Source organism: Providencia sp. UF-224, assembly GCF_058245955.1.
Map to the genome: position 1 here is coordinate 53,556 of NZ_JBSICC010000011.1, position 94,564 is coordinate 148,119.

Here is a 94,564-nt window from a genome sequence, read left to right on the forward strand (position 1 = left end):
AACTTATTGAAATAGGTACTGTATTTGCAGGAATTGAAGATTACAGCCCTAGTTTTAATGATTTTAAAGAAAAATTAAGTAATGAAACTGAGTTTTTGCTAAGTAACGGTTTTGATAAAGAGAAATTAGGCCAAATAAAACAGAGGTGTGAAGAAAGCGCCAAATGCGACAAAACAAGTGAAAGAGCTAAGACTTCGGTAGGAAATGTTAGTATTTGGATTACGACAATTTCAACTAAAAACCCAATTGAAGTAACAACCTACACTAAGTAAAAGATTAACCAACCCAATGCAACCCTGCCAATCGGCGGGGTTTTTTCGTTCTAGGAGATAGGAAATGGCAGAGCAAACCTCAAGGCTAGCAATAATTTTAGATAGCACAGGAGCAAAGCGGAGTGCAGATACTCTTGCAACATCATTAGAGCGACTGACTACTCAAGGTGAAAAGGCGACAGGTTCAACAGATGAGTTAGGATTTTCATTTAAACGACTTGCAGCATCAGCTGCAGGTGCAATGTCTATTGGTGCTGTGATAAAAATGGCGGACGGGTGGGGACAAGTTGCCGCTCGAATGAAAAATACACTTAAATCGGTTGAGGGTGATATCAAAAATTATGCGGATATCCAAGAGCGACTTTTAGTTATCAGTAACCGTAACGGTAAGAATATCGAAGATAGCCAGTTGTTATACATTGGTGCCGCAACATCAATGCAAGAACTCGGTTACAACACAACGCAGACCATTGATTACATTGAATCACTTTCTTCCTCAATGACCGCTAACGCATCAAGTGCTAATGAAGTTCTATCTATGCAGAATGCGCTTAATAAATCGATGGTTGCAGGCAAGGTTGCTGGTGAAAACTGGAACTCAATAATGAATGCTACACCTACATTGCTAGGTGATATTGCTAAACAGCTAGAAAAGCAAAATGGTGGTATTAAAGTTACAGAAATGGAAGTCAAGAAGCTTGCAGTAGACGGTAAAATCTCATTTAAGTTATTTGCTGATGCTGTTATGGCGGCTAAAGACGCCAACAATGCACTTGCTGATAGCATGGATAACACTGTTGCTGATGGCCTTACTCGTGTTACGAACTCGGCAAAAGCTTATTATGGTGAGCTTAATCAGAGCTTAGGAATAACTCGTGCCATATCAGCTAGTCTGGCAACGGTCAGTGATAACTTTGGTTCGGTTTCTACGGTATTAACTGGCATTGTTGGTATTGGAGCTGCTCGTTATTTTGGCGGACTATCTACAAGTATCTATGATACGACAAAGAAAACGGCTGAAAATGCGCTAGTAAGTCGTAAATTAGCGGTAGATAAGGTTAGTGTCGCAAAGGCTACATTGACACAAGCACAAGCCGATAAAGCAGCAGCACTATCCGCTATCGCCGCTACGAAAGCGCAGCAAGCAGCAGCAACTACAGAAGTTCAGCGTATTTCATTAAAGACTCAATTAGCCAATCAAACGGCAGTTCTTACAGCAGCAACTAAAGCGGAAACCGTTGCGACGACTGAGCTTGCGGCAGCACATGGTAGGCTCAGTGTTGCAAACAACCTTGTCAAAGGCGGGCTTGCATTAGTAGGTGGCCCTGTTGGGTTAGCCATGTTAGCGGCGGGTGGTATGTATGCATTCTCCGCTAGTATGCAACAAGCAAAAGATGATGCGGTAGAGTTGTCTAGAGGGCTTGACGGTCTAATTGCAAAGCTAAGAGAAATGACCAGAGAGCAGAAAATTTTAAAAGTTGATGAGCTTAACAAGTCAATTCCAAAACTAAGCTCGGTAGAGTTAAAAGCGTCAGGTGAAACATCAAAAGCAATAGCTGAGGTAGAAAAGCTAAAGCAATCATTGATCGAAATAGAGTCTGGTACTGATAAGTATGAAAAGGCAACGCTAAAACTAGCAAAAGCTGAAGATAGACTACAACTTGCGTTAGCGAACGAAAGGATTGCTCAAGATGATAAAACCAGAGCGCAAAACACAGCAAAACTTATTCAAGCAGACTTAAATGGCACATTACTACAAAGTGCTGACCTATTAAGAGCCCACACACAAACAACACTTCCGAATGGAGCTGCGGCATTCAGAAGCTTTGGTTTCGATGTTGGCGCGGCAGCTAATGCTTTAGGTAAGTTTAATGCGGCATCATTACAGATTAACTTTAGTGATGGTGGCGCGAGACTTAAGAAGCAGCTGGAGCGTGATTTAGCACTAGCGAAGAAGACAGGCGAAGAACGTGCTAGGTTGCAAGCGAAGTATGCGGCAGAAGATGCAGGCGAAACAGATGAAAGAGCTATAGGTAATTTGCAGGATTTAGCTGCATTAGTTTATAGCCAGAATGAAGCTCAAAAGAAGTTAACTAAATCCCAAAATGCCACTTACTCAGAATCTGCCGCACAGAAGATGCTATCAAGCCTCAAAGAACAGCAGATGGTGTTAATTCAACAGCGAGATACCAGCAGCAGCTTAGGCAGCCAGCAACAAGCATTAGTTAAATGGGAGCAGCAGCTCGCTGACATAAAGGCTAAGAAAACCCTCACTGCAGATCAAAAATCACTACTTGCTAATGCTGAACTGATCACCCTTGAAATGAAGCGCAATGCAGAAATTGAGAAAACTATTCAGCATCGTGAAGCCGAAGTAAAAATTGCATCATTCCATAAGCAAATGATGGAGGAAGCCGAACAAGCGCAGAAACGCTATAACCAGACAATAGAAATGGCTGGTATGGGGACACTAGCACAAGGCAGGATGCAAGAACGTTTCCAAATCGAAGCGGAATTTGAGCGTAAGCAAGCGGACTTACAAAAGCAGTTTCAAGATAAGTCCACAGGTATGACAAAGGCGATGTATGACGAAGAAACACAGTTTATTTCTAGTCAACTACAAGAGCGCTTAGCAATGCTTGAGGATTTTCATGTGAAACAAGATGCGATGCGAGGTAACTGGACGCTCGGTGTGCATATGGCATTACAGAACTATGCCGATAACGCGAGGGATTATAGCCAGCAAGCAGAAGGATTCATTACTAATTCGCTGCAAAATATCACAAGCGGCTCTGCTGATGCGTTAACTGACATCGTGACCAATTCTAAAAATGCCTTTGATGCGATTGGTGACTTTTTTGCCGATTTATCTAAGTCTATCATTAAAGACTTAATCCGGATCGCTATTCAGGCGCAGATCACAAATGCTATCACTGGATTATTTGGCGGCATAGCTGGCGGTTCAGGGGCGGCTGCCGGTGCGGGGGCCTCTACATCGGGAACTGGCGCTATGGGAATGTCAACGAGTTGGAGGGCTTATAGTTCAGGTGGTTATACAGGCAGGGGCGGTAAATATGATCCGGCTGGTATAGTGCATAAAGATGAGTTCGTTTTTAATAAAGAAGCAACCAATAGCATAGGAAAGGAAAACCTGTACGATTTAATGAATACAGGGGAGATGCCAAATTATCAATTAAGTCCTGATGCTTATGCAATGAAATACCTTCACCCTGCAAGCCAGACTAATAACACCACCAATAATTCGAGCGTTAATAATGCGTCTGAAACCAATGAAAATTCTCAGTCGACTATCACCATTCATCAAACTATCTCTGTGAATGGAAATGGAGATAAAGCGCTCATAAAAGCATTACAACAAGCGGCATCTGTTGGTGCAAAAAGAGGAGCTGATGAAGCGGTGGCAAGAATTCAGCGTGATTTTGCCACTAATGGAAATACGAGAAAACTATTAGAGAAATAAATTATGTCAGTTATCGAATGGCCTTCGGGTATTAACCCCAACGAAATGTCATGGCGATTAATTAGTAACAGTAAAACATTCACTTCAGTATTCACAGGCAGTTCCCAAACAGTACGTTTTCCCGGCAGTAAATGGCATTGTTCACTCAGTTTCACAAACCTAACAGACGATGAGTCAAGAGAGCTTGAGGTTCTTATGGCATCACTCGACGGTGAGAGTGGGCGGGTTAAGCTATCGCATTGGGCACGAAAAGGCGTTGCTAATATGGGGACACCTTTAGTGAGTGCATCCAATCAAACGGGGCGATACCTGCAAACAAAAGGTTGGAAACCAAATACGAATGTGCTGAGAAAAGGCGATTACCTTACTGTTAATAATGAACTCAAAATGGTGACCGAGAATATCAAAAGTGATGCAATTGGGAATGCAGTTATTGCCATTTCCCCCATGCTTCGATATTCACCGGTTCTCAATGAGGAAGTGGAGGTTGCCAAACCTTATGGGATATTTAAGCCGGTAGACAATGAGCAAGGAGATTTTCAATTTCACCCTTATTTAAGGTCGGATGTTGCACTCGAATTTGAGGAGGCTCTTTACTAATGATTTACCATCCCTTATCTGACGAAATGGTTAAAGCCATTAATAATGATTGCTATTTGGTTGTCGCTGCAAAGCTTGATTTAAAGTCAGGCGTAACGTGTGTTCATACAGGAACAGGCAATCTCATTATCGCGGGTGAAGTTTATCAAGGTGTGGGCCAACTTGGCGCGGTTGAATCAGTAAAAGAGGGACTATCAACGAGCCCAACTCAACTATTGCTATCACTAAGTGGTTTTGATTCAAAGCTAGTAGGTGAAGTGCTCAATGAACGCAGTTGTGGGCGAGACGTTCGTCTTATGCTGGTGGCAATAGATGATGATAATGGGCAACCGATGTTAGCGGATGTTATTTTTGCCGGGCAAATAGCGAATCTAAGCGTCACCACAGGCGAAGAGAATAAAATAGGGCTCACGGTATCAAATCGTTTTGAACGTTGGTCAATGGGGCTGCCTGACCGTTTCACAGATGAATCGTGGTCTAAACGTCACAACGGTGATCGTATATTTCGATATGTTGCTCAGATGGCAGAACGTTCGATTTATTGGGGCAGTAAAAAGGATGCGCCAGCCTTCATTTACAAATAAGCACTAAAACTAATTCGCACGCAAGGCCTCTTAACTGAGGATTTTTTACATTTGGAGGTAAGTAAATGCGACATCCTCAATGGACCATAAAGTTACCTGAAACCTTAAGGGCGGCAATGAGTCGCCCTTTTTCATGGGGGGAGCATGACTGCTGTTTGTTTGCGGCTGATTGTGCGCTTGTTGTGTGCGGTATCGATATCGCTGAAAAAGTTCGTGGTCGCTATAAGACAAAATCAGGGGCTATGCGAGTCTTAAAGTCGGAATTTGGTGACTTAGAGTCCGGCCTATCAAGTTTCTTTACCGAAATCGAACCAGACAAAGCCACAAGGAGTGACATTGTTATGTTCAATGGTGATGAAGGTAAAACTCTTGGGGTGCTTTGGGCAGGCAAGGTGTGGTCTGTCACTGAATGTGGGGTATTACCTGTTAACCATAAACCAATCAAAGCATGGAGGGTCGAGTAGATGGGTAAAGTTGTATCAAATATCGTTTCTACCGGCTTAATGATAGCGGGTGCCATGATGGGTGGCCCTGCAGGTTGGGCTATGATTGCGGCGGGCATGGCAACGCAATTCGCAGGTTCAAGGTTATTTAAAGATAAAATGCCGTCAATGGGGTATCGAGACCAATCAGAACGCAAGCAAATGCTTCGCTCACCGACTGCGCCAGAAACTATCATTGTTGGGAAAACGGTTTGTTCCGGGTTACTGTTTTTCGCTGAAGAAGAAAAGGGCGACCAAACAGAAAATGAACGATTATTCATAGCATTAGCCATTGCCGCACATAAAGTTGACCGTATTGGGCAGATTTGGCTGAACGATGATTTAATCGGTACTTTTGGCGATAAAGCGACTTATGAGTTTCACAACAGCCGAACGGACTGTGACCCTTACTTGCTGAAAAATGCCCCATCATGGAAATCTGACATGATAGGTGATGGGCTTGCATGGTTGCGTTTAACCCTTAAATACGATGCTGAAAAATTCCCGTACGGTGTGCCTAACGTCAAAGTTGAGATATGGGGAAAGCCTGTCTATGACCCTAGAACGGGCAAAACGGGTTGGAGTAATAACGGCGCACTAATTATCCTTGATTATTATCGTAGTTATTTAGATGTGCCGGATTCTGACATTGATTTTGAAGCATTTAAAGCTGCCGCTGATTTATGCGATGAACCAGTAACAACACCAGAAGGAAAAACGGAGCCACGCTACACCATTAATGGAACCTATGAATTATCAGAAGGACCATCATCAACACTCGACCACATGCATAAGTGCATTGCAGCTGAACCAACCTACATCGCAGGTAAGCACGGCATTCTGATGCAAGCCTACAATGGCCCCGCTGTATTGCGTATCGAGCCAAACCAAATCGTTGATACAGTCAATATCACGCCTGATTTACCACTACGTGATGCGACTAATGCGATTTACGGTACGTTTGTCGATGCTGAGCAGCAATATATAAAAACAGATTTTACACCCGTGATTGTTGACGAATGGATAGAAGAAGATGGGCTCGAGATTAAAGAAAATATGGATTATCGCTTTGTCACAAGCCCATACCAAGCTAGCCGATTAGCTAACCTGTATTTACGCAAAAAGCGTGCAGGTCGCAAAATACAGTTACCCATGAATATGGACGGCTATGCATACCGACCAGGAGATGTTGCGTTATTAAATTTACCCCATATTGGAATTCAAAATTTTGAATGTCGCGTGGCTGAATGGAAGTTTCACCCTCAAGAGGGAGCAGAAATACTACTTGAAGAAGATGGTCCTCATATCTATGAAGATATCATCGGAAAGCCTTTTGTTCGGCCTCCATTCACTGTTTTACCGACAGGAGGGGTAGCGCCACCTCTTAATCTTGCGTTTGTGGCCACAAATATTGGTGAAGTTGTTCAAGGGTATTTGAGCTGGCAATCAGCTGCTGCAGATGTTCGCTATAACACAGTAAACATTATAGAAAGCGGCAAAGTGATTCAGTCCATTCAGGTACCGCAAGATAGAGTTGATTTATCGGGTCTTGTCCGCGGTTCATATCGTGCGGAGGTTCGTTCAATTAATGCGGCTGGCGCGATGTCTGCCCCTGCTATTGTTGATTTTGATATTCAGGCCCCGCCAAAACCGGTTAGTGTTGAAATGGTTGGCGGTATGTTCTCACTGACCTGTATTCCTCATGGTGGCGAAACCGCGCAACATGGCTATACGTTTGAATTTTGGTTCAGCGACAAGAAACTGGCCAGCATGAATGACACTGAAGTCACTACAAAAGCCAACCGACAAGGCCAAGGGCAATTCTGGACTAAGGAGAATTTAAAAGCCGATACCAATTATTGGTTTTATGTTCGTACGGTTAACAGTTATGGCAAGTCTCCCTTTGTTGAAGCCGTAGGAAAGGCTGACGGAGCGCCAAAAGACATGGTTGATGAACTGGGTAATACCTTTCTCAGCAATGAAGCTGGTCAAATCATGCAAAATCAAATTGACTTCAACAAAGACAATCTCACTGATTTAAAAATTGATAGTGACGACTTTAGGCAAAAAGTTATCAGTATTGATCGCGAGTTAGATGCAGTTAATGAAGCAGTGATGACAGTAACCCAGATGTCTACTGAAAACTACTGGGAGCTTAAGGAAGAATCCGCTAAAGGTAAAGCGTCAATTAAGCAGTTACAACAAGTTCAAGCTGACTTCACCACATCTCAGGCAAAGTACCAGCAAGAAGTTGCGGCTCAATTTGAGCATACGGCTGCTGATGTTTTGAATGTTCAAAATGCGCTAGCAAAATCGAATGAAGCTTTTGCAGAGGATATTAGGCAAGTTCGTGCTGATTTAGGTGATACTAACGATGAAGTCGGTACGATTAAAGGTCGTGTAACAGATATCGCTACCGCTACCACTGATTTGGAAAAGGCTCAAGCAAAGCATGAAGAGTCTGTTGTTGCTGAGTTTGGCGAAATGCGAGGGTATTTGACCCACTTAGGGCAAGTCACGACCGATGATAACAAAGCCTTGGTTGAAGCTATCGGGCAAACGCAAGCGCAGTTTATTTCCCTGCATAATGACAGCCTTGTCTCACGTTCTCGCATTACCCGTACGGAGATAGCCTTAGCCACTGAAACGGAAGCACGAGCGGAAGATAAGGTACAAATTGACGCACGTTTTAATGATGCAGAAGGCGCTATTACGACGATTAAGGAGGTTCAAGCTCAGCAAGGTGAAGCGATTGCTAAATCCGAAGAGCAGTTACGTGCTGAAATTAACTTAGGCGATGAAAAGCTTCAAGGCCAGTTAACCGAGCAAGGCCGTGAGTTATCCGTAGTCAGCAGTGTTGTGACTGAGCACAAGACAACGATTGCTAATTTAGACAAAACACTTACGAAGGTTGAGCAAAATCAACAGAGCCAATACAACGAAACTAAAGCGAGCATTAATGAGCTATCAGAAACCACGACGAGCCTTGATGAAGCGTTAACAACAGAAAAAGCACTAACAGAATCTCGTTTCGAAGAAACGGAAGCGTCGATTTCCAACATACAGCAAACGGTAGCCAATATCGAAGGGGCAACTGTTGAAGCAGTTGGTCAATTGCAAGTTCAGCATGATATTCAAGGCATAGAAGTGTTGAGTGTGAAGGCTTCAATTCGACGTGTGGAAACTGTTATTGCGACTGAAACCCATGCCTTGGCGCAAAAAGTGGAACAACTTGATGCTCAATATGGCGATATCAATTCAAATATCACCTCATTACAGAAGGTTGTCGCTGATAACCAGAAGTCACAAGCGGAAGTTAACGAGCTGATTAAATCAGAAGTGGGTGAGAATAAGTCTGCAATCGAATTGCGTGGACAAACTGTTTTCGATCACAAGGGGAATGGTTCTGCAATTTACACAATCAAAACGGGCATCTGGTGGAACGGACAGTATTACGACGCTAAGTTCATGATGGGGGCCGAAGTTAAAAACGGCAAGGTAGTCACTAAAATCGGTTACAGCGCCGACACCTTTGGTATTTTCAATCCATCTAGTGGCAAGTTAGAGCCTGTTTTCTTTGTTGAAAATGGTCAAGTATTTATGAATGAAGCTTTTATCAATAAAGCCTACATTGAAAAATTACTGATCGGCATGGAGATCCGCTCTAAGAAATATGAAAAAGGTAAATCAGGCTATAGGCTTGACGCCGAAACTGGTAGCGCTGAATTTAACAAGCTTGAAGTTTACGGTAATTTTAAAATCAGCGGTGATGCTGGAAAAGTGTTATTAGATGAAACAGGCCTGATGATTTATGACTCATCGGGTCGATGGGCAGTTAAAGTTGGGAGAAGGCCATGAGTGATATGGGGTTGTTTATCAACCCAAAAGACGGTGGTAAGCCAATTGAATTAACAAAAGATAATTATCCCCTCACCTTTATTACTAAAATCACGACACATCCTCGATACCCGCAAAAGGACAACCGAAATAAATCTGTGCATGTTCCCGGCTTGTCCAAATATAACGTGGTGATTATTCCCTCTGCATTGTGCCACTTTCTAGCTTACGGAACAGTTCAGATGGTGAGAGTTGGAAGTTACTGGACTTCAGAGGATACATTCTATTGTTACTACGATGAATTTGGGGGGCCAGATGGGTGGTTGCCGGGTAGCGATGGGGAGTCGCATTTTTTCTTGTACGGCACATTGAAAGATAACCCTGCAGACACCTATGGGCTCTTCTTAAATGCGGGGGCTTCTTCGGCAATTGATAACTTCAGAAGTGTCACCCAAGAGAATGAGGTGGCTTACTGTGTTTATCGTCAGAAAATTTATATCAATGCAAATAACAATCGGGGGTATTGGAGTCTCCCAAATGATATCCCTAACCGTAGTTCAGCATTGGTTTTTCTAAGACCAGAAAGTACCGACCAAATCCTCCGGTATGACCGGCCCAATAATCGGGTCATTACTTACCGTTCTGGTTGGGTATATGTTGTGGTTTTCTCATATGGGCTCAATTTACAACCCAGTGATGGGTTAACCATTTGGAACCGAGAAGGTAAGGTAGTTTTCACCTCTGACTATATGCCTTTCTTTAATAATGGCCACACGATTAAAACCAGTGGAAATGTTGCGACAAGTTCATTTGCAAAACCCATGTTCAGCATGGATATGCCCAATACATGGTTAGAAAACGAGAGGATAAATGTTAACTGTTATTTATCAGGGTTTAGGGTTGAAGGTAACAAGCTAATCGCAAGCCGAATGTGGACGATGGACACTTACCCCAGCTATGCAAACTATATGTACAACGAAGTTGTGTATGCCAGTTCATATTGCATAGATTTTAACGATTATTTTTAAATTCAATTATTAATAAACAGGCCGCTTAATTGCGGTTTTTTTGTATCTAAATTTCGGAGAATCAACAATATGTACAGTACAGGCACAGTCACTGCGACAGCAAACAGCACTAAATTAGTCGGTACCGGCACCAAATGGCTCAATAACATTAATCGTGTATCTGCAGAGCAAGCGATACAGGTTCAAATTGGTACCACAGTTCACAATAACAGTATTCAGTCGATTCAATCTGACACTGAGCTCACATTAAATTTCCCATTACCAACTGCAGCAGCAGGGGCTAAATACGTCATTCTCACGACCATGGTTCATTCTGTTTCTGATGCCATGAATAAGATTGTGTCCATGAATGGTGCGAATGTGCAGTTCAGCGATATATTAACGCGTTGGATGACAGAGCAGGGCATTATCACGGTTACATTGCCAGACCAAACGACTCAGCAGCTACGCACAACAAAAGAAATGGATAAGCAGCTAGATGATAAGTTTGATAAAAAGGGTGGCACGGTAACAGGTCCTACTACATTCAATCATACGAATATAAGAGTCAACGGTACAAACGACTGGACATCGTTGAGGTTAGTTAAGCAGGATGGCTCATATGCAATGATCCAAACTAATCCAGTATCTGACGCCGCAATGCTCAGTATAACCAATAGGGATAAAGACGAAAAAACATTAGGTCTTATTAGTATCCCAAATCGCTCAGGTACAGCAATGCTAGTTGGTGATTATGGCTGGGGCGGTAATGGTGAACTATTGAAACTAGACCAAGCTGGTATGGATTCTTACATAAAGGCAAGGGGGGGAGCTTCTAGAATATTTAGAAATGAAACAGTAGGAGGAACGACCATTTCAGGCCAATACAACGCTGTCGGCCTATTTAAGGCTGATGATACCTTCACTGCTATTTCTGCTGCTTATAATGGGGCTCATGTTAGAGTCGTCGGCGGTAATCATGTTAACTACTTTGTTCATAATTTATACACCGATAGAAATACCACTAAAGACTCAAACGGAAACTTAAAAGCAGCATCCCCGATTATTAAAGTCTTTGCTGAACACATCGAAACTAACGACGAATCTGATGGAGTAGTGCTAGAAAAGATTGGTACGGGTCGCTATAAACTCAAAGGCACGCTCGGTATGAATTCCGATGCATCATGGGGTGGTTATCATGGTGGAATAGTAATACCAAACGGAATCAATAACCTTCCACTAGTATGGGCTGATTTCAAAGTACTAGCCGATGGAGATATTATTATTGAGACAAAATATCGTAAGCATGCTTTGCCTCCATCCGTTCTTTTAAATCGTCTTATTACTTATCCTGAGTTTATGGATGAAAAAGGTAATGAGATAGAAGACGAAACACCTTGTGATATTCCGAATGGCCACTGGGTTGATGTTCGTGTAAACATGCCTAGTAACTCACTCTACAATCAAAAGCAAGCTGAAGCTGAGAGACTCGCTAAGATAGAAGCAGAGCGATTAGCGGAAATGGACATAGATGTTTAGGCTAATTTTTGAATAATACTATAGTTACAGCGGGGTATTGCATGCTTTATTTTTAGTAAGGCATGCTGTTATCTAAAATAATAAGATAAATCCCAATGCCATTGGTGTGAATCAAAGTGTAACTTTAAAACTCACATTAACAACCTGAGTTATTATCGCATGAGTTACAATAAATCCATGTTATTTATTTTGGCTGCTTTCACTTTTTCATCACAAGCTAATTCATTATGGACTTACGAAGGTAGTGGTGCACCTGAACATTGGGGAAAATTGAGTGACGAATTTAAAGTTTGTGAAAGTGGATTTAATCAATCACCAATTAATATTGATAATGTTATTGATGGGAAATTAAAACCATTAGATATAAATATACATACGCACGCACAAAAAATTATCAACAATGGGCATTCAATACAAATCAATGTTAATGATGATGATGATTTTTCTATTGATGGGGCAACTTATCAATTAAAACAATTTCACTTTCATAGCCCAAGCGAAAATGAAATAAAAGGCAAACAATATCCATTGGAGCTGCATTTTGTTCATTCTAAAAGTGATGGGGGAGTTGCCGTACTAGCAATCATGTTAGAAGAAGGTGAAGCTAACCTAGCTATAGAGCAAGTATTGAGTAATATACCAAAAGAAAAAAATCACGAGAAACAGTTAGATAAAAATATTGACTTAACAGCACTTTATCCAGATGACAAAAGCTATTATCGTTTTAGCGGTTCTTTAACTACTCCGCCATGCACTGAAGGTGTAGTATGGTTAGTCATGAAACAGCCTATAAGTGCATCAAAAGAACAAATAAAGAAATTTCAAAAAGCTCTGGGACATTCAAATAACCGGCCAACCCAACCTTTACATGGTAGGTTGATCGTAAACTGATATAAATTAAAGTTTGTTAATAGCAACTATCTAAATAAGAAAAAACTAATGTGCCAGCCTGAGTAGTTGGCACATTTAGAACATTATCTAATCATGTGAATTCTCCAATTTTGGTATTCAATTACTTACTAAATAGGCAGCTAAAGGGTATGCAAAGGTAGAGTTGGAAGTAGAGTAATGAAATTTTTAATACTTACAGCATACGATATAAAGTAAATGTTTCCATATATTATTAATTAGTCCATAAAACAGCTCGCTATCTTCAAGGCTTTTTATGTAAATACTAATTAATAATAGGAGATGTTTAATGAGTAACCAAAATTCGATTTCAAATCATATTGCTTGCAGTCTTCGTCAATTGCGGATAAAAGCTGGGTTATCAGTGTTTGAGCTATCAAGAATGGCGGGAATAGAGAGTGAGCAGCAACTTTATCGTTATGAATATGAAATTGATAAGATAGGAATAGCGGAAGCAGTAGCTATATTAAAAGTATTAGATGTTGATGTTGGGATTTTTTTTAGTAATCTGGATATATATAAAACTATAATTGTATATAATGGAGATATAAAGTAAGTTTATTTAGATGAAATTTAATTTTACTTGAGTTATATAGCAAAAGCCAACTTTAAACAGTTGGTTTTTGCTATATAAGGAGGAGTGATAAAGCGATGGTTATGCCAGTATATGGTGGATTTATTTAATTCTCGCAATTGAACTAATTACATGATATTTATAGTTGTTGATAAACTTCATAATAAAGGTTAATCATAATATGTCGGAGGCATTATCTCACTGGATAATTGAATATGGATACTTAGCTGTCTTTCTGGGTTCAATGATTGAAGGAGAAACGGTAGCTTTTTTATCGGGTATAGCCGCACATAATCAATTACTTTCTTACCCTAAAGTAGTTATAGCAGCCTCTTTAGGTGGGATCGTTAGTGATAATATACTGTTTTTTATAGGTCGTTATTTTGGTGCGCAAATTTTACCCAAACTCCATACCCAAAAAGATAAAATAGCATATGTGCAAAAATATATTCAGCAAAATGAAAATTGGGTTGTTATAGGTATTCGCTTTGCTTATGGATTGCGGACAATAGGACCTATTATTATTGGTGCTAGTGATGTAAGGCCATTTAAATTTTTTATATTAAATCTTATCGGTGGTTCAATTTGGGGGACTGTGATAGTTTCTGTAGGATATTTTATTAGTAGGCTGGTTCTTTCACTACCAGTTCATTTTTCAATAAGTATACTAATAGCTGCAGGTATACTGTTGTTGTTAGTTTTTTGGAGAAAGCATCTATTAAAAAAAATGAGAAAGTAATATGTGATGGTTACTTGTAGTTATATCATACGAATACAGTATCAATTCCTGATTAATACTGTATTGGTTTATAAGTTGGAAAAGGTTAATTCCCTCTATATGTTGAATAACCATATTGGTTTAAAAGCAAGGGAATATGGTAATGTTCATCTAAATTATCTATTTGAAATTCAACGGGGATTTCAGGGAAGAAACTATGTTTGCCTTGTTGCTTAAAATATTCACCAGTTTTAAAAATTACTCTATAGTCTCCTATAGAAGGTTTCTCAGGACTATCAGGTAAGATAGACTTAATTCTGCCATCATTACTTGTCTTTTCTGTGTTTATGAGTACCCAATTGTTTCCCTGCTTTTTCTCTAATGTAACCTCAACATTAGAGGCTGGCTTCCCTGTTTGCTGATTAAGAATATGAACACTTAAAATACTATTTGATGCTATTGAAACAGCTGGAGCTAAAATAAAAGGAATAAATACTAAAAGTAGATTTTTTTTCATTTGGATATCCTCTATTGATAAATTGAGGATACTATTATCAATAGAGGCTAATGATTGGCCTTACAGCTTGATTACATTTTTTTAATCTAAGTGGCGTTATAAGAAAATTTAATGAGTTGCAGCTAATTAATGTATATTTTTCTATGGACAGAAAGGGGAGCTGAAATCATATCACATACTAAATTTTATGAGGTACATCATATTATTTTGGTATTGTCACTTCAGTTTTAGTAAGCCGCATAAAAGCGGCTCTAGAAATGAAAACAATTTATTTTTTGCTAGCAAGATAATCTTGAAGGGTGCCTTCAGGTTTTTTCTTGCAAAACTCAAGGATTAAAGGAGCTTCTGCAATGCTCTGTTCAGATAGCGCCACCCAATCCCCACTTTTAAATTGCGTATCTTTTGATGTTACCCATAATGCAACTGGAGCCCAGCTTTTAGGGTTTAGGTCCACGTATTCTTTGCAGGTCATGCTTTCTGGTGTTGAAGTTGTTTTTTCAGCAGCGAAAGTGCTAAAGGACAGTGCACTTGTTACTATAACGCAAGCAGAAATCAGCATTCTATTCATAAATATTCCTCGCTATTTTCCAGTAATGTTGCATATAGAAATAAAAGATGTCATTTATAAATAGTAAGTAATATCAGTAATGTCAATAAAATAACAAAGTAAAACGGAAAATATCAAAATATAACCATCATTTATGGAAGAGTCATAAATGATGACTATACTTTAACTGATAGTAGATACATTAAAAACAGTAAGTTTATTGATTTTGACTATTTTGAATGGAGTCTTTGTATGAATACTGAAAGCACTGTGTCAACATTGATAGGAAAGAAAATTAAAACACTAAGGCGTAATGCAGGATATACCACTAGTGAGTTTGCAAAATTGAGCGGCTGTACAAGTGAGCAGCAATTATATCGCTATGAACGAGGTGTTAATAAAATTGATATCGATACGCTGATATCAATGCTAAAGACCCTTAACATAAATGCGGGTGGTTTTTTTGAGCAAATAGTTGATGAAATAAGTAAAGAATCCGATGATTACAATGTAAATATATAAACCGATAGTACGCCAAAGTCGCTATATATGCGGCTTTGATCACGACAGTTATTTAGACTCAGTGAGAATAAGTTTTTTTATCAATAGCTAATTGATTCGTTTGAATAAACTTATCTCCAACCTTATTTACCATCAGGCTTCTGCTTTTAGATTTTATAGCTGCATCATTCATATGTACATTAAGAAAATTAAATGTATCTTCTGATTTTTGTGAGTTTATCAATGCCATATCTAAAGTTTTCATTAGTGTTAGCATAAAAATATCTATAGAAATATTCATGCTTTCTATCTCTGTTTTATAGAAAACATAAATACGTGACTGTTCTGCGTGAGATGGCTCTCTATTTTCGTTGATGCAATTTAGGGTGAGTAAAAGTAGCTGAATGTTGTTCATGTGACCTCCAAGTATGGGCCGTATGATATGTGTCCAGTAGATAGGGTTATATCGGAATTGGTCGGGATTATATTGAAATTTGGTGAAATGAGATTGTGACAAACAAAGCTGAAATTGTATTGAGAGAGATATAAGGCTAGGCGAATAGATTTATTTGACTTGAATCATAAATAAGTCACAATAGTAACAAATTAAAGGAGGGGTAAACCCCTCTTTTTTCATTCGAAATTACAAAGTAACTCATTGATGTATTTAGAGTGAAGTGTAGTATTATGTAGTATATTTCTTGGGCTAAATGCAAGCTAACATGCTGATTTATAATGAATATACTAATCATGTTAATGTTAAGGAAGTAAAAATGACAACAATTGAAAGAATTGAGCGCCAAATTAAAGAAAACCCAATTTTATTATACATGAAGGGCTCACCAAAACTTCCGAGCTGTGGTTTTTCTGCTCAAGCGGTACAAGCCTTATCTTCATGTGGTGAGCGTTTCGCTTATGTCGATATTTTACAAAACCCAGATATTCGTGCAGAACTGCCAAAATATGCAAACTGGCCGACTTTCCCACAGTTATGGGTAGATGGTGAGCTAGTTGGCGGTTGTGACATCATTATGGAAATGTTTCAACGCGGTGAGTTGCAATCACTTATCAAAGAAACAGCTGATAAATATCGCCCAGAAGATGAAGCTAACGCATAATCTCTGATAATAAATCATAAAAAATCGCAGTAGGTAAAGGCAACGTGTTGTTTATCTACTGCGGTTTTTTTATTTATTTTTCGTCTTCAATAATTGGCCAGCCACCAAGCTTCTTGAATTTATTCACAATTTCGCAAAACAATAGTGCGGTACGATTAGTATCATACAATGCACCATGGGCTTGTTTACCATCAAATGGGATACCTGCACTGGCACATGCTTTAGCAAGAATTGTTTGACCAAACACTAAACCACTTAACGCTGCGGTATCGAAAGTAGCAAAAGGATGAAATGGGTTGCGTTTTAAACCTGCGCGTTCAGCCGCATTCATCACAAAGCTATGATCAAAGTTTGCATTATGTGCGACAATAATTGCGCGATTGCAATCGGTATTTTTCATACCTTTACGAACGACTTTGAAAATAGCATGTAACGCTTCATACTCACTGACGGCACCACGCAAAGGGTTTGTTGGGTCAATTCCTGTAAAAGCAAGCGCAGATGGCTCTAAATTAGCCCCTTCAAATGGTTCTACATGAAAATGCAATGTTTCATCTATGGCAAGCCAGCCATCTTTGTCCATTTTTAGTGTGATTGCTGCAATTTCAAGCAGCCCATCAGTTTTCGCGTTAAACCCACCCGTTTCAACATCAATAACAACAGGGTAGTAACCCCTAAAACGGTTTACAAGGGCGTTCGGATTGTTTTTTTCAGACATTAGGACTTTCGATTATAAAGTTTCTGATAGGCATATATTATGCCTATATCAGTAGAAATTAGCAGTGAAAATGAGAAGAAAACTTAAGCGGCGCATTGTCCGCTTAAATTTAACAATCTACCCAATTAATGGCCTAAACCTTTACTTGCGCTTTTATTTTCGATGAGTTCAATTTTATAGCCATCCGGGTCTTCAACGAAGGCAATGATTGTTGAGCCACCTTTTACAGGGCCAGCTTCCCGGGTGACATTACCACCAGCTTGGCGAATATCGTCACAGGTTTTTGCAACATCATCAACCCCTAATGCGATATGACCATAGGCATTTCCCATATCGTAATTATCAACACCCCAGTTGTAGGTTAGCTCGATGACTGCACCTTCACTTTCATCACTATACCCAACAAAAGCTAAAGAATATTTATACTCGGTATTCTCACTGGTTCTTAGCAAGCGCATACCTAATACTTTGGTATAAAAATCAATTGAGCGTTGCATATTAGTAACACGTAACATGGTATGAAGTAAGCGCATAAAAAACCTCTTGAATTTACTAAATAATACTGAATTATTTTACCTATTAATATAACGTGCCTATATTGTTAAATACAATGATCACAGTTTATTTTTTGGCCAAATAGTGGTAATACTCATTTTTCAAGAGTATATCATACATTTATGATAGTTTTGCATTTGAAGGAATGACGCGATGGCAGAGCAGCTTGAATTTTTTGAGATACCGAGCCCATGTCGAGGAATTTGCCAAACCAATGAGCAAGGTTATTGTCGTGGGTGTTTTCGTACTCGAGATGAGCGGTTTAATTGGTTAAAATTTTCGAGTACAGAAAAGCGCAATATTATTCGCTTATGTCGTCAGCGTTACTTAAGAACGATGAGTAAAAAGATAAGCCAAGAAGACGTTATTAGCACTCAACAACAACTTTTTTAATGAAGAATGAGTATAGCCATTTTTGTTTTTAATCATTTGTTTTGTAACTCATCGCAATTAATTTCAGACTAATTATTTTAAGTGCATTAATTTTATTGTTTATATTTAAATAATATTGTATTTATTTATGTTTATTATACTTGTATTGAAATGAATTAAAATTAAAATATTTTTAGGATTAACTATATTGTTTTGTTTTTAAAGGGGATTTTTTTAAATTATTTTTTTATTGTTAGAGTTAATTACTATGAGAATTAAAATAGATAGATCAGAAAGGAGAGTGGAGCTATTCTGATTAATAAGATAATTGCATTTTTTTATCTTTGTGAATGGCTTCTTTTATTCTTATATGGTTGTTTTTAACACGACACATATCTCGAAATGCAAATGATAATATCACTCTAAATAGGTATTTGTAAGTTTTTACATCAATAAAAAGTTGTAAACATAAAAGGAAATTAATATATAATTTAAAAAATAATATGAGTCTGGTATATTTTTTAGACATTATAATTATATAAAAGGAGGGTAAATTGGAATCACAAATTGGGACAGAATTATCTCGTGTAGTTCGTATGTGGAGATCATTAATTGATCATCGACTAAAACCATTAAAACTTACACAAACTCACTGGGTTACATTGCATAATATTAGTCAGCTACCGCCTGAACAGTCGCAAATTCAACTTGCAAAAGCAATAGGGATTGAGCAACCTTCGCTAGTCAGAACACTCGATCAATTGGAGGAAAAAAAACTTATCTCTAGGCACACTTGTGCGAATGATAGGCGAGCAAAAAGAATTAAACTAACAGAGGAATCAGAGCCATTTATTAAAACAGTTGATCAAGTGATTAATAACACTCGCATAGAAATTTTAAGTAATATTACTCAGGAGGAACTTGACCAGTTATCACAGTTATTATTAAAGCTAGAACGAAATATTATTAGATTACAAAATGATTCATAAATTCAATATGGTTAGTTTTTATATTGAATTGAGTTATGGTTGTTTTAGGTGGTAATTATTAGGAGTGATAAGTAAATTAAAAATTAATTCCAAGAGGGATTGTTCATTAATTATATGATATCAATATGACTTTTTTGTTCACTAATAATTAAAAAATGATGTGATATAATTGGCAAATGAATTTATTTTTATTTGTCATTACCGTGGTGAATTAGAATCTGTATTGATCTAGCCTAGTATTCGTTGGGTGATTCATTATCTATCAAAGAGAACTCTGTTTTGAGTGACACAATATAGGTTCTATGACGATGATGTACGTATAGTGGGTGGCTTAAAATGGTTATACTAGAATCTAACAATTGTTATAAACATTATTAGCTAGTTAATATAAGTAATAATATAGAAATAAGTTGTCATTAAAAGTAAACGCTATTGAATAGCAAACTAGAAGAGATGTTCACCGACGGGGTTGTCGGTGAACATGCTTTAATCGTTGATACAAAAATTAACGAGGAGATACAGTAACTGTATTACCGCTATTTGCAATCATGACACGTTGGCCATTACGAAATGCGCTAGGATCTTGTTTTTGTACGACAACAATGTTTTTCCCGCTGTCTAAACGGATCTCTAATTGAACACCTTGGCTTCTGTTTAAAGCACCTTGAGCTTGTTGACCTGCGAGGCCACCAGCAATAGCACCTGCCGCGGTTGCCAGAGTATTTCCAGTACCACCACCGATGGTGTTACCTAATAAACCACCTAGTACGGCACCACCAATTGCGCCGATGACATTGCCATCTTCACCTGCTTGGATGGTCACAGGACGAGCATTCAGTACAGTACCATAGGTCACAGTCTGTACCTGTTTCGCATCATTGGCTGAAATAGTATCACCAGAAAGCGTACTGGTATTGACACAGCCAGATAACGCAGCAACTGCAACAACACCTACAAAAACTTTCTTAAGCATAATAACTCCTATGAGATTTGCTGTCTGTGGCACTAACATAGCATCGTATATTTGTTCTCACCATAAACACAACAAGTATCAAAATAATGGTATTTAAAAGCGATGGTTAGATTACCGATTCTGATTTAAATAGAGTGTAAACACTAGGTAAAATATCTCAAATTCAACAACATTTCATCGGGTAAGGCACGCTTTGTTAAATATCTACCTATAATAGTCATCTTATGATTATCTTTTAGCATCAATAGCTAAGGGGGACTCAAAAAGACTGTTTAATAACAAAGCAATATTCATGTATAGCAAATGGTTTGATTGCTAACATTATATTTAGAATTTTAAATCCATATATTAAAAAACGCCATTTTTATTTAGCTTGTAAAGGTTTTTTTGCCTTAAAAAGAAATATTTATTATTCCTGCGAAGCGGTACGAGAAATTACATCGAATTGTTGACAAAACTATCCATCAAAGCACAATCTTCATAGCAGAAATCATAAAATAAATGTGCACTCTGAAGGAACAAGAATGATGATTAAGTCAGGTCGTTACATAGGGGTTATGTCCGGAACGAGTTTAGATGGCGTTGACGTTGTTCTCGCCGCAATTAGTGATAAATTTGTTGCTGAGCAATCTAGCTTAAGTGTCACATTTCCAATCGAGCTAAAAAAAAGAATTTTAGATATTTGCCAAGGGCAAAAAACGACCTTGTCCGAAATTGGTAAAATAGACCGTGAATTAGGTTCACTTTATGCGAGCGCTATTAGTCAATTATTAGAGCAAACAGGGTTAACTGCTGAGGATATCATTGCAATAGGATGCCATGGGCAGACAGTTTGGCATGAACCCGAAGGCGAGCAGCCATTTACCATGCAACTCGGTGACAATAACCGTATTGCCGCATTAACGGGTATTACAACTGTTGGGGATTTTAGGCGACGAGATATGGCCTATGGTGGACAAGGTGCACCATTAGTACCTGCTTTTCACTTAGCTGTTTTAGGGCATCCTACAGAAAAACGAATTGTATTAAATATCGGTGGGATAGCGAATATCACAGCATTATTACCGGGCGCTTATGTGAAAGGATATGACACAGGCCCAGGAAATATGCTGATGGATACTTGGACTTGGCGCAATCAGCAAAAAGCATTTGATAACGATGGTGAATGGGCGAGTTCCGGTCATGTTGATAATGCATTACTAAAATCGATGATAAATGACCCTTACTTTAAGCGAGCGTCCCCTAAAAGTACTGGGCGTGAATATTTTAATATGCAGTGGTTAGAGTCGCACTTAGCTGCTTTCCCGTCCGTATCTGCCCAGAATGTGCAGGCGACTTTGTGTGAACTTACTGCAGCATCTATAGCTGAACAAGTTCTACTTTGCGGGGGGAGTGAGCGATTAATTGTTTGTGGTGGCGGCGCTAAAAATACATTTTTAATGCAACGGTTAGCCGCTTTATTACCGGGTATTGAGGTGGCTCCAAGCGATAAGTTTGGTCTAAGTGGCGATGATATGGAGGCTTTGGCATTTGCGTGGTTAGCTGCACGTACTGTTGCAGGGCTATCAGGGAACCTTGCTTCAGTGACTGGTGCAACAAGGGAAACTGTTTTGGGTGCGGTGTACCCTAAAAATATCGATAAAAAATAACGGCATTAAAGGATATAAAATGAATGAGATAAGTGAAGTTGACCTTGCATCTGTCCGACGTGAGTACACGAAAGGTGGGTTACGACGCAATGACTTAACACCTAATCCATTAACCCTTTTTGAGTTATGGATGAAGCAGGCGTGCGAAGCGAAGTTAAGTGACCCGACCGCCATGTCAGTTGCGACAGTAGACGAAACAGGACAACCATACCAGCGCATCGTGTTGTTAAAGCACTTTGATGATAAAGGGTTGGTGTTTTATACCAATATGGGTAGTCGAAAAGCACAACATCTTGAAAAAAATAATAAAATAAGCTTACATTTCCCTTGGTATCCACTTGAACGCCAAGTGAACTTTACGGGCGTTGCTGAGCGTTTAAACCCGATTGAAGTGGTGAAATATTTTCACAGCCGGCCTAAAGATAGCCAAATTGCTGCATGGGCTTCAGCTCAATCCTCTAAAATTTCGGCTAGAGGAATTTTAGAGGGTAAATTTTTAGAGCTAAAACAAAAATTTAAAAATGGGGAAGTTCCTCTACCAAGTTTTTGGGGGGGCTATCGAGTCGTATTTAATAGTGTTGAATTTTGGCAAGGTGGTGCTCACCGTTTACATGACCGTTTTTTATACCAACGGGAAGGGGATGGCTGGAAAATTGATAGATTAGCCCCTTAGGATCATGTTTTTTAGCTGGCACTTAATTGATATGCGCTTTATGCTATAGACTCGTTTAAGAAAATTGACAAATTATACTGGCGAGTTTGCGATATTAATCAAAAACGCGTTGGTCATTCAAACTAAAATAGATAGACAAATACAACTGATGGAGTCATTGATGTCTAGCAATAACCTGATTAAACAATTGCAAGAGCGGGGCCTCGTTGCCCAGGTAACGGATGAGGATGCGTTAGCAGAGAGACTGGCGCAGGGCCCTATCTTTCTCTATTGTGGCTTCGATCCTACCGCTGATAGCTTGCACTTGGGACATCTGGTTCCCTTGCTGTGTTTAAAACGATTCCAACTAGCCGGGCACAAGCCTGTGGCGTTGGTAGGTGGCGCAACGGGCCTTATCGGCGATCCGAGTTTTAAAGCTACTGAACGTAAATTAAATACCGCAGAAACCGTTCAAGAGTGGGTAGAAAAAATCCGTAATCAAGTTTCACCGTTTTTAAGCTTCGATTGTGGTGATAACAGTGCGCGTCTTGCTAACAACTATGATTGGTTTGGCAAAATGGATGTACTGACTTTCTTACGTGATATTGGTAAACATTTCTCTGTTAATCAAATGATCAACCGCGAGTCTGTTAAGCAACGCCTTAACCGTGATGATGTTGGTATCTCTTTCACTGAGTTTGCCTATAACCTGTTACAAGGTTATGACTTTGCAAATATGAATCATGAAATGGGTGTAGAGCTACAAATTGGTGGTTCTGACCAATGGGGTAACATTACCTCAGGTATCGATTTAACACGTCGTCTTCACCAAAACCAAGTATTTGGTATGACAGTTCCGTTGATCACGAAAGCGGATGGTACTAAGTTTGGTAAAACAGAAGGTGGCGCAGTCTGGTTAGATCCGAAGAAAACTAGCCAATACAAATTCTACCAATTCTGGATTAACACTGCGGATGCTGACGTTTATCGCTTCTTGAAGTTCTTTACCTTCATGGAACTAGACGAAATTAACGCGCTAGAAGAAGAAGATAAAAATAGCGGTAAAGCACCACGTGCACAATATGTTTTAGCAGAGCAAGTGACTAAATTAGTACACGGTGAAGCGGGCTTAGCTGCCGCGAAACGTATTACTGAGAGCTTATTCTCAGGTGCAGTTTCTGATTTAACTGAAGCAGATCTTGAACAATTAGCGCAAGATGGCATGCCATGCATCACTTTAGAAGAGGGCGCAGACTTGCAACAAGCACTTGTTGATTCAGAGTTAACGCCATCTCGTGGACAGGCAAGAACTGCAATTAGCTCGAACGCAGTCTCCATCAATGGTCAAAAACAAACAGAACCAATGTATGTCTTTACTGATGCAGACCGCTTATTTGGTCGTTATACCCTTATCCGTCGCGGTAAGAAAAACGATTGCTTAATCAATTGGAAATAGCTCTGACTAACCTTTGTAATATCAGCCCGGAATTTTCCGGGCTATACTCGCGATAATTCAAGTTGGATGGGTGTTGATTGGGCTAGTTTCTCTTGTCACTAACATGTAATTTGAATTAGTTGAGTATATTTATATCAGCAATGGCTAATCACTGATTTCTCTTCATTCGATATAACAATTCTCTGGGTCCTCAATGAAAAGCGTATTATCAATTCAATCCCATGTTGTTTTCGGCCATGCAGGAAACAGTGCTGCTGCATTCCCTATGTGCCGTATGGGCGTAGATGTGTGGCCACTCAATACCGTACAATTTTCTAATCACACGCAGTATCCTCAATGGACGGGAAGTGTATTTCCTGCGCAGCATTTAACCGATATTGTTGAAGGCTTAGCTAAGATACATAAACTTGAGATATGTGATGCTGTGTTAAGTGGTTATATTGGTTCTGCAGAGCAAGGTGACGATATTCTTGCGATTGTGAAAAAAGTGAAAGCCGCCAATCCACAAGCCTTATATTTTTGCGATCCTGTGATGGGGCACCCTGAAAAAGGGTGTATTGTTGCGCCTGGTGTCTCTGAGTTTTTGTGTGAAAGAGCTTTAGCTGCGAGTGATGTGATTGCGCCAAACCTGCTTGAATTAGAAACTTTGGCTGGAAGAACAATCAAAACGGTGGAGGAGGCCATTGGTGCTGCCAGAGCGCTTTGTGACAAAGGGCCAAAGATTGTTCTTGTGAAACATTTGAGCCGTGCAGCTTATCGAGCTGATCGCTTTGAAATGATTTTAGTTACCGCAGAGCATAGCTGGCACATTAGTCGTCCATTAGTTGATTTCGGCGAAAAACAACCTGTGGGTGTTGGTGATTTAACGAGTGGTTTGATGCTAGTGAATTTATTAAAAGGTGAACCTTTAGATAAAGGCCTTGAGCATGTTGCTGCCGCAGTCTATGAAGTGATGATTAAAACAAAAGAGATGGGCGAATATGAGTTACAACTTGTCGCGGCTCAAGACCAAATGGTTAACCCAGAGCATAAGTTTTGTGCAACTCAAGTAGACTGATTTCTGGTTTATTGCTTATTGAATAGAGATAGCGCCCTTTAGATTTAGGGCGCTATGATTGAAATCTTAGATTAAACCTTCCGCTTTTAAAGCCTCTTGGACATTCGGGCGTTTTGCAATTTTAGCCATGTAATCTTGCAGGTGCGTTAAGCTTGATAAATCTAGGCCAACGTGTTTTGCCCATCCACTTACCGTAAATAAATAGGCATCCGCAACACTAAAACTGTCACCTGCAAAGAACGGCTGTTTTGCTAACACGGAATCGACATATTTGAATTTATTTAATAATGTCTTACGAACTGTTTCTTTATAGTCTTCTGGCGTTCCTGGCGTAAATAAAGGTGAGAAATTTTTATGAAGCTCAGTAGAAATAAAATTTAAAGCTTCCATTTGGTGATAGCGTTTCATTGAACCAGCAAGTGCTATTAGGTTTCTATCTGGTTTTTGGTCAGCGAGATACTGAACAATAACTGCACCTTCAGTGAGTTGCTCACCATTATCTAACACTAAAGTAGGTACTTGGCCTTTTGGGTTTATTGCTAAGAAATCTGCGCCTTTCTCTGTCTTTTTCTCTTTGATATTTACACGTTCAATCGTGAAATCTAATCCAGTTTCACGCAAAATAATATGGGGGGAAAGGGAACAAGCACCGGGAGCGTAATACAATTTCATCATAGAACTCCTAAGTTATAAAATAGGTGATAACTCGCAAATAAACATCTCTCTTGTTAAGTATATCACTACTTTCTGTTAGCAAATTGCCATCGGGTGCGAGCGTCACTATAAAACGTGAATTTAAATGAAAGTGCGAGTGAATAATGCCTTGTGGCGTAAACTTAGATATTTCAGCTAAAGATGAAGAAACTAAAGTGTTTTAAGATAGTTACCTTACCAGATTAAAAACGAATTTGATAAAATCCCCCGCTGACTGATGCATAAAAATGAATAATAAATTTAAATAATAAGTGAGTGAATAAATGGGGAGTATGAGTCATAAGCTCAATTTTTTAGGTCAATTAGATCAAAAACTCATGGCTCATACGCCAAATAAGAGTCACGGCATTAAGCGTTTTATTTTAGAATTTTGGTTTTTTGGGCTTATCAATGCACGTTCTTGTTTATTTGCTGGTTTTTTCTTTTTAGCGCTATTTTTAGTGCCGGCTAAAGGTATTTTAGGATTACCCCGTTATGATGCTTTGCTGATTTTTGCCGTTACATTTCAAGCCTTATTAGTGTGGTCAAAATTAGAAACATGGGATGAGTTAAAAGCGATTTGTGTGTTTCATTTGGTCGGTTTTATGATGGAGTTATTTAAAACATCAGCCACTATTGGTTCATGGCAATACCCAGACGAGGCTTTTACAAAACTTTGGGGCGTACCACTCTTTACGGGGTTTATGTACGCAGCGGTAGGGAGTTATATTATTCAATCATGGCGCTTTTTTAAGGTTAGAATCGAACATTATCCGCCATATTGGATGGCAACCTGTGTTGCACTGGCGATTTATATTAATTTTTTTAGCCACCATTACATTGATGATTATCGCTGGTACTTAACCGCGTTTATTTTTGGTTTGTATGCTCGAAGTGTGGTGTTTTATACGCCACTTGATAAAGAGCGCAAAATGCCACTGTTGCTCGCCTTCATGTTAATCGGTTTTTTTATCTGGCTAGCCGAAAATTTTGGAACTTTTTTCGGAGTTTGGCAGTATCCCAACCAAATCGGGGCTTGGTCAATGGTTCATGCAGGGAAATGGGGCGCGTGGTCTTTATTGGTGATAGTGACCTTTACGATTGTCGTTCACCTTAAACATATTAAGGCGAACGTTACCGTTGCTCGTTAATCTATGATTACAAGTCTTGCCGCCATGCATCAATAGACAGTGGCTCGCCGAAATGACTTTCTATTAAACGGCGGGTTACATCATGGAGTGGTGCGGCAAGTACTTCCGCGGTATTACCTCGCTCCACGACTTCGCCTTTATCCATCACTAACATTTTATCGCTAATATGCTTCATCATCCCAAGGTGTTGAGTGACATAGATATAAGCGATGTCATGTTTGGCTTGTAAATCTAACATTAAGTTAATAATTTGCGAACGCATGGACATATCTAAAGATGCTAATGCCTCATCCGCAACGATAATCTCTGGTTGTAATATAAGGGCACGGGCAAGGGCAATGCGCTGTTTTTGCCCTGACGCTAACATATGAGGGTAATATTCGGCGTGATCAGCCAGCAAGCCAACTTGGCGCAAGGTTTGAATGATCCGCCTTTCTCGTTCAATACCCGTTAAATCAGTATTAAGTTTTAAAGGCAATTCAAGGGTTTGTCCGATACGCTGCCGAGGGTTTAGAGAGGTGCTAGGGTCTTGGAAAATCATCCGGATGCGTTGACTACGGTAACTATAATCGCCAAAGTTGAGACGCTCTCCACCTATCATAATGTCCCCGCCGGTGGGCTCTACAACCCCAGAAAGCATGCGTGCTAACGTTGATTTTCCCGAACCATTCGCCCCAATGATTGCAAGGGTCTGGCCTGCTTGCAAATTAAAGCTAACGGGCTTCACAGCTTGCAGTTCGTGGCGATGGAACAAGCCTTCACGAAAGCGGAACGTTTTCGTTAGGTTACGGACTTCTAATAACGTTTCCATTAGGGTTGCTCCTCAGTATTGAGTGGGTAATGGCAAGCCACTAAATGGTTTTTGATATTACGCAGTTGTGGGGCTTCAATGCAGGTGCGTTGCGCATAAGGGCAACGCGGCCCAAGCCGGCAGCCAATCGGTAAGTGCTCTAAAGAAGGGATTGCACCGGGCAACGTGTTTAATCGACCTTTATGGGGAATAGGGCTTTCAAAGTCAGGGATGGAGCGGATTAAGGCTTGTGTATAAGGATGACGCGGGCGCTGTAAGATATCCTCAGGCGTCGCACTTTCCACTGTTTGCCCGCAATACAAAACATTAATTCGGTCGACTAATTTTGACATCATCTCCATATCGTGGCTGATTAACAAAATCCCCATATTATTGTTTTGATTTAATTTATCGAGTAAACGGAAAATTTGCGCTTGCGTAGTGGATTCCATGGCATTTGTGGGTTCATCCGCAATTAATAAGCGAGGTTGATTAGCGATAGCGATGGCTATCATCACTTTTTGGCATTCGCCATCGGTGAGCTCATAAGGATAGCTGCGCATGATATCTTTATGATCTTTAATACCAACTCGATGTAAAAGTTCAATCGCACGACGTTTTCGCCAGTTGAAGCGTTGCCACCAACGGCCTTTGTATGTCCAACCTGGAATGGATTGGATCAACTGCTTACCAATATCAGCCGCTGGGTCGAGGCACGATTGTGGTTCTTGGAAAATCATTGAGATATTATGACCGATTAACTTGCGGCGTTTGCGTGGGCTAAGTTTTAGTAAGTCGATGTCTTGAAAACGAAAGCGGTCAGCAGTAACACGGATATTATCTTTGGTTACGCCACAAATGGCCTTGGCTATCAAACTTTTCCCTGAACCAGATTCGCCGACTAAGCCACGAATTTCACCCTCAGAAAGCGTCATCGAGACACGGTCAACGGCTTTGACAGGGCCATTGGCAGTCATAAATTCAATGGTTAAATTACGGATGTCTAAGAGTGGCATTATTCAACCCCCGCATTGATGGCGCGGTGTAACCCATCACCTAGTAGGTTGACAAATAAGACGCTGACCATAATTGCAACGCCGGGTAAGATCACCGTCCAAGGTGCCACATAAATCAGTTCTAAGGTATCACCTAACATAGCGCCCCATTCAGAAGAAGGAAGCTGCGCCCCTAAATCTAAAAAGCCTAAAGCGGCAATATCAAGAATAGCAATAGACAGAGCACGAGTCAGTTCTGTGACTAAAATAGGGGTAATATTGGGTAAGACGGTATACCACAAAATAAAGATGTTTGAGGCGCCATCAAGGCGGGCGGCAACAATGTATTCTTTATCTAACTCATCATGTACGGCAACGTAAATTGTTCTGACCATTCGCGGTATCAATGCAAGACAAATGGCCAACATGGCATTTTCAAGGCTCGCCCCCATAAATGCGACAACAATAATCGCTAAAAGTAATGAGGGGATGGATAACAGTGTGTCGAGAATATGGTTAAAGACGGCAGATTTTAACCCTTTTGTCATCCCAGCAAGGCAACCTAGAACTAAGCCAATAACGGTAGCAATAAAGGTGACAAAGATTGCAGAGCCAAACGTGGATTTAGTCCCAATTAATAAACGGCTTAAAATGTCACGCCCAAGATCATCAGTACCGAAGAAGAAAGCAACATCACCATAATGAGACCAAGAAGGTGGGGTTAATTGGTATCCCAAAAACTGCTGATCTAAGGCATACGGTGCGAGATAAGGACCAATAAAACACAAAATAAGCAAAAATAACACGCCAAAAAAGCCAACCATCGAAACGATGTCCGATGAGAATAAATTCCATACCACCCGTGTTGGGGATGGCATTTTCTGTTCACGATAAAAATTATCTGAGGACATACCAATCCTTATGTTTTAACGGGTCCATCATCGCGCCTAAAATATCAGAAAGCACGTTGACAGTAATCACTAATGCACCAATTAGCATAACACCAGCAGAAATCGCGGAATAGTCTTCTTGGCGGATTGCAGTAACCAGCCAACGCCCAAGTCCCGGCCAGTTAAACACCAATTCAGTCACCATTGTGAGTGTTAACATTGTTGAAAATTGCAGGCCAAGTTTTGGAATAATGGGGGGGATAGCATTATGAAAAATATGGCGACGAATAATTTTAAGGCGTGAAAGGCCACGAATTGCAGCCGCTTTGATGTAGTTTTCACTCGCGATTTCTTCAGTACTGTTTCTCACTAAGCGAATGACTTCAGTCGTTGGTGCTAACGCAAGGGTGAGCACAGGCAAAATCATATGCTCTAATACGTTGATTATCATATCTTTACGATAAGGTGAGTCGGAAAGCCATGCATCAACTAGCGCAAATCCTGTAACGGGTTTCAGGTTATAGAGGAGGTCAATACGGCCTGAAACAGGGAGCCAGCCAAGGTGTAATGAGAAAAATAGGGTTAGCACTAAAGCGAGAACAAATACGGGAACGGAAAAGCCCAGTAAGGCAAACACACTAATAGCAATATCTGCGGGTTTATTACGCCAAAACGCGGCAATAATGCCAAGGGGGATACCCGTTGTTAAGGCAAAAATAAACGCCAAAATACACAGTTCCATGGTGGCGGGGAAGGTGTCTTTGAGCTGCTCAGTGATTGGCTCGCCATTAATGCTGGATACGCCAAAATCAAAATGCAATAAACCGTCAAAGTAAAAAATATACGCATCAATGAGAGAGGCACCACTGAGCGGGGCATTAGGGGTGAAATAGCTTAGACTAAAACTCACCAGCGACAAAAAGAAGACGGTGACCAATAACAGCAAAAAGCGGCGTAATGAGTAAATGATCATGGTTGCGCCTCTTGTTTTTTCGGTGCAGCTTGTGGTTTTTGCTCCATTTCACGGTACACCCCTGCAAAAGATGTGTTTCCAAAGGCACTGATCACTAACCCTTTCATATCAAAACGATAAGCTTGTAAGCGCAAAGAATAAGCTAGAGGGAGAATAGGGAGTTCTTCACCTAAAATTTGCTGAGCTTGATGGTAGTAGTCAATCCGTGAGGCTAATTGCTGTGTCAGTAATGCCTTATGTAAAACGTCATCAAATGAGGGGTTACACCAGTGGCTTAAGTTGGTTTGTGAACCAATTGCCGCACAGCTGAGTAAAGGTCGGAAAAAGCTATCTGGGTCGTTGCTGTCTGTCGTCCAGCCCGCTAACGTCATATCGTGGGTTCTATCCATTAGCTGATTTTCTTGGAAACGACCTTCAACAGAACGGATATTCATGGTGATCCCGACTTGGGCTAAGTCCGCCTGAATAAGCTCCGCCATTTTTAATGGACTCGGGTTATAAGATTGTGATGCGATAGGTACCCACAAATCTAATTTTAAATTTTCTAACCCCATATCCTGTAACATTTGTTTGGAAAGCTCAGGGTTGTAATCGGTAATTTTTGCTTGATTATCATAAGCCCATGAAGCTCGTGGTAAAATAGATGCTGCTGTTTCCGCAGTGCCATAATATATCGATTGCATTAATCGTTCATTATTTATAGCGTAAGCAATTGCTTGGCGCACCTTGAGCTGATCCAGTGGTGGCTTACTGGTATTAAACGCTAAATAGGCAATATTCATCCCAGAACGCATGGAAATGCGTAAACGAGGGTCATCACGTAGGACTTTTAGCTGGCTAGCGGCAGGATACGCCAACACGTCACATTCCCCAGTGAGGAGTTTAGAAATACGCCCCGTGCCGCCTGCACCCATATCAACCACGACTTCTTCCATACGAGGTTGGCCTTTCCAATAGTGGTCATTTCTTAGCAGGCGTACAAATTGACCAGCTTGATAATCATCTAACTTAAATGGTCCAGTACCGACAGGGCGCCAGTCAATCAATTCTTGGCGGTTAACACTTGAAAGTGAGTCTGCATATTGGGCAGAAAGAATTGGAGCGTAGTGGGTCGCTAAATGCCATAGAAACGAGGCATCAGGGGAGTTCAAACGAAATTCCACTGTGTAATTATTAATTTTGCGAATGCTCTGCACGCTACTTGCAAATTGCAGACTATCGAAGTAGGGATAACGACCACCATTAATATAATGATAGGGGTGGTTCACTTCAAACATTCGCGCAAAACTAAAAACCACATCGTCCGCATTCATATTGCGTGATGGAGTGAACCAAGGCGTCTCTTGAAATTTAACATCTTTTCTTAGGTATAACCGATAAGTTGCCCCGTTATCGAGGATTTCCCAACGCTCGGCTAACTCTGGAATAAGGCGGTAGGTAAATGGGTCGACATCCAGTAAGCGGTCATATATTTGTGCGCCAAGGGGATCAACGATAAGGCCACTACTGACTAGTTGTGGGTTAAATGTTGTTACAATACCATTCACGCAGTAAATGAATCCCTTTTGGCGGATATCCGCAGGGACCTCATTCGCTACAATGTCAGTATAACGCTCTTGGCTACTGAGCGCATTGGCAGAGGCAAATATAAGAAATAAAAACCAAAGAGTTAGTCGGCGCATAACACTGATATCGTTAACCTGAATTGACCTATTGTAGCGCAAAAAAGGGCGTTCTGGGTATAAGCAAAATTCGAGTTAGTAATTGCTCAAAAAACAGGCAAGAAAAGTAAGGATATAATTTATAAAAGTTAAATTATTAAGTTTATCATTGAAGTATGTCTTAATGAGAAAAAATCTCATTAAAAAGCTTTACAAATGACACTGATAACTATTATCATTCGCTTTGTCACTTAAGTATATACTTATGTCGACAGGCATGACATTGCTCACATTGCTTCCAGTGTTTTATTTGATAGCCAGCTTGGGTGCTGGCTTTTTTTTATCTATTTTTTAATACACAAAGTGTACTTGTTATTCTAAACCAACAAATTTTAGGTCTTCTTCAGTAACATTACCTTGCAGTGTACATAAAAAACGGACGACACCACGTTGTTCATCCTTTTCAATAATCATCATTTTTTCAGCAGCATAGGGCTCTAAGCCATAATTTTGAGCCGCGTATTCATTAAATATCCATTTATCTTTTAAATTATGCCGGATCATCGGGGCGTAAATATAGCTCTTACCAATCTTAAGAATGCTAATTTTTGTCGATGTGTGCCGGATAACTTCATCAAGACTTTGCATTGTTTCAAAGCCCCAAAAATAATACTGCCCCCGCATACCCATGTAGGTAAAATTATCATACTTATCAAAGTTTGAATGGCTGACAAAAAAACGGTTAAAAGTGACAACACCTGTTGGGGAAAAGTTAAGATCGACTGAAAAAGGTATACTATTGTTAAGGTTAGCTTGCTTTAACGTTTCTGAAACATCCTGTAGAACAGGGTATTCATTCATTTTTTTGAAAAAGGAGGCATCACAGTAACTAAAAGTTCGCATTAATGATTCGGCATAGCTCACATTCGATATCCCTAAAAGCAACAAAGGGATAGCAAATTTATTTATTTTTTTCATAATAAGCTCCTTGTGCTATAGAAATGATATGAATATAAATATCATATAAATATATTTATCATTGTGGTGAATTATGACAATCTGTAAAAAAAGTAGATAAAACTAAAAGATGCAAATTACGTTCTTAACTGTATTGAAATTTTAATTTCAATTTTAATTAAACTGAAAAAGAAAAAATGATAAATAATTTGAATGAAATGATTTTCCATTACCAGCATAGTCGATGTGGTATTTTTTCTTTTTATTGATATTCATCGGGAATTTAACTTTGGTCAAATTATTTTTCCTGTTAATTGATATGAATATAATATTTTTATTTAAGCTTTATGTTATTGGAAATAGTCATTGTTAGGGGGGATGTTTGGCTAATAAATTGTTATTATGAGGAAATACTTAATTATTTTAATTTATACAATAATGACGTTGAAATATTTAGTAAGAAAAAAGACCTTTAAAAAACAAACAGCGGATAAGCAATGAATTAATAACCTAAGTAATATCGATTAACATTGCTTAAATTAGATTAGGTTTATCAATTTTCTATTTTGATTTGATACTTTTTCATTAACCCGCGCAATTGATCGTAACTTAGAGATAGGGACTGGGCTGCCTTTCGCTGATTGTAATGGTTCTGCGCAAGCGCTTGTTCAAGTAGCTGTTTTTCAATATCTTGTTGCCATAATCGCAAATTACAAGGTAGCGTGGGTAAAACACTTGATGAATAAGGAACTTCCGTTTTTTTTGTCGTAACCTCATGTAACTCAGCAAGTCTTTCACCAAATGGGTCAAACACAATGGTATTAACAGGATTCGCTTGATCGCCATGGCGGTAGACAGAACGCTCAATGACATTTTTTAGCTCTCTCACATTTCCCGGCCAAGGGTATTGCAATAAAGCTTGCTCAGCTTCAGTAGTAAACCCCGTAAAGTGCGAACGCTTTAGCTCCCCACACATTAAAATAGCGAAATGCTCAGCAAGTAATAAGATATCAGGTTGGCGTTCACGTAAAGGCGGGATACGGATCACGTCAAATGCGAGTCTATCCAGTAAATCTGCACGAAACCGACCTTGCTTGGCAAGTTCAGGTAAATTTGCATTCGTCGCACAAATTAAACGCACATCCACACGTAGAGATTGGCTACCGCCTACACGTTCTAATTCACCATATTCGATGACTCTTAATAGCTTTTCTTGTACAGACATTGGTGCGGTTGCGAGCTCATCAAGAAACAAAGAACCTTTATCTGCACGCTCAAAGCGGCCTTGGTGGCGTTTTTGTGCACCTGTAAATGACCCCGCTTCATGGCCAAATAGTTCAGAATCCAGCAAATTCTCATTGAGTCCACTGCAATTGAGAGAGATAAAGGCTTCTTGCCAACGAGGTGAAAGGTAATGTAAACGGTCTGCAATTAGTTCTTTACCCGTACCGCGTTCTCCAATGACTAATACGGGTTTATTTAGTTGGGCAAGTTCGGATGCTTGTTCGAGCACATCTAAAAAATTACTGGAGACGCCAAGGATCGTATCGTTAGTATTTTTCATGGTCAAATTTACCAAAAGTTGGTTTTAATTACCGATTCATTAACTATAAACGAAATGTGAATGATGTAAAGGTGATTTACTAATTTCAATAAAATCAACCAATTATTAAAAATTAAAAAAGTTGGCACGCAGGTTGCAATGTTTTTGCTAAGAAAGATGTACCAAAGATTGAATGCAATAAAATAAATTGTTTAACTTACGGAGCGTCAGATTGGCTGGAAGCCAAATCAGGTCAGGCGCTACAGAAATGATAAATCCATCAAGAGGAAATAAATAATGGGTATTTTTTCACGTTTTGCCGACATCATTAATGCAAATATCGCTTCGCTTTTAGATAAAGCTGAAGACCCGCAAAAAATGATCCGCCTGATGATTCAGGAAATGGAAGACATGTTAGTTGAAATTCGCTCAACGTCTGCGCGTACTTTAGCCGAGAAAAAAGGTTTAGAGCGTCGTATTGAAATGGGTGAAAAACAAGTTGCTGACTGGCAAGAAAAAGCGGAGTTAGCGCTAGTTAAAGATAAAGAAGATTTAGCGCGTGCGGCTTTAATTGAAAAACAAAAAGTCAGCGCGATGGTTGATACTTTAAAACATGAGCTGATCATTGTTGATGAAACATTGGCTCGCTTAAAAAGTGAAATTTCAGAATTAGAAAACAAATTGCAAGAAACACGTGCGAAACAGCAGTCGATGGTGGTTCGTATGGAAGCCGCACAATCTAGCCGCAATGTTCGTCGTCAATTAGATAGCGGTAAGATGGATGAAGCGATGGCGCGTTTTGAGCAATTTGAACGCCGTATTGACCACATGGAAGGTGAGGCTCAAAGCTACGGTATCGGTAAGCAAAAATCGTTAGATCAGCAATTTGCTGAACTTAAAGCTGATGATGAAATTAGCGCACAGTTAGCGGCACTTAAAGCTAAAATTAATAAAGACCAGTAATTGTATTTTGCCACTCTGATGGTTTGTGTCAGAGTGGCAAATAGATATAACCATATTGATAAGGAAATGTGATGGGCTACGTTTTACTGTCTCTCGTATTAATCATTTTTGTTATTTTTGTTCTGCCTGTTTGGTTGTGGTTGCACTACAGCAAAAAAAATAACGGACAGGGGAGCCAGCTAACTGAAAATGAAGTGCAGCGCTTAATGCAATTAGCGGAGCAAGCTTCACGCATGCAGCAACGTATTAAGACGCTTGAAGATATTTTGGATGCAGAACACCCGAATTGGAGGCAAAAATAATGACTCAATTTCGCAACCGTAAACTTTACCGTTTGTCAGACAGACGTGTGTTTGGTGGTGTATGTTCTGGTATTGCGGAATATTTAGAATTACCCGTCGCTTTGGTCAGGGCATTAGCCGTTTTGGCTTTATTTATGAGCTTTGGTATCACACTCATTTTGTATATTGTTATGTGTTTTGTGGTGGAAACCGCCCCAAGTGGGTATCGAAGTGAACAAGATATTGGCCCTGAAGTTAGCAGCTTGATCAATCAAATTGATATGCAGCTAAAATCAGGTGAAATGAAGCTACGCCAAATTGAGCGTTACGTCACTTCAGATACTTATACCGTTAACAGTAAATTCCGCGATTTATAAACTAATTTCATAGCCATCACAGAAAAGGGGTTAGGTTTTTACCGAATCCCTTTTGCTTATTGTTTTTGTGTATAGGGAGTGGAGATACGCGATATGACAAAAATTTCTCAACAGCGAATCAAAAAATACGCAAAACAACGTATCCTAGCAAAAGTTTTTAAGATTGTTTTTGTATTCTTACTTACTTATGGCCCTGCGGGTATCCTAGGGAAGATCATTAAATTATTGAGCAGCAAATGGATAATTAATTTGCTCATCAAACGTTTAAGCTAATACAGTTTGTTTTATGCCAAATTATTGCGCAAAATATTGAGTAAGATGAATGATGAATTTCAATGGAAAGTCTGGGGAGGAGCATGAAACGCCTGCAAAATGAATTGACAGATTTGATGAATCGAAGTGTTGATCGTCATGTCAGATTAGCAGTAACGGGGCTAAGCCGCAGTGGTAAAACGGCATTCATTACTTCATTGGTCAATCAATTATTAAATGTGAATACAGGTGCCCGTTTACCTTTATTTTCCGCCGCGAGAGACAAGCGGTTACTGGGTGTAAAACGCATTCCACATCGTGATTTATCTGTTCCACGTTTTGCTTACGATGAGGGGATCGCATCATTATATGGGCAGCCACCTGAATGGCCAACACCGACCCGTGGTGTAAGTGAAATTCGCTTAAAGCTACATTATCGCTCTGATGACTCTTTCTTGCGCCATTTTGTTGATAACTCATCCTTATATTTAGAAATTGTTGATTATCCTGGGGAATGGCTACTGGATTTACCGATGCTCGATCTCAGTTTTATCGATTGGTCAGAGCAAATGAATACGCTAATTAAGGGGGAGCGGGCTCATTTAGCTCAGTCTTGGTTAGCTTTATGTGAAAAGTGCGACCCATTAGCACCCGTTGATGAAAATTTATTGGCTGAAATTTCAAAAGCCTATACGCAGTATTTAATTGAATGCAAAGCACAAGGGCAACATTTTATTCAGCCGGGGCGTTTTGTTTTACCCGCGGAGCTGGATGGAGCCCCTGCTTTACAGTTTTTCCCTTGGCCAAATGTTGCAAAATATGGGGCAAAAGCTTTAGCACAAGCAGGGAAGAACACTAACTTTGGCGCATTGCAACAGCGTTATCAATATTACTGCGAACATGTGGTGAAAGGGTTTTATCGCGATTATTTTCAGCGATTTGATAGGCAAATTGTGCTGGTTGATTGCTTGCAACCGCTAAACAGTGGGCCTGAAGCGTTTAATGATATGCGCATGGCGCTAACACAATTGATGCGTAGCTTTCATTATGGAAAACGTACGTTACTGAGGCGCTTATTTTCTCCATGTATTGATAAGCTATTATTTGCTGCCAGTAAATCTGATCATGTGACCCCTGATCAACACGCTAACTTAGTTTCTTTACTGCAACAATTGGTGCAAGAAGCATGGCAGCATGCGGCGTTTGAAGGTATTAGTATGGACTGTATGGGGCTCGCTTCTATTCAAGCAACAAAGAGCGGCATGGTGGATTATAAAGGGGAAAAGTTACCCGCATTGAAAGGTGAGCGCTTAAGTGATGGGCAGCCATTGACATTTTACCCTGGGGAAGTGCCAAAACGTTTGCCTACTGAACAATTTTGGCAGCAGCAAGGCTTTCAGTTTGAAAATTTTAGGCCTCATCCGACCCCTATTGACCAACCACTGCCGCATATTCGGATGGATAGCGCGTTAGAATTTTTATTGGGAGATAAATTAAAATGAAGGAACCAATAAAACAACGACTTGATTTCGTAGATGATATTTCCGATGAAAAAGCGGAAAAACTGAGGCAAGCCCGTGTATTTGACGAGCATGAATTTGAAAATTTTACCCCTGTAGCCGTTGAAACTGAGTTAGAAGCCCAAGATGGGGAGGTCGAAAGCCTCATAAATGACGCTTTAAGACCAAAACGCACTTTTTGGCGCAAGCTTATTGGTACGGCTGTGGGCATTTTTTCGGTCAGTGTTGTTGCTCAGTTAGGGATTTGGATCCACCAATCGTGGGTAACCCAAGATTGGACTGCACTAGGTACGGCATCAGCGGGTGGCTTGATTGTCATTGCAGGCGTCGGGTCTATTGTGGGTGAGTGGCGTCGTTTATATAGACTACGTGAACGTGCTGAAGAACGGGATTTCGCTCGTGAATTACTGCATAGTCATGGAATGGGGAAAGGGAAAGATTTCTGTGAAAAATTGACTAAGCAATCGGCATTACCAGCGCAACACCCTGCGGTTCAACGTTGGCAAAGCATGTTACATGACTCTCATAATGACCGTGAGGTTGTTGAATTATATAGCCAAATGGTTCAGCCAATCCTTGATGAGCAAGCGCGAAAAGAAATTAGCCGCTGTAGTGCTGAGTCGGCCATAATGATTGCGGTGAGTCCTTTAGCAATTGTTGATATGGCATTTATTGCTTGGCGCAATATTCGTTTGATTAATCGAATTGCAGCGATTTATGGGATTGAGTTAGGTTATTATAGCCGTATTCGACTTTTTCGTATGGTATTGATTAATATTGCTTTTGCTGGAGCTTCTGAGCTTATTCGGGAAGTTGGTATGGATTGGCTATCGCAGGATATTACCGCGAGGTTATCGACTCGTGCGGCGCAAGGGATCGGGGCTGGGTTATTAACGGCACGTTTAGGTATTAAGGCTATGGAACTGTGTCGCCCATTACCTTGGATTGACAATAAGCCACGGCTAGCAGATTTTCGTCATCAATTAATTGGTCAGTTAAAGAACGTTATTCCCAGTAAAAAGGCAAACAGTTAAAGCATTTTTAATGGCAGGGTGAGTTGACAGTTTTTGCTCACCTTGCAGTATTATTTCTTAATATTATTATTAATACCTCCCTAAATGAGCGGAAAATAGTCAAAAATTGTCATTTTATTCGGCTAAACTTGATTGGATTACAGTGTGTCAACAATATGTGACACAAACACTGTCTTCTCATTAAGATTAACGTTAAAATGTGCCCATCAAATCGACTTCTTTAATAAGGTTTCCCTCCATGCGCCTCGAAGTGACTTGCCAAGATAGGATTGGTTTAACGCGTGAATTACTCGATCTATTAGTTCTGCAAAATATTGATCTAAAAGGAATTGAAATTTCACCGCAGCGTCGCATATACCTTAACTTTACCCCGGTTGATTTCCAAGTATTTAGCTCTTTGATGGCCGAAATACGTCGAATTAATGGCGTGATTGATGTCCGCCGTATTTTTTTCATGCCATCTGAGCGGGAACATAAAGCGGTATGGGCATTGCTAAATTCATTTCCAGAAGCGGTTTTGTCGATTGATAATAAACTAAATATTGAGTTGGTTAATCCAATGACATTACACCTATTTGGTTATGATGAAACACGCATTCGTGAAAAAACCTTTTCTCAATTAGTCGGAAGTCATGGGTTAATACGCTGGTTTGAGCGTGAATCTCCAGAGCCTTATAGCGAAAAAGTCATGATAAAGGGCCAAGACTATTTGATGCAGGTAACCCCGATTATTTTGGCTGATGAAAACGGTAAGTCCCATTGCACGGGGGCTGTTTTACTCCTTAAGTCTGTTGCGGTGTTAGATAAACAACGCAAACAAGTTACTGAGGTTGACAGTAGTGGCTTTGAGCAAATAATCGCTGTTAGCCCTGTCATGTCGAATGTTGTTGAACGCGCAAAACGTATCGCAATGCTAGATGAACCCTTGTTGCTGGTGGGGGAAACAGGCACAGGGAAAGATATTTTAGCCAAAGCCTGTCACCTACACAGCGCGAGAGGCAAAGAGCCGTTCTTAGGTTTAAACTGCGCTTCGATGCCCGATGATGTTGTAGAAAGTGAACTCTTTGGCTATGCGGCTGGGGCCTACCCAAATGCCGTTGAAGGAAAAAAAGGCTTCTTTGAGCAAGCTAATGGTGGGACGGTTTTACTCGATGAAATTGCCGAAATGTCCCCTCAAATGCAAATTAAATTGCTACGTTTTTTAAATGATGGAACTTTTAGGCGAGTTGGCGAAGAACGTGAAGTGAAAGTTAATGTACGGGTAATTTGTGCAACGCAGAAAAACTTACCTGCATTAGTCGCAGAGAAAAAATTTAGGGAAGATCTTTATTATCGTTTAAACGTATTAACGCTGACCATCCCACCACTGCGTGAACGTAAAGAAGATCTCTTACCACTGACTAAAACGTTTGTTGCAAGTTTCTCACGGGAACTCAATATTGCTGAACCCAAATTAGCACCGTCATTAATTGAATATTTAAGCAGTTATTATTGGCCAGGTAATGTTCGTCAATTAAGAAATGCATTATACCAAGGGCTAACACAGCTTGAGGGAAATACATTAGATGCAGATAATATCCAATTGCCAGATCTGGTAAATACACCTACGCTTGCACTAGACTCATTAAATGGTTCTCTGGATGAAATTACCAAACGCTACGAAGCTTCGGTGTTATCACGCTTGTATCGTGATTATCCGAGTACGCGTAAATTAGCCAAACGTTTGGATATTTCGCATACGGCAATAGCGAATAAACTCCGAGAATATGGCCTTAATGCAAAAAAAGAGCAAGATTAAATAAAATGAATAAACGTTTAGTTTTTACATTAGTGACTGTTCTGTTTGGTGCGAGTGCTTTTAGTCAGGCAGAGACAGCCATCCCAAACGATGGATTGAATAAATATTGCCAAGATGAAAATCAAACCATGGATGAAATCTATGAAAATGGTGCTCTGACTAAATGTTATTTTATGGGCAGCACTTTATCTGAGGCGTATAAGCAATACCGTAGTGGATTAATTGAAGATGCTCCACTTTTCTTGGCTGAAAAATTAGCCATTAAAAAAAATATGAGCATGCCATGTCCAGTCGAAGGGTGCATTGCAATTAACTACCGTTGGGATGGGGATAAAAAATTAAACATTATTCAGGAATTTGAGGGTGGTGAAACACACTTACAATTCACGCAAGAGAATAAAGGTACTGCGTTAGAAATAACTCAACATATGGATTAATTATATTCTTCAATGATATAAAGATAGGCAAGCAGAAAAGGGCTAGGTCTCTATTTCAGCCCTTTAGGTTTATTTTTACATTTTATCCGTACTGATACCATTCAATCTGAGCGAATGTTGAGCAATTTGCTTGCTTGTTGGCTATTTTTCCTGCTATATAACATAGACAGCTGCTGTATTGGGTACTCATCTTTTTTAATGGGGTTATGCCTACAAGGAGTTGCCATGGATCAATTCACGATTAATTTTGTTGTCAATCTCAAGCTACGCGAATATATGGACCAATGCCATTATAAGAATGATATGTTTGAGTCAGCGGCGTCAGCTGCGGAGCTTTATTTAATGAATAAAGCGGCGGTTAAATACCTCACGAAGAAAAATCGTTTTACGTGGGAAGTGTTAGTCAAAAATGGGCACAAGCCCCGTGATTTAATCATTGATATTTTAACGTCTTGTTGCCCTGTTACGCAGGATCAAGCGCTAAAAATTTTAAGTACCTTATCTCATACATTGATTAGCTATATGAAGGGTAATCAATTGTTTATTAATGTTGTTAATGCTAAAAACCATCACCCTCTTTATTGGGCGTATGTTGATTAATATGATAATGATTGAAAGATAATCTTGAGGGATAAAAGAGCAAAAAGCGGGAGAGCATCCCGCTTTTTTATTAGGGTTCCGATAACTCAATAAGCTTATTTCAAGCTATTTAATGCGCTATCGTAGTCAGGTTCTTCTGTGATTTCAGGAACTAACTGGCTGTAAATAACTTTGTCGTTTTCATCTAATACAACGACTGAACGCGCTGTAAGGCCTTTGAGTGGGCCGCTTGCGATTGCCACGCCATAATCATCAGCAAAAGAGGCACTACGGAAAGTCGATAATGTGACGACATTGTCCAAACCTTCTGCACCACAAAAACGAGCCTGAGCAAAAGGTAAGTCAGCAGATACGCATAGAACAACGGTATTATCAAGGTCGTTCGCGAGTTGGTTAAATTTACGAACAGAGGCTGCACAAACGCCGGTATCAACACTTGGGAAAATATTTAATACTTTACGTTTACCGACATAGGTTTCCAGTGTAGCTTCACTGAGATCTTTTGCGACTAAGGTGAAAGGTTTTGCTTTTGTACCTGCCTGCAAGAAAACGCCATTAACTGCGATGTCATTGCCTTTTAGCTTAACTGTTTGCGACATGAATTTTTCTCCCGTTTATAAATTAAATCAGTGCCAACTTAGCCCATTTTTTAGAGAAAATCTTTGCGATTAAAGGTTTTCAATTGCGCTAAGCTACACGTTTTGAGTTTTACATTCTATTAATGACCAAAACCTACTGCATACCTAAAACAACACTGTATACCCTAACGCATAAGTGGAGCAAGGCGGTTAATGTTAAGGTTAATTAGTTTCTCACAGTCAGCGATTATATAACTGGTAGGCGAGATTGGAGTTTACGTTTTTTATTATAGAGTCTTTTAAAATATCTTATTGAGTGTAACAAAAGCAAGACAATATGTATCGATTTCTTTATCTATCATTTAGTTATCAGCAAAAATGTTATGGGTATAAAAAACGTTATAGCGCGATAACAAATAATGAAAGTTGTTTATTGAAAATTTCACGAAGGATAACGCTATATTTAAGCGGATACATCATAAACTAAACAGGATGTATGGATTTTTAAAACATGAAAGCATATGATGCAAAAAGGGAAAAATTTCACCTTGTACAGGTGTACCCGCGGTAAATACGGTAGTGCTGTTAATGTGTTAGTCTCTTTTCAATACAGTGTCGCTAAATGTTTAGCTGATTTTATTTATATAAACAAGATAGAAAATAACATGCATAAACCTTCATTCTCACCTTTAGCTGTATTATTTGCTTCTTTTTTTCTAGCTACACCGGCTATCAGTGCTGTTGTCCCCGCGGGGACAATATTAGCGGATAACCAAACAGTGACTCGTCATTTGAAAGATGAGCCTGCATCATTAGATCCGATTAAATCAGTTGGGCTAACTGAAGCGCAAGTGATGCGTGATTTATTCGAAGGCTTGGTTAATCAAGATAGTCAGGGTAAACCCACTTCTGGTGTAGCATTAAATTGGGAAACAACGGATAACCGAATTTGGACTTTTACACTTCGGCCTGATGCGCGTTGGTCAAATGGTGACCCCGTGACTGCGGATGATTTTGTTTATAGTTGGCAGCGCTTGGTTGCTCCTGCAAATACATCGCCTTTTGCGTGGTTTGCTGCTTTAGCTGGGATTAACAATGCGCAAGATATTATTGATGGTAAGCTACCTGTTGAGCAACTCGGTGTCGAAGCGGTCGATAAACATAAGCTTAAAGTTACTCTTAATAAACCCGTTCCGTATTTTCCATCTTTAGCTGCAAACTTTAGCTTGTATCCGGTTCATCGCGAAACGATAGAAAAACTCGGGGCGGATTGGATCAAAGTAGGTAATTTAGTCGGTAATGGTGCTTTTACACTCGCTGACCGTGTTGTAAATGAAAAAATTGTTTTAACCCCGAATCCGTATTATTGGGATCATAAAAATACAGTAATTACACAAGTTACATTTGTTCCTATAAACCAAGAATCTCATGCGACTAATCGTTATTTAGCGGGTGATTTAGATATTACTGAATCGTTCCCTAAGCAACGTTATCAAAAATTACTACAAGATATTCCTAATGAAGTTTTTACGCCTGATCAGTTAGGAACCTACTATTATGCCTTTAACACACAGCGTGCTCCAACAAATGACGTGAGGGTGAGAAAAGCATTATCAATGGCAATCGATCGTCAATTAATTGCCAGCAAAGTATTAGGTACAGGAGAAAAGCCTGCGTATTATTTCACCCCAGATGTGACAGATGGCTTTAAACCTGAGAAAGGGCTTTATAATAGCTATTCACAAAAAGAATTAGATCAACAAGCAAAAGCATTGCTGCAAGAAGCAGGTTTTGGACCAAATCACCCGCTTGAGCTTACATTATTGTATAACAGTTCGGAAAATCACCAAAAAATAGCGATTGCCATCGCTTCGATGTGGAAGAAAAAATTAGGGGCGGATGTTAAGTTAGTTAATCAAGAGTGGAAAACGTATATTGATAGCCGTAATACAGGGGACTTTGATGTCATTCGAGCCTCTTGGATTGGTGATTTCAATGAACCTTCAACATTTTTATCACTTCTGACATCACAACATAGCGGTAATATTCCAAAGTTCAATAGTCAGCAATATGACCAAGTTATGGCATCTGCAAGTATTGAAACCAACGCACAATTGCGTAACCGTTACTACAATAGTGCAGAGGCCCTTTTGGCTAAAGAAGCGCCAATTGCACCTATTTACCAATACACCAATGCGCGGTTAATCAAGCCTTGGCTTAAAGGGTATCCTATTGAAAATCCTGAAGATGTAGCATATAGCCACAGTTTCTACATTATTAAACATTAAGCGAAAATATCCGATATGACTTACGGTCTGTATTATGTTCAGGCCGTTTTTTATTTGTGGGAGTTTAAAAAAACTCCTTCCTCTGGAGAATGGGAAGGAGGACCAAAAAGGAATAAACACTACCTCTTAATCATAAAAAATTTATAAGTCATTGTATTGCTCGATTGTGTCAAATTCGTGATATACCTTTAACAAAAATGGCGGCGCTCATTATTACTGTTTATTTACAGATATTTGTATCTTCTTGATCTTATACGTTACTTATAAATGTCTACGTAAATAGAATTATTAAACATTTCATTGAAATTATTGCAATATTTCATCTATTCTATTAAAAATAACATATTGTTTATAAAAGGGAGATATTGCATGGCGTTGGTTTACGGTTCGTTATTTGAAAACTCAAATCCGGTACATGCATTTCAATTAAATGGAGATGGGGGACTACTCCCTATTGATGTTAATGCGAGCGCAACACAACAATCTCCGTTTTGGCTTCATTTTGATTATAAAAACCCGCAAAGTTTTAATTGGATCCAACAGTCTGAGTTATTTAATGACCAAGTTAAATCAGCTTTATCAGGGCAATCAGGGCGCTGGCGTTTAATTCGTGTGGGTGACGGGGTTTTATTAACACTCCAAACATTAAATACCAATGCAGGACAGCGACCTGAACAGTTAGTCGCGTTTCGGGTATTTATTAACAACCGCCTTATTATTTCAAGTCGTCATCGGAAAGTGAATTCATTAGACACGGTTATTGATGATCTGAAAGAAGGTGTCGGAGCGCAAAGTACAGGCGACTGGCTTGTTGAAGTGGCTGATTCTATCACTGATGAAATAAGTGATTTTACAGACTCTTTGCATGAGCGATTAATTGAACTTGAAGATGTGATATTAAATGGTGAAATTCCTGAGCGCGGTGAATTAGCTTTATTGCGTAAACAGATTATTGTTGTTCGTCGTTACATGGCGCCACAAAGAGATATGTTATCCCGCTTAACAACAGAAAAACTACTTTGGTTGGATGATACTGACCGTCGTAGAATTCAAGAAATTTCAGACAGATTAGGCCGTTGTATTGAAGATTTGGATGGTTTTATTGCGCGTACTGCAATTATTTCTGATGAGATCACCAATATGATGACAGAAATGATGAATCGCCGTATCTATACGATGTCACTGATGGCGATGATTTTTCTGCCAACGACTTTTTTGACAGGGCTGTTTGGCGTTAATCTAGGGGGGATCCCTGGAAATGAATTTCGTTTTGCCTTTAGCGTATTTTGCGTATTACTTGCCGCATTAATTGGAACGGTACTGTGGTGGCTAAGAAAAAGCCGCTGGCTCTAAATTCGATGACTTATTTTGTATAACCCGAGCTAGTTTGAGATAAATCAATAAAACTAATGGAGTTTTAGGGCACTATTAATCCCGCAGGTGAATGCAACGTTGAGCGATGAACGTTGTGCTCCATAATTGTAGTTTTTCTCATATTGAGTTCTTATACAGAATAATTGACCACTGTAATGCCGATGTAATTTACATCGGCTTTTTTTTGCTCAAAATCTGATAGCAAAAAATAACCCCCAGTTTGGAGGTTATTAATGGTTTATTTTACTTCAATAATATCTAAGCGCTGGGCAGTAAAGTCTGGAGCATCATCTTCATCAATGAAGGATTGCGTTGGCATATCTTCTCTATCAAAGGCCAAATCCCCACCATCAATGACCTCATCACCATGAGAAATGTTTTTAAAATCAAACAGTTCTGTATCGCACAAGTGTGAAGGGACAACATTTTGTGTTGCACGGAACATGGTTTCAATCCTGCCTGGATAACGTTTATCCCAATCACGTAGCATTTCTTTAATCACTTGGCGCTGTAGATTTGGCTGTGAACCGCACAGGTTACAAGGAATAATTGGAAATTCTTTCGCTTGCGCAAAACGCTCAATATCTTTTTCGCGGCAATAAGCGAGTGGGCGAATCACAATGTGCTTTCCATCATCACTCATCAGTTTTGGTGGCATACCTTTTAATTTACCGCCATAGAACATGTTTAAGAACATGGTTTGCAAAATATCATCACGGTGATGCCCTAACGCAATTTTTGTTGCCCCTAATTCCGTTGCCGTGCGATAGAGAATGCCTCGACGTAAACGTGAGCATAAAGAACAGGTTGTCTTTCCTTCAGGTATTTTTTCTTTCACAATACCATAAGTATTTTCTTCGACAATTTTATACTCAACACCTAAATTATCGAGATAAGCAGGCAGAATATGCTCAGGAAAACCAGGTTGTTTTTGGTCAAGATTGACCGCAACTAATGAAAATTGGATTGGTGCGCTTTTTTGTAAGCTCTGTAAGATGGAAAGTAAAGTATAGCTGTCTTTCCCACCGGACAAACACACCATAATGCGGTCACCGTCTTCAATCATGTTGAAGTCAGCAATTGCTTGCCCAACATCACGGCGAATTCGTTTTTGCAATTTATTTAAGTTGTACTGTTCTTTATTGGTTGTCATTCTATACGGTTCTGTTGCTGGTTATTATTTACATTACTGATAGATAAAGGCTTTATGAAAATTTATTAATGTTCTTATTATTTTATCTATAAATCGCTATCAGCAAAATCTGTGAAAGACGCACATAATAGCAGAAGCAAGGGGGAGTGTGATACACGTTAGTAAAAAGAGCATCTTTCATTACATGCAATGGTGATTTTGAAACGTAACATCTAGCCTTTATCTGATTGAATAATCAGGCCTTACCATTTAGTCTAGGAGAAAAGGGAGGAATTATGCCTGCTAGTGATCCTATTGAACTCATTGCTTTAACTCTTGCAAATACCATAAAAATGGTCGTTACCCCTGTCGATTATGCATTCCAAAGTGGGACTTTGGGGGACTTCTTTTACATGGGTTGGCTACTTATGAACTAATTGAAAATAGTCAGCCATCATAACTTTTTGAAAGGGAGGCTTTTAGCTTCCCTTTATCATTAAGCAACCTCATCCAAACTAGAGGATTAACAGGTTAATTCATTGCATAATATCTGTAATTCATTCACTAATCGGCCCACATGGAAGCCATCGCAAACTGCGTGATGCACTTGAATAGCTAGCGGTAACAATATTTTATTGTCTTCCTCATAGAATTTTCCCATGGTAAATATTGGCATGAAACTGTTGATGATATTGGCAATATTCAAGTTAAAACTATCAAATGAAACCCATGGTAATGAAGATACATAAAAAACATTTTCTTTCTGAACTGGCTGTGGTGTTAAATTATAATCATTTTTATATAGCGCTAGCTGATGATTATAATTTTTCATAAAAATCTGAATGTTATCAGAATATTCGCACCATAAAGATGAGAATGTTTCTGTTTCGTTATGAAATATAGTGAAATTAGGATGCACTTTATCCCATAAAATAAGGTCATTATGTTTTTTAGAAAACCTAAATTCATTTCGTGCATTTACCAACGACGATAGCAGATAAATGATAGTAGGATAAAAACGGTACCCTCTAGATTTTACAAAACGAGTTAATAAAGTAATGTCTATCTTAGTTGTTAGACTGAATCCACAGTTAACAACCTCACTGTATACATGATAATGTTCTTTACGTTGCCATGTTTCAACGTTAAATCGAGTGTAATTCATTTTTTCCCCTTCTAATAAGATAAATTAATTTTATTAGAAGGGGAATTTCTCTGATTTGGAAAATAGCATTTTAGTTTCTCGATAGTCATTATTTGAACTGATATGTTACGGTTATGATAAAATTTTGTCGAGTGTAATATTTAGCTTATCAAAAAAAGAGCACGATTGACGCTAATCTGAAGCGTAATCTCATGTTATTTAATATTGTACTTCAGGGTTAAGGTAGATATTAAATAATGAATTCAGCTCAACATTTAATATCTTAGATAATACAACAAGATGGTCAATGAAGATTGATAATGAACCATCTTCATACTTCAGGTAAGTTATTTCTGTTATAGAGAGTTTTGCCGACATTTCCTGTGTTGTCACTTGGCTTTCTAATCGCTTTTTCTTAATGAAATTACCCAATGCAGCATTGCCTGATTTTTTATTCATAATAATACTTTTTCTTAAATTAAAATTTATTCGATTATCATTGATAAAAATGAATATTCAATGGGGAAAATTCCGTAAATTAAATTTGCTGTTGAAAATCGATAATAAGAGTGGAAATTTTTCTGCTATATAAAAATAGATGTTTTAGTAAGATAATGAAGTTGATTTTTATCATTTAATGAAGATATAAATTGGAAATATAGATTTTTATTCTAAACTGTTATGATGTGATGCCATCCTTACAAATAAATGAATGTTAGTATAGATACTACCTAAGTATCTTTATTTAAACGGTAGTATCATTATTCGCTAATACTAAATTGATAGTGCAATTTCGACTGATTTTTCTGCGTGGATTGCTGTCGTATCAAAAATGTCTACTGTGGTATCATCCTTACCCACTAATAGTGTAATCTCAGTACATCCTAAAATGATCCCTTCAGCACCTTGTTCGACGAGCGACGCCATAATTCGTTGGTATTCTTTTTTTGAGGAGATATTAATGTTACCTAGGCAGAGCTCATTATAGATAATATTGTGAATAATTTTTCTATCTTCACTATTTGGTGTTAGTACGTCTAATCCAAATTTATTAATTAATCTATCCTTATAGAAAGATTGCTCCATTGTAAATGCGGTTCCTAATAAACCAATCTTTTTGATTCCAGATTTAGCAATGCGCTCACCAGTGGCATCGGCGATATGTAATAAGGGGATTTGCGTACTTTGTTCAATTTTGTCAGCAACTTTGTGCATTGTATTTGTGCATAGAACAATAAAATCTGCACCCGCAAGTTTTAATCGATTGCCAGCATCAGCTAAGCATTGAGCCGCAAGATCCCATTGACCATTTGCTTGATAATGCTCTATTTCAGCAAAGTCCACACTGTATAATGCAATTTTTGCAGAGTGCAAGCCTCCTAGCTTTTGTTTGACAGACTCATTAATGTGTTGGTAATAAAGTAATGTTGACTCCCAACTCATACCACCGATTAGGCCGATTGTTTTCATTTAAAGACTCCGAATTCATTATTTTGTTGAGCTATTCACTATACTGATATTTTTTTATAAACACAGTCTATATATGATTAAAAAATAAGGTGTAATTAAGATGAATAAAATGTAATTCTTAAGTTAATTACATTTAAATATGACTTAGGTTGATTTAATCTGCGATATAGACAGTACTTAATGTGTGGTTATTTTGAATGTAAGAAAAAAGAGAATGTTTTTCTCAATAAGTTAAGGGATTTTACATTTTTATAGTGGATTTTAAATAATATAAAGTTATTATCAGGAATAACTCTCTCAATATTGATAATTGATGGCGACAATGAAATGAATTTTTTTAAAATAATCATTGCGATACTTATTTTTGGTGCTGCGTTTCTACTCGGTGCCTTATACATGAAACCAACTCAATTGAGTTTAGTCGAGCAAGTCAAAAAAAATGTAAATGATGTTCTTGCTTATCCGCAGGCAGCAAAATTCAAAAACATTGAATACCATTTTTCCCGTTATACCGCAGATAATGGCAAGGTCGGTTATGTTTGTGGTGAGGTGTTTCGTTATAAAAATGATAAGCCAGATGGGTATAAACGTTTTATTGTTAAAGCTTACACGCACGATGATGAAACGCGAATGGATATCTCAATTCCTTTCGTTGAAGGAGGGCATGAGATTTTATTGCCTGAACAAGTTAACCAGATATGGAATGAAAAGTGCTCTAGCCCGGCATCTCCGCTAGAGTAATTAACGGCGTGTTAATGTTGATTAACACGCACTCTTTTTACAATGTTTTGGCAGGGTAGTGAAGAGATTAACGGCCCCTATGACAATAGCCTCATAAAAAGCGAGCAGGAGGTATTTAAGGGGAGTTAATAACCAACGTCAATAAGATAAACTAAGAATAATAATTGCTAAGGTGAATGGGGTACCAAAAAGGTACTAACAATTTTTTGTTTCTGCGTGAAACTAATAAGTTTAATTACATTAAATAACATCGATTTGGTGCTATACTAGTTAGGTTACATTTTGTTTTATATTTGAAGTAAAACAAAAAAATACCCTTGTGGTCAACGAAGACTATATTTTTGATATTCATGATGCTAATGAATTTAAATTGACTAGTATAAGGAGTCGATAATGGTTAGTAATAATAGCGCACGTCGCTTATTAGGAATGCCTTACAAGCAAAGCCGCTCTAAAAAAAATATTCGTGTATCAATAGGTTCACAAGATAATAAAACTGTCGCGGTTCAAAAAAATAAAGCGACAGAAAAGAAAACATATCACTCAGTCACAGTTTTTTATCCAGAATATGTGATTAACTAACAGAGTATATGGAACCCTCTAGACTCCTAGAGGGTTAAAAAATGCGGATCCACGATATTTTATTTTCTATTCTGTTTGAAAATATCTCACCTAAATTATCTAAACGCGATAAAAAACTGAAGCACCCTAAAATAATTAGTAATAGTCATAAATATCATTAAAGTATAATATGTGTACATTAATTTATAATGTAAAACAGAATACTGGGCGTTTTAGGATGAAATCTCATTTTTTACTTTGTTTTTTGTTTTGTTTTTTTCTTGCAGGGTGTTCGACTCAATTTAAGTCTGATGAAGAAAGTAACCGCTTAAATTTCAGTATTCAACATGCGAATACGATCCCTATAAAAGATACTGTAGAGCCATTAGCTGTGACTGATATGTTACCAGGGGATATTCTATTATCTTCTGCAACAGGACTAAATTCTTGGGGAATCCGCTTGTTTAGCGTTAGTGGCGTGAGTCATGCTTCTATTTATTTAGGACTAGGAGAGGTGGCTGAATCTGTTGGTAGCGGTGTTCGAATTATTACATTGCAACAAGCGGTTAAAGACTCAAATAATATGGTGGTCTTAAGGCAATCAGGGCTAACTTCATTACATGCGGATAAACTGCGTGAATTTTCTGTGCGTAACAATGGCAATAAATATAATTATAAAGGCATTGTTATGATAGCGCCTTGGATGATCACTAAAAGGGTGTGTGAACTGCCATTAATTGGTGAAACAATACGTAATTTCTGTCTTAGAACCCTTGCAACAGTCCAATTAGGTGATGATGTAGACCAAGCGAATGGTTTCTTTTGTTCGCAGTTTGTCTTAGATGCTTATAAATATGCAGGTATACCTTTATTTGAAGGGAACTCATCATGGATCACTCCTGCGGATATATTGCATATGCGTACAGGTGATGTGCCAACATTTATGCCAACCCAGCGCTTAGTTTATGTTGGTCACTTAAAGTCATGGAGTTTCAGTAGTGCAATACGTAAGCAATAACAACATATTGAAAAATAAATAAAAAAAAGGCCAACAACTAAGTTGGCCTGCTAAACTGGAAGCAATGTGAGCAATGTCGTTTGTGACAAACCTGAGTGATTTACTCAAGTATTCACGAGGTAAAAGATAACCATTCTCATTTAATAAATCAACCCCTTTTTTTGTATTGCTACTGATGGTTTTTTAGCGACTGAATTGCCTTTTATTTCAAATAAAACAATGTATTGTGTTTTTATCTGCCACATTATTGAGTTTTTCGACAAAAAATTTTTTAAAAAAAATCATAATAATGAGATTATTCCCGTCTAGGTTAGTCACGAAAGAGTCAAACTAAGATGGATAAATTAAAGGTTGGGGTAGTAGGTTTAGGGGGGATCGCCCAGAAAGCCTATTTGCCTATTTTGGCAAAAGAAGAAAATTGGCAATTAGTTGGCGCATTCTCGCCAAATCAAACAAAAGCTAAAATTATTTGCGATAGTTACCGGCTTCCCTTATTTAGCAACATTGATGCACTTGCCGCTCAATGTGATGCTGTCTTTGTTCACAGTGCGACTGCAAGCCATTTTGAGGTGATAAAACGCTTATTACAGGCCAATGTTCATGTATATGTGGATAAACCGCTGACTGAACAGATTGCGCAATCTGAACAATTGATTGAATTAGCGAATCAACAGCAAAGAACCTTAATGGTTGGCTTTAATCGACGATTTTCCCCTTTCTATGTAGCGTTAAAACAAAATACACAACGCTTTGCTTCTATTCGTATGGATAAACACCGCACCCACAGTGTTGGGCCTAAAGATACCGCGTACACATTGTATGATGATTATTTGCATGTGGTTGATACCGTACTTTGGCTTGGGGGCTTTGAGGCAGTTTTGAAAAGTGGAAATATACAACAAACCAGTCTTGGTGAGTTATTTTATGCGGAACATCATTTACAGGCAGGTAATTGCTGGCTAACAACCTCGATGCACCGTAAAGGGGGGAGTCAACAAGAGCAAATTATTGCTGTCGCGGAGGATGAGCTGCACCAAATCACCAATATGAATCATTGGCGTCGTGAAACCGCCGCAGGAGTCAGTGAGAAACAGCCTGGCAATTGGGATTCTATTTTAGTACAACGTGGTTTTGATGGCGCAGTACGCCATTTCATCGACTCAGTAGCAAACCAAACGGCACCTGTGATTAGTGCAGAGCAGGGCATAATTGCTCAACGAATGGTTGAATCTATGCTTTTACAGTTACAAAATGGCTGAATCAAGCAAAGTGGTGAGTGCAAAGGCGGCTATTCTACTCGCTATATTTAATAGACTCAGAAAATATATATTGAGGTCACATCATGTTAGATTTACAAGATAGTGCGGATATATTGTTTATTGCCGGATTTGGCCCAATAGTGGCTGACTTCGAAAAAAGTCAGCATTTTTATTTAGATGTTTTAGGGCTGCCACTTAAACCGATAGAAAACGGTAGCCAATATTTAATTTGCGAGCCTGAACATCTTGATGGAGTTAAACATTTTGCACTTTGGCCTTTAACTCAAGCCGCGCAATCGTGTTTTAACAAAGAGCGATGGCCTGCAGATATTCCTATTCCACAAAGTTGGATGGAGTTTGAAGTCTCAGATATTGAAAAAGTGACCCAAACTTGTCAAGAACAGGGTTATGAATTGCTAGTAAATAACCAGATGGAGCCATGGGGGCAAACCGTGACACGTTTATTAAGCCCAGAAGGAATGCTAGTGGGTTTAACGGTCACACCATGGTTAAGGGAATAGTGTTTGAAATTGTCGCTAGAGATCTCATTTATCTTTTAGAATAAGAGACATTTATGCGTAATTGTTTATAATTTTGTTGTAGAACTTAATTTTAACATTTATTTAGGAGGGGTTATGTATAAAACGATTCTGGTCCCTATTGATTTAACTGAAGACGAATTAACCAGTAAAGCAGTTCGTCATGCCGTTAATCTTGCAAAACAATCTGGCGCAAAAATTCACTTAATCCATGTGTTGCCTATTTCATCAGCAATTATTAATGCATACGCATTAGGCTATATGGAAATAAAAGATCGTGCGACGGTAAAAGCGGAAGAAGACATGAAAATGTTGATGGATACGATTGACTTACCGCATGAGGATGTCAGTTATACCATTACATTTGGTTCACCACGCGATGAAGTTATAAATACGGCTAAAGATATTAATGCCGATATCATTGTAGTTGGTTCTCGCCGTCCTAATATCACCACTCATCTCTTAGGTTCAACTGCGGCAGGTATTGTCCGTTACGCAGAAACATCAGTACTTGTTGTTCGTTAATAAATAGAAAAGGAGCCTACAGATGCTGTAGGCTCTTTTTTATTTACGTTGATTAAGTTATAGGATTAACGGTGTTTAATTTTATATTGACTCAATTTAGCCAATAATAAGATCTCGCTAGGTTTATATGGAAAAATTTTCGAAAGAATTACTGCGTATTGAGCATTTTATTCTCAGAGTAATACGTTTTTATTTACTCGCTCTTTTGGTTTTTTTCCTTGGATTATTGCCTGGTATTATCGGTTTTTATTTTATTGAAGGGCACTCCATTGTGGAATCAATGCTAAATGCACTTTCAATGTTGAGTGGGCAAGCTATTGAACCTGCACCGATAACGCAGGGCGGTCGTTTTTTTATTGCGATTTATGGATTATTTTTGCAAAGCGTATTTATTATCAGTATTGGGTTGCTTGTAACCCCATTTATTCATCGTATTTTGCATAAATGGCATTTAGAGGAATAAACTTTTTTGCAGTAAAAGCAGGGAGCTTCACAGCTTTTTAAGTGTAGCAATACTATACTTTTAACCGCTTAATGATAATTATTCACCCGCAATACCTAATACGCAAATCGTGAAAATGAACAATAATACGGTTTGGAAGATGGATAAACACAATTAATAAGGGGCATCGTATGTATAAAACAATTTTGGTTCCCGTGGACATATCTGAAGATGTTTTAACAGATAATGCATTAAAACATGCGGTCTATTTGGCAAAAATTTCGAATGCAACAATTCACTTATTTCACTCTGTTCCCGATGTTTCAAGATTTTCGATGAGTTACAGTTATCACTATGATTTACTGTCTTCATTTGCGAAAAAAGCCGTCGAGCGTTCTGAAGAACAACTCAAAGAAATTATTGAAAAAATTGATTATCCTTCAGATAAAATCACTTATAAGGTGGAATTTGGTTCTCCAAGAGACAAGGTTTTAGCCGAAGCGGAAACTATTAACGCTGACTTAATTGTTATTGGTTCTCGAAATCCGAGTATATCAACGCATTTATTAGGTTCGAATGCATCTGGTATTGTTTCTTATGCGAAAATATCAGTACTTGTCGTCCGTTAAAATAAAAAACAGCCTGATTTTCAGGCTGTTTTTTTGAAGACATGGAGGATAGGTTTATTTGGTTTTAACCGCTTCTTTGGCTTGTTCAATCGCTTTTAGCGCTTGGCTGCACGCTTGCTCTTGGGCATCATCCGGGTAGCTAGCTAAGGCTTTTTTCGCCTCTTCTAACTGAGACTTCATCAGCGCAATCTGCTCTCCCGCATTTGCTTCATCTTTATATTGTTCTTCAGCTTGTTTAACAAGTTCGTTCATTTCTTTAAAGTAGGTGTCACAGGTTGCACCTGCATTTGCATTAAAGGCAACAACAGCCATAAATAACCCACATGCAATCGGAAGAGTTTTTTTCATCGTATTTTCGCTTTCAAAAGTCACAATATAATCAGGATAACATTCCATATTAAAAAACGCACCACTCAACCTTTATTAATGTTTTAAGCGAGAATAATTTTAGCCATATTGAGATTATTCCTGTACACCAAACGATAGAATAGCATGTATTGCAAAAGACAAATGATAATCATTCTTGACTGAGTTTAAATTAAAAGTGTACACTCTGGTACACTTTAATGAAGCACAGTGAGATTGTTATGCAAAATAAAATTATGGTGGATACTAACAGTTGGCCTGTTTGTGTTATGAACGCATTCCCATCTTCAATGGATGAAACACGTTTATGGTTAGAGGAAATGGATTTACTCCTTGCGAGAAGGGAACAATTTAGCTTGGTATATCCACCGATTGCCCCGAAAGAAAAACCATCCGCAGAGGATATTGAAGGCATGAAATATGTGCGTCGTTGGTTAAAGCATGCCAAAGAACCGATGGAACAACATTGCCGTGCGATGATTGTGACATTATTGCCAGATGGAAGTGATAAGGAAGAAAAAGAGCGTTTAGCGCCGATGTTATCTGCGTTATATGGCCCAGAGGTGTTATTGGCTAAAGATATCCATACCGCGAAAGCACAAGCTCAAGCCATGCTAGCTTAAAGGGCAGGTTAAGCGCTTATTTTTCGAATATAACTGGCGATGATATCAACAGAAAGTGCAATTTGCTGGTTGATAAATTCATCGCTGGGCTGGAAGTTTTCGACACAAAACGTAGTGATGAACACATCCGCTTTGAGCATTTCCAAAAATCGTGATGAAATACTTAACAATGTTTTTTCATCGACGTTAACATCCGGTAATGCAAGGAGTTTTTGGGTTAATAAGCGGTAGCTTTTTACAGGGCCTTGTTCGAAAAAGGCTTGGCTGATTTCAGGGAAGCGGTTGTACTCCCCGAGGATCAATCGGTATAAACTGATGGATTGTGGTTTAAGCACACTAAGTAAGAAGCGCGAACCATAATAGGCCAGTACCGACTCAATCGAATTGAAAGGAGGATCTTTTTCATCTGACTCTGAAAAAATATCCTCAATCATATCGGCAATAACGGCGGCAAATAACCCTTCTTTATCCCCAAAGTTTTTATAGAGCGTAGAACGAGACCCGCCCGCACGCTCAATCACCATGTCCAATGTTGCTCCCTCGAAACCATACTGAAGAAATACATCCGCTGCCGCAGCAATAATGGCTTGATGGCGGCGTCGGCCTTTTGGTGTTTTGGCAGCGAGTGAGCTATTCATAAATGATTGATCCTATCATTTCGTTTGAATTATGAAATAAAGTGGTAATTTTACCAAAAAAGTTTAAATCAGGTGGTCTGAATCGCAGATTTACCTGAAAGAGATCATGATTTAAGCTAATGATTGGCTCTATGATAATTGTAAAGACTAACATGTTTAAGTGAATTTCTGAATGCTTGTCATCATTTTGGGGGCGCAATGGCGGGATGTACGTTAGATAAACAACGTTTTATAGAGGGAGATTCTGTTGAGATGCAACGGGAGATCACTCGGTTATGCATTGAATGTGGCTTGTTATTGCTACAGCATGGTGCAGAGAGCATGTTAGTGGAACAATTAACGACCCGGTTAGGTATCGCACTCGGTGCAAGCCAAGTCGACAGTGCGATTTCATCAAACTCTTTAGTTTTAACAACCATTATCGATGGCCGCTGCTTAACTTCAACACGACGCATTATCGACCGTGGCATTAATATGCATGTGGTGACAGAAGTGCAACATGCCGTGATACTAGTTGAACATCATTTATTAGACAGAAAACAGTTACAAAAGAAATTGTCTTCCATAAAACCCTTGCGTTACCCACGTTGGTTGATGGTGCTAATGGTTGCATTATCCTGCGCGTGCTTTAGTAAACTCAATGGTGGTGGTTGGGAAAGTGCTTTAATCACGTTCTTAGCCAGTGGTTGTGCGATGTATATCAGACAAGTTTTAACCTCTCATCAAATGAACCCATTGATTAACTTTTGTATTACTGCATTTGTGGCAACCTCTGTCTCGGGGTTATTACTCAAAATTCCTTATCTGGCAGTAACAGAAACGATTTCGATGGCGGCGAGTGTTTTGTTACTTGTGCCGGGATTTCCGTTGATTAATGCTGTTGCGGACATGTTTAAAGGGCACGTGAACACAGGCCTTGCACGCTGGACGATGGCGAGTTTACTCACGCTAGCAACCTGTATCGGTGTGGTGCTGGCGATGACTATCTGGAACTTAAAAGAATGGGCATAGAATTTCTGTTAACGTTGATTGAAAAAATGGTGTTAGCCGCTATTCCTGCGATTGGCTTTGCCATGGTGTTTAATGTCCCTGTGCGGGCACTTAAATATTGTGCTTTGCTCGGTGCGATTGGCTATGGCTCTAGAATGATTTTGATGGCGTTAGGGCTGCAAATTGAATGGGCCAGTTTCCTCGCCGCAATTCTTATTGGCATCATTGGCATCCAATGGTCGCGCTGGTGGTTAGCTCACCCAAAAGTGTTTACGGTCGCGGCGGTGATCCCCATGTTCCCCGGGATTAGTGCTTATGTGGCGATGATTTCAGTGGTGAAACTATCCCAGTTTGGTTATAGCCCTGAGTTAATTGAAGTTTTAGTGACAAATTTCTTAAAAGCCTCTTTCATTGTAGGCGCATTGTCTATCGGTATTTCATTACCCGGATTGTGGCTGTACCGAAAACGCCCAAGTGTTTGATATTCAATAAAACTTAAGTGGTATTTTTGCTTTATTAAGCAGATTGCCACTTGGTGTTATTAACGATAAAAACTAACATAACCTATTAAATTTGCAGAAATTCTGATGGCGTAATTATTTAATAAAAATAGGCAATCGCTGATACCATTAATGTTTTAATTTGATTAGAATATGCGATATTTTCTATATACATTAGGGTGTTAGAAATAACACTAACGTATCTATATTAATTTTTCGCTTATATTCTGATTAGTGGTGTTATTTTGAAACAGTCCAGTTTTTTGTATTTCTTCCGTTTTATTCTGCCTTTCTTTCTCTTTTTACCACTTTCTTTCTCTTTTGCGGTGCCTAGCTCATTTACGCAAGCGAAAGTGCTCAGCAAAACGCAAGTCTATTCCGATCAAAGCAAGCAAGGGGAAGGAACGATTTACTGCGGCTGCCAGTGGGAATGGGCAGGCAAAAGTGGTGGGCAAGTTGATTTAGCCTCTTGTGGTTATCAAGTACGTAAACAGCAAAGCCGTGCGGAACGTATTGAGTGGGAACATATTGTGCCTGCGTGGGTATTTGGTCATCAGCGCCAATGTTGGCAAAATGGCGGGCGTAAAAACTGCGTTTCGACAGATCCCGTTTTTGGTCGCATGGAGGCGGACTTGCATAATCTGGCACCTTCCATTGGTGAAGTGAATGGTGATCGAAGCAATTTTAGCTTTGGCCAATTATCGACAAATACACCTTATCCTTATGGAATGTGTCGTAGTCGTGTTGATTTTAAACAAAAGGTATTTGAGCCCCGCGATGAGGTAAAAGGGCAGGTTGCTCGTGTCTATTTCTATATGCATGACCGTTATAATTTGTCTATGTCACGTCAGCAGCAGCAACTCTTTATGGCATGGGATAAAAAATTCCCGCCAAACCAGTGGGAACGTACTCGTGATGAACGTATTGCCAACGTTATGGGGCACCATAATCCCTTTGTGACAGGGCAAAAACAGTGGAGCTTAAACCACAAGAATGGTGGCGAGGGAGTGAGATTTTCCCCAGTTTCAACGGTATCATCACCTAAGCAGCCTGAAAAATAAACTAACTTAGTCGATTCAGCTGAAGTTAAAGGTAATAAAAATTCTAAAAAGTATCATTTCTCCCATTGTTCGGGTTTTAAGACATTATCAGATAAAAATGCAGTTATGTTTACTAATGAAAATGCTGCCCAAGAAGCGGGTTATCACCTAGCGGGGAACTGTAAACCGCGTTAATAACAACGTAAGCGTCAACAATCGATTGATTGTTGACGCTTTTTTAGAGGGAAATTTGATATGACATATAAAACACAAAAATGTGTTAAAAAAATGTTGCTTTCTGAAAAAAATTAGCGCTATATTTAAGGTAAGTAAAAATTGCAATGAAAACAGCGCCTCACTGAGTCACAAAAAATATTGCAGTTTGTCATATTAGTGTCATACAGATTCATTAGTTTAACGGTATCGCTGTCACAGGAGAAACTAATGGGAAGTAAGTATTTGTTAACACGAGAACAAGACCGGTTAGCCTCCATCATGAAATTGTCATGGTGAGATGACTAACCGGTTTTTTTTATGGCCTGTTAAAAAGCAAGAGGGTTGAACCACATTACACTGTTTTATCGTTAACCAAGAGCTTGAAGGGAGCTCCTCTCTGTTCTGAATAGTTAGTCATCTGAAATTGACATCACTGATACCTGGAAGGGTTAATACTATGAGTAGACAGAAAGCTGCAACAAAAGCACGTCGTGAAATGAAACGCTCATCACGTAAAGAACGTTCTGGTCGGTTTGACATGAATAACGTTGCGTCCTTCGCTGAACTGACAGGCATTGAGCCTATCGGTATGGCAAAAGAGCGTCGTGATGGCTCACCAATCCTGCCACGAAATGAAGCTCAAAAGCTCTATATTAATTCGATTAAACACAAGCAGTTAATTTTTGCCAATGGTGAAGCGGGCTGTGGTAAAACCTTTATCAGCACTGCATTAGCCGCCGATGCATTGTTTAATAAAGATATCAGCAAGATCATTGTGACAAGGCCAGTTCTTCAGGCAGAAGAAGACCTCGGGTTTTTACCGGGGGATATGTCGGAAAAGTTTGCGCCGTACTTTCGACCTGTGTATGACGTTCTAGCAAAACGGTTAGGGAGTTCGTTCCTGCAATATTGTTTACGTCCTGAAATTGCGAAGGTAGAGATCGCGCCATTTGCCTATATGCGAGGCCGAACGTTTGAAAATGCCATTGTCATTTTAGATGAGGCGCAAAATGTTACGGTCACCCAAATGAAGATGTTTTTAACGCGTTTGGGGGAAAACGTCACGGTGATTGTGAATGGGGATGTGACCCAGTGCGACTTACCTAATGGGGTTCAATCGGGTCTTGCAGATGCGTTACAACGTTTCAGTAGTGATGAAATGGTCTCGATGGTGAACTTTACCATTGATGATTGTGTGAGATCGCAATTGTGCCATAAAGCGTTATTGGCCTATAACGACTAAATGATTTTCCTCGAGAGTAACGAACATATGCCCCATAAGTGATAGCTGGGGCATATTTTTTATTAATTACAGATGATTAATGGTACAGCATTTCGTGGACAATTTGCTCGTCAGTTAATGAATACGGGTAATAGGTTGGCCAGTTGTCTAATTGCCCCAATAGTTTCTCTTGTGACTCATTGCCCATATATAAGTGGAAATGCCCTGACGTTTGCGGCTCAATAATATGGTCGCTAAACTGAATATATTTTGGCGCTTTGGACTTAGCATCTTGGCATTCAAACAGGTAGCGAACGCCTTTTTTACCCGAAGTGTAATGTAAAATTTTATAGCCTGAATACGCATATTGGCAGCTATTGACGACACCGTTTTGAGTAAATTCAATCACGTTATTTTCGATGCCAATACTGTCAACATCTGTGGCGTAACCTTTTTTATAGTAAGCGCGGTATTCTTCAACGGTTTTATCTTTATTTTTCTGCGCTTTACTTTCTAAAACAGCATCCAACTTTCCATTTAATAATAAAGGATTAACTGACTCCCATACACCTTGCCAATCACTTAACGAACGGTCTTTGACATCAGAATCTTCAAAAATGCCTTTTGAAGCTTGAAGGGCTTTTTCTGATTGTGGGTGTGCGTGACTGTGTGAGCCGTGTGCAATAGCAGAAAAACTGCTAATGGCAAAAATGGCACTGAGCGCGGTATTTAATAATGTGTGTTTATGCACTGTCATTTCCTATTTTGATGATGTCTATTTTTATTATGTTATAACATAACATTTATCGCAATAAAAAAATGCGCAGGATAGGGGGATTCGATACAAATAAACGAAAAGGCGGGGCGGCAAGGAGTAGTGAGACGCTTATCAGCGATAACGCAACTGATAAGCGTTGAGGGTAATGTAAAACGGAATTAGTCGTCAGGATTATCCATTACTGCATGGCGTTCATGGTGATAACCTTCTTCATCATAGCCATGTCTCCAATAGGGGATCGCGTAGATATCATCGCGACCAAACCCTTTTTCACGGCGAACAAAACGACGTAAATCACGAATGATCTGGTCTTCACCTGCTATCCAAAATGCACAGTCAGTAGCCGGGATATCCCATGATTTAAATGCGCTAATTAATTCAGCGGTTTTGCTGATATCGCCACAAATCCAGATGATTTCAACCTGAGCAGGTTTTTTAAGTGGACGTACATCCGCTGGGTTATCCATGCGTAACACTACTTTTCCTTGGGCATCTGCTGGCATTTTTTCTAATAATGCGCCAATAGCGGGCAGTGAACTGGAGTCCCCCGCCATAAAATAGTGTTTTCGGCTTGGCAACAGTGGATCTGGGCCGCCAGGGTTAGTGATCCCCATCCAATGACCGGGTTTAGCATCACGGGCAAATAAATAGGCAGGCCCTGTCGCACCATCATGCATGGCAAATTCAATGTCGATTTCGCTAACGTCAGGGCGAATGGCTCTTACGGTATAGGTGCGCACAAATGGGCGAGGTTTATCTTCAGGCCAACTACGGCCTTCTTTACTGAGGATAGGCAGAGCCGGTTGGCTAGATAAGTCAGGGGCTAAAAAGATTTTTAAGTGTCCGCCTTCGCAGTCGGTTGGGTAGTCTGCAAGTTTTTCACCGGTGAAGGTGATGCTACGGATCGAGGGGCTGACATCAGTAATGGATTTAACTTGAATAAGCTGCGGTGGCGCCGGGCGGTAGATATTTTTTTCAACGGGTTGTTCAGTAGCCACGGACGGTCTCCTTCGTTAATGATAATTTTATTATTTGGTAATTATTATCATTATCATATCACGAATATTAATTATTTAACCATTTATATTCATCCTATCTGCCTCACATAAAACAAAAAAGTGCCTTAGGTATTAACATAAGGCACTTGAGTTATCTACTTCACTTTCATCCCAGCAGCGGTCATCATCAACTTAAATACGGAAGAGAAAGCAAACAGTGCTAACACACTTCCTAGCCAGATAATTGCCATCCAACCGAGTTTTTTCCACCAAGGGGAAGCCACTGCGGTATCAATGGTAGCCTTGGTCTGGGGTAATTTTTCCTCTGAAGACATAGTAACTCCAATAGGTATAAACCAAAATAACAGGAATAATGAATAACGCGCCCACTAACATAAAGCCTAAACTTTCAGAAGGGCCCGCTGCGTCACGGAAGCTAATTGCGGGTGGGATCAGAGTCGGCCAAATGCTGATCCCAAGGCCGGTAAAACCGAGGAAAATCAACATCAATGCGGACAAAAATGGCACACTGTCATGTTGCTGGCGCTTTGCGCTTTTTAAGATTAGCCATGTACAACCCAGAACCAATAATGGAACAGGCAAGAAGAAGAACAAGTTTGGCAGCGTGAACCAGCGGTCAAAAATGGCTTCATTAAGCATTGGTGTCCATAAACTAATAACCGCAATTACTGCAACCATCAATAAGGTTAATGGACGCAGAATGCGGTACATCGTGCGGCGTAGGTGCCCCTCTGTTTTCATGATTAGCCAGCCACAAGCCAGTAAGGCATATGCGACAACTAAGCCAAAACCACAAAATAGCGGGAAAGGGGCAAACCAATCAAAGTAGCCGCCCATAAAGGTGCGATTTTCTACGTGGAAACCTTGGATAAAGGCCCCCACGACAACGCCTTGAACGAACGTGGCAAAAATAGAACCCCAGATGAATGCGTGATCCCAATGGCGGCGGTGAGATTCGTCCGCCCGAAAGCGAAATTCAAATGCCACACCACGGAAAATCAAGGCTAATAGCATAAAGGTGAGTGGAATTGATAACGCATCTAACACAATGGCATAGGCAAGGGGGAATGCACCAAATAAGGCCGCACCACCGAGCACAAGCCACGTCTCGTTACCATCCCAAACGGGGGCAACGCTATTCATCATTAAGTCACGGTCTTGGCTATCTTTTAGGGCAGGATAGAGAATGCCAATCCCTAAATCGAACCCATCCATGACGATATACATCAACATACTAAATACGATGATGACAAACCAAATAAGAGGTAAATCAATGCCCATGAGCTGCGTCCTCCGCGATACCTTTACGAATTAATTTCATCATGTACATGTAGCCGATACCGAACACTCCACCGTAAACCACAAAGAAGGCGATTAAACTGATGCTCATGTGCATTTCACCGTGGGCGCTGACGGCATCTGAGGTGCGCTGCAAGCCATAGACCACCCAAGGTTGACGGCCAATTTCAGTGGTAAACCAGCCCGCTAAAATGGCAATTAATCCAGAGGGCGCCATGATGAACATAAAGCGCAGGAATGTTTTGGATTCATACAGATTTTTACGGTAACGCAGCCATAATCCCCAAACCCCAGCGGCTATCATTAATAAGCCTAAACCGACCATCACGCGGAATGACCAAAACACCATAAATACATTCGGTCGGTCTTCTGGTGCGTATTCTTTTAACGCAGGCACTTGTTTATCAATGCTGTGGGTTAAAATCAGGCTCGCAAGATACGGAATTTCGATGGCATATTCGGTTTTTTCTTTCTCTTGGTTTGGAATACCAAACAAAATAAGCGGTGTCGCTTCACCTGGTTTGTTTTCCCAGTGGCCTTCCATCGCAGCAACTTTAACCGGTTGATGTTTCAGTGTATTCAAACCGTGCGCATCACCGATTAACGCTTGGAGTGGGGCTAACACTAAAATCAACCACAGCGACATGGAAAACATTTTCTTCATCGCACTGGATTTGTTGCCTTTGAGTAAATGCCAAGCCGCAGAAGCACCAATAAAGAATGCCGCCGCAAGGAACGCTGCCGTGGTCATGTGCAATAAACGGTATGGGAAAGATGGGTTGAAAATGACCGCTAACCAATCAACGGGGACGATGCGGCCGTCGATGATTTCGAAGCCTTGTGGCGTTTGCATAAAACTGTTGGATGCCAAAATCCAGAAAGTGGAAATGATGGTACCCAATGCAACCATGCAGGTGGCAAAAAAGTGCAGTTTTTCACCCACGCGGTTCATGCCAAACAGCATGACGCCAAGGAAACCCGCTTCAAGGAAGAACGCGGTTAACACTTCATACGTGAGTAATGGACCCGTAATTCCGCCCGCAAAATCTGAAAAGAAACTCCAGTTGGTACCAAATTGGTATGCCATCACCAATCCAGATACCACGCCCATTCCGAAATTAACCGCAAAAACTTTGGTCCAAAAATGGAACAGTTTTATATAGTCTTCGTCACGTGTTTTTAGCCATAAGCCTTGTAGTACCGCAAGAAAACTTGCGAGACCAATCGTAATGGCTGGGAAAATAATATGGAACGAGACCGTAAACGCGAATTGTATACGGGCAAGTTCCAGCGCAGTTAGTCCAAACATATTGACCCCTGAGTGGATATGTTAATGGCACGCTGCATTTAAAGCCTTGGTGGTCACAATCGAGGCGCTTATCCCTAGCAAAAAAATTGCTCACACCGGAATGCTAATCATCGCAATCCGACTAAAAATGTTTTGTGCTTATAGTTAAAAAAAGTCAGGTGAATGTGTGGATAAGTAGAACATGAGACGATAAACTATAATAGTAACAATTATTGAGTTATTAACTATAACAGTTGAGGCGGCAATGACGAGATATGAACAGTTAGCAGCGCAAATTCGTCAACAAATTGAAGACAATATCTGGCAAGTTGGTGACAGATTACCTTCACTTAGGGAAAGCGTTAAGCAATCAGGTCTTAGCTTAATGACCGTGGTACAAGCTTACCAATTACTTGAAAGCCAAGGATGGGTCGCCGCACGTCCACAGTCTGGGTACTATGTGGCCAACCGAAATAACGCTTTTGCGGCAGCAAAAGGGGGAAAAGGACTCCATTTAAATGAAAATGTAGAGATTAACGCCTCGATATTTGGGGTATTACAGGCTTGCAAGGATCCAGATATTATCCCATTTGGCTCCGCATTTCCAGAACCCGCCTTATTGGATGACCCTAAATTAGCCAAATCATTGGCATCTGTCGCAAGGCGTTTATCCAAATTTAATACGCCCGCGAACTTGCCGCCGGGAAATGAACAATTACGCCGTAATATTGCCCAGCGTTATGCAACGCAAGGCATTCATGTTGCTCCAGATGAAATTGTGATCACCGCAGGTGCGATGGAATCACTGGTGCTAAGCTTGCAATCTGTCACCCAACCAGGGGATTGGGTGGTGATTGAATCTCCCGCATTTTATGGCTCATTACAGGCTATTGAACGATTAAAGCTCAAAGCGATCGCCATTAAAACGGATCCTTTATTTGGTATTGACCTTGATGCATTAGAAGATATTGCCAGCAAATACCCGATTAAAGCCTGCTGGCTAATGACCCATTACCAAAACCCGCTGGGCGGGACAATGCCACAAACCAATAAAAAACGTTTAGTGGATATTTTAAATAAACATCAAATTGCATTAATTGAGGATGATGTTTATGGAGAATTATATTTTGGTAATAAGCAGCCTATTCCTGCAAAAGCGTTAGATACGAAAGGGCATTTTTTCCATTGTTCATCATTTTCGAAGTGTTTAGCCCCCGGCTATCGTGTGGGATGGGTCGCTGCGGGGCATCACGCAACGAAAATTCAGCACTTACAAATGATGAGTACGGTGTCAGCCAGTGTGCCTACACAGCTTGCTATTGCAGAATACCTCTCTTTAGGGGGGTATGATGCCCATCTGCGTAAATTACGGCTCACGATGGAGCAGCGACAACACCAGATGTTAGGGGCAATCGCCAAATATATGCCGCCTTCAGTTAAAGTGAATATGCCCAAAGGTGGGTACTTTTTGTGGTTAGAATTCGAACCGCCGTTTAATGCTATTCGGTTATATCAATTAGCATTAAAAGAAGGCATTAGTATTGCACCGGGCAGTATGTTTTCAACAAGCGATCAGTTTAACCATGCATTTCGTTTAAATGTCTCTTTTACGTGGACTGAACGTATTGAAGAGGCGATGAAAACATTAGGTCGGTTATGTCACCATTTAATTAAAGAGAAGCGCGATTAGTCACATTATTGTTGTAAATTCATTGCCTTGAAAGACTAACTTTGCGACTCTAAGTAGAAATCTAAAACAGTGAATAACAACGTTTTGGGAGGTAATGTGAAAATTAAATGTTTTGATATCACCGATTTGCCAAACCTCAAATGGAATGATGGAGGCGGGGCTAGCCAAGAAGTTTTTTGCTGGCCAGTTGCCTCAGATTATTCATTACGTGCAAGCATCGCGACGATTAACCGAGATAGCTATCTTAAACGATACGCTGAAGGTGAAAGGCTAGTTATCTTGCTCAATAACCAAGAAATAACATTAAGCGATAATAAAAGCTTTATGCAGCGGTTGAGCCACGTTGGGGAGAGTGCCCAATTTTCGGCTCAGCAATATGCAGCAATAAATGTGAGTCAGCCGAATACACAGCTATTGAATTTTATTTTTCGAGCGGATCGCTGGGTAGCAAAAAGTACTTTAGTAACAGAAACGTGCAAATTGCCGAATAACCAATCGGGTCTAGTTTTTGTGCTAAGTGGCGAATGGGCCGTGTCTGGCGGGAACTGTAATCGAATGGTAGTTGGACAAGGCGGTTGGTGGTTACCGGATATCGGCGAAGGTGAAGTGACTCCCCTGAGTGCCGATAGCCAGTTGATTTGGATTGAATTATTACCGCGCTAGCTCGCGGCTAACCCTATGGCTGCAAAGGTTAACAAGCCGCCAGCCACCCCCTCTGTGATACGGCGTTTATTATCGTTATAACCTTGTTTTTTATGCATGGATGCAAACAACACGCCAATGACCCCATAAATCACCACACAAGAAACAATAAAAGTGGCAGAAAGGATTAACGATTGAATCGCAACACTTTCGCTTAACTGAATAAAATTAGGCAAAATCGCAAAATAGACCAATAACCCTTTAGGGTTTAAAAAACTGGTTAAAAATGCCTTACCAATCACGGCCTTATTCGATACCTTTTGTATTTTGACTTCGTTGGCTTTCATTGCAGACATGATCATCCGCACGGCAAGGTATGCCACATAGGCAACACCGACCCATTTTATTGTGTGAAATACCATCGGTGAGGCTGCAACAATCGCGGCTAAGCCAAGTGCGGCGAGTATTGCATGGGCAAGGTAGCCTAAAATAATGCCTAAATTTGCTTTCCAAGCGGCGCTTGCCCCACCTGAAAGCCCTTGTGCTGAAATGAATAAAATATCTGGGCCCGGTGTGCAAATCAGTGGGATCACGGTAGCACTGAATAATGCTAAAGTGTGTAATTCCATACGATGACCTCTTTGGTTTTTATTGTTGATGAGGCAACTGGCCAGCTGCGTAAAAATTATAGCGATAATGCAGTAGTATAGGGTTGTTTTATTGCTTGAAAATAACAATAAATTGGCATTGAATATCAATAAGTATTAATAAGTGAGTGTTGGATATCAATAAAAATGAATATGATAAAACTTGATGCTATTGATAGGCGCATTTTGCAAGTGTTACAGCGTGATGGAAAAATACAGAATGTCGAACTGGCTAAGGAGGTTGGGCTTTCCCCCTCGCCTTGTTTGCGTCGCGTAAAACTGCTCGAAGAGGCAGGCGTCATCAAGCGCTATGTGGCGGTGCTTGATGGGGCAAAAATTGGGGCTGGCTTGTCGCTATTTGCGCGTATTTGGTTTAAAACTCAGGATGCGAAAACCATTAACCAATTTGTTGAAGACATCAAGCAGATGCCTGAAGTCGTGGAATGCCACCTAATGGCGGGGGAATGTGATGCACTAATTCGTATAGTAACGAAAGACCTTGCCTCGTATCGCCGTTTTCACGCCGATCATTTAACACAAATAAACAGCATCCAAAGTATTAAAACTGAAGTCCCTATGGAAACGGTTAAGGTCACTTACGCGCTGCCACTTTAGCGATTACGGTTGGATAAACTTGGCGGGAACGTGCTCAGTTAACCAAACATGGTTATCGGATAAGTAAAATTGATAACCTGACTCTATCATTTTTTTGGCTTCAATTACTAAAACGATGGGCTTACCGTGCCGTGCGCCTACATGGGTTGCCGTCTCTGTATTATCTGATAAATGGACATGGTGACGGTTACCCGCTAATAACCCTTGTTGCCTAATTGAATCAACAAAGCGGGTCGCTGTTCCATGGTAAAGGAACTCTGGGGGAATTTGTGAAACGTGATTTAGGCTAACCTGTTGGCTTGAATGCCCTTGTGCTGCGCGGATTTGGGTGTGTTCAGCATTGAAGGTAAAGCGCTTTTTATTGTTATTTTCGACGACATACTCTAATAGTTCACGGGTGAGCTTTTTCCCGTGGCGGTTAGCGTGTAATAATAATTCATCGACACTAACCCAGCCATCTTGGTCAAGTGTGAGTGAAATAGATTCAGGTTTATGGCGTAAAACGTAGCTTAAGAACTTGCTAATTTGAATTGTTTTGTCTTGCATATACTGCCTATTAATAATATTTATTTCCTTTAAGTTTAATTTAATTAATAACTAAGCGTAATTAATTAGTGAAATCATAACGAAGTGACAGAATAAAAACGATGTAAATAATCCTAAAATGTTTTTTGCACCAAAAAATTATTTTTTCTAATCAATTAAAGACAGGTGCCTGATTGCTTCGATAACAATTGATCTGAATTAGTTAAAAATACTTTCTATTAAATTCAAATTACGAATGAAAATCTGTAATAGGACGCATTAGTGATATTTATTATTTGTTGGTTTGAAATTTAATGTTACATTTTGAAAAATAATCATTCATTTTAAATATCAGGGTAAATATAATTTTTCTTGATGTTTTTTAGTGTGATTGTAATTCGAAATATAAATTATTATATAACCATTCGTAATGAGATTGAATAGTGTGTTGTTTGTAACGTGTTGAGTATGTAAGGAATTTATGGGTGAATAACTGTGAGGTAAATACGTTGAAATAGAATTTTTTGTTGATCCTGCGCAATTTCATTTTGCTTCAATTATTTATACTGAGTTTATTAATTTGGCAACTAATAGATAGTTTTAATTTAGAGATTAAATAACCTCAATCTCACCATAAATGTGCTGTATATACTGTTTGCTCCGTTATTAATGTCAGTCAGAATTAATCAAATAATTAGATGTTAATTACATAACCATATTCTATAACAAAATTGATTCATAAAATATCTTCCCTTATTAAAGGTAAATGAATGATCTATCCGATGACAGATAGCATGCTGTCCACACTCAAAAATGATAAGTTTTCACGCTATGCTATGCGCTATTTAGCGATTGAGAAAAAGACGCAATCTGCTATTTCAGAGTATGGCTTAGGTTTTGAAATTCCTTTTTCACAGCAAACTGAAATTCAACAACTGAAAACGGAGTTAAAAACCCTAGGGGCGGTTTTTGCAAATAATGGCAAAAGCATCCACAGCGGCTGGCTCTCTAGCGCCTGTGTGCAATGCCGTACGGGGGAAGGGAGCCATACCACATTCTTGTCTTTAAAATGCCATCGAGATTGTTATTTCTGCTTTAACCCTAATCAAGAAAATTATGACGGTTTTCAACAGGAAATGCGTGATGCGATAGGTGAAGTCGACGCGATTGCTGAGCAAGACTATCCATTATCCCACATTGCACTAACGGGGGGAGAGCCGCTGCTATTTCGAGAAGAAAGTATTCAATTCTTTCAACGTGTACAGCAAAAATTACCGCAAGTTCACACCCGCTTATATACCGCAGGCGACCCGCTAGACCGCAATACGGCGCTTGCATTAGCCAAAGCAGGGCTACAAGAGGTGCGCTTTAGTATCAAGATTGATGATCCAAAAGAACGTATTGAAAAGGTGTTGCACCGTATTGCGTTAGCGCGCGAAATTTTCCCTACGGTGATGGTGGAAATGCCTGTTATCCCTAATACTGAAGAACAAATGTATCAGTTACTGATGCAACTCGATGACATTGGTATTGATGGCATCAATTTATTGGAATTTTGCTTTCCTCTCACCAATAGCCATGAATACAAAGCCCGCCATTTTGAGTTAAAAAACCCACCTTATGAGGTGTATTACAACTATTGGTATGCAGGTGGCCTTGCGGTTGCGGATAGTGAATTAGCCTGCTTACGAGTGCTGAAATTTGCATTAGAAAAAAAATTATCCATTGGTGTGCATTATTGCTCCTTAGAAAATAAGCATACGGGGCAAGTGTACCAAAGTAACGCGTTTTTCCAGCACGATGAGCAAGTCATGGGCCCCCATTATCTTTTCTCCACAAAAGATTATTTCTTTAAAAGTGCCAAGGTGTTTGGCGATGATTGCGAGAAAGTGGCCCACTATTTAAAACAAGCCAATGCGCCATTCGAACAAGAGTTACTCCACGGTTTTTTACAATTTAACCCTGAATCGATTTCGTCTTTGCAACCGCTGGCAAATCTCCCCATCGCACTGACTTCTCATATCGTTGAACCGGATGAAAACGGTAATCCACTGATTAAAGAAGTGCGCATTGAGCTAACCACACCCACTGAATTTTTATTGGCCGACATACAGGGAGGTTCCTGTGAAAAATGAAAACCCAACGTTAGATTTTTTGTATGCAAGGCAGTTTGCTTATGACGTATTGCGCCGCTTATTCATGGAAGAGCCGACACCTGAATTACTGCGATATTTGAGTGAGGCAGGGTTGGCGCTATTTCCCTGCGAAGACAGTTTGCCTGTGATGGCGGATGCCGTGAGTGCAATGCAAACCGATTTGCAAGCTCGCAATTTACAAGCCGGTTCAGAAGATTTTGAAGATTTACATTGGGACTTTACGCGTCTATTCATTGGGCCAGAAGCGCCTCCTGTAGCACCTTGGGAGTCTACGTATGTTTCTAGAGACAAGCTGTTATTCCAAGAAAGCACCCTTGCTGTGAAATCATTCTATCAAAAATATGGATTTGAATTAGGGCACAAAGAATTCGAAGCCGCAGACCATATTGGTTATGAATTAGATTTTATGTGGAATCTGAGTCAGAAAATTGTTGAATGCACCGAATTAACAGCTGAACTCACTGATGAATCAAAAGTGTTATTACAGGCATCAAGCTTATTTTTAAATAACCACCTCTTGGCGTTTATTACCCCATTTTGCCGTGACCTGCATAACCACGCCAATACCCCATTTTATCGCCAGTTGAGTGCGCTGTTAGAGCCATTTTTACGAAATGATCAAAAGAAAATCAACGAACTAGTCAATTTATAATAATAAAACGAAAGGAAGAGGTAAGAGCAATGTCAGAAAGACAGAAAATAGCCTTAAGTCGTCGTTCATTTATAGCATGGACGTCGGCAGCATCGGTGATGGCGACATTACCGATGAGCAAACGGCTTTATGCATCAACACCAGAAGAAGAAAAAGCCATTGTCCAAGCCACTGATGCCGTCACTAAAGGGAAATGGAAGCCCGTTGCGTGCTGGCATAACTGCGGTGGGCGCTGTGTGAATAAAGCGCTGGTGGTCGATGGTGTGGTGGTTAGGCAAAAAACCGATGACGTGGTTGCCGACTCGCCTGATTTTCCACAGCAACGCGGTTGCTTGCGTGGGCGTTCTCAGCGTAAGCAAGTTTTTGGCGCCGACCGCTTAAAATACCCAATGAAGCGCAAAGGTTGGGCGCCGGGTGGCGGAGATAAAAGCCTACGTGGGCGTGACCAATGGGTGCGGATCAGTTGGGATGAAGCCCTTGGTATTATTGCCACTGAGACAAAGCGCATTAAAGAAATATACGGTAAGGAATCTATTTGGATCACCGGTGGAAACGGTGTTGATATCCAAAACGTGTACGCGAAAGCCGGCGGCTTTGTGGGGGATTGGGGAACCACCTCATGGGGTGCTTGGTTTGAAACACCTGCTCACCTCGGTTTATTAGAAGGTTTTTACACTTTCGGAACCAATGACCGCTTTGATATGCGTAACTCGCAGCTTATTGTGATGTGGGGCGCTAACCCTGCATGGAGCAGCCCGGGTAGCCCAACCTATAACTATTATCAGGCCAAAAAAGCGGGTGCGCGTTTTATCAGTATTGACCCGAGTTATACCACGACCGCTGAATTAATGGATGCGGATTGGTACCCAATTAATCCAGGCACTGACCACGCGCTGGCACTGGGCATTATGTATGCGCTTTTGGAAATGGATAGCCCAGATAACCCATTAATTGATTGGGAATTTTTACGCCGTTGTACAGTTGGTTTCGATGAGAAAAATATGCCAGCGGGTGCTGACCCGAAAGGCAACTTCAAAGATTGTTTATTAGGCACGTATTCCGGTGAACCAAAAACCCCTGAATGGGCAGCGAACATTTGTGGCTTATCAGTGGCAGACATTCGCACATTGGCACGTGAAATTGGTGGAACAAACCGTGTTGCATTACTAACAGGTTGGGCACCTGCACGTATCCATAATGGTGAAGGATGGGTTCAAGCATTCTCAACATTAGGTTTTATGACTGGGCATATGGGACGTCCGGGACGTATGACTGGGGTGAGCTGCCACTTTGCTGCGGGCAATAATGGCACACGCTTAGTGATGGCTGGTGCAAGTGGTTTACCTTCAGTGCCTAACCCTGTGAGCTTGAAAATCAACCACAATGAGCTGAACCGAGCGTTGCTGGAGAAAAAATTCCGCCAGCGTGGGGTGGGCGATGTTGATGCGAACATCCAAATGATTATTCACCCGTTCAATGCGACGTTGCAAACGCGGGCGAATATTACCCAAAGTATTGAAGCCTATAGAAAAGATGTCGAATTAATCGTGACAGCTGCTTACGTGCCACATACCTGCGCAAAATACTCCGATATTGTTTTGCCTGTCACGACCGAATGGGAACGCGATGGCACTATCTTAAACCCAAGTAACCGTGAAGTTATTATTGCTGCCGTGAATGTGACACCACCACTTTATGAAGCAAAAAGTGACCAATGGATTGCCAAAGAACTGGGCGTACGCCTTGGAATAGATGTGGACGAAGTCTTCCCTATTTCAGAAAAACAGCAGTTTTTTAATAAGCTCAATGGAGCAACCATTATCGGGGAAGATGGACAGACTAAAGAACCTCTACTCACTATCACCCAAGCAGATATTGATGAATGGCAAGTTACAGGGAAACCACAGCAAGGCCGCTTGACATTGAATGAGTTCTTAACTGTCGGTAAATACCAAGTACAACGTACAGAGGGTGACAATTACGGCTATATCGCCTATGAGGACTTTATTCGCGACCCGCAAGCTAACCCACGCCCAACCCCAAGTGGTAAATTTGAAATTTATTGCCAAACATTGGTGGAAAAAGCCGATGAATGTGGTTGGACCAAATTACCGCCAATCCCAGAATACATTCCTTCTGCAAGTGGTTATGAAGCTAGCTTCAAAGACTTCAACAAAAAAGAGAAGGGAGATTATCCGTTCCAAATCTACAACCCGCACTATTTACGCCGTTCACACAGCACCTTAGATAATGTGCCGTGGTTGCGTGAACAGTGGCCAAGCCCAATTTACATCAACGCATCTGATGCTAAACGCTTAGGGGTTAAGCACGGTGAAACGGTATTAATTACTAGCCCTCATGGGAAGATTGTTCGCCCAGCGCTTGTCACGCAAACCATGAAACCGGGTGTCGTGGCTTTACCTCATGGTAGCTGGACGGATGTCGATGAAAAAACAGGGATAGATATGGCGGGTGCAGATAATACGCTGACGATCCAAGTTCCGACAGGGTTAGGAACATCAGGGTGGAACACGATGCTCTGTAACATCGAAAAATGGGACGGTGATCAGCTAGTTCCAGATGTTGCTATTCCACAGCGTATTATTTTTTAAGGGGCGATAAATAATGGATAAACAAGTCGGATTTTATATCAATGTTGCCGCCTGTATTGGCTGTAAAACCTGCGTTGTAGCATGTAAAGACAAAAATGACCTTGAAGTTGGGCGTAATTTTCGCCGCGTTTACGACATCGAAGTGGGGGAATACCCGCGTCCGCGCCGTTGGCATCTATCTATTGCATGTAATCACTGTGATGACCCGCAATGTGTTAGCCACTGCCCAACAACGGCAATGCACAAACGAGAAGAAGATGGTGTTGTCTTGGTCGACCACGATAAATGCGTCGGTTGCCGTTATTGCACATGGGCTTGCCCATATGAAGCGCCGCAATTTGATGCAAGCATCGGCATGATGACCAAGTGTGATACCTGCATTGATTTACGCGAGCAAGGGGGGAACCCGATGTGTGTTGATTCCTGCCCAATGCGTGCGATTGAATTTGGGCTCATCAGTGAGCTGCGTAAAAAATATGGCACAAATGCAGATATTGATGGTTTGCCAAGTTCAAGTATCACCAAACCCAACCTCGTTGTTGGCACGAAAGGATAAGGAGAATTATCATGCATGAATTTCCATTGGTGATTTTCACCTTATTTATGCAGGCATCCGTTGGCTGCTTGGTGGTTTCACTGCTGTGCTCTTGTCGCATATTAGAAGGAAGTGAAAAAATACAGCTCCTTAAAAAGCCTGTTGTGGCGAGCTTTGTTTTAGGGTGCGTAGGGTTATTGGGCTCGTTATTCCATATGGGTAATCCATTACACATGTTTTACACCATGGTACATGTTTCCAGCTCTTGGATGAGTCGTGAAGTGTGGGCAACTGCGATTTACATGGCACTGTTATTTTTGAGCACAGCCTTGTTACTACTCAAAAATAAAGCGAATAACGCATTGCTAGCCCTCAGTGCCATTGCAGGTTTAGTGTACATGTACGCAATGTCGGCGCTGTACGCGAACACGCTGTTCAACCTGTGGGGCGGCTTATTTACTTACGCTAGCTTCTTTGGGGCTGTGTTATTGGTTGGCGGTGTGATTGCGGCTTCATTCCTCGTAGGTAGTCTACGTTCTTCGGGTAAAGAAGAGAAACTTAAGCGTGTAGTAAAAGCCTCATTAGGTGTGGGAGTGATAGGGATTTTATTGATGTTACTCGGTGCATTGTCATTACTGAGCAATATCGGTGAGCCAATTTATATGGGTATGACTCCGCGTGAATTGCCTGAAGGATTACTTAGCCTGAGCATTACCCGTGTGGCGTTAATTGCGGTAGGCGTTCTGTTTGTTGGGCGCTTATTGTGCCAAAAATCAAGCCAATCAACGAATGCCACGTTGGTCATGTCATTCGCTGCACTGTGTATTTTTGTCGGTGAAGGCGTTGGTCGTATCGTATTTTTCTCGCTCGGAGGCTAATTTTAACTCTTGAGTTATTGAAAATCCGAAGGTAGCCCCTTCGGATTTTTATTTGTCTTTTTTTTAGCCTAAAAAAAGAATAATGGCTAATAATTTAATTATTTAGATGTTTTTGTTATAAGAAAAAGAGTAAATCTGGTTGATTATTACTAATGATTATAATTATCATTATTGATCTTAATCTTCTTTGTTAACTCGCCTTTTATGAACTTGAAAACTCGCAAACTACTTTTGCCATTGGCAATTTCTGCTTCATTGATTTCTCACTATGCTTTTGCGGCTGATAACGCTAAAAATGACCAAATCACCGTCACGGGTAACTGGCTTGAAAATACCGAAGACAGCGAAGTGGTATTTAACCATCCCGGTGCACGAACCGTTAAAACACAGCAACAAATTAAAGAAACGGGCAGTGAAACCATTGCGGATGCACTAAAAGGCATTCCCGGTGTTCAAGTGCGTGAAAGTAATGGAACAGGGGGAAGTGATGTTTCCTTAAACGTTGGTGTGCGCGGTTTAACCTCACGTTTATCGCCACGTTCAACGATCCTACTTGATGGAATGCCGTTGGCGGCAGCGCCTTATGGCCAGCCACAACTTTCCATGTCACCACTTTCGTTAGGCAGTATTGAATCCATCGATGTTATCCGTGGAGGGGCTTCTGTACGTTATGGGCCACAAAACGTAGGTGGAGTGATTAACTTTGTGACCAAGCCAATTCCAAAGGCGTTTGGTGGCGGGGTTTCGGTACAAACCCAAGGGGCGAAAACAGGTGGGTTAAAGACCTTAGTAGATGCCTCATTGGGTGGCTCTAAAGCTGATGACTCAGCCGGTGCGATGATCCTGTATTCAGGTTTGCATGGGCAAGGTTACCGCAAAAGTAACGATAATACCGATATTGATGATTTTATGTTGAAAACCCGTTATGCCATCACGGATAACGACGAGCTATTAGCGAATTTCCACTATTATCACGCGATGTCTGGAATGCCGGGCGGGTTAACCCAAGCTCAATATAATGCAGACCCGTTCCAATCAACGCGGCCATATGACCGTTTTGAGGGGAATCGCCAAGATATGTCATTGAAATATAAGCATGAAGAAGATGACAAACAATTCGAATTAATGACGTGGTTCAGCAAAAGCTACCGTGGCAGCTATATTGAAAGCGACCATAAAGACAAAGCCAACGAAAGGCGTCTGGTTTCTTACCCGCGCCACTATACCGCGTATGCCATTGAGCCAAGTTATTCGCAACTCTTCCGTTTTGATAACATGTCCCATGAAGTGACCGTGGGCTACCGTTATTTAAATGAAACCGCTGATGAAAAAGCTTATCGCTCAAATTGGTACCAAGCTGGCACGCAAAACACACGTCCAAGCACCAATGACTACTACCAACACACCTCGGGCGGAACGGAAGCGCACGCGATTTACCTTGATGACACCATTGATGTCGGTAACTGGACTATCATTCCGGGTATTCGCTACGAAAACATCAATATTCACTTAAACGACAGTTTTAAAAATCAAAACCGCAGCAAGCGTTACAGCGAGCCACTTCCTGCGTTGGCGGTGATTTACCATATTGATGATGAGTGGAAATTATTTGCGAATGCCAGCACCTCATTTGGTAGTTTGCAATACTTCCAATTGAATACAAAAGGGGTTGGCAACTCACCAGCTAACGGGTTAAGTGCAGAAAAAGCCCATAACTATGAAGTGGGTACGAAATACGACAATACCGCGCTCTCTTTAGAAGCGACTTTATTCTATATCGACTTCGACGACCAACTTCTTTATGTTGAAAATACAACGGGTTGGACTAACTTAGGCGCGACGACGCACCAAGGTGTTGAGCTAGCGGCAAGGTACAATTTAGCCGATCTCACTGATGCCCTTGATGGTGTAAGCGTGTATAGCACTTATACCTATACTAAGGCAGTCAGCAAGAAAGGGGATTTCGCCCATAAAGACTTACCGTTCTATTCACGCCAAGTGATCACCGCAGGTAGCCGTTATGAAACTGGCAATTGGGTGTGGAACCTAAATACCTATGCACAATCCACTCAGGAATCACCAGGGACAACAAGTCATTATGTGACCGAACCAAGTGCAGATGGTCGTTATGGAACAATACCCGGTTATATGGTGTGGGATGCTCGCGGGGAATACCACTTTGGTAAAAGTTTGTCTGATTTAACGTTATCAGCTGGTATTAAAAACTTATTTGATCAAACCTATTTTACTCGCTCGACGGATAACAACTATGGGATCTACGTTGGGCAACCGAGAACATATTATGTTCAAGCCTCGGTGAAATTTTAATTAAGATAAGGCAGGATGATGATAGGTCGATTTATCAATAAGTATTGCTTATTTGGGTTATTGAGTCTGTTCGGTGCGGCGACGAGTTTCGCTGCACCCATTACAGTGACCGATATCGCGGGGCGGGACGTTACCGTCAATGCGCCTGTTTCACGGGTGATGCTGGCGGATAGCCGTGTGCTGGTCGCGTTGAATATCTTGCACCCACAAAGCCCATTAAAAGGCATTATTGCGTGGGATGATGCACTGGTTAAAAAAGCGCCTGATTTAAGCGCGGCGTACAGTAAAAAGTTTCCTGAATTGAGCAAAATTCCTGTTTTTCCAAATCCTTACACAACCGACTTTAGTGTTGAAAAGGCCTTGGTTGCTCAACCTGATTTACTGATTTTTGATATCGGCTTGAAAAGCAAGTTGACAGAAAGTGGCACGCTATCGTTACTGGAAAAAAGCGGTCTGCCTGTTATTTTTATCGATTTTCGCCAATACCCGCTGAAAAACACCATGCCGAGTATGACATTATTAGGTCAAGTGTTCGGTGAACCACAACAAGCGGAAGCATTTAACCAGTTTTATCAACAAAGATTGGATTTGATCCGCAGCAAAGTGGCAACACTCGATAAAAGCCAGCGCCCAAGTGTGTTTATTGAAAGAGCCGCGGGGATTTCCGGTGAAGATTATTGCTGCAAAACCTTTGGAAATGGCAATTTTGGTGAATTTGTTGAAACGGCAGGGGGAAATAACCTCGGTTCACAGTGGTTCAGCACTGGAATGGGCGGTGAAATTAACGAAGAGCAGTTAATCCACAGTAATCCTGAGTATTATTTAATGACTGCCGCGGATTGGGATAGCACGCGTAAAGGCAGCTCTTCAGTTCCTTTAGGGTATACGGGCGATAAAGCTAAATCGCAGGCTAGGTTAACCAAGCTGATGGAACGCCCTAAGTTGCGCTCATTAGCGGCATATCAAAATAAGCAGGTTTTAGCGCTATACCAGCAATATTACGATACTCCGTTTAATATTATTGCGGTGGAAGCGATAGCGAAGTTTTTACATCCAAATTTATTTACCGAACTCGACCCACAAGCGGATAGCGATTATCTGCACAAAACCTTCACGGCATTAGAGGGCGATGGTGTGTTCTGGGTTAAAGCGGAGTAAAAACGTGCCTTCTTTATTGGCCTGCTTGAATGTTAAAGCAGGCCAATATTTTGATGACATCAATATGAATTAATTATGCTTTTTTGACCACGGGTAACATGATTTTCGATGGGTGTTTTTTGGAAATATGAATACTGTTACGTGCGACTTTCCATGTTCTATCCCCCGCGATAGTTTCCCCTGTATTGGTGTTGAAATCATATTTGGGGAAATTGCTACTGGAAATATCTAACCGAATACGGTGCCCTTTTACAAAACGGTTAGCGCAAGCAAACGGTTTGATTTTAATTTCGATAACTTCATTAGGGTTTAACAAGGTTTTTTGCTCATACCCTTTATGAAAACGGCAACGGAAAATACCATCAGTAATATTCATTGCATAACCTTGCGGGTAATCTTCACTCGGCGGGTAAACATCAATCAATTTTGCCGTAAAATCGGTATCTAGAGCATCACTACTCACCCACAACGACACTTCAATATCACCAGCCAAACAGATATCTTCTTGTAAAATCTCGGTTTCAAAAACTAAAACATCAGGGCGAGCGGAAAGTGGTAAGTTATTTTGTTGGCTGCCAAAAAAATCAGGCAGTTCACGTTGGTCGAACGCACCACCCCAAAAAATAGGCTGGCCTGATGTTAAGGCGCCACCGATGGTTGGAACGGGTTTTTTAGGATCATAACAATAGGATATTGTTGTTTGCTTAGGGGACTCTTCACGCTGGAGTGACTGGTTTTCCCAAAGGAAAAAAGGGGTATTTTCAACATTGGGTAATGGCCACTCTTGATGGTGAACCCATTCACCGCCATGTTCTAAACGCCCCTCAGGATTGCGTTTACCACTACCACCACCCATCATAAAAAAAGTGATATCTTGCTGCTGCATTGGTGGGTTAAGGCCTTTTAAATGGGTTTCGAACCATGCTAAACGGCAGGTTAACCAATCTTCGCTGACATTGTGGTCAAAGGCGGCAACTTCACCAAATTCAGCATTACCGCTATGGGTAATGTTTCGGTCACCATGCAACCAAGGACCCATAATTAATTTCTGTGGTGATTGCTTTGTTGTAGTGAATGCTCGGTAGTTATCTAATGTTGAGCTGACATAGGCATCATACCAACTGGACATAAATAATACGGGAATATCGGGGATCTGGTCGTAATAGCCTTCTGCGTAGATACCGATTTTTTTCCAGTAATCGCTAAAACACTCTTCTTCCCATTGCTCGAATAAATAAGACTCATATTCAGGCACATGTTTTAATAATGTATGCCCTTGGTGCCATGGCATAGCGGCAAACCAGTCGTGGATATTCTCTTGAGATAAAGCCGTTGAAACTGTGGAGGATTGTTGAGCGATAGGGCTGAGTTTCGCTTGTTTATACGCCCAAGTGGCTTGTTTGAGCTCAAAAGCACCCCCTTGGCGAATACCACACTGAAATGCATTAGCAAAACCACCGGAATCTAACACCATGGTAGATAAGCCTGGCGGATTCAAACAGGCCATCGCTAATTGTGTGTGCGCGGCGTAAGACAGCCCCATCGAACCGATTTTTCCGTTACACCAAGGTTGATTCATAATCCATTGCAATGTATCGAAGCCGTCTTCTGCCTCATTAATATATTTGGTGAATTTGCCTTCAGATTCATAACGGCCACGGCAGTCTTGATAAATAACGATAAAGCCCGCATCGGTGAAACAACGCGCCATCTCCTGACGCGTAATCTGGTGCCCTGCAACTGTCTTTTCAGAACGGGAAGGGGCGGTTTTATCATAAGGTGTGCGTTCAATAATCACGGGGCAAGGTGAGCCCTCTGCTTCCTGTGGAAAATAGAGATCCGTTGAAAGGGTTATTCCATCACGCATAACAATGCGGAAATTCTTCATATCCATACGGCTAATATCCTATGGTGACTGCGATAGTCAGTAAGCCAATACCAACAGCCATAAAAATTAAAAATAGCGGGAAAATATATTTTGCCCAAGTTGTCCAGCTAACACCTGCGGTGGCTAAAAAGATGAGTAATCCACTGGAAGTCGGGGTGATCATATTGGTCAGCCCATTACCCATTAAGAAAGCGAATACAGTCGTTTGTGGAGAAACGCCAGAAATCTCACCCACAGGGCCTAAAATTGGCATGGTGACTGCGGCTTGCCCTGAAGTTGAAGGGATAGCGACATCTAATAATAACTGGGAAATAAACATGCTGTATGAAGAAACATAAGCCCCATGATTGCCCACTAAACCAACCAGTTGGTGAATAATCGTATCGAGAATTTTCCCTTGGGAAAGAATGATTTCAACAGCGGTTGCAAGCCCGATAAGCACACCTGCAATCAGTACTTTTTTCATTCCGCTGACAAATGCATCAGCTGCTGCGCTGGCTGTTAGGCCACTGCAAAAAGTTAAAACTACGCTTAAAAATAAATAATAAGCAGATAAATCATTATTCTTCCAATGCCAGCGATTAGAGGCATAGACTAAAAAAGCCACGCCAATGGCTAACACGATCAACATTAATTTATGTCGCCCCGTCAGCGCACTTGACTGGCTATTTTCTTCGACAACATAGCGGGTTAATGTCGTTTTACGGATACTGTAAAAGACGAATAAAATCCCTAAGCTGATAAAAATAAAGTAGGCGGCAACCCGCATGCTTAAACCACTGAACACAGGCAGGCCAACCAGCGGCTGAGCGATGGATAGAGCATACGGGTTAGTAATCGATGCGAGGTAACCCACTTTAACGGCGATGGCAACAATCGCAAGGCCGATAAGCTCATTAAGCCCAACACGTTTCATCAACGCTATCACCATCGGGATCACCAAAAGGTACTCTTTGGCTAACCCCATAAAGGTACTTCCCATGGAGAAAACGATCATTAAAAAGGGGATTAATAAGTAAATATTGCCCCGAGTAACATGCAATAGCCTTTCAAGCCCTGATTCGATTGCCCCCGTTTTATTGAGTATCCCAAACATCCCTCCAATAAACAGCACCATATAAATGAGGGGGGACTGCTTAATAATCCCCTCTGGAATGGCTTTAAATAGCTGGATTAAACTGACGGGAGCCGCTTCATTTTCAGCGGGCTTTTCGGTTCCTAAGACTTGCTCAAAGTTCACTTCTTTGGAAATTGTTTGATAGGAGTCAGGAATGACTTTTTTACCGTCGCGTTCATATTGCCCAGACTCAACAAAATAGGTCATTAAAAAGGCAATAATCACGATGGTTAACATCACTAAAACGGGGTTCATCTGCCAACCTGGCGATGCACTTTGCTTAAGGGATTGTGTTGTTTGCATGGTGTAGTCTCTTTTATTGGTTTAATTATTAGGGATAAAACCGAGTTGCCTCGAGATACGTAAAGCGGACTGAAGAAGTTGTTCCGTCATTTCTTTTTCTTTTTCATCAGAAAAACGGCTAAGAGGTAGGCTGATACTGAGTGCCGCAATGCAATCCCCATTTTGCGAAAAAATCGGAGCGGCAATTGCACCTATTCCTGCTGTTAATTCCCCACGCGTAATGGCAAAGCCCCGAGAATGTATATCTGCGAGTGTTTGGGAAAGAGAAGGGTTTTTTGTCGTAAAATGGGATTGCACATCTAACGGGGAATAGGCGAGCAAGACTCTTCCTGATGCGCCAGAACCGAGAGCACGACGATTACCTGCCTCACTACGAACTTGGAGTGATTGCCCTGACGGCTTATGTAAAACTTGAAGCACTTCGTCGTTATCGCGTATACGCAGCTGAATGTTTTCATCGAAGCGTTGACGAAGCTGTTCTGCTTCAATTTCAGCGACTTGGATATAGTCAATTTGTTGACGTGCGCAATTGCCTAAGCTTAATAATTGATGTCCTAAATGATAGGTAACAGGACTTTCATTTTTTTGCACAAAATGTCGGTTTTCTAATGTGCAGAGTAAGCGGTAAACCTTTGACTTATTCATACCGGATAAACGCGCGAGTTCGCTTAACCCAAGGTTATTTTTCTCACCTAATAACATTAGGATCAAAAGGGCATCATCAACAGCCGTCACAATATTATCTTTCATGCTAACCTCAATCGGTTTATACAGTAAACCACTGGTTTATATAATAAAATTAGCATGGAGAATAACAAAAAATGATTCAAGGGAGTTGTTAATAAATTGTGAGGTGAGTTAGGGTTTTTAAAATGGAATTTGGTGGGTTATAGAACTAATAAAGTAATTATTTTTAAATAAAACAGATGGTTAAAATTTATTCTGGTTGGGGATCGATTTAACTGCGATTTGATACAACAAAGTGTGGTTGATGATCAAACCGCCTTAAAATATCCGTTATCTGGTTCGCCTAGTAAAATTGAGCATGGTACCCGCGATAATCAATGCGACACCAATTAATTGCAAATAGGCATTTTGGCTTTGTAATCCATTAACCATATCTATCACTAAGCTTGATATCATTTGGCCGCAAATGGCGAGTACAGATGTTAACATCACCCCTAACAATGGCAAAACATAGCTATTGATGACGACAAAAAATGCGCCAATTATCCCGCCAACAAAGGCAATTAGCGGAATATCGTTAAGGTTAAATTGATATTGGTTTAGGGCTAATACAATGACCGTTAAAAATAAAAAGCCAATTACATGGTTAATTAGAGCGCTATAGAACGCATTGTGGTGCTGAGCGAGTTTGCCGTTGAGTGTTCGACTCGTCACGATGCACACACCATTGAATAACGCGATGAAAATATAGAGTGTCATTTTGATTATTTCCCAATAATTAACAAGCTACTACCACTAATTAATAACACGCACATTAGAAGATCCTGCTGCGTAATTTTGCGCTTTGTTACGCCAAACCAGCCAAAAGCATCCACCAATAAACTGAACAATATTTGCCCTGTGATCATTAAAATAATGCTGCCAGAGAGCGAAAGAGGGCTGTTCACCGTAATTGCAGCAAGCAATACCGTAAAGCCGCCCGGGATCCCCCCGAGGTACCATATTATTTTCCCTTTTGTGATAGGGGTTTTGGGTTTCTGTTTTTTTACGTAAAACAGATAGATGAACAATGAAAATAGTGAACCAATGGCATGGGTGATCCATGAGGCAGTTAATGGCGTAGTAAAAAGTGATAAATAGCTGTTTGCCATAATCATTAATGATAATAAGACGCCGGATGTCAGTGCCATTAATGATAAAATATACTTATTATTCATGATGATAAATCTTTTGGAATTAATTTGTGTTTCTATGGCGATAAGGTATTCTGTTTTTATATTTACATCAAGAAAACACACTGTTTGCTATTGGTTGACAATAGGCGGGGTTATCAATGGATAATATGAATGCATTTCCTATTTTAATTGCGGTGGCGGATGCTTTAAGCCTGACAAAGGCGGCAAATTCGCTGAACATGACTAAATCAGGGATTAGCAAGGCTATCAAAGAGGTTGAGGATGCATTAGGGATTAAATTATTTCACCGCACCACCCGGACGGTGAGCTTAACGGAGGCAGGTGAAGCCTACATCGGTTATATTCGCCAATCATACCAATTAGCCATAATGGCAAAGGACGTCGCATCACAATTTAGCGATAAAATAGCGGGAACATTGCGAATTTCTGCACCGATGTCGTTTGGCACATTGCACCTCGCGAAAATGCTTCCTGCGTTTATGCAATTATACCCTGAACTTAATGTTGAGTTGTTTTTTGATGATAAAGTAACGGATTTGATTGCTGATGGATATGATATCGCTGTACGCATTGGCGAACTGCCTGATTCTTCCCTTGTCGCGCGTAAATTATCCCCTTGCACCAGTAGCTTATATGCATCAAAAGGCTATTTAGCGCGGTTTGGTACGCCAAACAAAGTGGCGGATTTACGTGACCACAATTGCTTGTCTTATTCATTTTATCAAGCAGGGCAAGAATGGGTGTTTTACCAAAAAGGTAAAAAATTTAGCCATATACCGAAAGGCTCGTTTCGGGTAAACAATAGCCAAGCTTTAATTCAAGCTGTTAAAGCCGATATTGGGATAGCACTGTTGCCGCATTTTATTACGATAATTGATGGTGATGATGAGTTGGTTCCATTACTCACGAATTACCAATTACCCCATCATAATATTTACGCGGTTTATCCCGAAAAAGAATATTTACCCCGTAAAATCAGCGTGTTTATTGATTTTTTACAAGCGCAGTTTGCTAAAGGGAGTGAGTATCGAATACAGATGGAAGGTGATATTTAATCTAAAAATGAGTGATACAAAAAATAATGTATCACTCGGGCATATGGCTTATCCGTTGTCTTCTGGGATATCCCAAATATGTTCACTAAGTTTATTTATGAGGGTATTGGGTAGGCAGCTCACATTGGTGACTAATTTGCCTTTGTTATATACCTCTACCCCAGCTTTGTGCTTACTACCGAGGTAGTGTTCGTAAACGGTATAGGTATAAGTGCCATTTTTAAAATGTAATTCTATGAGTTGGGCTGTCCCAGTATCCGTGTCAGCCGCCATTGTTTTATGGTAAGAATGCGTTAACTGATCTGGGTTTCGAACAAGAGTAATATCGGGAACGGCATTTATTTTTCCAAACTCATAATGATATTGCCCATTAATTAAGCTGACATTAACCTTCCTATCATTTTTATTGACGCACTGAAATACCGTGACAGTGTGGGAAGAGGCAAAGGTATTTGAAGCAAATAAAACCAGTGGTAGTGCCACAGCAAATGCAGTACGGCAGAGATTCATAATAGCATCCTTGATATAAGAAAAATGGTGATATTTAAAAAACACAGCATTAAATGAGTATAACGCTATTTTGCTAATTACATTAAAAATATTTCACTATTTATTGGCTGGTTATGATCATAAGGTATTTATTGATTCTCTACCCATGTATTGCTATTAATGAGAAAACAAATGTTGGCTTTTTTGCGATAGGTAAAATAAATGAAACTTGCACTCGTTGGTTCAGGCAAAATAATTATGATGGCGCTCGATGCATTAAAAACAGTGCAGGGCATTGAATTAGTGGCGTTGTGTGTTAGGCCAGAAAGTGTCGAAAAAGGTGAAATGCTTCGCCAGCAATTTGGTATTACTAAACTTTATACCGATTATCAAGCCTTATTGCAGGATGAGGGTGTTGACACGGTTTATATCGGGTTACCGAACCATTTGCATTATCAGTATACCCAGCAAGCGCTGATGGCGGATAAGCACGTAATTTGTGAAAAGCCATTTACGCCGCACTGGGAACAACTGCAAGAATTAATTTCATTATCCCAGAAAAGAAACCTTTTTTTATTTGAAGCGATTACCTCAATTCACACACCAGAGTTTGCTATTATTCAGCAAAATATGGGTAAAATTGGTGAAATAAAAGCTATTCAAGGTAACTATTCGCAATATTCAAGCCGTTATAACGATTACCTACAAGGGCGTGTTCATGGCGCATTTGACCCAAAACAAGCGGGTGGGGCGCTATATGACATTAACCTCTACAACATTTATTTATTAGCGGGATTAATGGGAAAACCGAATAGCAGTCAGTATATTTGTAATAAAGGGTTTAATGGTATTGATACCTCGGGGGTATTTACTGCCCAGTATGCGGCCGCAACGGCGTCTTGTGTGGGAGCAAAAGATTCTGCTAGCCCAGGTTTTTTTATTATCCAAGGAACAAAAGGCTATATCCAAGTGCTTGGAGCGCCAAGCCTTTGCCAAAAAGTGGAGATGTGTATCGACGGCGAAACATCAACCGTGATCCGCGATGAGTCTATCAACCATATGATTTATGAGTTTGCCTATTTTCGTGATCAAATCGCCTCGCAAAATCGCCATCAAAGTGATGAATTATTGGCATTAGCATTAACGGTGTCTAAAGCTCTCACCGAAGCGCGGGAAAAAGTTGGGTTACTATTTGAATAATGGGTAAAAAATTGGCAGTTTGGTGATAAGAGAAGCAAGCTGCCAATTCATATATATTTAAAATGAATACAATGAGCTCACTGATTCACCAAGCTTTTTCGCCAATTCAGAAGATTGCGCCGCGTTAATCGCAGCATCGAGTTCATGACAACGGCTAACTCGTTGGCAATACCAATCTTCACTTTGCTATCCGTTCTCCGGGTTGAAGGTTTTCCCGCTCATAGTAAAAAACAGTATCCAAATTATAGGTGAAAGACTCAGCGGTAACCGTGAGTTCAAGACCGTCATCAGAATAAAACTGCATAATTCTAACTGGATCGGTAGGGGTAAGATCTGGTGTGGATATTGCCTTTATGAATTTTAGCTCTACACCTGTACTCCACTCTGTGTTGCCTTGTATGTTTATCGGGCACTGAGCAATGATCTCGATGTTGTGGTAATAGGAAAAGTCATGGCTTCCGGCGATAATCAGTTCATAACCATTAAACCGGTGAAAGTAGAAATCCAGCCAGGGTAATCGCCACTCATTTTTCAAAATGGAATTGATAGCGCGTAGGGTGAGGGGGGGTGATATTGTCACATTAGGCTCTCTATTTCTTTTATCTGTTATTTAATCACAAATCAAAATAATTCAAAATAATATAGTTTCCTCTATTTGTTAGCGGTTGGGGGCATGGTTTACGATGAATGTAGGAGACGTTCAGCTGCGAACTGAAGGCGGTATCCACTACACCCTCAAAGTAGTGATCTTATTATCAGTGTAATCTGCATGCTCGAAGGTAAAAGGTCAGTATGCGGCAGCGCCCTTGATGCTAGACCTATCGTAAATCTCAAATGTATCTAAATGGGATATTTTTTTTGATCCCTCTAAATTGATTTGCACCGTTAACTCAGTATTTAAGCGGTCAGTTAGACATTTATAGCCGGACCAACAGTTTTGTTTCTTTTCTTCTTCGCTGGCATATTTTTGGGTGTAATAGTAATAAAAAGTGCCTATGGTGTTGGGATGATTAAATGGATATCGCCTTCCAAAATTATATTGGAACGAAAGTGTTAACTCCTCAATGTTTATGTCTGTCAATCTATAGCCCGAAAGTTCAGGAATTGGAATTGAGAATATTTTTTCGTGTGAAGATTTAAATGGAATATCAATAACACGGAGGGTACGAACACCATTGATCAGGCTTGCTTTCTCATACCAGAAGGTAACTTCTACATTTCTGGTTAAATCACTGTTTTGGTTTGCCCATATCTTGTCATTCGTTGTAATGATTAAAGTACCATAAGACGGGTATTGTTGTAGCTCGCTTATTTTTACACGCTCAAACTTATATTTTAAATAATGAAAAAAATCAGTGGAGGCTTTGTCTCTATAAAAAAGAATCCCTAAAAATATAGCCACAATGACTAAAGTGATTTTTTGTTTTTTTGCTAGGTTCACGCTAATTCCTTTTTGGTTAGATTGGTCTGGCAAGTAAACAAGATTTATCTTTAGTGCGTAAATATCAAGCAATAAAAGTTTCAATACAAACATTATTGGCTGCCAGTTGCTTTAAATATTAATTTGTCGGCTTCTCTTTTGTCAGTGCTTTACCTGCGGGATAATCTTCCTATCGAGCCAACTCTAGTTTTAAAAGGAAGATTCATGGGTGCCAACCGGAGAAACATGTTTGGAGTCAGCCGCCGCTTTGCTATCCGTTATGACCGGGCAAATGATCCGGAGTACATGGCTTTGGTTGAGCGATACAGCCAATCGGGTAAGGTGAGTGATGACGACCACAAAGAACGTGTTCGCGCTGCGTTATTACCACGGAAACAAGGCTTTCAAAGAGTCCGGCACAATGGTCAAAACCGTACTGCTGGCAATTAACCTTGCTGTTGTTGTGCGGATTGTATGCAAAGTACCGGTATCATGAAACTCTGCGTTCAGCAATGAAGTGGTTTATGATCCTCTTCGATGGTCGGACAACTGACCTCTATTAAATATTACATGGGGAACTTACACCAAATTATCTACAGGCTCTGTTTAGTTACATATCCATACTTGCATATCAACTAGTCGGCAAGGCTTGTCTAATTTCATGTTGTCGTATGCTTCACAACTATTTTCAAGTTTTTGTTCGCATGCCTTCCCAACCCATTCTTTTGCCTTTATAAAATCACTTTCGATGTTATATAAGCCTAAATAATAAATCATGCCTAGGGTGGCCTGTGACTCTGCATCGCCTAGTTCAGCGGATTTAGTTATCCAATCAACAGCCTTTGGGAATTGACGGCTAAGAAAATAATGTTGAGATAGATCTTTTTGAGCGGATATGTTCCCATTCTCAGCGCGTATTTCTAACTCCTTTAACTCTGAATCTGTATCACCAAATGCTACAGAATTAAAAGTAAACAAAAGTGAAAATAAAGTAATAAATATTACTTTGTAAGTACAATTCATTTTAAGCTCCATATTTTATTTATTTAAATTGTTGGGCATATTTGCAAGCTTGTTCAAAACCGGATTTGCATGATTTATCAAACCACATTTTTGCTTGTTTATAGTCAGTTTTTACTCCTGTCCCATTTACATAAAGTAAGCCAAGGTTTACTTGCGCAAGGAGATCATCTTGGTTCGCGGCTTTTTCATACCAAATCTTAGCGGTCTCATAATTTTGGTCAACACCTCGACCTTCCTCATATAACCAACCCAATTTTCCCTGTGCATCGACATCTCCATTCTTAGCGGCTTCTTCCATCCACCAAGCTCCTTTTTTGAAATCTCTATCCACACCTCTTCCGTTGTAATACAAAATGCCAATACTTTGCTGGGCGGGAGTAAATCCTTGATTGGCTGCTTGTTGATACCATTCTAAGGCTTTTTTATAGTCTTGCTTTACTCCATGACCTTTTTCATAAAACCATCCTAAGCTAGTTTGAGACTCAGCATCCCCTCTCAATGCTGCTTTTTTTAGCCATTTGACGCTTTCCAAGTAATCTTTTTCAACGCCATCTCCTTCATAATAAATAAAGGCGAGTTCTTTTAAGGATAATATATCTCCACTTTCTGCATGAGCGATTAGTTTATTAATATCGTTATTGGTTTCGGAGTGTACAAAAAAAGATAAATGAAGAAAGATAAACGTACATATTACTTTTGATTTCATATTAAGCGGTTCCATTAATTTAGAAAAAAAATATTTATATATTCATCGTTAGCAGTTGATGTCATGTTTCTATTACGCAACTCTGTGCCGTTGAGTTTCGCCCCTCCCATAATGCACGGCAAGCATTGCGACAAACACAAACATACATGAAAAGCGGGAAGCGATGGGGCGTCCATTCAGGTTTTGTGCTGCGTTTATGGCATTTTGAAACATCATGCTTTTGTTCTCCGGTAGCTTTCAGTCAACTTATCGTATTCAGCGTGGGGTGTTATATGTTTCACGAATATTTTTCCTCGGTCAAAGTCTGCAAAAAACATCATTCTTAATGCATTGCCACTGATGTTGATAACCCTCCATTTCTCACTATACTTCATCCGATCAAAGCTGGGGAAAACCTTTTTAAGCTCATCAGGCTTTGATAACTATCCTATTTTATTTCAGAGTTATCCGCGAGTTTTGTACGCGTATTTTGCGTATAAAGTGTCCTTAAAATAACACGTTAAATCATAAAGGGTCGGCAGATGGCATACTGGAAAGCAGGTAGCGTACCTGAACTAAAAGGCTTAGAAAGTAAAGAACAAAAACGGTTGTTTAAGCAATGTTTGAAAGAGGGCAAAGCCCGCCTTGGTGCAAAATATTGGTACTTAAATGGCTTAGTCATACTCCTGTGTATTGCCCTTGGATTTCTATTGTTTGCGTTTGAATTATATATCGGTGGCTTTTTAGGTGGCATGATAATTGGCGGTGGAATTGGCTTGCTGTTTGTGTTTATTGTACAAACGCCGACCATCGAAGCTGGACGAGGTTGGCTACAAGAGCAAGGTTATCCAAAAACGGAACAGTAACCTTATCGTTTAAAAAAATGGGCTTTTAATGCATAAAAGCCCATTCGGTATCGAAGCAACTACTTATTTTGATTGGCTTTTCGGCGAGTTACGCAATAAAGCATAACGGTTGAGCAGCTGCTTGAAATGATTATCAATACGTTGGTATTCTGATTCAGCAACCGTCCCTTGTGCTTGCAACACTTCTAAACGACGTAATTCCTCTTCTAATGGTAAACCTTGGTTAAAATATTGCCGCGCATTAAAAATAATCGTTTTGAGTTCTGATCCAGTAATGTAGCTACGTGGCTTACCATCTAAGCTATCTAGGCGAACACTTAACTTATTGAGTTCCTCCATTCCTTGTGCCCATTGATTTAGCTGAGTTTGGGATAAAGCGTTAGTCTGAATCGTTTGCTGCCATTTATCATTGAAAGAATTGACGTTGGCTTGTTCACTGTATTGATCAGCTAAATAATTCACCATATTTAGGCCATATTGTTGCGCCCAAATGGGGGAGAGAGTACCTAACTCAACTAAATAGTTATCAATGATATTGAGTTTATCACTGGAAACCTCGGTGGTCTGAGTAAATTTAGGGTGCAACTGTTGGTCTAATAATGCCGCAATATCAGGGGTAAACTCCGCAAGTTTTGGGAGAACTTGCACCATATCCTGCGAGCCATTCCATGGTGATAATGTATAAAAAACTGCCGCAGATGAAACACCTGTTATCAGCACGCCGACAAAAAAGCCGATACCAATGCCACGGCGAAAAGAAGGGGGAGCTGGTTTGCTCGTGGGGTCGGCTTTCGGGGACAGGGTCGCATTCGCTTTTATCGCAATAGGTGCAGCCGCAGTTTGTAGATCGGCACCGTTTTGGCTGAATAACGACAGGCATAACCCATGCGCTCTTGCCCAATCAATATCGGGGCGAGCAGGGTGGAAACGCTTGTTTAATTCATCTTTTAAGGCGGAAAAATCGCTCAGTGTTCGCGGGTCTCCCCCCACATTTAAGGCAGTTAAATCAGAATTCATATTCACCCCAAAAATTTCCAAGGTATATCTAGTGTGGGGCGAATACTTATCTTTAGGGTATTTTGAGGAAAAAACAGTATAAAACCCAGTTAATATTATGAATTTTATGCTGTTTTATTATGAAATGATGGTTTATGAAATAGTATGAGACTAGAGTGTAGACTTACACATTAAACCTTAATTTGTTTTTTATTACTTTGATTTTTAATGATTTTATTTTTGATGTTTAATTTTATACTCAGCGTTGTATTCATTTAGAGCAAGGTAGCGGCTAAAAGTAGTGCTATAAGATTATTGGAATAAAATTAAACTAGTATAAAAGTACTTATATTAGGCATTATTTCTCTTGGCGGATATTATTTGGTTAGGTAAGTCAGTGTCGATTGAATTATAGCAGGTAAGGCACCGGCAACGGTTATAACACTAGCAACCTCATTTAATATAGAAGAAACTCTTTCTCCAAATTTACGTTGTGAACCAGAGGTGATTTCCTCACGATACTCAAGTAAAAAATGACTTTTCGTTCGGTACTGATTTTGTATTATTGATTAAATATTCCTCATTTTCCCAATCTATTTTTTTGAATGATATAGTGAGTTTTAGGTAGCTAGAAACTGCTTAATTTACATATCCATCTGTTTTTTAGTTGTGACAGTATTAAATGCTGAAATATTTTAATTTTTGATATAAAAATCATTCGGTATTCATTTGATAATCTATTGTATTGAGTTTTTTCATCTTATATTTGATTAATGAGTTTATAAATCAACTAATTAAAATCTATTTTTAGGTTTGAAATATTTTGTTACATAGTTTATTTCTATGTACATTAGAACTTACTAGGCTTACTGCAGATTGGATTGTTTTTTACTCGATGATTATTCTATTTTTACCTGTTTGAGTTGTTTTTATTAGCACTATATAGAGATATTTCAACCAGTTTACGCTAAGTCACTTATCCTAGGGAGATACGTAAGTGGTTCACGTATTTACAGTCCATTCATAAGCTTTTATTATCCTTTATACCAATCTTACCGTGCGCACTGGCTGAGATGACGGAAATTAATCGATAATTATGTCGACTTAACTCAACTTGTCATTTTTGATAAAGGATATCGCTATGCCAACTCCATGTTATATTTCCATTCAAGGAAAAACCCAAGGCAACATCACTGCAGGTGCATTTACCGCGGATTCTGTCGGTAACATCTATGTGCAAGGTCATGAAGACCAAATGTTAGTGCAAGAGTTTTCTCATGAAGTGACTGTACCCACTGACCCACAATCCGGTCAACCTTCAGGCCAACGTGCGCACAAGCCGTTCCGTTTTACGGTGGCGTTAAATAAAGCCGTTCCACTGCTGTATAACGCATTAGCCTCCGGTGAAATGCTGCCGAAAGTGGAACTGAAATGGTACCGCACGTCGGTTGAAGGTAAACAAGAGCATTTCTTCACGACTACGTTAACTGATGCAACCAT

98 protein-coding genes and 3 pseudogenes (1 of these 101 running past the window's edge) are annotated in these 94,564 nt (G+C 40.1%); 60 read left to right on the plus strand and 41 right to left on the minus strand.

The window, feature by feature from the left end:
* The 11 genes from AC4IFO_RS12360 to AC4IFO_RS12410 all read left to right on the plus strand — a co-directional run.
* A protein-coding gene (locus AC4IFO_RS12360) for a hypothetical protein (protein ID WP_490734730.1) crosses the window boundary here: on the plus strand, positions 1–272 show its 3' portion. Its footprint begins 226 nt before the window's first position; 272 of the gene's 498 nt are visible here — the last part of the coding sequence; the start codon falls outside the window, past its left edge; its stop codon occupies positions 270–272.
* Between the two features lie 64 nt (positions 273–336).
* Positions 337–3,753, plus strand: coding sequence for a phage tail tape measure protein (locus tag AC4IFO_RS12365; protein ID WP_490734732.1), 3,417 nt, complete (start codon positions 337–339; stop codon positions 3,751–3,753).
* A 3-nt stretch (positions 3,754–3,756) separates the two neighbouring features.
* A complete protein-coding gene (locus tag AC4IFO_RS12370; protein ID WP_490734734.1) occupies positions 3,757–4,353 on the plus strand; it encodes a hypothetical protein in 597 nt (198 codons plus the stop codon).
* Positions 4,353–4,937, plus strand: coding sequence for a hypothetical protein (locus AC4IFO_RS12375; protein ID WP_490734736.1), 585 nt, complete (start codon positions 4,353–4,355; stop codon positions 4,935–4,937). The genes AC4IFO_RS12370 and AC4IFO_RS12375 overlap by 1 nt, the downstream gene beginning before the upstream one ends.
* A gap of 65 nt (positions 4,938–5,002) precedes the next feature.
* On the plus strand, positions 5,003–5,401 hold the full coding sequence (locus tag AC4IFO_RS12380; RefSeq protein ID WP_490734737.1) for a DUF6950 family protein: 399 nt from the start codon (positions 5,003–5,005) through the stop codon (positions 5,399–5,401).
* Complete coding sequence (locus tag AC4IFO_RS12385) at positions 5,402–9,277, plus strand: phage tail protein (protein ID WP_490734739.1); 3,876 nt, start codon at positions 5,402–5,404, stop codon at positions 9,275–9,277.
* Positions 9,274–10,284 (plus strand): DUF6453 family protein, encoded by a 1,011-nt coding sequence (locus tag AC4IFO_RS12390; RefSeq protein WP_490734741.1) that lies wholly within the window; start codon positions 9,274–9,276, stop codon positions 10,282–10,284. The genes AC4IFO_RS12385 and AC4IFO_RS12390 overlap by 4 nt, the downstream gene beginning before the upstream one ends.
* Before the next feature lie 69 nt (positions 10,285–10,353).
* The gene (locus AC4IFO_RS12395; RefSeq protein WP_490734743.1) at positions 10,354–11,802 is read left to right on the plus strand and encodes a phage tail fiber protein; all 1,449 of its coding nucleotides are present in this window, start codon (positions 10,354–10,356) and stop codon (positions 11,800–11,802) included.
* A 159-nt stretch (positions 11,803–11,961) separates the two neighbouring features.
* Entirely contained in the window at positions 11,962–12,693 is a 732-nt protein-coding gene (locus AC4IFO_RS12400; RefSeq protein ID WP_273804207.1) for a carbonic anhydrase, read from the plus strand.
* A gap of 307 nt (positions 12,694–13,000) precedes the next feature.
* Positions 13,001–13,267: a helix-turn-helix domain-containing protein gene (locus AC4IFO_RS12405; protein WP_273838986.1), complete on the plus strand. Its 267-nt coding sequence runs from the start codon at positions 13,001–13,003 to the stop codon at positions 13,265–13,267.
* Positions 13,268–13,466: 199 nt separating this feature from the next.
* A complete protein-coding gene (locus AC4IFO_RS12410; RefSeq protein ID WP_490734746.1) occupies positions 13,467–14,024 on the plus strand; it encodes a DedA family protein in 558 nt (185 codons plus the stop codon).
* An 85-nt stretch (positions 14,025–14,109) separates the two neighbouring features.
* Here the strand turns inward: AC4IFO_RS12410 and uraH are convergent, their stop codons facing one another.
* Both uraH and AC4IFO_RS12420 read right to left on the minus strand, forming a co-directional pair.
* Positions 14,110–14,520: a hydroxyisourate hydrolase gene (uraH, locus tag AC4IFO_RS12415; protein WP_490734748.1), complete on the minus strand. Its 411-nt coding sequence runs from the start codon at positions 14,518–14,520 to the stop codon at positions 14,110–14,112.
* Positions 14,521–14,788: 268 nt separating this feature from the next.
* Positions 14,789–15,088: an HdeA/HdeB family chaperone gene (locus tag AC4IFO_RS12420; RefSeq protein WP_273804212.1), complete on the minus strand. Its 300-nt coding sequence runs from the start codon at positions 15,086–15,088 to the stop codon at positions 14,789–14,791.
* 231 nt (positions 15,089–15,319) lie between these two features.
* On the opposite strand from AC4IFO_RS12420, the gene AC4IFO_RS12425 reads away from it, so the two are divergent.
* Positions 15,320–15,589, plus strand: a complete 270-nt coding sequence (locus AC4IFO_RS12425) for a helix-turn-helix domain-containing protein (protein ID WP_273804213.1) — start codon at positions 15,320–15,322, stop codon at positions 15,587–15,589.
* Positions 15,590–15,647: 58 nt separating this feature from the next.
* Here AC4IFO_RS12425 and AC4IFO_RS12430 read toward each other — a convergent pair whose 3' ends face one another.
* Complete coding sequence (locus AC4IFO_RS12430; protein WP_490734751.1) at positions 15,648–15,983, minus strand: hypothetical protein; 336 nt, start codon at positions 15,981–15,983, stop codon at positions 15,648–15,650.
* Positions 15,984–16,341: 358 nt separating this feature from the next.
* On the opposite strand from AC4IFO_RS12430, the gene AC4IFO_RS12435 reads away from it, so the two are divergent.
* Positions 16,342–16,686: a Grx4 family monothiol glutaredoxin gene (locus AC4IFO_RS12435; protein WP_369311414.1), complete on the plus strand. Its 345-nt coding sequence runs from the start codon at positions 16,342–16,344 to the stop codon at positions 16,684–16,686.
* Between the two features lie 73 nt (positions 16,687–16,759).
* Here AC4IFO_RS12435 and rnt read toward each other — a convergent pair whose 3' ends face one another.
* Together rnt and gloA are read right to left on the minus strand one after the other, a co-directional pair.
* Entirely contained in the window at positions 16,760–17,404 is a 645-nt protein-coding gene (gene rnt / locus AC4IFO_RS12440; RefSeq protein WP_490734753.1) for a ribonuclease T, read from the minus strand.
* A 125-nt stretch (positions 17,405–17,529) separates the two neighbouring features.
* Positions 17,530–17,937: a lactoylglutathione lyase gene (gloA, locus tag AC4IFO_RS12445; RefSeq protein ID WP_490734755.1), complete on the minus strand. Its 408-nt coding sequence runs from the start codon at positions 17,935–17,937 to the stop codon at positions 17,530–17,532.
* A 175-nt stretch (positions 17,938–18,112) separates the two neighbouring features.
* Between gloA and AC4IFO_RS12450 the strand changes: the two genes are divergently transcribed.
* Positions 18,113–18,352 (plus strand): DUF1289 domain-containing protein, encoded by a 240-nt coding sequence (locus AC4IFO_RS12450; protein WP_490734757.1) that lies wholly within the window; start codon positions 18,113–18,115, stop codon positions 18,350–18,352.
* 533 nt (positions 18,353–18,885) lie between these two features.
* Complete coding sequence (slyA, locus tag AC4IFO_RS12455) at positions 18,886–19,320, plus strand: transcriptional regulator SlyA (RefSeq protein ID WP_490734759.1); 435 nt, start codon at positions 18,886–18,888, stop codon at positions 19,318–19,320.
* Positions 19,321–19,825: 505 nt separating this feature from the next.
* Here slyA and AC4IFO_RS12460 read toward each other — a convergent pair.
* Entirely contained in the window at positions 19,826–20,293 is a 468-nt protein-coding gene (locus AC4IFO_RS12460; protein WP_219248657.1) for an outer membrane lipoprotein, read from the minus strand.
* 527 nt (positions 20,294–20,820) lie between these two features.
* Between AC4IFO_RS12460 and anmK the strand changes: the two genes are divergently transcribed.
* The 4 genes from anmK (at position 20,821) to pdxY (ending at position 25,107) form a co-directional block, all read left to right on the plus strand.
* Positions 20,821–21,942: an anhydro-N-acetylmuramic acid kinase gene (gene anmK, locus AC4IFO_RS12465; RefSeq protein ID WP_490734890.1), complete on the plus strand. Its 1,122-nt coding sequence runs from the start codon at positions 20,821–20,823 to the stop codon at positions 21,940–21,942.
* 19 nt (positions 21,943–21,961) lie between these two features.
* Complete coding sequence (pdxH, locus tag AC4IFO_RS12470) at positions 21,962–22,615, plus strand: pyridoxamine 5'-phosphate oxidase (RefSeq protein ID WP_490734760.1); 654 nt, start codon at positions 21,962–21,964, stop codon at positions 22,613–22,615.
* Between the two features lie 160 nt (positions 22,616–22,775).
* Positions 22,776–24,050, plus strand: coding sequence for a tyrosine--tRNA ligase (gene tyrS / locus AC4IFO_RS12475; protein ID WP_490734761.1), 1,275 nt, complete (start codon positions 22,776–22,778; stop codon positions 24,048–24,050).
* A 193-nt stretch (positions 24,051–24,243) separates the two neighbouring features.
* The gene (gene pdxY / locus AC4IFO_RS12480; protein WP_490734763.1) at positions 24,244–25,107 is read left to right on the plus strand and encodes a pyridoxal kinase PdxY; all 864 of its coding nucleotides are present in this window, start codon (positions 24,244–24,246) and stop codon (positions 25,105–25,107) included.
* 66 nt (positions 25,108–25,173) lie between these two features.
* Here pdxY and gstA read toward each other — a convergent pair whose 3' ends face one another.
* On the minus strand, positions 25,174–25,779 hold the full coding sequence (gstA, locus tag AC4IFO_RS12485; RefSeq protein ID WP_490734892.1) for a glutathione transferase GstA: 606 nt from the start codon (positions 25,777–25,779) through the stop codon (positions 25,174–25,176).
* A 305-nt stretch (positions 25,780–26,084) separates the two neighbouring features.
* Between gstA and AC4IFO_RS12490 the strand changes: the two genes are divergently transcribed.
* Complete coding sequence (locus AC4IFO_RS12490; protein ID WP_490734765.1) at positions 26,085–26,951, plus strand: DUF817 domain-containing protein; 867 nt, start codon at positions 26,085–26,087, stop codon at positions 26,949–26,951.
* Positions 26,952–26,958: 7 nt separating this feature from the next.
* On the opposite strand, the gene sapF is transcribed toward AC4IFO_RS12490, so the two are convergent.
* The 7 genes from sapF to pspF all read right to left on the minus strand — a co-directional run bounded on the left by sapF (position 26,959) and on the right by pspF (position 34,781).
* Entirely contained in the window at positions 26,959–27,762 is an 804-nt protein-coding gene (gene sapF, locus AC4IFO_RS12495) for a putrescine export ABC transporter ATP-binding protein SapF (RefSeq protein WP_490734767.1), read from the minus strand.
* Complete coding sequence (gene sapD / locus AC4IFO_RS12500) at positions 27,762–28,757, minus strand: putrescine export ABC transporter ATP-binding protein SapD (protein WP_490734769.1); 996 nt, start codon at positions 28,755–28,757, stop codon at positions 27,762–27,764. Before sapD ends, sapF begins: the two co-directional genes overlap by 1 nt.
* Positions 28,757–29,647 carry a putrescine export ABC transporter permease SapC gene (gene sapC, locus AC4IFO_RS12505; RefSeq protein WP_490734771.1) on the minus strand — a complete coding sequence of 297 codons (891 nt, stop codon included), beginning with the start codon at positions 29,645–29,647 and terminating at the stop codon, positions 28,757–28,759. The genes sapD and sapC overlap by 1 nt, the downstream gene beginning before the upstream one ends.
* A complete protein-coding gene (gene sapB / locus AC4IFO_RS12510; RefSeq protein WP_490734772.1) occupies positions 29,634–30,599 on the minus strand; it encodes a putrescine export ABC transporter permease SapB in 966 nt (321 codons plus the stop codon). The genes sapC and sapB overlap by 14 nt, the downstream gene beginning before the upstream one ends.
* Positions 30,596–32,281, minus strand: a complete 1,686-nt coding sequence (gene sapA / locus AC4IFO_RS12515; RefSeq protein WP_490734774.1) for an ABC transporter substrate-binding protein SapA — start codon at positions 32,279–32,281, stop codon at positions 30,596–30,598. The genes sapB and sapA overlap by 4 nt, the downstream gene beginning before the upstream one ends.
* A 351-nt stretch (positions 32,282–32,632) precedes the next feature.
* On the minus strand, positions 32,633–33,238 hold the full coding sequence (locus tag AC4IFO_RS12520; RefSeq protein WP_490734776.1) for a hypothetical protein: 606 nt from the start codon (positions 33,236–33,238) through the stop codon (positions 32,633–32,635).
* Positions 33,239–33,770: 532 nt separating this feature from the next.
* Complete coding sequence (gene pspF / locus AC4IFO_RS12525) at positions 33,771–34,781, minus strand: phage shock protein operon transcriptional activator (protein ID WP_490734778.1); 1,011 nt, start codon at positions 34,779–34,781, stop codon at positions 33,771–33,773.
* A 276-nt stretch (positions 34,782–35,057) separates the two neighbouring features.
* Between pspF and pspA the strand changes: the two genes are divergently transcribed.
* The 9 genes from pspA (at position 35,058) to AC4IFO_RS12570 (ending at position 42,022) form a co-directional block, all read left to right on the plus strand.
* Positions 35,058–35,723 carry a phage shock protein PspA gene (gene pspA, locus AC4IFO_RS12530; RefSeq protein WP_490734780.1) on the plus strand — a complete coding sequence of 222 codons (666 nt, stop codon included), beginning with the start codon at positions 35,058–35,060 and terminating at the stop codon, positions 35,721–35,723.
* 71 nt (positions 35,724–35,794) lie between these two features.
* Positions 35,795–36,025, plus strand: a complete 231-nt coding sequence (pspB, locus tag AC4IFO_RS12535; protein ID WP_206084065.1) for an envelope stress response membrane protein PspB — start codon at positions 35,795–35,797, stop codon at positions 36,023–36,025.
* Positions 36,025–36,381, plus strand: a complete 357-nt coding sequence (gene pspC / locus AC4IFO_RS12540) for an envelope stress response membrane protein PspC (protein ID WP_219248637.1) — start codon at positions 36,025–36,027, stop codon at positions 36,379–36,381. Before pspB ends, pspC begins: the two co-directional genes overlap by 1 nt.
* Before the next feature lie 93 nt (positions 36,382–36,474).
* Positions 36,475–36,654 carry a phage shock protein PspD gene (locus tag AC4IFO_RS12545; RefSeq protein WP_490734783.1) on the plus strand — a complete coding sequence of 60 codons (180 nt, stop codon included), beginning with the start codon at positions 36,475–36,477 and terminating at the stop codon, positions 36,652–36,654.
* A gap of 83 nt (positions 36,655–36,737) precedes the next feature.
* Positions 36,738–38,135, plus strand: a complete 1,398-nt coding sequence (locus AC4IFO_RS12550; RefSeq protein ID WP_490734785.1) for a YcjX family GTP-binding protein — start codon at positions 36,738–36,740, stop codon at positions 38,133–38,135.
* Entirely contained in the window at positions 38,132–39,187 is a 1,056-nt protein-coding gene (locus AC4IFO_RS12555; protein ID WP_490734787.1) for a YcjF family protein, read from the plus strand. The genes AC4IFO_RS12550 and AC4IFO_RS12555 overlap by 4 nt, the downstream gene beginning before the upstream one ends.
* Before the next feature lie 238 nt (positions 39,188–39,425).
* Entirely contained in the window at positions 39,426–40,985 is a 1,560-nt protein-coding gene (gene tyrR, locus AC4IFO_RS12560) for a transcriptional regulator TyrR (protein WP_490734789.1), read from the plus strand.
* A 5-nt stretch (positions 40,986–40,990) separates the two neighbouring features.
* Positions 40,991–41,422 carry a hypothetical protein gene (locus AC4IFO_RS12565; protein WP_490734791.1) on the plus strand — a complete coding sequence of 144 codons (432 nt, stop codon included), beginning with the start codon at positions 40,991–40,993 and terminating at the stop codon, positions 41,420–41,422.
* Between the two features lie 225 nt (positions 41,423–41,647).
* Positions 41,648–42,022: an ATP-binding protein gene (locus AC4IFO_RS12570; RefSeq protein WP_353244146.1), complete on the plus strand. Its 375-nt coding sequence runs from the start codon at positions 41,648–41,650 to the stop codon at positions 42,020–42,022.
* 95 nt (positions 42,023–42,117) lie between these two features.
* Here the strand turns inward: AC4IFO_RS12570 and tpx are convergent, their stop codons facing one another.
* Positions 42,118–42,621, minus strand: a complete 504-nt coding sequence (gene tpx / locus AC4IFO_RS12575) for a thiol peroxidase (RefSeq protein ID WP_490734793.1) — start codon at positions 42,619–42,621, stop codon at positions 42,118–42,120.
* 644 nt (positions 42,622–43,265) lie between these two features.
* Between tpx and AC4IFO_RS12580 the strand changes: the two genes are divergently transcribed.
* Positions 43,266–44,888, plus strand: coding sequence for a peptide ABC transporter substrate-binding protein (locus AC4IFO_RS12580; protein ID WP_490734795.1), 1,623 nt, complete (start codon positions 43,266–43,268; stop codon positions 44,886–44,888).
* 369 nt (positions 44,889–45,257) lie between these two features.
* Positions 45,258–46,241, plus strand: coding sequence for a zinc transporter ZntB (gene zntB, locus AC4IFO_RS12585; RefSeq protein ID WP_490734797.1), 984 nt, complete (start codon positions 45,258–45,260; stop codon positions 46,239–46,241).
* A gap of 259 nt (positions 46,242–46,500) precedes the next feature.
* Here the strand turns inward: zntB and ttcA are convergent, their stop codons facing one another.
* Positions 46,501–47,415, minus strand: coding sequence for a tRNA 2-thiocytidine(32) synthetase TtcA (gene ttcA / locus AC4IFO_RS12590; protein WP_490734799.1), 915 nt, complete (start codon positions 47,413–47,415; stop codon positions 46,501–46,503).
* A 275-nt stretch (positions 47,416–47,690) separates the two neighbouring features.
* Here ttcA and AC4IFO_RS12595 point away from each other — a divergent pair, with 275 nt between their 5' ends.
* Positions 47,691–47,831 carry a hypothetical protein gene (locus tag AC4IFO_RS12595; protein WP_490734801.1) on the plus strand — a complete coding sequence of 47 codons (141 nt, stop codon included), beginning with the start codon at positions 47,691–47,693 and terminating at the stop codon, positions 47,829–47,831.
* Between the two features lie 86 nt (positions 47,832–47,917).
* Here the strand turns inward: AC4IFO_RS12595 and catA are convergent, their stop codons facing one another.
* The 3 genes from catA to AC4IFO_RS12610 all read right to left on the minus strand — a co-directional run bounded on the left by catA (position 47,918) and on the right by AC4IFO_RS12610 (position 50,008).
* Entirely contained in the window at positions 47,918–48,559 is a 642-nt protein-coding gene (catA, locus tag AC4IFO_RS12600; RefSeq protein ID WP_490734803.1) for a type A chloramphenicol O-acetyltransferase, read from the minus strand.
* A gap of 198 nt (positions 48,560–48,757) precedes the next feature.
* Complete coding sequence (locus AC4IFO_RS12605) at positions 48,758–48,997, minus strand: helix-turn-helix domain-containing protein (protein WP_490734805.1); 240 nt, start codon at positions 48,995–48,997, stop codon at positions 48,758–48,760.
* Between the two features lie 315 nt (positions 48,998–49,312).
* Complete coding sequence (locus AC4IFO_RS12610) at positions 49,313–50,008, minus strand: aspartate/glutamate racemase family protein (protein ID WP_490734807.1); 696 nt, start codon at positions 50,006–50,008, stop codon at positions 49,313–49,315.
* A 327-nt stretch (positions 50,009–50,335) separates the two neighbouring features.
* Between AC4IFO_RS12610 and AC4IFO_RS12615 the strand changes: the two genes are divergently transcribed.
* From AC4IFO_RS12615 to AC4IFO_RS12650, 8 genes are all read left to right on the plus strand, one after another.
* The gene (locus AC4IFO_RS12615; protein ID WP_490734809.1) at positions 50,336–50,749 is read left to right on the plus strand and encodes a hypothetical protein; all 414 of its coding nucleotides are present in this window, start codon (positions 50,336–50,338) and stop codon (positions 50,747–50,749) included.
* 393 nt (positions 50,750–51,142) lie between these two features.
* Positions 51,143–51,331: a stationary-phase-induced ribosome-associated protein gene (gene sra / locus AC4IFO_RS12620; protein WP_490734811.1), complete on the plus strand. Its 189-nt coding sequence runs from the start codon at positions 51,143–51,145 to the stop codon at positions 51,329–51,331.
* Between the two features lie 217 nt (positions 51,332–51,548).
* A complete protein-coding gene (locus AC4IFO_RS12625; RefSeq protein WP_490734813.1) occupies positions 51,549–52,328 on the plus strand; it encodes a YaeF family permuted papain-like enzyme in 780 nt (259 codons plus the stop codon).
* A 335-nt stretch (positions 52,329–52,663) separates the two neighbouring features.
* Positions 52,664–53,587 (plus strand): Gfo/Idh/MocA family protein, encoded by a 924-nt coding sequence (locus tag AC4IFO_RS12630; RefSeq protein WP_490734815.1) that lies wholly within the window; start codon positions 52,664–52,666, stop codon positions 53,585–53,587.
* A gap of 83 nt (positions 53,588–53,670) precedes the next feature.
* Positions 53,671–54,108 (plus strand): VOC family protein, encoded by a 438-nt coding sequence (locus AC4IFO_RS12635; protein WP_490734817.1) that lies wholly within the window; start codon positions 53,671–53,673, stop codon positions 54,106–54,108.
* 114 nt (positions 54,109–54,222) lie between these two features.
* Positions 54,223–54,651 (plus strand): universal stress protein, encoded by a 429-nt coding sequence (locus tag AC4IFO_RS12640; RefSeq protein WP_273804234.1) that lies wholly within the window; start codon positions 54,223–54,225, stop codon positions 54,649–54,651.
* A gap of 127 nt (positions 54,652–54,778) precedes the next feature.
* The gene (locus AC4IFO_RS12645) at positions 54,779–55,114 is read left to right on the plus strand and encodes a hypothetical protein (protein ID WP_490734819.1); all 336 of its coding nucleotides are present in this window, start codon (positions 54,779–54,781) and stop codon (positions 55,112–55,114) included.
* A 170-nt stretch (positions 55,115–55,284) separates the two neighbouring features.
* Entirely contained in the window at positions 55,285–55,722 is a 438-nt protein-coding gene (locus AC4IFO_RS12650; RefSeq protein WP_353244133.1) for a universal stress protein, read from the plus strand.
* A gap of 54 nt (positions 55,723–55,776) precedes the next feature.
* Here AC4IFO_RS12650 and AC4IFO_RS12655 read toward each other — a convergent pair whose 3' ends face one another.
* Positions 55,777–56,070, minus strand: coding sequence for a DUF5339 family protein (locus AC4IFO_RS12655; RefSeq protein ID WP_225818277.1), 294 nt, complete (start codon positions 56,068–56,070; stop codon positions 55,777–55,779).
* 239 nt (positions 56,071–56,309) lie between these two features.
* Here AC4IFO_RS12655 and AC4IFO_RS12660 point away from each other — a divergent pair, with 239 nt between their 5' ends.
* Positions 56,310–56,711 carry a hypothetical protein gene (locus AC4IFO_RS12660; protein ID WP_490734822.1) on the plus strand — a complete coding sequence of 134 codons (402 nt, stop codon included), beginning with the start codon at positions 56,310–56,312 and terminating at the stop codon, positions 56,709–56,711.
* A gap of 8 nt (positions 56,712–56,719) precedes the next feature.
* Here AC4IFO_RS12660 and AC4IFO_RS12665 read toward each other — a convergent pair whose 3' ends face one another.
* Entirely contained in the window at positions 56,720–57,349 is a 630-nt protein-coding gene (locus AC4IFO_RS12665; protein WP_490734824.1) for a TetR/AcrR family transcriptional regulator, read from the minus strand.
* A 198-nt stretch (positions 57,350–57,547) separates the two neighbouring features.
* On the opposite strand from AC4IFO_RS12665, the gene AC4IFO_RS12670 reads away from it, so the two are divergent.
* From AC4IFO_RS12670 to phoH, 4 genes and pseudogenes are all read left to right on the plus strand, one after another.
* A complete protein-coding gene (locus AC4IFO_RS12670; RefSeq protein WP_219248590.1) occupies positions 57,548–58,360 on the plus strand; it encodes a threonine/serine exporter family protein in 813 nt (270 codons plus the stop codon).
* Positions 58,351–58,821, plus strand: a complete 471-nt coding sequence (locus tag AC4IFO_RS12675) for a threonine/serine exporter (RefSeq protein WP_353244129.1) — start codon at positions 58,351–58,353, stop codon at positions 58,819–58,821. The genes AC4IFO_RS12670 and AC4IFO_RS12675 overlap by 10 nt, the downstream gene beginning before the upstream one ends.
* A gap of 299 nt (positions 58,822–59,120) precedes the next feature.
* Positions 59,121–60,074 (plus strand): annotated as a pseudogene (locus AC4IFO_RS12680) (endonuclease).
* Between the two features lie 478 nt (positions 60,075–60,552).
* Entirely contained in the window at positions 60,553–61,338 is a 786-nt protein-coding gene (gene phoH / locus AC4IFO_RS12685; RefSeq protein ID WP_490734827.1) for a phosphate starvation-inducible protein PhoH, read from the plus strand.
* A 76-nt stretch (positions 61,339–61,414) separates the two neighbouring features.
* Here the strand turns inward: phoH and zinT are convergent, their stop codons facing one another.
* From zinT to AC4IFO_RS12710, 5 genes are all read right to left on the minus strand, one after another.
* Positions 61,415–62,068 (minus strand): metal-binding protein ZinT, encoded by a 654-nt coding sequence (gene zinT, locus AC4IFO_RS12690; protein WP_490734829.1) that lies wholly within the window; start codon positions 62,066–62,068, stop codon positions 61,415–61,417.
* Between the two features lie 185 nt (positions 62,069–62,253).
* Positions 62,254–63,093 carry a siderophore-interacting protein gene (locus AC4IFO_RS12695; protein ID WP_490734830.1) on the minus strand — a complete coding sequence of 280 codons (840 nt, stop codon included), beginning with the start codon at positions 63,091–63,093 and terminating at the stop codon, positions 62,254–62,256.
* A 155-nt stretch (positions 63,094–63,248) separates the two neighbouring features.
* Positions 63,249–63,428: a DUF2474 domain-containing protein gene (locus tag AC4IFO_RS12700; RefSeq protein WP_273804241.1), complete on the minus strand. Its 180-nt coding sequence runs from the start codon at positions 63,426–63,428 to the stop codon at positions 63,249–63,251.
* Positions 63,385–64,395 (minus strand): cytochrome d ubiquinol oxidase subunit II, encoded by a 1,011-nt coding sequence (cydB, locus tag AC4IFO_RS12705; protein ID WP_275074814.1) that lies wholly within the window; start codon positions 64,393–64,395, stop codon positions 63,385–63,387. Before cydB ends, AC4IFO_RS12700 begins: the two co-directional genes overlap by 44 nt.
* Positions 64,385–65,722, minus strand: a complete 1,338-nt coding sequence (locus AC4IFO_RS12710) for a cytochrome ubiquinol oxidase subunit I (protein WP_219248577.1) — start codon at positions 65,720–65,722, stop codon at positions 64,385–64,387. The genes cydB and AC4IFO_RS12710 overlap by 11 nt, the downstream gene beginning before the upstream one ends.
* A gap of 244 nt (positions 65,723–65,966) precedes the next feature.
* Between AC4IFO_RS12710 and AC4IFO_RS12715 the strand changes: the two genes are divergently transcribed.
* The gene (locus AC4IFO_RS12715; RefSeq protein ID WP_490734833.1) at positions 65,967–67,391 is read left to right on the plus strand and encodes an aminotransferase-like domain-containing protein; all 1,425 of its coding nucleotides are present in this window, start codon (positions 65,967–65,969) and stop codon (positions 67,389–67,391) included.
* Positions 67,392–67,487: 96 nt separating this feature from the next.
* Complete coding sequence (locus AC4IFO_RS12720; RefSeq protein ID WP_490734835.1) at positions 67,488–68,054, plus strand: HutD/Ves family protein; 567 nt, start codon at positions 67,488–67,490, stop codon at positions 68,052–68,054.
* Here the strand turns inward: AC4IFO_RS12720 and AC4IFO_RS12725 are convergent.
* The gene (locus AC4IFO_RS12725; RefSeq protein ID WP_490734837.1) at positions 68,051–68,662 is read right to left on the minus strand and encodes a LysE family translocator; all 612 of its coding nucleotides are present in this window, start codon (positions 68,660–68,662) and stop codon (positions 68,051–68,053) included. The genes AC4IFO_RS12720 and AC4IFO_RS12725 overlap by 4 nt on opposite strands.
* A gap of 165 nt (positions 68,663–68,827) precedes the next feature.
* Here AC4IFO_RS12725 and AC4IFO_RS12730 point away from each other — a divergent pair, with 165 nt between their 5' ends.
* Positions 68,828–69,295 carry an Lrp/AsnC family transcriptional regulator gene (locus tag AC4IFO_RS12730; RefSeq protein WP_490734839.1) on the plus strand — a complete coding sequence of 156 codons (468 nt, stop codon included), beginning with the start codon at positions 68,828–68,830 and terminating at the stop codon, positions 69,293–69,295.
* A gap of 3 nt (positions 69,296–69,298) precedes the next feature.
* Here the strand turns inward: AC4IFO_RS12730 and AC4IFO_RS12735 are convergent, their stop codons facing one another.
* Positions 69,299–69,841, minus strand: a complete 543-nt coding sequence (locus AC4IFO_RS12735) for an RNA 2'-phosphotransferase (protein WP_490734841.1) — start codon at positions 69,839–69,841, stop codon at positions 69,299–69,301.
* Between the two features lie 749 nt (positions 69,842–70,590).
* On the opposite strand from AC4IFO_RS12735, the gene AC4IFO_RS12740 reads away from it, so the two are divergent.
* The 7 genes from AC4IFO_RS12740 to AC4IFO_RS12770 all read left to right on the plus strand — a co-directional run bounded on the left by AC4IFO_RS12740 (position 70,591) and on the right by AC4IFO_RS12770 (position 80,139).
* Complete coding sequence (locus AC4IFO_RS12740) at positions 70,591–71,955, plus strand: radical SAM protein (protein WP_490734843.1); 1,365 nt, start codon at positions 70,591–70,593, stop codon at positions 71,953–71,955.
* A complete protein-coding gene (locus AC4IFO_RS12745) occupies positions 71,945–72,628 on the plus strand; it encodes a TorD/DmsD family molecular chaperone (protein ID WP_490734845.1) in 684 nt (227 codons plus the stop codon). The genes AC4IFO_RS12740 and AC4IFO_RS12745 overlap by 11 nt, the downstream gene beginning before the upstream one ends.
* A gap of 29 nt (positions 72,629–72,657) precedes the next feature.
* On the plus strand, positions 72,658–75,240 hold the full coding sequence (locus tag AC4IFO_RS12750; protein ID WP_490734847.1) for a molybdopterin-dependent oxidoreductase: 2,583 nt from the start codon (positions 72,658–72,660) through the stop codon (positions 75,238–75,240).
* A 13-nt stretch (positions 75,241–75,253) separates the two neighbouring features.
* Positions 75,254–75,796 (plus strand): DMSO/selenate family reductase complex B subunit, encoded by a 543-nt coding sequence (locus AC4IFO_RS12755; protein WP_273804248.1) that lies wholly within the window; start codon positions 75,254–75,256, stop codon positions 75,794–75,796.
* An 11-nt stretch (positions 75,797–75,807) separates the two neighbouring features.
* The gene (locus tag AC4IFO_RS12760) at positions 75,808–76,653 is read left to right on the plus strand and encodes a dimethyl sulfoxide reductase anchor subunit family protein (protein WP_490734850.1); all 846 of its coding nucleotides are present in this window, start codon (positions 75,808–75,810) and stop codon (positions 76,651–76,653) included.
* A gap of 204 nt (positions 76,654–76,857) precedes the next feature.
* A complete protein-coding gene (locus AC4IFO_RS12765) occupies positions 76,858–78,981 on the plus strand; it encodes a TonB-dependent receptor family protein (RefSeq protein ID WP_490734852.1) in 2,124 nt (707 codons plus the stop codon).
* Positions 78,982–78,996: 15 nt separating this feature from the next.
* Positions 78,997–80,139, plus strand: coding sequence for an ABC transporter substrate-binding protein (locus tag AC4IFO_RS12770; protein ID WP_490734854.1), 1,143 nt, complete (start codon positions 78,997–78,999; stop codon positions 80,137–80,139).
* Positions 80,140–80,212: 73 nt separating this feature from the next.
* Here the strand turns inward: AC4IFO_RS12770 and AC4IFO_RS12775 are convergent, their stop codons facing one another.
* The 5 genes from AC4IFO_RS12775 to AC4IFO_RS12795 all read right to left on the minus strand — a co-directional run bounded on the left by AC4IFO_RS12775 (position 80,213) and on the right by AC4IFO_RS12795 (position 85,351).
* Positions 80,213–82,033 carry a CocE/NonD family hydrolase gene (locus tag AC4IFO_RS12775; protein ID WP_490734856.1) on the minus strand — a complete coding sequence of 607 codons (1,821 nt, stop codon included), beginning with the start codon at positions 82,031–82,033 and terminating at the stop codon, positions 80,213–80,215.
* 4 nt (positions 82,034–82,037) lie between these two features.
* Positions 82,038–83,447 carry a YfcC family protein gene (locus AC4IFO_RS12780; RefSeq protein WP_490734858.1) on the minus strand — a complete coding sequence of 470 codons (1,410 nt, stop codon included), beginning with the start codon at positions 83,445–83,447 and terminating at the stop codon, positions 82,038–82,040.
* 21 nt (positions 83,448–83,468) lie between these two features.
* Positions 83,469–84,197, minus strand: a complete 729-nt coding sequence (locus AC4IFO_RS12785) for an IclR family transcriptional regulator (protein ID WP_490734860.1) — start codon at positions 84,195–84,197, stop codon at positions 83,469–83,471.
* Positions 84,198–84,464: 267 nt separating this feature from the next.
* Complete coding sequence (locus AC4IFO_RS12790; protein ID WP_490734862.1) at positions 84,465–84,893, minus strand: DMT family transporter; 429 nt, start codon at positions 84,891–84,893, stop codon at positions 84,465–84,467.
* A 5-nt stretch (positions 84,894–84,898) separates the two neighbouring features.
* Complete coding sequence (locus AC4IFO_RS12795; protein ID WP_490734864.1) at positions 84,899–85,351, minus strand: DMT family transporter; 453 nt, start codon at positions 85,349–85,351, stop codon at positions 84,899–84,901.
* Positions 85,352–85,467: 116 nt separating this feature from the next.
* Between AC4IFO_RS12795 and AC4IFO_RS12800 the strand changes: the two genes are divergently transcribed.
* Complete coding sequence (locus AC4IFO_RS12800; protein ID WP_490734866.1) at positions 85,468–86,385, plus strand: LysR family transcriptional regulator; 918 nt, start codon at positions 85,468–85,470, stop codon at positions 86,383–86,385.
* 48 nt (positions 86,386–86,433) lie between these two features.
* Here AC4IFO_RS12800 and AC4IFO_RS12805 read toward each other — a convergent pair whose 3' ends face one another.
* On the minus strand, positions 86,434–86,895 hold the full coding sequence (locus AC4IFO_RS12805) for a hypothetical protein (RefSeq protein ID WP_490734868.1): 462 nt from the start codon (positions 86,893–86,895) through the stop codon (positions 86,434–86,436).
* A gap of 201 nt (positions 86,896–87,096) precedes the next feature.
* On the opposite strand from AC4IFO_RS12805, the gene AC4IFO_RS12810 reads away from it, so the two are divergent.
* Positions 87,097–88,074 carry a Gfo/Idh/MocA family protein gene (locus tag AC4IFO_RS12810; protein ID WP_490734870.1) on the plus strand — a complete coding sequence of 326 codons (978 nt, stop codon included), beginning with the start codon at positions 87,097–87,099 and terminating at the stop codon, positions 88,072–88,074.
* 178 nt (positions 88,075–88,252) lie between these two features.
* On the opposite strand, the gene AC4IFO_RS12815 is transcribed toward AC4IFO_RS12810, so the two are convergent.
* Positions 88,253–88,654: a hypothetical protein gene (locus AC4IFO_RS12815; protein ID WP_490734872.1), complete on the minus strand. Its 402-nt coding sequence runs from the start codon at positions 88,652–88,654 to the stop codon at positions 88,253–88,255.
* Between the two features lie 207 nt (positions 88,655–88,861).
* Entirely contained in the window at positions 88,862–89,608 is a 747-nt protein-coding gene (locus AC4IFO_RS12820; RefSeq protein WP_490734874.1) for a hypothetical protein, read from the minus strand.
* Between the two features lie 132 nt (positions 89,609–89,740).
* On the opposite strand from AC4IFO_RS12820, the gene AC4IFO_RS12825 reads away from it, so the two are divergent.
* Complete coding sequence (locus AC4IFO_RS12825) at positions 89,741–89,944, plus strand: hypothetical protein (RefSeq protein ID WP_490734876.1); 204 nt, start codon at positions 89,741–89,743, stop codon at positions 89,942–89,944.
* A 156-nt stretch (positions 89,945–90,100) separates the two neighbouring features.
* On the opposite strand, the gene AC4IFO_RS12830 is transcribed toward AC4IFO_RS12825, so the two are convergent.
* From AC4IFO_RS12830 to AC4IFO_RS12840, 3 genes and pseudogenes are all read right to left on the minus strand, one after another.
* Positions 90,101–90,517 (minus strand): tetratricopeptide repeat protein, encoded by a 417-nt coding sequence (locus tag AC4IFO_RS12830; RefSeq protein WP_490734878.1) that lies wholly within the window; start codon positions 90,515–90,517, stop codon positions 90,101–90,103.
* A gap of 19 nt (positions 90,518–90,536) precedes the next feature.
* Complete coding sequence (locus AC4IFO_RS12835) at positions 90,537–91,223, minus strand: tetratricopeptide repeat protein (protein ID WP_490734880.1); 687 nt, start codon at positions 91,221–91,223, stop codon at positions 90,537–90,539.
* A gap of 212 nt (positions 91,224–91,435) precedes the next feature.
* Positions 91,436–91,642, minus strand: a pseudogene (locus tag AC4IFO_RS12840) (type II toxin-antitoxin system HigB family toxin); the annotation flags it as partial.
* Positions 91,643–91,744: 102 nt separating this feature from the next.
* On the opposite strand from AC4IFO_RS12840, the gene AC4IFO_RS12845 reads away from it, so the two are divergent.
* The gene (locus tag AC4IFO_RS12845) at positions 91,745–92,068 is read left to right on the plus strand and encodes a hypothetical protein (RefSeq protein WP_490734882.1); all 324 of its coding nucleotides are present in this window, start codon (positions 91,745–91,747) and stop codon (positions 92,066–92,068) included.
* Positions 92,069–92,131: 63 nt separating this feature from the next.
* On the opposite strand, the gene AC4IFO_RS12850 is transcribed toward AC4IFO_RS12845, so the two are convergent.
* Complete coding sequence (locus AC4IFO_RS12850) at positions 92,132–92,719, minus strand: VasL domain-containing protein (protein ID WP_490734894.1); 588 nt, start codon at positions 92,717–92,719, stop codon at positions 92,132–92,134.
* 183 nt (positions 92,720–92,902) lie between these two features.
* A pseudogene (locus tag AC4IFO_RS12855) lies at positions 92,903–93,085 on the minus strand (type VI secretion system ImpA family N-terminal domain-containing protein); the annotation flags it as partial.
* Positions 93,086–94,205: 1,120 nt separating this feature from the next.
* Here AC4IFO_RS12855 and AC4IFO_RS12860 point away from each other — a divergent pair.
* The coding region (locus tag AC4IFO_RS12860; protein ID WP_490734884.1) for an Hcp family type VI secretion system effector at positions 94,206–94,564 on the plus strand (359 nt) is incomplete at its 3' end.

What these genes read in the sequence shown, in the direction of transcription:
- AC4IFO_RS12725 (WP_490734837.1), bottom strand. Translation starts at nt 68,662, where the DNA reads ATGGAATTACACACTTTAGCATTATTCAGTGCTACCGTGATCCCACTG.
- AC4IFO_RS12810 (WP_490734870.1), top strand. Translation starts at nt 87,097, where the DNA reads ATGAAACTTGCACTCGTTGGTTCAGGCAAAATAATTATGATGGCGCTC.
- AC4IFO_RS12800 (WP_490734866.1), top strand. Translation starts at nt 85,468, where the DNA reads ATGGATAATATGAATGCATTTCCTATTTTAATTGCGGTGGCGGATGCT.
- AC4IFO_RS12375 (WP_490734736.1), top strand. Translation starts at nt 4,353, where the DNA reads ATGATTTACCATCCCTTATCTGACGAAATGGTTAAAGCCATTAATAAT.
- rnt (WP_490734753.1), bottom strand. Translation starts at nt 17,404, where the DNA reads ATGTCTGAAAAAAACAATCCGAACGCCCTTGTAAACCGTTTTAGGGGT.
- AC4IFO_RS12605 (WP_490734805.1), bottom strand. Translation starts at nt 48,997, where the DNA reads ATGAATAAAAAATCAGGCAATGCTGCATTGGGTAATTTCATTAAGAAA.
- pspC (WP_219248637.1), top strand. Translation starts at nt 36,025, where the DNA reads ATGACTCAATTTCGCAACCGTAAACTTTACCGTTTGTCAGACAGACGT.
- AC4IFO_RS12460 (WP_219248657.1), bottom strand. Translation starts at nt 20,293, where the DNA reads ATGCTTAAGAAAGTTTTTGTAGGTGTTGTTGCAGTTGCTGCGTTATCT.
- pdxY (WP_490734763.1), top strand. Translation starts at nt 24,244, where the DNA reads ATGAAAAGCGTATTATCAATTCAATCCCATGTTGTTTTCGGCCATGCA.
- AC4IFO_RS12390 (WP_490734741.1), top strand. Translation starts at nt 9,274, where the DNA reads ATGAGTGATATGGGGTTGTTTATCAACCCAAAAGACGGTGGTAAGCCA.
- AC4IFO_RS12660 (WP_490734822.1), top strand. Translation starts at nt 56,310, where the DNA reads ATGCAAAATAAAATTATGGTGGATACTAACAGTTGGCCTGTTTGTGTT.
- sapC (WP_490734771.1), bottom strand. Translation starts at nt 29,647, where the DNA reads ATGTCCTCAGATAATTTTTATCGTGAACAGAAAATGCCATCCCCAACA.
- AC4IFO_RS12565 (WP_490734791.1), top strand. Translation starts at nt 40,991, where the DNA reads ATGAATAAACGTTTAGTTTTTACATTAGTGACTGTTCTGTTTGGTGCG.
- AC4IFO_RS12405 (WP_273838986.1), top strand. Translation starts at nt 13,001, where the DNA reads ATGAGTAACCAAAATTCGATTTCAAATCATATTGCTTGCAGTCTTCGT.
- AC4IFO_RS12370 (WP_490734734.1), top strand. Translation starts at nt 3,757, where the DNA reads ATGTCAGTTATCGAATGGCCTTCGGGTATTAACCCCAACGAAATGTCA.
- AC4IFO_RS12640 (WP_273804234.1), top strand. Translation starts at nt 54,223, where the DNA reads ATGTATAAAACGATTCTGGTCCCTATTGATTTAACTGAAGACGAATTA.
- AC4IFO_RS12760 (WP_490734850.1), top strand. Translation starts at nt 75,808, where the DNA reads ATGCATGAATTTCCATTGGTGATTTTCACCTTATTTATGCAGGCATCC.
- AC4IFO_RS12670 (WP_219248590.1), top strand. Translation starts at nt 57,548, where the DNA reads ATGGCGGGATGTACGTTAGATAAACAACGTTTTATAGAGGGAGATTCT.
- AC4IFO_RS12775 (WP_490734856.1), bottom strand. Translation starts at nt 82,033, where the DNA reads ATGGATATGAAGAATTTCCGCATTGTTATGCGTGATGGAATAACCCTT.
- AC4IFO_RS12545 (WP_490734783.1), top strand. Translation starts at nt 36,475, where the DNA reads ATGACAAAAATTTCTCAACAGCGAATCAAAAAATACGCAAAACAACGT.
- ttcA (WP_490734799.1), bottom strand. Translation starts at nt 47,415, where the DNA reads ATGACAACCAATAAAGAACAGTACAACTTAAATAAATTGCAAAAACGA.
- AC4IFO_RS12805 (WP_490734868.1), bottom strand. Translation starts at nt 86,895, where the DNA reads ATGAATCTCTGCCGTACTGCATTTGCTGTGGCACTACCACTGGTTTTA.
- zntB (WP_490734797.1), top strand. Translation starts at nt 45,258, where the DNA reads ATGGCGTTGGTTTACGGTTCGTTATTTGAAAACTCAAATCCGGTACAT.
- AC4IFO_RS12780 (WP_490734858.1), bottom strand. Translation starts at nt 83,447, where the DNA reads ATGCAAACAACACAATCCCTTAAGCAAAGTGCATCGCCAGGTTGGCAG.
- pspA (WP_490734780.1), top strand. Translation starts at nt 35,058, where the DNA reads ATGGGTATTTTTTCACGTTTTGCCGACATCATTAATGCAAATATCGCT.
- AC4IFO_RS12655 (WP_225818277.1), bottom strand. Translation starts at nt 56,070, where the DNA reads ATGAAAAAAACTCTTCCGATTGCATGTGGGTTATTTATGGCTGTTGTT.
- anmK (WP_490734890.1), top strand. Translation starts at nt 20,821, where the DNA reads ATGATTAAGTCAGGTCGTTACATAGGGGTTATGTCCGGAACGAGTTTA.
- AC4IFO_RS12710 (WP_219248577.1), bottom strand. Translation starts at nt 65,722, where the DNA reads ATGTTTGGACTAACTGCGCTGGAACTTGCCCGTATACAATTCGCGTTT.
- AC4IFO_RS12675 (WP_353244129.1), top strand. Translation starts at nt 58,351, where the DNA reads ATGGGCATAGAATTTCTGTTAACGTTGATTGAAAAAATGGTGTTAGCC.
- AC4IFO_RS12430 (WP_490734751.1), bottom strand. Translation starts at nt 15,983, where the DNA reads ATGAACAACATTCAGCTACTTTTACTCACCCTAAATTGCATCAACGAA.
- AC4IFO_RS12790 (WP_490734862.1), bottom strand. Translation starts at nt 84,893, where the DNA reads ATGACACTCTATATTTTCATCGCGTTATTCAATGGTGTGTGCATCGTG.
- AC4IFO_RS12645 (WP_490734819.1), top strand. Translation starts at nt 54,779, where the DNA reads ATGGAAAAATTTTCGAAAGAATTACTGCGTATTGAGCATTTTATTCTC.
- AC4IFO_RS12770 (WP_490734854.1), top strand. Translation starts at nt 78,997, where the DNA reads ATGATGATAGGTCGATTTATCAATAAGTATTGCTTATTTGGGTTATTG.
- AC4IFO_RS12385 (WP_490734739.1), top strand. Translation starts at nt 5,402, where the DNA reads ATGGGTAAAGTTGTATCAAATATCGTTTCTACCGGCTTAATGATAGCG.
- AC4IFO_RS12830 (WP_490734878.1), bottom strand. Translation starts at nt 90,517, where the DNA reads ATGAATTGTACTTACAAAGTAATATTTATTACTTTATTTTCACTTTTG.
- gloA (WP_490734755.1), bottom strand. Translation starts at nt 17,937, where the DNA reads ATGCGCTTACTTCATACCATGTTACGTGTTACTAATATGCAACGCTCA.
- AC4IFO_RS12740 (WP_490734843.1), top strand. Translation starts at nt 70,591, where the DNA reads ATGATCTATCCGATGACAGATAGCATGCTGTCCACACTCAAAAATGAT.
- sapB (WP_490734772.1), bottom strand. Translation starts at nt 30,599, where the DNA reads ATGATCATTTACTCATTACGCCGCTTTTTGCTGTTATTGGTCACCGTC.
- AC4IFO_RS12615 (WP_490734809.1), top strand. Translation starts at nt 50,336, where the DNA reads ATGAATTTTTTTAAAATAATCATTGCGATACTTATTTTTGGTGCTGCG.
- AC4IFO_RS12730 (WP_490734839.1), top strand. Translation starts at nt 68,828, where the DNA reads ATGAATATGATAAAACTTGATGCTATTGATAGGCGCATTTTGCAAGTG.
- AC4IFO_RS12365 (WP_490734732.1), top strand. Translation starts at nt 337, where the DNA reads ATGGCAGAGCAAACCTCAAGGCTAGCAATAATTTTAGATAGCACAGGA.
- sra (WP_490734811.1), top strand. Translation starts at nt 51,143, where the DNA reads ATGGTTAGTAATAATAGCGCACGTCGCTTATTAGGAATGCCTTACAAG.
- AC4IFO_RS12850 (WP_490734894.1), bottom strand. Translation starts at nt 92,719, where the DNA reads ATGGTGCAAGTTCTCCCAAAACTTGCGGAGTTTACCCCTGATATTGCG.
- pspB (WP_206084065.1), top strand. Translation starts at nt 35,795, where the DNA reads ATGGGCTACGTTTTACTGTCTCTCGTATTAATCATTTTTGTTATTTTT.
- tyrS (WP_490734761.1), top strand. Translation starts at nt 22,776, where the DNA reads ATGTCTAGCAATAACCTGATTAAACAATTGCAAGAGCGGGGCCTCGTT.
- AC4IFO_RS12845 (WP_490734882.1), top strand. Translation starts at nt 91,745, where the DNA reads ATGGCATACTGGAAAGCAGGTAGCGTACCTGAACTAAAAGGCTTAGAA.
- AC4IFO_RS12420 (WP_273804212.1), bottom strand. Translation starts at nt 15,088, where the DNA reads ATGAATAGAATGCTGATTTCTGCTTGCGTTATAGTAACAAGTGCACTG.
- AC4IFO_RS12380 (WP_490734737.1), top strand. Translation starts at nt 5,003, where the DNA reads ATGCGACATCCTCAATGGACCATAAAGTTACCTGAAACCTTAAGGGCG.
- AC4IFO_RS12610 (WP_490734807.1), bottom strand. Translation starts at nt 50,008, where the DNA reads ATGAAAACAATCGGCCTAATCGGTGGTATGAGTTGGGAGTCAACATTA.
- AC4IFO_RS12570 (WP_353244146.1), top strand. Translation starts at nt 41,648, where the DNA reads ATGGATCAATTCACGATTAATTTTGTTGTCAATCTCAAGCTACGCGAA.
- AC4IFO_RS12635 (WP_490734817.1), top strand. Translation starts at nt 53,671, where the DNA reads ATGTTAGATTTACAAGATAGTGCGGATATATTGTTTATTGCCGGATTT.
- AC4IFO_RS12550 (WP_490734785.1), top strand. Translation starts at nt 36,738, where the DNA reads ATGAAACGCCTGCAAAATGAATTGACAGATTTGATGAATCGAAGTGTT.
- sapA (WP_490734774.1), bottom strand. Translation starts at nt 32,281, where the DNA reads ATGCGCCGACTAACTCTTTGGTTTTTATTTCTTATATTTGCCTCTGCC.
- AC4IFO_RS12595 (WP_490734801.1), top strand. Translation starts at nt 47,691, where the DNA reads ATGCCTGCTAGTGATCCTATTGAACTCATTGCTTTAACTCTTGCAAAT.
- AC4IFO_RS12520 (WP_490734776.1), bottom strand. Translation starts at nt 33,238, where the DNA reads ATGAAAAAAATAAATAAATTTGCTATCCCTTTGTTGCTTTTAGGGATA.
- pdxH (WP_490734760.1), top strand. Translation starts at nt 21,962, where the DNA reads ATGAATGAGATAAGTGAAGTTGACCTTGCATCTGTCCGACGTGAGTAC.
- AC4IFO_RS12435 (WP_369311414.1), top strand. Translation starts at nt 16,342, where the DNA reads ATGACAACAATTGAAAGAATTGAGCGCCAAATTAAAGAAAACCCAATT.
- AC4IFO_RS12450 (WP_490734757.1), top strand. Translation starts at nt 18,113, where the DNA reads ATGGCAGAGCAGCTTGAATTTTTTGAGATACCGAGCCCATGTCGAGGA.
- AC4IFO_RS12825 (WP_490734876.1), top strand. Translation starts at nt 89,741, where the DNA reads ATGTTTGGAGTCAGCCGCCGCTTTGCTATCCGTTATGACCGGGCAAAT.
- AC4IFO_RS12835 (WP_490734880.1), bottom strand. Translation starts at nt 91,223, where the DNA reads ATGAAATCAAAAGTAATATGTACGTTTATCTTTCTTCATTTATCTTTT.
- uraH (WP_490734748.1), bottom strand. Translation starts at nt 14,520, where the DNA reads ATGAAAAAAAATCTACTTTTAGTATTTATTCCTTTTATTTTAGCTCCA.
- AC4IFO_RS12625 (WP_490734813.1), top strand. Translation starts at nt 51,549, where the DNA reads ATGAAATCTCATTTTTTACTTTGTTTTTTGTTTTGTTTTTTTCTTGCA.
- AC4IFO_RS12665 (WP_490734824.1), bottom strand. Translation starts at nt 57,349, where the DNA reads ATGAATAGCTCACTCGCTGCCAAAACACCAAAAGGCCGACGCCGCCAT.
- AC4IFO_RS12410 (WP_490734746.1), top strand. Translation starts at nt 13,467, where the DNA reads ATGTCGGAGGCATTATCTCACTGGATAATTGAATATGGATACTTAGCT.
- AC4IFO_RS12700 (WP_273804241.1), bottom strand. Translation starts at nt 63,428, where the DNA reads ATGTCTTCAGAGGAAAAATTACCCCAGACCAAGGCTACCATTGATACC.
- phoH (WP_490734827.1), top strand. Translation starts at nt 60,553, where the DNA reads ATGAGTAGACAGAAAGCTGCAACAAAAGCACGTCGTGAAATGAAACGC.
- AC4IFO_RS12755 (WP_273804248.1), top strand. Translation starts at nt 75,254, where the DNA reads ATGGATAAACAAGTCGGATTTTATATCAATGTTGCCGCCTGTATTGGC.
- sapD (WP_490734769.1), bottom strand. Translation starts at nt 28,757, where the DNA reads ATGCCACTCTTAGACATCCGTAATTTAACCATTGAATTTATGACTGCC.
- sapF (WP_490734767.1), bottom strand. Translation starts at nt 27,762, where the DNA reads ATGGAAACGTTATTAGAAGTCCGTAACCTAACGAAAACGTTCCGCTTT.
- AC4IFO_RS12395 (WP_490734743.1), top strand. Translation starts at nt 10,354, where the DNA reads ATGTACAGTACAGGCACAGTCACTGCGACAGCAAACAGCACTAAATTA.
- AC4IFO_RS12630 (WP_490734815.1), top strand. Translation starts at nt 52,664, where the DNA reads ATGGATAAATTAAAGGTTGGGGTAGTAGGTTTAGGGGGGATCGCCCAG.
- pspF (WP_490734778.1), bottom strand. Translation starts at nt 34,781, where the DNA reads ATGAAAAATACTAACGATACGATCCTTGGCGTCTCCAGTAATTTTTTA.
- AC4IFO_RS12795 (WP_490734864.1), bottom strand. Translation starts at nt 85,351, where the DNA reads ATGAATAATAAGTATATTTTATCATTAATGGCACTGACATCCGGCGTC.
- tpx (WP_490734793.1), bottom strand. Translation starts at nt 42,621, where the DNA reads ATGTCGCAAACAGTTAAGCTAAAAGGCAATGACATCGCAGTTAATGGC.
- AC4IFO_RS12820 (WP_490734874.1), bottom strand. Translation starts at nt 89,608, where the DNA reads ATGTTTGTATTGAAACTTTTATTGCTTGATATTTACGCACTAAAGATA.
- cydB (WP_275074814.1), bottom strand. Translation starts at nt 64,395, where the DNA reads ATGGGCATTGATTTACCTCTTATTTGGTTTGTCATCATCGTATTTAGT.
- AC4IFO_RS12715 (WP_490734833.1), top strand. Translation starts at nt 65,967, where the DNA reads ATGACGAGATATGAACAGTTAGCAGCGCAAATTCGTCAACAAATTGAA.
- AC4IFO_RS12735 (WP_490734841.1), bottom strand. Translation starts at nt 69,841, where the DNA reads ATGCAAGACAAAACAATTCAAATTAGCAAGTTCTTAAGCTACGTTTTA.
- catA (WP_490734803.1), bottom strand. Translation starts at nt 48,559, where the DNA reads ATGAATTACACTCGATTTAACGTTGAAACATGGCAACGTAAAGAACAT.
- AC4IFO_RS12425 (WP_273804213.1), top strand. Translation starts at nt 15,320, where the DNA reads ATGAATACTGAAAGCACTGTGTCAACATTGATAGGAAAGAAAATTAAA.
- AC4IFO_RS12580 (WP_490734795.1), top strand. Translation starts at nt 43,266, where the DNA reads ATGCATAAACCTTCATTCTCACCTTTAGCTGTATTATTTGCTTCTTTT.
- gstA (WP_490734892.1), bottom strand. Translation starts at nt 25,779, where the DNA reads ATGAAATTGTATTACGCTCCCGGTGCTTGTTCCCTTTCCCCCCATATT.
- tyrR (WP_490734789.1), top strand. Translation starts at nt 39,426, where the DNA reads ATGCGCCTCGAAGTGACTTGCCAAGATAGGATTGGTTTAACGCGTGAA.
- AC4IFO_RS12650 (WP_353244133.1), top strand. Translation starts at nt 55,285, where the DNA reads ATGTATAAAACAATTTTGGTTCCCGTGGACATATCTGAAGATGTTTTA.
- AC4IFO_RS12750 (WP_490734847.1), top strand. Translation starts at nt 72,658, where the DNA reads ATGTCAGAAAGACAGAAAATAGCCTTAAGTCGTCGTTCATTTATAGCA.
- AC4IFO_RS12490 (WP_490734765.1), top strand. Translation starts at nt 26,085, where the DNA reads ATGGGGAGTATGAGTCATAAGCTCAATTTTTTAGGTCAATTAGATCAA.
- AC4IFO_RS12785 (WP_490734860.1), bottom strand. Translation starts at nt 84,197, where the DNA reads ATGAAAGATAATATTGTGACGGCTGTTGATGATGCCCTTTTGATCCTA.
- AC4IFO_RS12765 (WP_490734852.1), top strand. Translation starts at nt 76,858, where the DNA reads ATGAACTTGAAAACTCGCAAACTACTTTTGCCATTGGCAATTTCTGCT.
- AC4IFO_RS12555 (WP_490734787.1), top strand. Translation starts at nt 38,132, where the DNA reads ATGAAGGAACCAATAAAACAACGACTTGATTTCGTAGATGATATTTCC.
- AC4IFO_RS12400 (WP_273804207.1), top strand. Translation starts at nt 11,962, where the DNA reads ATGAGTTACAATAAATCCATGTTATTTATTTTGGCTGCTTTCACTTTT.